The sequence below is a fragment of the Ensifer sp. ZNC0028 genome, assembly GCF_000799055.1.
Taxonomy (GTDB): Bacteria; Pseudomonadota; Alphaproteobacteria; order Rhizobiales; family Rhizobiaceae; genus Ensifer.
The window spans coordinates 1-114,478 of sequence record NZ_JTLA01000101.1 but is presented as its reverse complement, the minus strand read 5'-3'; the positions used below and the strand labels follow the sequence as shown (position 1 = coordinate 114,478).

Sequence of the window (114,478 nt, the reverse complement as noted above, 5' to 3'; positions counted from 1 at the left end):
GCTTGGCAAACTTCCAGGAAGTATTTGCCGACCCGCTCTACTGGAACTCCGTCGGCGTCAGCCTGGCATTTGCCCTTTGCGGCACGCTTGCCACCATTTTCATCGGCCTTGTCCTTGCCCTTGCGGTCGACCGGCAACTGCCGGGTTCCGCGCCGTTCCGGTTCCTCTACATTCTGCCCTATGCGATTGCCGGGCCTGCAGCCGGAATGGCCTTCCGCTTCATTCTGTCGCCGGAGCGCGGGCTGATGGCATCGGTCAACGCCGTCTTTCCAGACTTCTGGAACCCGGCCAAATACGGCAGCCACGCCCTCATCCTCGTCATCGTCGTCTTTGCCTGGAAATGGGCGGGCTACACCTTCATCTTCCTGCTTGCCGGCCTGCAGTCGGTTCCGCGTTCGCTGATCGAGGCGGCCGCGATGGACGGCTGCGGTCCGATCCGCCGCGCGATCGATATCCAGATCCCGTTGTTGGCGCCAACGCTCTTCTTCCTGCTGGTCATCATGATGACCGAGGGTTTCGTCGGCGCCGACACCTACGGCATCGTCGCCCGCACGACCGATGGCGGCCCGAACCACGGCACCGACGTGATGGTCTACCGCATCGTCGAGGAGGCGTTCCGCGGCCTGAACTACTCCGGTGCGTCCGCCCAGAGCCTCGTGCTCATCGGCCTCATCATGATTTTCACCTTCATCCAGTTCCGCTTCATCGAGCGCCAGGTCCATTACAAGTGAGGCTCCCATGATCCAGCGGACACCCTTTGCCAACGCCCTGACCTATGGCGTGATGATCTTCGGCTTCCTGCTCTTGATCGGCCCCTTCATCGTCATCGTGTCGGGCGCCAGCCAGACTTTCCAGCAGGTCAACGCCATACCCTTCAGCTTTGTGCCGCAGGATCGCCTGTTGGAGAACATGGGTGCGGCCTGGTCGCGCGCCAGTCTCGGAACGGCGATGCTGAACAGCTTCGTGATGGCGAGCCTCGTCACGGTCGGCAAAGTGGCGCTGTCGGCGCTGACGGCCTTTGCCATCGTGTTCTTCCGAACACCCTTGAAAGGCTTCTTCTTTTGGATGGTGTTCATCACCCTGATGCTGCCGCTCGAAGTACGCGTGGTGCCGACCTATGCCGTCGCCGCCGACCTGTTCCAACCGATCCGCTTGCTGATTTCCGCCGTCACCGGCTTCGAGGTCTCCGTCGATTGGAACCTTCTCAATTCCTATGCCGGCCTCACTTTGCCGCTGATCGCCACGGCGACCGGAACCTTCCTCTATCGCCAGTTCTACCTGACCCTGCCGGACGAACTGGCGGAGGCTGCGCGCATGGACGGGTCGGGCGCGATCCGCTTTTTCATCGATATGCTGCTTCCGCTCTCGCGCACCAACATGCTGGCGCTGACGACCATTATGTTTGTCTACGGCTGGAACCAGTATCTCTGGCCGCTCCTGATGGTGACGGACCCGCAATACAAGACCACGATGATGTCGCTGGTAGCGCTCCTGCCCGCCGACAACGGCACGCCGGACTGGAATGTGACGCTCGCCGGTTCGCTGATCATCATGCTGCCACCGCTCGTCGTCGTCGCCGTCTTACAGCGGTGGTTCGTGCGCGGCCTCGTGGCCACGGAAAAATGACCCCGCTTTCCCCAATCAGAACAGACAGAGAGGTCCGCGCTCATGGCTGACATCGCAATTCGCGCCGTGCGTAAATCCTACGGCAAGAACCCCACCCTGCACGGCATCGACCTCGCTTTCGCATCCGGAGAATTCGTCGTGATCCTCGGCCCGTCCGGCTGCGGGAAATCGACGCTTCTGCGGATGATCGCGGGGCTTGAGGAGATCACCGCGGGTGAGATCGCGATCAACGGAAAAGTTGTGAACAAGCTCGAACCGCGCGAACGCGGCTGCGCCATGGTGTTCCAGAACTACGCCCTCTACCCGCACATGACCGTTGCGGGAAACATCGGCTACGCGCTGAAGGTGGCGGGCGTCGCAAAGGCGGAGCGGCTCCGCCGGATCGAGGAAACGGCCAAGATCGTCGGGCTTTCCGACTATCTCGATCGCAAGCCGGCCGCCCTTTCCGGCGGTCAGCGGCAGCGCGTCGCCATGGCGCGGGCGATCATTCGCGAGCCGAACGTGTTCCTGTTCGACGAACCGCTGTCGAACCTGGATGCCAAGCTCCGCGTCACTATGCGGGCAGAAATCCGCAAGCTGCATCAGCGTCTCGCAGCAACGTCTGTCTTCGTCACGCACGACCAGGTGGAAGCAATGACGCTGGCCGACAAGCTGGTGGTGATGAACAAGGGCGTGGTCGAGCAGGTGGGCCAGCCGCTCGACATCTATCACCGGCCGGCAAGCGTCTTCGTCGCATCCTTCATCGGCTCACCGGCGATGAACCTGTTCGAAGCCACCGTCGATGTTGAAAATGCTTGCCTCACATTCGGCGGCGCGAAGATGCCGATCAACAAGGGCCTTGCCACGCGACTGGGCGCAAGACAGATCACCGTCGGCATTCGCCCGGAACAATGCGTCGTTGCGCCGGACGGCGTCTCGATCAAGGTGGATTTCATCGAGGAGCTCGGCTCCGGCCGCGTCATTCACTCGGACCTGAACGGCTATCCTTTCGCCGCCGCTGTCGACGAGCATCTGCGCGTGCGACCGGGCGATCGCGTTACCCTGAAGCTTCCGCTCGCACACCTCCACCTCTTCGACAAGGAAACCGGTCGCCGGATCGAGATCGATCTGGAGCCGCGCGCCGTGAGCAATTCCGCCAGCCAACCGACACTCCAAGCAGTCTGAACACTTCGATAGATCAGGAGAACCGTAATGAACGACATCATTTCCGCCGTGGGATTCTGCAACCGGACAGGCAAGGGCGATCTTTCGAGCCTTGACGCCTCGCTCCGTGAAGTTGCCGAGACGGGCGCCGACGCCTGCGAGATCGGGATCTATGGCGAAGAGATCGTCAGCGGCGGTCGCATCATCGAAGACCGTGTCCAGCGCGTCGCCGAGATCACCAAGAAGTACACGTTCGACAAGCTGTCGCTGCACGGCCAGATCGTCTCCAATTTCATGGATCGCCAGCACCACCATCTGCAGAAGAAGGTCGTGAGGGCGATGCTTGAACTCTGCGACCGGCTTGGCGCGGGGATCCTCGTCCATCACTCCGGCGCAGCACAGCTTGCCGCCGGCGAGAACGCCGCGGACCTCGACAAGATGGAACGCGACGCTCTTGCGGAGATGGCGGACGTCGCAAAAGGTTACGGCGTTCGCATCGCACTTGAGAACATCTTCACCACGGAAAGCGGCCAATACCGGCAGACGCCGAGCCAGGTTGCCGAAACGGTGCGGGCGATCGGTTCGAACAACGTCGTCGCGCTCATCGACTTCTCGCATGCCTATATCGAGGCCACGCATCGCGGGCTCGATTTCCGCGACGAACTCAGGGCCATGGCCCCGGTGACCGGTCACCTGCATGTGCACGACAGCTTCGGCCTGCCCTATACCATGAACCGCTTTTATCATCCGGCAGAAGCGACTGCGCTCGGCATCGGTGACCTGCATCTGCCCATCGGCTGGGGCGACATTGCCTGGGATGAGATCTTCTCCGAGCTGACCTTCCTTCCGGATACGACGCTGATCATGGAAATTGGCGCCGAGCGCTTTGCCGATCAGCAGCCGGCGTCCCTGGAGCACGCCAGGCGCCTGGCGGCGCGCGTGGGGCTTCGGCGCGCTGCTTAACGTGCCACCGACCACCCCGGGGCTGAATAGCCCTTCCGGCTTGTCGCAAGCAAAGACACCGACAGGATCAAACGGTACCGAGGCACACGATCGACAAGACGTGCGCCTCAACTTGCCCCCAACACCGTGCTTCTGGTCTGCGCCTCTCGGCCGCCCGGCATCGCCTGCGACTGGGCCATATCGATGAGGTCGTCTCCTGGCGCTGACGTGAACGGGGATCGAAGATTCCTCCTTCGGCTTTTTGGGCGACCGCCCAGCGCAAGCGCTTTCATGCGAGGAAAAGAACCGGCGACCAGTGTCTCGATCGCCGGTTCAACCGTCTCACCGGGCGCACGGTGAACGACAGGGGGACTAGCTGGTCTTCCTGTCGAGATCCACGCCTTCGAGCTTCGCCATCAGCGTAGCGCGATCCTCAACTGACCTGAGGCGTACCGTCAAGGCGGTGCTCTTGACCGGAACCTGCGGGGGAAGGGACAAGGCGATCCCTGGGATGTTCTCGGCGGCCCACTGTTTGAACCGGGGCAGCTTGTTTGCGCCGCTGATCGGCAAAGTATGACTGTATCTGAAGCTCATCGCTTATTCTCTCTGTATGCGGAATTGGCCGGATAGGTCGGCCTTTGAAGGATCAATGCTCGGGAGTGTCCTGGCGCCGCTCTTGCCGTCGCAGGTAGTGGCGCCAGGCGATTAGCGTGCGCGACTGACCCTATGGCTGCAGACGGCCTTGACTGGTCGCCGCCACTTTTCGAGATGCGAGTACGTCGACACGGGCCTAACGCCTCAACATGAGGATCTCGTCGAGCGAGAGTTTCTTCCCGGTGGCGCCGGTCGGTGCTTCCAAACATTCAGAGGCGGCATTCAGGGTGCGCACGAACTCCGAGAGTTCGCTGTCATCAAGGGTGTCTGCCGCCGCTGCGAGCGAAAACCACCGCCGCTGCCTTTGTGCTTTTTCCCGCCAATCAACCAGTGTCCCGCGCACGTTCAGTCCGAACACCGCCACGCGGCAGACGACGTTTGCGCCGTTATCCAGTTGTTTCATGTAGCGATAGGTCGTCACCGGCGCCTTAGAGAGGACACCGATGACACCGCCCTCCTCCAATGCTTCCCGCGATGCGGTCTGACGGGGCGCAAGGCCCTTCATTGGCCATCCCTTGGGCACGATCCACCGCCCGCTCCTGCGCGACGTGACGAGCAATATCCTTGCTTCGCCATTCTTGGCGATGCGCCAGGGAAGAGCTCCGACCTGCTGCATCTCTTCCGGTGCGGCCTCCGCAGCGGCGCAAATGTTCCTGGTGTTCGTCATTTTCCGCTCCCTTTGCCAAACGCGCAGGGAGCCGGCGGATACGCGCTCCATTCGCGCGCGGCGCACGCGTTGCGGCGGGCGGCGGCGCAGTGCGTCTTGCACCACGGGCAACGGCGAGCAGAAAGGGGAAGATGCCGGTTGCAAACGATGCAAACGGGGCGAGTTGGAGACGCGGACACGGGTACACTCCGTCAATCATGAACCGCACTGTTGGTCAGTGGATTCCCGGAGCGGCGGGGGCTGTGGCGGCGTTACAGGATCAGGGCAGCCGGCTCCGGGTAAGGGAGCGTGCTTGATCGATGAGCCGCGATATCCTGATGAAAGTTTCCGTATGCATACCCCTCACATCGCCCTTTCTTTCCAGCACATCAATGGGCAATTTTGTCGCGCCGTGAACCTGATGGGCTGGACGCTCGGCGACGGCGACACGATCCTCCTGATGATGAGCGGAAGGGATCTCGTCGCGGAGCGGTTCGATGCCGTCGGGGTCCAGGTTTCCAACTAGAGTGTCATCCCGCCCCAGCCGGAATTGGGCCGAGATAACGCCTCAGTCGTGGCGCCGGCGCGCTACAGACCAGAGAGCTCCTTGAGGCTTTTCTCGACGATATCGAACATCTCATCGACCTGCGCCTTGGTGATGATCATGGGCGGGCAGAAGGCGATCGCGTCGCCGATGTTGCGGGAGATCAATCCGTTCTTCTGCAACAGAGCTGCGGCCCGAGCGCCCATCGTCCCCGTCGGCGCGCCGTCGGCGGCCTCCAGCTCCAAGGCCCCGATCAGCCCGACACCGCGCGCTTCGACTGCAAGGGGGTGCCGCTCCAGCGCGTTGAGGCGCTCGAGAAAATGTGGTGCCAACCGGCGTACGTTTCCGACGAGATCGCGCTCCTCGATGATCGCCAGGTTCTCCAGCGAAACCGCGGCGGCGACGGGATGGCCGCTTGCGGTGTAACCATGGCCGAGCGTGCCGATCCGGTCTGCCTCGGATGCAATAGGCGCGTAGACGCGCGCGTTGATCATCAGCGCCGAGATCGGCTGATAGGACGAGGAGAGCTGCTTGGAGACCGTCATGATATCGGGACGCAGCCCATAGGTTTCCGAGCCGAACATGTTGCCGGTGCGGCCGAACCCGCAGATCACTTCGTCTGCGATGAGCAGAATATCGTAGCGGTCGAGCACTTCCTGGATGGCCGCCCAGTAGCCTTCCGGCGGTACGATGACGCCTCCCGCCCCCATCACCGGCTCGCCGATGAAGGCGGCAATCGTTTCCGGCCCCTCCTCCAGGATCATGGCCTCCAGTTCCTCGGCGCAGCAACGCGAGAAGGCAAGCTCGTCCTGTCCCGGTTCCGCACCCGTGCGATAGTGCGGGCAGGTCGTGTGCAGGATGTTGGGAAACGGCAGATCAAAGGAACGATGATTGTTGGGCAGGCCGGTCAGGCTCGCACTCAGCGCCGTCACGCCGTGATAGCCCTTGATCCGGGAAATGATCTTCTTCTTCTCGGGTTTGCCGAGCGCGTTGGAACGATACCAGACGAGCTTGATCGCCGTGTCGTTCGCCTCCGAACCGGAATTGGCGAAATAGACCTTGGACATCGGCACTGGCGCAAGAGACACCAGCTTCTCCGCGAGATCGGCGACCGGGCCGTGCGATTTCTGCGAGAAGGTGTGGTAGTAGGGTAACTGGCTCAGCTGTTTGCGTGCGGCCTCGACGAGCCGGTTCTCGCCGAAGCCGACGGCGACACTCCACAGCCCCGCCATGCCCTCGATATAGCGCTTGCCGCTATTGTCGAAAACGTGGATGCCCTCCCCGCGTTCGATCACCATCGGCCCTTCACGCTCCAGACGTCGGGGATTGGTATAGGAATGGAGGTGGTACGCCATGTCCCGCGCTTCGGTGGAATTTGGCTGTGCGGTCATCGGCGTCCCCCTGCTGCAATTTCAAAGCGTGATATCATAGGTAATCCAATCGGTACGCGACGCGACCCGGTCATAGAGCGTTCGTGCACGATAATTGTTGTCGCGCGTGATCCAACGGATCGAGTTCCAGCCGCGTTCGCGCCCGATGTCGGCGACCGCACGGATCAGCGTGGCGGCAGCGCCGCTCCCGCGCGCCTCAGGTGCAACGAAGAGATCGTCGAGAAAGCCGCCGCGCGCCGCGAATAACGGCCGGATGTATTCGCGAAAGTGCGTCAAGCCGATCGCGCGGCCAGCGCCGTCGAGCGCAAGACGGCATTCGAGCCGACCGTCCCTGATCCAGCCCCACACCCGATCGCGCATTTCGTCGGTCTGTTCGACGCCGTAATAGCTGGCAAACCCCGCATGCAGTTCATTCCACGCGGACCTGTCGTCCTCAGCTTCGGCGACGATCGTGATATCACCCATTGTTCCCCCCCGCGACCCCGGGGTGGGCGAATCGCCCACCCTCCAGGCATTTTCGACCCTATTGCCAGGCGGCCGCCGAACGCTTGCGATACATCTCCCGGAACTGGGCCGTGGAGACCGGCAGCAGATCGCCGCTGTCCCAGTCGAGGATGACCGCATAGCGACGCACGGCGTCCAAGGCATCGATCTCACCGGCCTTGAACCGCCTGGAGACATCCTCCGGATCAGCCGCCAGCCAATCGTTGCGTTCCGCCCGTATCCGCCGGCGCAAGGCAACGGTCGCATCCTTGTCGATCTCATAGGCGCAGATTTCCGGATCGATCGGTTGAATGACGACGCCATAGTCCTTGGCAGCGCGTTCGACCGAGACATAGTCGTCGATGACATCCTCCAGCACCCGCTTCGGATCGCGCTCCAGCGGATCACCGAAACCACCACCGCCGGCGGTCGGACGAGAGAAGACGTCGCCTGCTTCGATCGCGACGTCCGAGAAGGTTGCGCCGAGCCACTCTTTTTGCCCGGTCGCCGCGCGCGTCAGCGTCAGCCCGTGCGGTATCGACGGCAGGCCACCCTCGATACCCCAGACGATCGCCCGCTCGCGGTCGCAGATATAGGAAATGACCGTGCTCTCCGCCTCAAGCATGCGCGAGGTCTTCATGACACCGGCACCCCCGCGCCACTTGCCTGGTCCGGCAGAATCCTTGAGCACCTCGAACTCGGTCGTCAGGATCGGATTTGCGCGCTCCTGCCCCTCGACCGGCTGCGCCATCAATCCAGTGCCGAAACAGGCGGTGGTGACATTGCAACCGTCTTTCCCGTTGCGCCCGCCCCAGCCCCCCGGCAGCCAGTCATAAAACATGAAGATCGGCTTTTCTTTCGCCCGGGCGTCGCGCCCACCGGTCAGGAGATATTCGAGGTTGAAGGCGCAGGCGATCGCCCGCTCCGGAATGATCTTCGACCAGATCTCATAGATCGCATTCATGATCTTCTCGAAGGGCATCAGGAAACCGGTGACCGCCACCGGCCATTTCGCATCGACGATCGAGCCTTCCGGGGCGATGATCTCGAAGACGCGGTAAAAGCCGCTGTTGAGCGGAAGGTCCGGGAAGAAGGTTTTCATACCGGCGGCAACTGCCGAGAAGGTGGCGCCGAATGCCGAGTTGTAGATCGACCCGATCGTCGGGTGGCTGCCGGTGAAATCGTAGATTACCCGGTCACCCTTGATCGTCAGCTTGACCTTGATCGGGATCATGCCCTCGCTGCCGGCCGGATCGCGATCGATGAAGTCCTGCGTTTCCCAGGTCCCATCCGGCAGCGCTGCGATGCGCTGGCGCATGGCGCGTTCCACATAGTCCTGCACGGCACCGAGGCCCTGCTTCACGGTGCCTTCGCCGTATTTGCCGACGAGCCGAAGGATTTCGCGCTCGCAGACCTGGGTGGCCTGCGCCTGGGCGTGGATGTCGCCAATGATCGAGGCTGGATCACGCGTGTTCGAAGCGATCAGGTTGGCGACGTCCTTGCAGAACCGGCCGCGGTCGAAGAGCCGGATCGGCGTGATGCGCATGCCCTCCTTGAACATCTCCTTCGCAGCCACGTCGAACGAGCCCGGCACGCTGCCGCCGAGGTCCGACCAGTGGCCGTTGGACTGACTGAAGGCGATGATCCGGCCGTCGACGAAAATCGGGCGGATCAGACGCACATCGTTGAAATGCGTGCCGCCGGCATAGGGATCGTTGATGGCATAGACGTCGCCCGGATGCATGTCGCCGTCGAAGGCGCGGATGACGTCCTTGCAGGTGAAATGCAGGGTGCCGACATGCACCGCGATGTCCTGGTTTCCTTGAGCGGCCGAATTGCCGTCTGCATCGTGCAGCGCGCTGGAAAAATCGCGGTTGTAGATGACGAAGGAATAGCAGGTCCTCAAGATCTGCTCTGCCATCTGGTCGACGCTGGTGATGAAGGAATTCTTCAGCACCTCGAAGGTTACGGGATCAAGGCTCTGCTGTTCAGACATTCTTCTCACCTTCGATGCGGATGATGATGTTGAGGAACTGGTCGACTTCGGCGCGTGTGTCCGGTGGAATGACGACCGTGGAATCGAGCTGTTCGACGATGGCGGGCCCGGAAAGAACGAGCCCGGCCGGCAAGGTTTCGCGCTCGTAGACCGGCGTATCGAGGCCTCGTTCGCCATCGAACCAGACGATGCGCCGCGTCTTCGGCTCGGGCACGATGCCCGTCGGCTCATGGCGCGCCAGCGTCGCCTTCGGCACGACGCCGATTGCCTTCAGGTTGATGCGGAAGAGGCTCACCGGCGTTTCGTCGCGGCGGAAATTGTATTCGCGCTCGTGTTCGCGGTGGAAGGCTTCGACGAGCGGCGCGATCTCGGTCATGGCCGAAGGAGCTGAAACCGCGAGCGAGCGCCATTGGCCGAGATACATCATGTCGATGCTGCGCTGGAGCACCACGTCCTTTTCGGCGACACCCTCGTGGGCAAGCCGTTCCAGCGCCTCCTTTTCAAGACGGAGGAAGGCTGCCTCGATCGCGGCGGGATCGGCATCGGCTGCTGCCTTCAAGTAGCTTTCCGAGAAGTCGTGCTGCATGTCGACAAGCAGGCAGCCAAGCGCCGAGGTCACGCCGGGATTGGGTGGCACGATCACAGCCGGGATCGAAAGCTCCCGGGCGATCGCCGCCCCGTGCAGCGCGCCGGCACCACCGAATGCGACCAGCGCAAAGTCGCGCGGATCATAGCCACGGCTGATGGAGATCAAACGTACCGCATCGGACATATTGGCATTGGCGACGCGGATGATCGCGTCCGCAGCCTCGTGCAGACCGAGACCGAAGGGTGCTGCGACGCCGTCCTTGACCGCAACTTCTGCCAGTCCCGCATCAAGCGTGATCTTGCCGCCGGCCAGACTGGTGCCAAGGCGACCGAGGACGACATTGGCATCGGTGTTGGTCGGCTGTTTGTTGCCCTTGCCGTAACAAGCCGGGCCCGGATTGGCGCCGGCCGATTGTGGGCCGTTGCGCAACGAGCCCGCCTCATCCGTCCAGGCAAGCGATCCGCCACCGGCACCGATCGTCAGCACCTCGATCGAAGAGAAGCGGATCGGGTATCCGAATTCGATGAACCAGTCTTTGGTCACCCGCGATTGCCCGTCATAGGCAAGCGACACGTCGGTCGAGGTGCCGCCCATGTCGAGGCCGATCGAGTTTTTGAAGCCGCAAAGTTCGGCGATGTATTTGCTGGCGATCGCGCCGGCGGCGATACCGGAACCGGCAAGCCGGGCGGCAAAGTCCTCCACGCTCTTCGGCGTCATCACCCCGCCGCCCGTATGAAGCAGCAGCAGGTCGCGCTGATAACCGTCCGCGGCAAGGCGCTTGCCGAGCCTCGAGGTATAGTCGACGACGACCGGGCTCAGTGCCGCATTGGCCACCGTGGTCGAAAACCGCTCGTGTTCGAAGATCTCCGGCAGCACTTCCGACGAGGTCGAGACCGGCACGCCGGGCATCACCTCCATCAGGATCTCTTTCATCCGCCGCTCGTTCTCGCCATTCATGAAGGCGTTCATGAAGCAGACCGCGACGGCGGCGACGTTGCGGCGCTTAAGGATACGGGCGACGTCGCGGGCTTCTTTCTCGTCGAGCGGCGTCACCACTTCGCCCTGGGCGTCGACGCGCTCCGAAACGACGAGCCGGTCGCGTCTTGGCACGTAGGGCGGCACGACATCCTTGTAGGTATCCCAGAGGTCTTCCTTGTTGGCGCGCCGGATTTCGATGACGTCGCGGAAACCTTTCGTCGAGACCATCGCCGTGCGCGGCAGGCGCCGGGTGATCAGGGCGTTGGTGGCAACGGTGGTGCCGTGCGAAAACAGCGCCACCTTTTCGAGATCGATGCCGGCCCTTTCCACGCCCGACATGATGCCATCGATCGGATCGACCGATGATGAGGTCTTCTCGACGCGGATGAGGCCAGTCGTCTCGTCCATGATGCAGATGTCGGTGAAAGTGCCGCCGACATCGACCGCTACGCGAAGGTTCTGCAAGTTCCGTCTCCTGTCTCGAAAGTAGAAATTGGGCAAGGCTTCGCCATCGGCCAAAGCGACCGCTGGAAAGCGTCACGATAGGGTGGTCGCTGAACGATCAGCCCTATGCGGGCATACGCTCCTTCAGGTATCGCTCGCGCGCTTCGGTCGGGCTGAGGCCGAAATGCGCCTTGTAATGGCGGCTGAGCTGGGCGTGGTCGCCAAAACCCAAGGCATAGGCGATCTCCGAAACCAGCTTGCGGCAAACGGGATCCCGAAGCATTTCATCGCAGCGTAGCAATCGCTGCAGCCGGATCCACTGGCACGTCGACGTGCCTTGCTGCTTCATGATCTGGTGCAGATAGCGTACCGAGATGCCGCAGGCCTCGGCAATTGTCTGCGGACCGAGATCGCTTCTGGCGAGATTGGCCCGTACGAAGCTCTCGACCCGGTGCAAGTGGCCGAGTTGAACCGATGTCGCATCCGACATCAGCATGCGCTCGTCCGATGTCAGCGACATCGCCAGGATGTCGACGAGGTGCTTTCCGGTCATGTCGCGGGCGGATGCATCCATTTCCACGAGCCGCGGCGCGATCAGGCGGATCATGTCGACGAAGAGGGCACCGGTGCCGCGGGTGGAATCGAAGCTCAGCGAGGCGATCCGCTCAGGCAGTCCGACACGGGGCCGTAACGCGACGATCGGCACTTTCAGCACCCAAAGGGTGTTCTTCGCACTATAGCTGAATTCATAAGGCAGATGGCTGCGTTCGACCAGGAAAGCGCCGGGCTTGCAGGTCACTTCCTTGCCGCTCTGCTCGAAGCTGATCTCGGCCTTCTCCGGCACGGTGATCAGGTAGCTCTCCTCGCGCTCATGCAACAGATGCCGTTTCTGCCGGCGGTAAAGCAGGCCGTCAGACTCCAACCGTGACAGTGAGACGGCGCCAAGATCCCAGACGTTGAGTTCGCCGGAAAACTCCTGCGCGTTCTGGAAGCGCAGATCGAGCGGAAAATAAGTGCTCGACACGGCCTCGTCCCAATAGCGCTTGCGCTCGAACGCAGCGGTGCCTGCCGTGGAATAACTCACGTCCATGCGAAGCTCCCATCAAGTCCGACGGCCCCTCGCCCGGCTGTTCCCTTTGTGCCAAGCGCTGCCGATCTCGGTCATTCTGTGATCCCACCGGCCTTCGTTTCGCGACATCTTTCGTGTCTTGCGCTTGAGGCTTTCGCGGAGGATCTCCTGCGAAGTGCTTCAGCATCCGTTGCGCATTTCATAAGGCGCAGGGCGCTGTAGGGTCAGTAAACTACGGCTCTTGCGGCCCGGCTAGTCGCAAAGTGCGTTCGCTCTTGTCGGTGGGCGTAGTGCCATAGCCTGCAATTCCACGGTATCAGCCCACACGAACCACGTCTTCCGCAGCCAGCGCCACGGAAAGAAGATGCGTATCGTGATGCGGCAGAGCGGACAGCAGAAGACCGACCGGCATACCCGCTTCTCCAATGCCACAGGGCAGCGACACGCCGCACCAATCCAGGAAATTGCCGATCAATGTGTTGCGCAGCGTCCGGCCATTCGTCTCCACGAACAGGGCGTCATCCGCTTCGAGCGGCACCGTTGGGGGCGCGACGTGCGCGACAGTCGGATAGGCGATGATCTCGCTTGGGCCGACCAACGTCGAAACCTCGGCGACCAATCGGTCGCGGGCGTCAAGGATTGCGATATAGTCGGAGAGTGCGATCTTCTCCCCAAGCCGAGCCCGAGACACGACGCGCCTGTCCATCGATGCTGCCTCCGCGCCTTCGAGCCTCAAGCGATGCAAGGCGTATGCCTCGGCCGTTACGAGGGGACCATGAGCGGCCGTGATCTCGAAGATGCGTTTGAAAGCGGGAAACGCCTGACGCCTGACCCTTGCGCCCGCCCGTTCAAGCCGCGACAGCGCCTCCTCGAAGGCAAAGACCACACCGTCTTCAGCTCCATCGAAAACGACATCGGTCGGCACGACGATCGAAAGTCCCTCCAGGCTACCCCTGCGCACTTCCGATGCTGGAAGACCACGCATCGCGGCATCAACCCAGACGGCATCCTGGACCGTGCGGCAAAGAGGGCCAAGGGAATCGAGGCTTTTTGCCAGGGGGAAGACCCCGCGCATCGAATAGCGACCGCGCGTCGCCTTGTAACCGACGATGCCGTTCAGCGCCGCCGGAATGCGGATCGACCCTCCGGTGTCGGTGCCGATCGAGACCGGCACGAGACCTGCGGCGACCGCAACACCGGACCCGGAAGACGAACCGCCGGGAATGCGCCCGACGTCCTTTGAGCATGGGTTGCGCGGCGTGCCGTAGTGCGGATTGAGCCCGAGGCCGGAGAAGGCGAACTCGCTCATATTGACCCGACCGACACTGACCATGCCGGCATTGGCGAGCGCAGCCACGACGGCCGCGTCTTCTGTGGCCGCCGGATCATTCTTCAACACGATCGAGCCGGCGGTGGTTGGCAGCCCCTTGATCGCGAAGAGATCCTTCCAGGCGACAGGGATACCGTCGAGAAGGCCGAGCGGACGGCCAGACGAAAGCCGCATGTGCGATGCCTCGGCCTCGCGCATCGCCCGTTCCGGCGTAACGACCGTAAAGATCGCCTGGTCGGCATGATCTCTGACACGTCCAAGCGTCCACTCCGTGAGCGCGCGCGGGTCGAGTGCCCCGGATTGCAACAACACCGAGAGCTGTGCAATCGAGCGCCCGCCAAGATCCTGCATCATAGACTTCCTTTAGCGTTCGACGAGCTGCATCCAGCGGCGGACTAGATAGTTGTGCTCGTCCATCGTGGTATTCCAGACTGCAATGCAGTTGGCGCGCTGCCAGTAGGAGCCGCCGCTGCGCACAGAGCCCGCCTTGATACGGATCGTGCCGTCGGGACCCGGCAGATCGGTTGCCGCCGGCAACCCGCCATACCAATAGTCCCACTCGGCCACCGACATGAAGGCGCGGGACCGTTCGGGGGTGGAGATGTAATAGCCCTGGCGGGCGACGACCGCACCCGGCCAACCGGCAATCCACCAATTGAGATACTCGTAGGCGACGTCGAGCATGCGGCCAGAGAGATGGCGTGCAAGACACAATCCACCATGCCACGCGCGATAGCCTTCTGCAGGGACGGCCTGCTCGACGGGAACCCCCTGGCCGTTGAGGATGTTGATGCCGGTCGACCACATGCTCTGAATATCAGTTTCGCCGCGCAACATCAGGCGAGCAGCATCTTCGGCCGTTCGCCAGAAGGCGCGGAAGTATCCGTCTTTCTTACGCTCTTCCAACAGCCCGATCAGGCGATCGATCTCATCGACGCTCATGCTGCCGATGTTATCGAAGCTCATGAGGCCGGCAGCTTGAGCCGCGAGCGCTGCATCGAAGATGCCGATTGCCGGCTCGTCGACCAGCGCGGCGCGGCCAACCCAACGCTCATCGAGCAACGCCGCCCAACTGTTCATCGCAACCGCGTTCGGCGCCACATCCGTGCGATAGGCAAAACTGTCGAAGTTATGGGTCGTCGGCAACATGGAAACCGACGTCGACGGCGTATCGCCCAATTCGAGATTGGGCTGGACGAAGAGCTTCTTGACGGGCGCGTCCCCCTGCCCCAACCGTGCATTTGGACCGATATGCCCTGTCTTCGTCAGATCGTTGATTTCGTCCCATAGCGCAATGCGCCCGATGCTGATCGGCTGGATCGCCCGCCAGTACCAGACGATGTCCAGATTATGAAAGCACTGGTCATAGATGTCGTAGCTGTCCGGTTCCTGCGCCGCCTTGTGCTGGGTCGTCAGGAAGTCGTTGTTGTCGAACACCACCTCAATGCCGAGGTCCTCTTCGGCACGCACCCGAAGTTCCTCAAGCAGGGAAATCGCCGTGCCGAGCACCCGGAGCTTCGGCCGGCCGACCAGATGCAGGGCAGGAGTGGGAATTGTCGTTTGATCAGGCTGCTGCTTGCTCATTGGGACGAAAGCCGTTCCTGTAATACCGGTTCTTCGGCAACATCCGAGGTGAGCACGGGCGTCCGATCGAGCGCGAATGCCTCGAATGACCGTTTGAGCAGTCCGACATCGAGACCGTCAACGATAAAGACGATGCGCGAGCGGCGGTCCTCATCCGGCCAGCGCTCCATATGAACAGGCGTATGCACCAGATGCTGAACGCCGTGGATGGCGACAGGGCGCTCTTCCCCGGCGATATTAAGGATACCCTTGACCCGCAGAACCCGTTCACCGTGGCGATTGAGGAGCATTGTCAGCCAGAGGCCGAAAGCGGTCCAGTCCACCGCCCTTTCGACCGTCATGACGAATGAGGTCACCGCGGAGGCATGCGCGGTACCGTCAGCCGTCGTCAGAACCGTGGGCGCATCGCAATAGAAACCGCTCGCCGACTGCAGGCTGCCCGCGCGCAGCGTGGGCCCCTCGTCGATCAGCGCGGCAAGGTCGATGTCCGGTTCGCCAGCCAGCACCAGTGGCGCATCCGGATTGATGATCCGCAGTTTGTCCGACAGCGCCACGACAGTGCCGGCATCGCTCAGATCAGACTTGGTGACGACCAGGCGATCGGCGACGGCCGCCTGGCGGTTGGATTCGACGTAGGTCTCGAGTTGGGTCAAGCCGTTGACGGCGTCGACCGTGGTAATGACGTTCCCCGGCCGGAAATGATGGCGCAATACCGGATCCGCCTTGATCGTTGACAGCACCGGAAACGGATCGGCGAGCCCGGTGCTTTCGACGACAATGCGCCGAAACGGGGGTACGAGCCCACGCTCACGCTTTGAATGCAGGTCCTTGATGGCATCGGCGAGTTCACCGCGCACGGTGCAGCAGAGGCAACCGGACTGGAGAAGCACCATGGTGTCGTCGATACGCTCGACCAGATGGTGGTCGAGACCGACTTCGCCGAATTCGTTGATGAGCACCGCGGCGTCGCTGAGCGCCGGGTCGGCAAGCAGGCGCGACAGCAGCGTCGTCTTGCCCGATCCGAGGAAGCCGGTCAAAAGGTTGATGGGCGTGAGCCGCGGTATCTCCTCGACCATCACGCTTCCTCCGCCCCGGCAATAAAGGCAGGATCGAGCGGATCGCAGAGCCGGCCGCAGAGCCGTTCGGCCGCCGGCCACAAGTGGCCGAGATCCTCGATGATCTCGCTCTTGCCCGTCCGCGTCGACAGCACGAAGGATGCGCCTTGCCAATCGGCAAGCGTCAGGCCGAAGCGGGCAAGCATCGCGTTGGCGATGCGCACACGGTTCGCCCGTTCACGCCGGCGATCGATCCGCTCGACATTGCGGGTGAAGACACCGGGGCGCGCCACGGCGTCCGCCCAATGTTCGTTGCCGCCGAGGATGCCGCAAAGGGAACACATGATGCTGTCCGTTCAAAAGGTCTAAAGGGGGCGGCAGGCCGCCCCCCCCCGGGTTGGTTATTTCTTGCGCGGGAAGCGCTTGGCAAAATCGTCGGCGATCTCGTTCATCGTCACGAACTTCACGCCCGGATGCTTGATCATATGGGCATAGAGCCGCTCGAGCATCATCAGAACCTGCGGGCGTCCGGCGACATCCGGATGGATGGTAATCGGAAACACCGCATAGTCCATCTCGCGATAGACCCAGTCGAACTGGTCGCGCCAGATCTGTTCGATATCGTGCGGATTGACGAAGCCGTGGCTATTCGGGGACTTCTTGATGAACATCATCGGCGGCAGATCGTCGAGATACCAGGAGGCCGGGATTTCGATCAGATCGGTTTCCTTGCCGCGGGTGAGCGGCACCATCCAGTCCGATGGCTTCTTCGAATAGTCGATCTTGGTCCATTTGTCGCCGACACGCACATAATAGGGCGTGAAGTCATTGTGCATCAGCGAGTGGTCGTACTTGATGCCGCGTTCGAGCAGCAGCTCGTTGGTGACATTGGAGAACTCCCACCAGGGGGCGACGTAGCCGGTCGGCCGCTTGCCCGACAGCTTGGTGACGAGCTCGATGCATTTGTCGAGCACTTCGGTTTCCTGCTCGCGCGTCATGGCGATCGGGTTTTCATGGGTATAGCCGTGAATACCGATCTCGTGACCGGCATCGGCAACCGCCTGCATCTGCTCCGGGAACGTCTCGATCGAGTGCCCGGGGATGAACCAGGTGGTCTTGATGCCGAAGCGCTCGAACAGCTTCAGCAATCGCGGGCTGCCGACCTCGCCGGCAAAAAGGCCGCGCGAGATATCGTCCGGCGAATCCTCGCCTCCGTAGGATCCGAGCCAGCCGGCGACCGCATCGACGTCGATGCCGAAGCTGCAGAGGATTTCCTTGGCCATGATGTGTGTCTCCTTCGTGTTTTCGTTCAAAAGGTCAGGCTGGGATCACGGTTGCTTCGCCGGGTTGCCAGCTCAAAAGAATGTCGGCGCCGACGGGGAAGGCGTCGGGCTGGTATTTGTCGACGTGGGCCTCCAGCGAGACGGTGCGACCGTCCGGAAGGGCTGCCGTCAAATGCGAGACATGGCCGACGACGTCGAAGCGGCTCACATTGGCGCCGACGACGTTGCCGCCGTAGTTGGCAGCGATCCGGTCACGGTCGACGCGCGCGGCTGCGTGAACCTCGATCGCCTCTGCCGGAATGACGACGTTGACGCGTGACCGTCCGGCGAAGGCGCCGTTGACGCGCCCGGACAATTGGCCGACGGCAGTCGACACCAGAGCCCGCTCGCCGGAGGCGTCGTCGACCTCGCCGTGAAAGATGGTGTTGTTGCCGATGAACTGGGCGACGAAGGCCGTGTTCGGCCGCGTGTAGAGCTGATGTGGCGGGCTGATCTGCTCGACCCGCCCCTGGTTCATGACAACGATACGATCCGACAGGGCAAGCGCTTCGGATTGGGCGTGGGTGACGAAGATGAAGGTCACACCGAGCGTCTTTTGCAGCAGCTTGAGCTCGTTCTGGATCGCCTTGCGCAAATTGGCGTCGAGTGCGCCCAGCGGTTCGTCGAGCAGCAGAATATCAGGCTCGACCACCAGGCCACGCGCCAGCGCGATGCGTTGCCGCTGACCGCCGGAGAGCCGGTCGGGCTTCTTGTCGGCAATGTCTTCCAGGCCAAGTGTTGCCAGGATGCGATCGACCTTCGCGTCGCGCTCCGGCTTGGCCGTGCCCTTCACCTCCAGACCGTAGCCGACATTGCGGCGCACGGTCATGTGCGGAAAGAGCGCGTAGCTCTGGAAAATCATCGAGGTCGGCCGATGCTCTGGCCTGACGTCGTTCATCCGCTTGCCCTTGATCAGCATGTCGCCGGAGGAAATCGCCTCGAAACCGGCGATCATCCTGAGCGTCGTTGTCTTGCCGCAGCCGGAAGGGCCGAGGAACGCGATGAACTCGCCCTTGGCGACGGACAGGTTGAAGTCGATCACGGCAGGCGTGCCGTTGTCATAGACCTTGCCGACATTGTTGAGTTCGAGGTCGAAGATCATCGTGGCTCTCCGGAGCTTGTCTGAAATCACGGCTATCGGGCGCATGGCCCCGGTCATCCCGACCGGTTGGTATATGAGCCGACCGGGTGGTCGCTCGGGGCCATGCACCATGTCTCAAGAACCGGGCGGCACGGCCGCCCGGCCTGTTCGATCAGGCGTTCAGGAACTCGTCCCACTTCTGGATCAGGTGATCGTATTCGTCCGGCCACTGGTGCCAGTAGGCGACGTTCTTGGCGCGCTCTTCGAGCGAGCCGCCGTCGCGCAGGTCCCCTTCCTTGATGCCGCGCTCGGCAGCACCGACCCAGGGCTTGCCCTCGTACCAGAAGGCATATTTCTCCGGCGCCATGACGCTCTTGATGTTGGTCGATGGCGAATAGTAGCCCTGTTCCGAAACGGTAATGCCCGGTTCGCCAGAGAGCCAATAGTCGGCATAGGCGATGACGGCTTCCTTGTTCGTCGTGCCGGCGATCATCGCAGGTCCGATCGCCCAGCCGCGATACCCTTCCTTCGGCACGGCATAGCGGCATGGCTTGCCCTGCGCCTTGACCGCCATGACGGCCGGCTGCCAGGCGTCGCAGACCACCATTTCGCCCGATGCCATGAGGTTGACGAGTTCGCCGAAATCGCCCCAGAGCGCCCGGAACTGGCCTTCCTTCTTCTTGGAGATCAGGAACTTCGCAGCTTCGTCGATCTCGGCAGCCGTCGCATTGCCGGGGTTCTTGACGTCGGAAAGTCCGAGCGAGTTCATCGCCATCATCGCCTGGCCGATCGCGATCAGAGGATCGGTGTTGATGCCGGACTTGCCCTTCCACTTCGGATCAAAGATCGCGGCCCAGCTGTTGGCCTCTTCGGCCGAGAGCACGTCGGGATTGTAGCCGATGGAGTCATAGTTGTAGACGGCCGGTACCATGTTGAGCGAGGCCTGGCTGTCGTCGGTCCAGATCTGCCCGACGATCTGCGCGGCGCGATCCCACTTGTCGCTGGGGGTGGTGAAGGTATCGCGAATATTCGCCCAGTTCTTCAGCGCCGAAGCCGGGATCGGTTCGACATTGTTGGTCATGACGATCGAAGGCAGACGTTCGGCGATGATTTCCCAGCAGTCATAGTCCTTGGAGCCGGAAAGGATTTTCGTCTGCGCGTCCGGGAAGGTGGCTGCCGTTCCCGACGTGCCGCCGACGCCGGCTGCCGCCTTGAACTGCTCGAGGATGCGCTCCTGCACAGTGACCGAAAGGCCGATGGTGCGAAGCTGCTGACTGGCGAGATCGCTCGCTTGCGCGAAGGCTGCGCGCGAGGAGAGGAACGGTGTTCCGCCTCCGATCGCGAGCGCCATCACTCCGGCGGAGCGTTTGAGGAGCGAGCGGCGATTGAGTTCCATACTAGGCATTGTCTCTTCTCCAGTTTTCGTTGTTCCCCGAAGGCCGTTTGCCGGCCTCCTTTCATCATTCGCCGCCGTCGCGGCACTCAGTCCGGCGGCCTGGAGCTCTGTCGCTCCCTACGCGGCCGCCGCACGATTTCAGAAACGTCAGTAGCGCCCGACCAGCAGGCCGCCGTCGACGACCAGAACCTGCCCGGTCATGTAGCGAGCGGCGTCGGACGCCAGGAACGCGATCACGTCAGCGATGTCCTCAGGTGTGCCGAGCCGCTGCATCGGGATGAAAACGGCTGCCGCTTCAGCGCCGACCGGACCCAGAGAGTTTTCTTCAGACAGCAGCTGCGCCGTGCGGATGTAGCCCGGCGCAACGCCGTTGACGCGCACGCCGTCAGCAGCAAGCTCGACCGCCAACGCGCGCACGAGGCCAACCACGCCGGACTTGGCCGCGGAGTAATGAACGTGCTCGTCCCAGCCATAGGCGACGCCCATGATCGACGAGAGCGCGACGATGCTGCCCTTGCCGCGGCGGCGCATGCCGGGGCTTGCCGCCCGCGCGAGCCGGAAGATTCCCTTCAAGTCGATGTCGAAGGTCAGGTCCCACCGGTCGTCGGTCAGCTCGCCAAGCGGCGTGCGGTGGGCAATGCCCGCATTGGCTACGATAACGTCGATATGACCGTGGCGGCTTTCGATGTCGGCTACCAGCGCGTCAGTCGCCGGGGTCGAGCGCACGTCGTAATAGGCAAACTCGGCCGAGCCGCCGGCTGCACGGATAGCCTCGACGGTGGCGACGCCCTCACGCTCGAGAATATCGGTCACGATCACATGGTCGCCGGCCGCCGCAAAGGCCTTGGCGGTTGCCTGGCCGATACCGATGCCGGCACCGGTGACGATGACAATGCGGGACGTCTTGGGAGGGTGTGTCATTTCCATCTTTCCTGTCAAAGCATCACGTCGCCGGAGTTCGGACCGAGCGTCTGGCCAACGAAGAGGCTGGCCGCCGGCGATGCCAGAAAGGACACCGTGGCTGCGACCTCTTCCGGCTCGCCGAAGCGGCCAAGCGGCAATTGCTGTTTCTTGGCTGCGCGCCAGTCGTCCGAGAGCTCCATGACGAGCGGTGTGTTGACCGGCCCGGGCGCGACGGCATTGACGCGAACGCCGCGGCTCGACACTTCGCGGGCCAGCGCCTTGGTCATGCCGATGATCGCGGCCTTGGCACCGGAATAGTGAACAAGTTCGACACCACCGATCTGACCGAGTTGCGAGGCGATATTGACGATCACCCCCTCGCCGCGCTCAAGCATCGGGCGCAGCACCGCCCGGGTCATCAGGAACGTACCGCGCACGTGAACGGCAAACATCCGGTCGAAGTCGCCGACCTCGAGGTTCTCGAACAGCGCCTGATGAGCGATGCCGGCGTTGTTGACGAGGAGCGTCGTCGTGCCATGGGCGCGCTCGCCGGCCTGCACGATCCCGCGAACATCCGCCTCGCTGGAAACATCACCGGCCACAGCAGTCGCCCTGCCGCCTGCCGCAACGATCTCGGCGGCGACGGCCTGGCTGCGCTCGGCAGAAAGATCATTGACCAGCACGGCATATCCGTCAGTTGCGAGCCTCAAGGCGATGGCGCGACCGATGCCGGAGCCGGCGCCGGTGACGATTGCTATGTTAGAGGAAGCGTCTGCCATCACGCCTCCTCCTGGATCGCGACGCGCTTGGCGCGGCGTACCGAAAGCGTCATCAAGGCCGCGTAAGTGCCAAGCAGCGCAAAAGAGAACAGCGTCGTCAGCACGCCGAAAGCGAAGACGTTCGGATGCACTTCAACCGAGAAGGTGCCGTAGATCGCCAGCGGCAGGGTCAGATCACGGCCCGAGGCAAAGAGCGTGCGCGAGAACTCGTCATAGGAAAGCGTGAAAGCAAAGAGCATCGCCGAGAGCACGCCGGGGAAGATCAGCGGGAACGTGACTTTGCGGAAGGTACGCGCCGGAGTGACCCCAAGCGACCAGGACGCCTCTTCCATGCTGGGGTCGAAGCGGTTGAAGATCGCAAGCATCACCAGGAAGGCGAAGGGGAACGTATAGACCACGTGCAGCACGAAGGCGGTGCCCCACCAATGGCGATCGATGCCGAGCGTATTGGCAACGAGCGCCATGCCGAGGCCGACGAGCACGCCGGGTACCATCATGCCGAGCACGATGAGATAAAAGACCACGCCGGAACCGCGGAACTTGCGGCGGAAGGCCTGCGCTGCGGTAACGCCCAGAACGGTCGAGACGATCATCGTCATCACGGCAAGACCGAGCGAGCGCACCAGTGCCTGTTCGATCGGCAGCGGCGCAATACGCGACGGCGGCGTCAGGCCAAAGAGATGCTGGTACCAATAGGTCGACCATTCGATGATCGGGAACTGCGGCCCGCCTTCCGGTCCGGTCTGGAACGAGAGGATCGCAAGCACCGCAAGCGGCCCATAGAGGAAGACCAGGAAGAGCGCGGTATAGGCGCCGAGGCCGAGTTTCATGCCGCTGGCGTTCATGATCAAAGTTCCTTCCTGAGATCGACGACCCTGAGCAGAGCGGCGATGACGGCGCCCATCAGGATGGTGAGGACGACGCCGGCAACCGCGGCAAACGCCCATTTCAACGAGCCGACCTGGGTGACGATGATGTTGCCGAGGAGGTTGACCTTGCGGCCGGAGAGCGCTGCGGAAGTGGCAAACTCCCCAAGCACCATCACGGAGACGAAGATCGCGCCGACCACCACACCCGGCATGGAAAGCGGCAGAATGATCGTACGGAAGATCCGCCAGAAGCCGGCCCCCAGATCCTGCGCCGCCTCGATGATGGAGTGATCGATACGGCCGAGCATGAAGGCGATCGGCCCGACCATGAAGACGCAATAGATCTGCGTCATGCCGATGATCACCGAGAGTTCCGAAAACAGGAGGACCTCGATCGGTGTATCAATGATGCCGACGTTCATGAGGATCATGTTGATCGCGCCTTCCTTGCCGAGCATGGGGCGCCAGGCGAGAACGCGAATGAGGAACGAGGTCCAGAAGGGAATGACGCAAAGGACCAGCAGAACCGTCTGCAGCGCCTTGTTCTTGACGAACAGCCCGACATAGAGAGCGGCCGGATATCCGACGAGAACGGTCGCGACGAGAACGATCAGCCAGATACGCACCGTCGTCCAAAGCGCGCCGAGATAGGTATCGCTGGTGAAAAACGTGACCCAGCTCTTCAGGGTCAGTGTCGGCTCGATCTTGAAGGTGGTCTGCGTCCAGAAGGATACGTAGACCATCATCAGCATCGGCAGGACGAGGAACAAGACCATCCAGAGGACGCCAGGGGCGAGCAGCCAGAGCGCCTTTCCGGTGGGTTTCCTTTCAGCGACGGATTCTGCTTCCGTCTGTTCCGCAACGGCCATCATGCTCATCTCTCAATCTCCGGGGACCAGCGCAGCATCGAGGCATTGGCTCTGGCAGTTTCAGTTTCGGGCGCGTGAGGCGTTTCAAGCGTAGACAAGGGCGTCCTCCCGCTTCCAGACGAGCGCATAGCGGCCCTGATCCTCATAGGCTTCGGGGGCGGCATGGCTGAGATGGGTCTCCACTTCGAAGACCCGACCATCATCCAGGGTGAAGAAGGAATTGACTGCGGCGCCGGAATATTCGCTGGCAACGAAATTGCCCTCGACGCGGACCTCGTCGTTCCCGATCGCCGCTTCGCGCGGGCGCACGGCAACGCGGTCGTAGCGGATCGCATAGGCCGGTTGCGTCGCGCGGGTTGCCGCGCGGCCGCCCAGCGAGAAGCGCCCGGCACTGCCGACAAAGGCGCCGCCCTCAAGACGTCCGGGAAAGAGGTTGTAGCAATTGAGGAAGCGGGCGACCGCCGGTGACGCCGGACGGTTGTAGATCGTATCGGAATCGGCCGATTGCGCGATGCGGCCGCGATCGAGCACGAGGACCGTGTCACCCATGGCCAGCGCCTCGGTCTCACTTCCCGTTACGTGTAGGAAAGTCACGCCGCAGCGCTCCCGGATGGCGCGAAGCTCGGTGCGCATGCGGGCGCGCAGGTTGGCGTCGAGCGCACCGAGCGGCTCGTCGAGCAGAACCATACGCGGTTCGGTGACGAGCGTGCGGGCCAGCGCGACGCGCTGCCGTTGACCGCCGGAAATCTGAGTGACGGCGCGACCTTCGAGACCAGTCAGGCCAACAAGAGCAATGATGTCCTTGACCCGCCCTTCGACCACCCGGCGGTCCGTCACCGCATCGACCTCGCGGTTTTCAAGACCGAAGGCGATGTTCTGGGCGACCGAAAGATGCGGGAACAGGGCGAAGTTCTGGAACACGAAGCCGATGCCGCGCTGATGCGGCGCCACGGTGTCAATGCGCTTGCCGTCGAACAGGATGCTGCCGCCGTCCGGATCCTCAAAGCCTGCGATGACGCGCAGCAAGGTGGTCTTGCCGGAGCCGCTTGGGCCGAGAAGCGAAATATAGGCGTCGCCCGGCAGCGCGAGGTCGATACCATCGAGCGCACGCATCTCGCCAAAAGCCTTGGTGACGTTTTTGAGCTGTAGGACTGTCGACATCGTTTTCCTGCCCGTTATCGCCGACCGGCCATCAGCCAATGCTTCGCCCTCGTCGGCGCCGATCAGGCATCCGAACGCACATGCGATAGCGATCACGCATGGTTCACATGCGCGGCTGAAATCACGGTCCTCTACGATTTAAAAAGTTAGTTCCACCTGCGCGCTTCTTCTGAGCGCTTGCATGTCACGAACCATGACATGAATGATTTTTGTATGCAATAGACTTTTATTCGGTTTTGTCAGATGCAGATTAACGGCAATGCCGCACCTCAGTCCAAGGAAGGGACGCTTCCCTCCTGCCGCAAGACAGCGCGCCTCAAATCATACAAAAACATTATGCAATTGCGGGATCCGCCGGGCGCAACCACGACGGATCATCAATTTGACTGGCGATCCCTGTCGGCTTCGCAGAGCCCAACCTCCCACAGATCCGAAATGCCTTCCCATGACAACACAATGGACAAACGCGCAGAAAAAATGCACATGGGTATTCAATATGCATTTATTTTGCGCTGTCACGATTACCGGCAAGTGGCGTAAAGAAAGGAGACGACTTTGCCAGCCAAACGGAAGATGCCAGACCGCATGAACGAGCCACGCCTCGGCCAAAATCCGCAGCGCCGATACGAAATTGCCGAGGATGTGCTGCGAACGAACATTGCCGAAGGCACGCTGCCGCCCGGCCTCGTGCTGCTCGAAGGACCGATCGCCGACATCCTGCAGATCTCGCGCGCACCGGTGCAGCGTGCTCTGCTGCAGCTCGAAAGCGATGGGCTCGTGCACCGCTTCAAAGGGCGCGGCTATCTGGTCGGTCCTCCCGGCCGGGCAATCGAACCGAACCGCACCGACATCAAGACGCTCGGCCTCATCGTTCCCCAACACGCCGACGAGGCCCTGCAAAGCCGCTCGTCCTGGGAGCGCATCTACGATGAGATCGAGAACGACGTGGCCGGCTGCGTGATCTTCGGCCAGTACCGCATTATCGAAAACGAACTCGCCAACCATTTCAACGTCAGTCGCACGGTTGTGCGCGACGTGCTGACCCGCCTGCGCGAGCGTGGGCTCGTGCGCAAGAACCAGAGTTCGCACTGGATCGCCGGGCCGTTGACGGCGCAGACGGTGAAGGACCATTTCATGTTGCGCCGGCTGCTGGAGCCGCAGGCACTGGCGCTCGGCGCGCCGCATGTCGACCGCGACCGGCTGACAGCCCTTTTCAACCGGCTGGTCGAGTTCGGCCAGACGCAGGACGGGGACGGCTGGCTGGGCCTTGAAGACATTCTCGTGGAGTTTACCGAAGCCTGCGTACTTGCGATGCCGAACGAGCGCCTGCGCGAGCTGATCCGCAACAACCTCCTGCCGGTGACCGCCACCGAAAGACTGCTTCGGCAGTTGGGGCTGCCGGGCGATCCGACCGTCATTGCCGAACTGAAGCTCATCGTCGAACTGATGACGCGCGGCGCCAATGCGGCGGCGGCGTCGATGCTTGAAAGCCATATCGACGCTTCGCTGAACCGGACGATCGCACAAATGAAGATCGTCGCCATCATTCCCGGCCCCAGCTTTACCGCGGCCTATTTGACCCGGGTCGTCGAATAGAGGGGGCAAAGGTCCGAGACGGGCGCTTCCGACTGATCCGGACGACGACGACGATCGCAAAATCAGGTCCGCCCTCCTCATCATTCGCCCTCCCGTCGCCAAGCGGCTAGTCGCCGGCTGCAATCGAACTGTTCATGTTGAGGGCCAACGGCCGCTCACGCGGCCGGCGGCCGATAGTGTCACGCCTTTCCGGCAATCGCCGCCCGCAGGGCTTCGAGCCGCCTGCCCTCTTCGGCGCGAGCCGCCAACGCTTCCTCCATCGTCACCTCGACGAAACGGGTGGGCGTATGCGGCTGCAACTGACCGATGAGGTCCATGTCCGCCGAGATCACAGTCCCGACCATGAAGTAGCCGCCACCCGATACGGCGTCGCGATGCAGGATGATCGGCTCCGTTCCGCCCGGCACCTGGATCGAGCCGTAGGGATAGCAACTGTCGACGATGTTCGAGGGATCGGAACCGGCGCCGAATGGCTGGTCGCGATCGACGAAGCTGAGCTTGCGGCCGCCGCGGAAGCGGTAGCCCATTCGGTCGGCTTCCGGCGCTACCTTCCACTCGTCGGCAAAGAACGTCTGCTTTGCCTCGTCCGTCAGGCGGTCCCAGTAGAGCCCGGGCAGCACCCGTAGTGCGGCAGGTGCCGCGGGTCTGCGGCGCAGGCTTTCGTCAACCGTCAGGCCCTCGCGGCCGGCGCCCGTTTGCCCAACCGGCAGCACGTCACCGGCTGCAAGCACGCGTCCCTTGTACCCACCAAGCGCGCCGATCGGATAGGTCGAGCGACTGCCGAGCGCCTCCGGCACGTCGATACCGCCCGAGACGGCGATATAGATACGCGCGCCGGATTTCAGGAAGTCGAAGCTCAGGGTTTGGCCGGCCCTCACCCGAAAGGCCGTCCAGCCGGGCTGCAGCACGTCGTCGACCTTGACCGGCATGTCGGCGCCGGTGACGGCAACGAGCGCATCTTCAGTGAATTCGAGTTTGGGCCCGAGGAAGACCGCCTCCAGCCCGGCAGCGCCTTCATCGTTGCCGACAAGCAGGTTGGCGGCACGCATCGCGTAGCGATCCATTGCGCCACCGATCGGGATACCGAGATGGAAGTAGCCGGGACGGCCAAGGTCCTGGATGGTGGTCGCCAGACCATGATGCAGCACGTTAATGGCCATTGAGCACACCCTCCAGCTTGGTGTTGTATCCGGCGATATCCTTCTGGAATTCGCGCAGATCGAAGCTGACGTCGCGGATCGGTGGCGCGAAGCGCCCCTTGTCGACATCCTCGACCGCCTGGTCATAGGCGTCGCGATCGATCGGCTTGAACTTCACAATGTCACCGGGGCGGAAGAACACCATGAAATCGCGGAGATAACTGGTCGTCTGCGTCGGATCGAAGATCGGCATCGGCGTGATGCCGAACATCTGGTAGCCGCCGGCACCTCGCACCGAATAGATGCAGCCGAAACAACCGCCATGGCCGACCGTCAGCTTCGGCGTATCGGTCCGCGGCCTGAGATACTTCGGCACCTCGATCTGCCGTTGCCGCTCGACCATCTGGTACATGAAGGGCAGGCCTGCAACGAAACCGACCATCGAGACGAACCAGGGCGAGCCTGAGTGGGCGGCTACGAAGTCGGTCACCGCGTCGTATCCGTTGATGCGCGCCGCATAGTCGAGGTCGGTACCGCCGGGGTCCTGGTGCCGTTCACGGAAGCGCATCAGCGTTTCGTGCGTCCAGGGGTCGTTGTAAAAGACCGGGATCTCGACGATACGCGTGCGGATGACCGGCTCAGCCCGCTCCGCCGCCCCTTCGATGGCGCGGACTTCCTTCAGGACGTCATCCGGCTTGATGACGTCAGGATCGAACTTGATCTGGAAAGAAGCGTTCGCCGGGCAGATTTCGGTGACGCCGCGGATGCGGCTCTCCCGCACGCCCTTCGCCATCGAAAGGCTCTTGAAGAAGGCTTCAAGGGACATCTCGTCGCTGCATTCGACGAACAGATGCTCGTCGCCTCCAAACGTGTAACGTGTCGGCATCACGCGACCTCCGCGGTGCGGCCGCCCGAAGCGGCAAATTCGGTTTCCAGCCAAGTTTCGAGAAAGCGGGTGTGGAACGCGCCGGCAGCAACTTGGGCGTCGGCGGCCAGCGCCTGATGCAGTGCGATCGTCGTCGGCACGCCTTCGATCTTCAAATCGGCAAGCGCGCGCGAAAGTCTTACGAGACACGCTGCCCTGTCCTCGCCCCAGACGATCAGCTTGCCAAGCAGGGAGTCGTAGAAAGGCGGTATCGTGTAGCCCTCGTAGAGCATCGTATCGAAACGAACGCCCTCGCCTTCAGGCACGCTCAAACGAGAAATCTTGCCGGGCGCCGGCATGAAGCCGCGTGCCGGGTCCTCGGCATTGATCCGGCACTCGATCGCGTGGCCGCGCACGGCGATGTCCGATTGGCGCACGGAGAGCGACGCGCCGCCGGCGACACGGAACATCTCCTGCACGAGGTCGATGCCGGTGATCATCTCGGTGACGGGATGCTCGACCTGAATGCGGGTGTTGACCTCGATAAAATAGAAATCCCGCGTTTCATCGTCATAGAGGTATTCGACGGTGCCGGCGCCGCGATAGCCGACAGCGCGGGCGAGCGCGACCGCGCTGTCGCAGAGCTTCTGTCGTACATCTGCAGGCAGGAGGAACGAAGGCGCCTCTTCCCAGACCTTCTGACGGCGGCGCTGCAGCGAGCACTCCCGCTCGAAGCAATGCACGAAGTTCTCGCCGTCACCGAGGATCTGCACCTCAACGTGACGTGCCCTGGTGATGACCTTCTCAAGGTAGAGGCCACCGTCGCCGAAGGAAGCAAGCGCCTCGGCCGATGCCTGGGGAAACTGCTTGTCGAGCTCCGCCGGATCGTTGACGATGCGGATGCCGCGCCCGCCGCCGCCGGCGGCCGCCTTGATCATGACCGGGAAGCCGGTCTCAGCCGTTACCGCATGCGCCTCTTCCACGCTCGAAATCCGGCCGTTGCTGCCGGGTACCGTCGGCACACCTGCCTTTTCGGCGACGGCACGGGCCTGTACCTTGTCGCCGAGCAGCCGAATGGCGTCACCGGAAGGGCCGATGAAGATCATGCCCGCGGCAACCACCGCATCGGCGAAATCGCCATTTTCCGACAGGAAACCGTAGCCCGGATGCACGGCATCGACCCCGGCACACCTGGCCGCAGCGATCACGGCGGCAATGTCGAGATAGGATTTCTTCGGCGCCGGCGGGCCGATTTCGACGGCTTCATCCGCGATCTTCACCGCCAGCATATCCGCGTCCGCGGCGCTATAGACCTGAACCGTACGAATGCCGAGCGCCTTTGCCGCCCGGATAATGCGCACGGCGATCTCGCCGCGATTGGCAATCAGGACAGAGCGGATGGTCATTGCTCCACCTCAGCGATCACCTGGCCGGCCATGACGGGCTCCTCATTGTCGACGAGAAACCGGATGCTTCCGCCGGTGACGCCCGCCTGGATCTCCTGGAAGGTCTTCATCACTTCGATCAGACCGATCGCCTCATTGGAGGCCACCGCATCGCCGTCCGATTTGAACGGTGGCACATCCGGAGCAGACGACCGATAGAAGGTTCCTGGAAGGGGCGATCGGATTTCGTGCTTGCTCATGGTTGCCTCCGCTTGTCATTTGTTGCCTGGATCACGATGCAACCGGTCGGAGCGACCAAAGCCATAATCGTGATCGGTTCTCATCGGTTGGGGCAGAATGCGGGCGGAGTGCCGCCCACACCTTTCCTCATCCCACTTTAAGCTGTGAAACAGGAGCGATGCGGATACCCTCCGCCGCAAGCGCTTCCCGCATGCGGCGCACGATATCGAGTGCGCCGAGCGTATCGGAATGGAAACAGATGGATTCGAACGCGATCTCGATGTCGCTGCCGGTCACGGTGCGCACGCGCCCTTCCTTGCAGGCGCGCACCACCTTGCGTGCGATCGCGGCCGGGTCGGGACGCCCGGCATCGCGGGTAAAGACGATCGAGCCACTGTCGTCGTAATCGCGATCGGCATAGAACTCGCGAATGATCGGCTGCCCGACTTCGCGTGCGGCGATGTCCGTCTCCGAACCGGCCATGCAGAAGACGAAGGCGGTCGGTGCCACCGTGCGCATATATTGCAGGAAGATCTGGGAGAGTTCGCGGTTGACCGCCATCTCCATGTAAAGCGCGCCGTGCGGCTTCACATGCTGCAGGCTGGTGCCGTGCCGTCTTGCAAATTCGCGGATGGCGCCCACCTGGTAGACGATATCGTTGACCAGTTCGCGTGCGGTGCCGGCGATCTTGCGACGGCCGAAGCCCTGCAAGTCCCGGTAACCCGGGTGCGCCCCAATGCCGACGCCGTGCTCTGCGGCAAGCCGCACGGTCTCGTCCATCAGATTGGGATCCCCGGCGTGGAAGCCCGCGGCAATGTTGGCGGAGCTGATCAGCGCCATAAGCGTCGCATCGTCCGTGTCGCCTATGTGCCAGCGACCGAAGGCTTCTCCCATGTCACAGTTGATGTCGACGACGTCGAGCAAGACCATTCCCTTCGATCAGGGCCGCCTCGAAAGCCGGCCAAACCTTCAATAGGGAAACGCTATGAGCATTTATTGCATTTGAAAAATTCTATTTTCATATGCCCTATATCTGTTTTTCAGAATTCGTAGTTGCAAAATCGCCTATGAGAAAATACCGTTAATACGGCCGTTTACGCGGGTCTGCACGAAACGCAGTCAAGTATCTGCACAAGGAGCGGGCAGGCTTTCTGATTTTCCAGCCTGCGCCATCGAAAAATCAGAAGAGAAGTGGATGTCGATCAGCCTTCGCCAGCTTCGCTATTTCGTCGCCACCGCCGAACTCGGGCAGATCTCGCAGGCTGCCGTCGATCTCTCCATTTCGCAGTCAGCGATTACCACCGCGATCAAGGAGTTGGAGCGCATCGTGGGCGCCAGCCTCTTCCTGCGCACGCCGAGCGGCATGGATCTGACCATGGCAGGCCGTCAGTTTCTATCGCATGCCTACGAGATCCTGAAGAAGGTCGATGAGGCAACGCATCTCAACGTGGTGAGCAGTTCGGTGGAGGGTACGCTGGCTATAGCCGCCACCTATACGGTGATCGGCTACTTCCTGCCGCAACATATAGAGCGGCTTCGGCGGCTATTCCCGAAGCTCGAGGTTCAGTTGTACGAACTCAATCGTGAGTCGATCGAGGAGGGGTTGCTGACGAACCGCTACGATATGGCCGTCCTGCTCACCTCCAATATCCTCAATCCCGCGCTTCAGACCGAAAAACTCATGAGTTCGACGCGGCGTCTCTGGGTTCCCGCCCAGCATCCGCTGCTTGCGCGCGACAATGTCGGCTTTCGCGAGATCGCCCAGGAACCCTATATCATGCTGACGGTCGACGAGGCCGCTCATACCTCGCTCAAATACTGGAGCGCATCGACCTATCAACCGCGCGTCATCCTTCGGACCTCGTCGGTCGAGGCGGTTCGGTCTCTGGTAGCCAACAGCCAGGGCGTGGCGATCCTCTCCGACATGGTTCACCGTCCCTGGTCACTGGAAGGGCGCCGCATCGAAACGATCGACGTGCGCGACGCAGTTCCGGCGATGGATGTCGGGCTTGCCTGGCGCCGAGGCGCGGAGTTCACGCCGGCCATGACGGCGCTTCGTTCCTATTTCCAGCAGAGCTTTCATCTGCCGGGCGTTCGGTCCAGTTCGTTCGGAGCGGAGTGACCCGTACTGTCCTGTGCCGATCCGGGGAGCCCAGGCTGGGGCTGCACATCTCCTGCGTCGCCAGAAGCAGTCGACATTCAGTCCTCTCTGGACTAGAAGTTGCATTTTCCCGTACTTTGCTCTCGCGGACAAACGCCAATTTCGGCGTAGCCTGAGCTAAGTGCGGATTGGTCCTGGTCAATTTGGCTTGAAGCTCACAGGCTGCTTTTCATTTGGAGTCCCATGTCTTTCGTCGCTCGTACCGCGCTGATAGCGCTCGTCCTCGCAATACCCACGGGAAGTCTCGCGCAGGACACACAAACCTTTGAACCCGCCGATGGATCGTACAGGTTCCAGTATCCGCATGGCTTCACAGTGAGCCATATGTTTGCCGACGGGAGCGGCGACGCCACCGGAGTTACCGCCTCCAGCGCGAACAACGGCGATGTGCTCATTACCTTCCTCGGGCCGCGCGATCCCGGCGATATCGCGGATGCGACCGAGAACAACCGTCAAACCATCGTCGACGACTTTACGAAGGCTATCGCGGTCCTGCCGTCCATCAAATTCAGGTCGTCGACCATGACAACCATGCTTGGCCAGCCGGCTGTCGATATGGTCTTCACCAATAAGAGGTTCAAAACCGTCGCCATCAATCGCTACGTTTTCACCGTACGCGACGGCAAGGCCTACAATTTCGAATGCGTCTATCGAGAAGACAAGGCTGAGCAATTCGCCCCCGCCTGCGAGCTTGCCGTTTCGACGGTGAGCCTGCTTGCTTCTGACGCAAGTTCAGGCGCTGATGCCGCAGGAGCCGACACCGATGACGCTTCGGTCGCCGGAGCATGCAGCGAGCTCGAACTCAACCGCCGCACTGTCGAGGTTGTGGAGTTGACCTCCAACCTGCTCATGAAGGACCAGTCTCCAACGATGATCGCACGGGTCAAGGCGGCGCATGATGCGACGATGGCTATCGAGGCGAGAACTGGATCGAACCCCTCTGAACAGGATTGCAGGGACGTCGACGCGATTATCGAGACGCTGAAGTAAAGCGAGAGCCCATGCGCTGAATTCCGATTGGGCCTTGGGGTCATCGAGGCGGTGAGTTGTGTGCGTCGCGCCGCTCGTCATCGTGGAAGCGAGCATGGCGCGGCTCATCCGGGAAGGCCTATTGGGTGCGGAGTCACGACCGTGAAACAACGCGACCTGAAACGCCCGCCCCCCGTTCCTCAGAGCACCCGCGCTGCGACGGAGTGGATCGAGTTGTTGCCGTAGCCGAGACGATTCCACTCCGCGCGCTCGGGTTGCGTGCGGCCTGTCATGTCGGTGGCGCGTGCGCGCACGGTGAGTGGACCGATCTCCTCAAGTCGAGTGATCAACTCCCACCATTGCCAGGCAGAGTGTCGTCGTTCGCCAACGAGCCGCGCCTCGCGCCACGGGCCGCCGTTTAGGCTGACATCGACCCTGGAAATGGCCCCAGTGCCCGACCACGCGACCCCACGGATCGCGGTGTCGCCGCGCGAAAGGCTCTCCCCCTCTCCAGGCGACGATATCAACGCTCGCACGTTCATCAGCTTCACCTGCGCGCGTTCATCGTGCCCATTTCGCGTCCACTCGTACCAGTACTTCTCCGCCTGGTAGTACGCATCGCAGGCTTGGTCGGTAACGCTAATCTCGGTCAGCCACTTGACGGACGCCACCGCATACCAGCCGGGCACAATCAGCCGCAACGGATAGCCGTGAAGCGGCGACAGCGGTTCGCCGTTCATGTCATAGGCAAGAATCGCATCCGTTTCCCGGACCTGCTCCAGGCTGAGGCCGCGTTCAAAACGGACCGGCGCATCATGCCCGTCAACGACCCCGCTGTCGGCGCCGCGAAAGGTGAGCTCGCTCGCGCCGGCTCGCAATCCCGCCCGCTCAAGCACGTCCATCAGACGAACACCGGTCCACTCTGCGGTGCTGACAGCGCCTAGCCCCCAGGCTTCGCCGGGCACGGCCGGATCGAAGAGGCTGCGGCCATTGCCGGCGCATTCAAGCGTCACCACCCGGGTTTCGGCATGAAGATTGTGAAGCTCCCTCATGCTCAGTTCCAACGGCCTTTCGACCAGTCCGCCGATCGAAAGCCGGTAAGTGTCGCCGCCAAGGGCCGGAATGTCGAAGTGGTTGCGCAGGTAGAACCGACCGTTTGGCATCACGGCTCCGCCTGCAAGGTCCGGCACCGAGGTCTCGCCATTCAACGGATTGACGCTGTGGATGAGAAGACCGGCCTCGGCTGCATCCTGGCAGGCGTCTGCCAGATCAAGTGTATCTGCCGAGACATCCACTGGATGTTCCGCGCATCCACCGCTCGACACCATCGCGGCGAACGTCACCGCTGGCATCACATCGACATCCCCGGCTTCACGGAGGGGTGCCAAAAAAGCCTGAAGGATCGCTTCATCCGCTGCCTCGGCAATGAGCACCAGCAAATGTGAGCCCTGCGCGACCGCTTCCCCCTTGATCAACACGCCGTGGCGAGCAGCGTTTGGCCGGCTCAAATGGTTCAGGAGCGTCGCGCCCTTGACCGGATCACGCGCCAGGAAGGCTTCGTGCGAGCGGTGATGATGCACAATGAACAACGGCAAGGGGACCTCCATATTCGAGCTCCAGCGAACCGTAAGGTCGGTCTCATACGATCAGCGGTGGTCTTCAGGCCATTTCAGCGCCCGCATGATCAAATAGAACCGCGCGGCCTTGCGACCAGAATTACAGGCCGGATTTTTTGGTGCTGCGCGTTTCGATCACGGCCGGCCTCTCGCTTGAAACGGCCGACCTCTGGATGCTTTCGGCCGATCTGCTCTTCGACATCGAAGATGACGGCGAAAAAGCCGTTGGCGGCAAAGTGAGGGCGGGAAAGCAGTTCTGACGCCAGATGACCGTCGATGGTGCTGCGCCCGAGCCGAGCGGCACCATCGACGCCATTGCATTCGTCTCGAGCGCGTGGGTAGAGTGTTCGTCCGCCCCGCCCAGATGGCCATAGCGGCGGAGAACGCGGATAAAGCGTTCCCGCCGATGCATCATGCGGTTTCAGTGGCACAAAAGCATTGCCTCGCGGTGCATTTGAAACATGACGAAAGCGCGGACGCATGTTTTCTGGCCTCGCCAAAACCATCAAGCCAGTCGTGTCCAATACCGCTCATCAAGGGCTCCGGGCGCCAATGCAAGCAATCGGCGTGGCAACAGGCACCGTTGGCGATCGACGCTGGATTGAGGGCCTCTATTGTCGGACTGCGAGGCCTACATTCAATCGAGCCGCAGGCGCGCATGTGCGATATCGGCCACGACCGATACTGCGAGTGAACGTGCATCCCTTGCCTTGTCGAAAAGGCCGATCGGCGCCTTGATGCGAGAAAGCAGACGCTCGTCTCCCCCGCCATCACGCAGCAACTGGCAGCGTTTCGCATGGGTCCGACGGCTGCCAAGGGCGCCGATGTAGAACGCACGCGACGCCAGCGCAGCGTTGAGCAGCGGCAACTCGCGATCAACGTCGTGGAAAAGCAGCGCGACAGCGGTATCGGCGTCGAGTTCGTCTGGCGACGGTATCTGGCCGCGCTCGAGCGTGACTGTCTCATAACCGGCCGCAACGGCAATGCGCCTAACCGTGTCGATCTCCAGCGGCGTGCCGGCGATCACGACCCGCGGCCTTGGTCGGTAGGCGCGCACAAAGCAATCGCCATACCAACCGCTTGCCTCCTCACCGCGCTGCAATGAAAGCGTGCGCTTGCCAGGGTGATAGCGCAGTCCCACCGGCGAGCGACGTTGAAGCGCGGATAGCGCCTGGCTCAAGACGGCTGCGTCCTCCAATACATGGATCGCAAGCGTAATGCCGCCGCCGCAGGGAAGGACAATATCAAAAAACGGGGAACCTTCGCCCAGTCGAAGATTGCGATCCATGCCCTTGTTCAGGGCAGTCATCGCTTCGGCCGCGACGGCCGCCTCGGTGCAGCCACCAGAGACGAAACCGCAATAGAGACCATCACTGCGCACCACCATCTGCGCACCGAGAGCACGCGCCGCACCGCCACGAATTTCGACGAGCGTGACGAGGGCCGTCGGTTGCCCCTCTTCGAGCGATCGAGCGGCGAAGGATAGTATTTCTATCGCATCGTCCGACAGGAAGGCGGCGCGCGGCTCGGGCGCAAGCGTTTCCGGATCGGCGGCGATGCGGATCGTCATCTCACTCCACTCCCTGCGTTCCCCGCCAGCGGCGCACGACACCCGGGTCGAGATCAAAGAGATCGAGCACACGTCCGACGGTGTGGTCGACCATGTCTTCGATGCTTTGCGGCTTCGCGTAGAAAGCCGGCACCGGCGGATAGATGATGCCGCCCATTTCAGTCACCTGCGCCATGTTGCGGATATGGCCGAGATGAAGCGGCGTCTCTCTGAGCATCAGGACGAGGCGACGGCGTTCCTTCAGCACCACGTCGGCCGCGCGGGAAATGAGGTTGTCCGTCGTGCCCGTGGCGATCTCGGCCAGCGTCTTGACCGAACAGGGAGCGACGATCATGCCGAGCGTCTTGTAGGAGCCGGAGGAACAGACGGCGCCGATATCCTTGTTGGAATGGGTGGTCGTCGCCAGCGCTTCGAGGTCCTGCCTGGAAAACGTCGCTTCGGCCGCAAGCGTGATGCAGGCGGCACGCGACATGATCAGATGCGTCTCGATCTCGAGATCGCGCAGCAGTTCGAGGATGCGCTTGCCGTAGACAACGCCCGACGCGCCCGAAATGCCGACGATCATGCGTCTTGGATGCGTCATCGCCCTATCCCGCGTTTTTGAGGAGTGCCGCAGCGCGTGCGCTTGCCTCATCGCTGATGCGGGCGCGCACGCCATGGAAATTCGGGCCGCGCGTCGCATCGAGCCCCATCCGCGAGGTCGTACCGATGCCAGTGGCCGAGGGGTCGAGCGCGTTGCCCGGCAGGCCCTCGATGATGACGACGTCCTTGTGCGGCTGGAAATGGGTGGCAAGCGCCCAGAGCACTTCGCTGTCTCGGGTGATATCGACATCCGCGTCCACCACGACCACGGTCTTCAGATACTGATCCCAGCCGAGAAGACCGAGCATGACCTGCCGGGCTTCCCCCTCTCGCGTCTGGTTCATGGCGATGTAGGCGTGAAAATGCGTGCCGGACGAGGGGTAGTGCACGGCGGTGATCGAGGGAAAGCGCGCCTTCAGTTTTTCCACCACCTCCGCCTCGCGTGGCACGCGGCCGAGATTGAGGTGTTCGGCCGAATTGCCGCCGGCGACGCTGACGAGGATCGCGTTGCGCCGGCGCATCACGGTTTCGACGGTGAAGAGGTTGTTGGTCGAGCGATCGGAGGAATAGCCGGTAAACTCGCCGAACGGCCCCTCCTCCACATGCGCCTCGGGATCCAGCACGCCTTCAAGCACGATCTCGGCATGCGCAGGAACGCGGATGCCGTATTTCGGCGTGCGCACGACCTGAAGCGGTTCGCCCATCAGGCCGCCGGCGACATCGCGTTCGTCTTCGCCGAAGGCAAGGCGGGCGGAGGCGGCGATCATGAAAAGCGGATGGCCGCCGATGACCATGGCGACCGGCATCGGCCTGCCTTTCTCCTTGGCCATGTTCATCAGCCGCCAGAGATGGCCGCGCGAATGCAGCGAGGTTGCGAGCGAATTCTTCGAATGGATCATCGCGCGGTGGTAGCTGAGATTGCCGGCGCCGGTTTCCGGGTGCTCGCCAATGATGATGCCGCTGGTGATGTATTTCGCCCGGTCCGTGTCGAAATGTTTGAGCATCGGCAGCGCGTTGAGATCGACGGCATCGCCCGAGATCATCTCCTCCGTGATCGGGCCTTCTTTCAGGACCTCCGGCGCGAACGGCCGGTTGGCGCGCGCCTGGTAGGCCTCGTGCAACCTGTCGGCGGTCGAACCGAGCAGACGGGCGATACGGTCGCGCGAGGCAAAGATGTTGCAAAGCACTTCGCTGCCGATGCCGCTGACGTCCTTCAGGTGCAGCATGGGATGTCGCCCCCGCTCCGCCAGGTTCCAGATCAGCGCCGTCGCATCCTGATCGTCCGAGACCGGCTGGTCGATGGTGATGACATCTTCGGGGTGCTCCGCCCGGTAGTCGGCGAGGAAGCTGCGGACATCTTGCTTGTGGTACTGGGTCATATCTTGGCCTCGACGCGACGGGAGGGTGACGGCACCCGGATGGGCGCCGTCGTCTTTACTCAGGCAAATTCCTTGTGCTTGCCCGTGGCCCGGTCGACACCGGCATAGCTATCCTTCAGGCGCGCCTGAGCGTCCCTCAGGTCGCGCGGCGGCGGCGACGGATCGATGCCGACGAGCTTGGCGATGTTGTTGCCGAGATAGCCTTCCAGATCGTCCTCGGAGAGGTTGATGCCGTGCGGCGGATCCTTGCAGAGCACTTCCAGTTCGCGCAGCCACATGCCCGGATCGTTCGGCGGGCTGTCCGTGCCGAAGACGATCTTGTTCTTCGGCAGCTGCTGGGCGAACTCCACGATGCGCGACTGGAAGCACCAGCCGGACTCGCAGTAAACATTCGGCGTATCCATCGCCATCCAGAAGGATTCGAACGAATAGTTGCCGCCGGTCTGGATGCCGAAATGGCCGATGATGAAGTTGACCATCGGAAACTCGCGGATGATCGGGTAGAACATCGTCGGGATGGTGTAGGGCCCGTCGCCGGTGTGGATGAGGACCACGACGCCAAGTTCGGCGCATTTCTTCATCGCCGGACGCAGCCAGTCGAGCGCGCGGTCGGGCCGGTAGCCATGCATGTTGGCATGCAGCTTCAGCATCTTGAAGCCGTATTCCTTGACGTGGAATTCCAGCTCCGCCGCGCCGTTTTCAGGTCCCCAGCGCGGGTTGTAGTTGAAGTTGCCGATGAAGCGGTCCGGGTACTTCTGGCAAAGCTCGGCGCAATAGGCCATGTAGTCGCGAATGCCGTCGCGACCCTTGCGGTTGCCGTCGCGGTAGCCGGTGTTGCCCGGCGGCGGCTGGATGAAGCCCATGTCGATCCGGCGCGGCTTGCCGTTGATCATGTAGGGACCATCCATCAGCTTGAGCATGCGCTCGCCGGTGAAAGGCTCGCCCGTATGACGCCAGGCCTCGTCGACGAGGTTGGTCGGGTGAAGATGGGTATCGATGATCATTGTTCACTCCGTTCAAATTTACGCGGCAAGGGCGACGCCGTGCTGGCGCAGATACGCCTCGGCTTCCTCGACGGTGGCCGGTGGCTTCGTCGCCTCCAGCCCGATCATCCGGGCGACGTTGTTGCCGAGGTAGTCTTCGAGCGTATCCTCATCGAGGTTCAGGCCCTGCGGCGGCTCGTGGCAGAGGACTTCCAGCAGATTGATCCACATGCCAGGCTCGTTCGGCGGCGTGTCGGTGCCGAAGAGGATCTTGTGCTTGGGCAGAACCTTGGCGAATTCGACGATGCGCGACTGCAGGCACCACCCGGATTCCACGTAGACACTCGGCGTGTCGAGCGCCATCTGCATCGGCTCGAACACGTAGACGCCGCCGGTCTGGACGCCGAAATGCGCCAGGATGAAGTTGACCTCCGGGAATTCGCGGATGATCGGGTAGAACTCCGTCGGGATCGAGTACGGACCGTCGCCGGTATGCACCTTCACCATCAGGCCGAGATCCGCGCACTTCTTCAGTGCCGGGCGTAGCCAGTCGAGCGCGCGGTCCGGGCGGTAGGCGTGCATGTTCGCCTGCAGCTGCACCATCTTGAAATCGAACTCCTTGGCGTAGCGTTCGATTTCTTCGGCACCGTTCTGGGTGCCGTAGCGCGGATTGTAGACGAAGCAGCCGAGGAACCGGTCCGGATGCTCGGTCACCATCTTTTCCGTGTAGGCCATGTACTGCCGGATGGCGGCCTTGCCTTCGAGATCCATCACCTCGTGGGTGTAGATGGTGTTGCCTTGCGGCGGCTGGATGAAGGCCTTGTCGATCCGGCGCGGCTTGCCGTTCACATAGTAGGGGCCATCCATCATCTTCAGCAGCTTGTCGCCGGTAAACGGCGGTCCGTCGTGTCGCCAAGCCAGGTCCACCAGATCGGTGGGATAGCAGCTCAGGTCAATAATCATAGGTTTCTCCTGTCGTAGAGGGTCCGGTCGATGCGGGGCCGCGCGATGAACGCCATGCCGGCCGAAGCCGGGCGTGGATCCGCGATCTCAGGAAATGCCGAAGACGGAGAAAACGGGCCGGCGCATGAGCTCCCTGGGCGGGGCAACCGGGCGTTCCTTGTGTGATCAGCATCGACATCGCAGCCTCATCTTCCAACAGACGGTGAGCAATTGTCGGTGCTTCTACTCGCCTTCAAGAGAACCACTGCGCGTGATTTCTGTCAACACAAAAATAAATCTAAGTAATTGTTTTTAAAAAGTTTTTATCAGAAAAACAGCAGCAACCGCCCGCGCTGGAGGGGCGCGGGCGGCTCAGACAGAAAGGCTTACGCAAGCGCCGTCCGGCGTGGAGACTCGCTGCTAAGGCACCAGGCATGCACGCAAGTTTCTGTCGATACTTTCGCGGTCGAGATTGCGGCCGATGAACACGAACTTCGACTTCCGCTTGTCTTCGCCCCAGGCATGATCCGGGCGGAAATCGACGAGCTTGTGCACGGCCTGAAGCACGAAGAAGCGGTCGTCGCCGGCAACGGAAACGATGCCCTTGGTGCGAAAGATGTCGCCACCGTGAGCGCCGAGATAATCCTTCAGGAACCCGCCAAGCTTCTCGCCGTCGAAGGCTTCGGGATAGACGAAGGAGTGGGACTTCACTGTTGCGTCATGCTGGTGCGGCCGCAGGGCGATTGCGCGCGCGCGTCCATGGTCATGATGATGGTGGTGCCCGTGGTCGTGATGGGCGTGATCGCAACACGGCTCCTTGCAATCATGATGATGATGCTCGGCGTCGTGATCGTCATCCATGTCGATGTCGAGGATTTCGGCCCGCTCGCGCACGTAGGACGGCCGGAAGCCCTTGACGCCGAGGATGTTCGAGAGATCAACCTTGCCGTAAGTGGATCTGAGGATCGGCGCCGTCTGGTTGAGCCTGCGCAGCGAGCTCTCCAGCGAACCGAGGGCCTCTTCGCCTGCAAGGTCGATCTTGTTGACGAGGATGCGGTCGGCCGCGACGATCTGGTTGACCGCCTGGTTGTCGCTGCCGTCGAGCACCGGGTCATAGAGATGCTGGTCGATATGCATCGCGTCCACCAGCGTCACGACGGCGTCGAGCTCCACCTCATCGGCGACGCTGCGGTCGACGAAGAAGGCGGTCGCGACCGGCGTCGGATCGGCAAGCCCCGAGGTCTCGACGATGATGTGGTCGAACTTGTCCTTGTGGCTCAAAAGCTTCTTCATCACGTCGATCAGGTCGTTGCGCACGTCGACGAAGCAGCAGATGCAGCCGTTCTGCATCTGGAAGATCTCCTCGTCCGAGGCGAGCACCAGGTCGCTGTCGACGTCCACCTCGCCGTATTCGTTCTCGATGACCGCAATGCGATGACCGTGGCGCTCGGTGAGGATGTAGTTGAGCAGCGTCGTCTTTCCCGATCCCAGGAACCCGGTGAGGATCGTGATCGGGAGTTTCTGCTGGCTCGCAGGCTCGATATGCATGTTCATGCGCCCTTCTCCCTCAAGGCTTTCAGGATGTCTTCCGGCGTAATCGGATAATGGTGGAAGCGGACGCCGATGGCGTCGTGGATGGCGTTGGCGATCGATGGACCGATGGCGATGATCGGGTCTTCGCCCACACCCTTGGCGCCCCAGGGGCCGCCCGGATCGGGTGCTGCCTCGAGGATGATCGTCTCGATGTCGGGCATGTCCATCGACAGCGGCATCTTGTAGTCGACGAGGCCCGCGTTGAGCGAGCGACCGGTCTTCTTGTCGATGACGTAGTCCTCGGTCAGCGTGTGGCCGATGCCCTGTTGGATGCCGCCCTCGATCTGGCCCTCAGCCGCGATCGGGTGGATGACCCGACCGACGTCATGCACCGGCACGACGCGCCTGACCTCGACGATGCCCGTTTCCGTATCGACGTCCACCTCGGTGAAGTGGGCGGCGAAGGAGTAGGATTTCGTCGGCTCGTAGGTACCATTGGCGACGATGTTGGCGGCGGGGATGCCCCGCGACGGCCCCATCGCTTCCGCAACTGTCATGCAGCGATCGGGCTCGGCAATGAGGAAGACCTTGCCTTCGGAAAGGTCGATCTCGTCCGGCGAAACCTGCAGTTTCATCGCTGCCCGTTCGAGCACGACGGCGCGCACCTTGCCCGCCGCCATCTTCGCGGCCGTGCCGACCAGATAGGTCGTGTGGCTGGCAAACGCGCCGATGTCCCAAGGCACGACGTCCGTATCGCCATGGATGACGCCGACATCCTCGAAGCGGACCCCGAGCTCCTCGGCAACGATTTGCGCCAGCGCCGTGTGCGCGCCGGTGCCAAGCCCGGCAGCACCGGTTAGCAACGTTACCGTGCCGTCCTCGTTGACCTTGACCGTGGCGTTGCCCTGTTCCTTGATACCGGGATAGGCCGACGAGCCGTGCATCTCGCAACCGATGCCCCACCCCTTGCGGATATGCGGGCGCTTCGGATCCGGCGTCCGGTCGCGGTTCCAGACCGCCTTCCAGTCGAGCACGTCGATGCCGTGCTGAAGGCAGATTTCAAGCCCGTGACCGATGATCGGGTGGCCGGACGGCGCGATATCGCCGGCGCGCACCACGTTCTTCAGCTTCAGCTCGGCCGGATCCATGCCGAGCCGTTCGGCGGCTTCGTCCATCTGGATGTCGAGCGCGTAGTAGCTCTGCACCACCCCGTAACCGCGGAAAGCCCCGTTGATCGGGGTATTGGTGTAGACGCAGCGCCCCTCCAGCCGCACGTTCTCGCAGCGATAGAGCGAGGTGGCGGCGGTGGTGCCGACGATGGTCACGCCCGGACCGTGTGAGCCGTAGGCACCGGAATCGTAGACCAGCTTCATGTCGCGGGCGACCAGCGTGCCGTCGTTCTTGAAGCCCTGCTTCAGCCAGATCTTGCAAGGGTGACGCGAGCGACCGGCAACGAAGGTCTCGTGGCGGGTGAACTCCATCTTCACCGGCCGGCGGGTTTCCTTCGCCAGCAGCGCGCAGAGAAACTCGTGCTGGAACAGGTCCTGCTTGGCGCCGAAACCGCCGCCCATATGGTCGACGAGCACGCGCACCTTGGTGAGCGGCAGGCCGAGCACTTCGGCAAGGATGCCGCGGACCATGAAGGAGGTCTGGGTCGAGGTCCAGAAGGTCAGCTTGTTGGAGCCGTCCCAGTCGGCCACACAGACGTTCGGCTCCATGTAGGCCGGATGCGGCCGCCCGCCTGCGAAAGTGCCCTCGAGCACGAAGTCCGCCTCGGCAAAGCCCTTGTCGATGTCGCCGCGATTGACGCGAACCGGGTCGAGCACCAGATTGCCGCCCGGCCCGACCTCATGGATCAGCGGCGCGCCGGGCTGGGCGGCTTCCTCCGGTTCAAAGACGGCCGGCAAAGCTTCATATTCCACCTCGATCAGGTCGAGCGCCTCGTCGGCGATCTCCTCGCTGATCGCGGCGACGGCGGCGACGCCCTCGCCCCAGAACCGCACCTTGTCGTCGAGAATGTACTGGTCCTTGGTGCAGGAGGCCGAGCGCGGATGCGGCGAGCCGTAGTGCAGCACGCGCGGCACGGTCTCGTGTGTCAGCACCGCCTTGACGCCGGGATAGGCGAGCGCCTTGCTGACGTCGATCGACTTGATGCGCGCATGGGCGATCGCCGCACGCTTGATCTTGCCGTGCAGCATGCCGGGGAGATTGATGTCGCCGGTATACTGCGCCTCGCCCGTCACCTTCTCAAGCACGTCGTCGCGCTTGACGCTCTTGCCGACGATCTTGAACTCGCGCTGCTCGATGGGAGTGGTCATGTTCATGATCTTGCTGCCTCCATCTCGCGCGCGGCGGATCTGATCGCATCGAATATCTTGGTGTAGCCGGTGCAGCGGCAGATGTTGCCGGAGAGCCCGAAGCGGATGTCCTCGTCGGTTGGGCGCGGATTGTCGTCGAGCAGCTTCTTGGCCATCATCAGGATGCCAGGCGTGCAGAAGCCGCACTGCGAGGCGCCGTGCCGCATGAAGGCGTCCTGCAGCGGATGGAGCATTTCGACGCCCGGCTGCAAGCCCTCGACTGTCTCGACCAAGCGGCCTTCGACCTCCACGGCCAGCACCAGGCAGGCGTTGACGGGCTCGCCGTCGATCAGCACGGTGCAGGCGCCGCAGTCGCCGACGTCGCAGCCCTTCTTGGTGCCGGTGAGACCGACATCGTCGCGCAGCGCATCGAGCAGGGAGCGACAGGTATCGACCGCCATTTCCCGCGCTTCGCCGTTCACGGTGAATTCGACCATGCGTTTCATGCGAAAGCCTCCAATGCCTGTCTGATGGCGCGGCCGGTCAGCACACCGACCATGTCGCGGCGGTAATCGGCACTGGCGCGCACGTTGCTGATCGGCGTGCACTCCTCCATCGCCTTGCTCGCGGCACTTCTGACCGTCGCTACGTCGAGCGACGTTCCGCGCAGCATGGCTTCGGCCTGCGGCGCGCGCAGCACGGTGGCACCCACCGCACCAAGCGCGATGCGGATGTCGCTGCAAACGCCCTCTTCCATGGAGAGGCTGACGGCGACGCCAACCGTAGAAAGCTCCATCGCCTTGCGGCGACCGTGCTTGATGTAGGCCTTGCCTGTCGTGTCGCCTGCCGGTGGCACGGTGATACCGGTGACGATCTCGCCCTTGGCAAGGACCGTCCTGCCGGGTCCGGTGAAGAACTCGGCGATCGGCACGACCCGCATGTTGGTGCGGCTGTAGATGTGCACGAAGGCGCCGTCCGCGACCAAGGGCGGGATGGTATCGGCCGACGGTGAGGCGCGACAGATATTGCCGACCACCGTGGCGCGGTTGCGCACCTGGATGGAACCGAGCGAGGCGAAGGCGGCTCTCAAGTTCGGATAGCACTGGCAAACCAGCGGCAGACGCTCCAGGCGCCCGACCGTCACCAGTGCCCCGAAGGTGAGCCCACGCGTCTCGTCATAGGTGATGTCGGAAAGGCCGGGGATCTGCTTGATGTCGACGACGTTGCGCACGCGGCGCAGCCGTTCGCGGATCTCGACCAGAAGATCGGTGCCACCGTTGAACAGAAACGTATCATCACCGAGTTCGGTGAGAAGACGGGAGGCATGCTCCAGCGTTTCCGCCCGATGATAATCGAAGCGTCTCATGGTTTCCTCATGGGGTTGTGAGCTCCGGCGGCGGAAGTGCGCCGCCGGACTAATGATGTGAGCCTTCAGGCCGGGTCGGCGGCGGGCGCACCTTCGGCGAGTTCTGCATCCACCGGCTCCCTGGCGGGGACACCGTTGAAGAGAATGTTGAGAAGTGCCGCCGCGAAGGTGCCGACGAGCACGCCGCTGTGCAGAAACTTCTCGAGCGCTGCCGGCAGCTGGTCGAAAATGTTCTCGGCAACGACCGGCACCATGGCGAGGCCGACGCTGACGGCGACGATGTAGAGGTTGCGCCTATTTGCGACGAAATCCACCTTCGACAGGATCTTCACCCCCGTGGCCGACACCATGCCGAACATCACGATAGCCGCACCGCCGACGACGTAGCTCGGGATCGAAGCGCTGACGAAGGCAACCTTCGGCAGCGAACCGAGCAGGATCAGGATGGCGCCGCCGGCTGCCACCACGAAACGGCTGAGCACGCCGGTGATCTGCAGCAGCCCGACATTCTGCGCATAGGTCGTATAGGTGAAGGTGTTGAGCAGGCCGCCGATGATGTTGCCGACACCGTCGGTTCTCAAACCCCGGGTGAGTTCGGCCTCGGTGATCTTGCGCCCGGCCATGTCGCCGACGGCCAGGAACTGGCCCGTCGATTCGATCATCATGACCGTCATGACCGCACAGAGAGACAGGATCGACCAGAACTCGAAGATCGGCCATCCGAAGGCGAGCGGGTGAATGATGCGCACCCAGTCGGCTTGCGCAACACCGTGGAAATCCACCTTGCCGGCAGCGATTGCGACCACGAAGCCGATCCCGATCCCGAGCAGAACAGCAAGATTGGCCATGAAGCCCTTGAGAACGCGGGTGAGGAGCAGGATCGACATGAGCACGATGGCGGCAACGGCGAGCGCGAAGGGAGCACCGTAGGCAGGGTTCGGCATCATGCCGTCAGGACCCTTGATCATCGGCTGGCCGCCGGCCGCCCAGTTGACCCCGACGCGCATCAGCGAGAGGCCGATAACCAGCATCACCGTGCCGGTGACCACAGGCGGGAAGAAGCGGACCCAGCGGCCGAAGAACGGGGCGACCAGGATCGTGAACACCCCGGAACCGATGACAGCGCCGATGACGCCCGGCATTCCGAGATCGGGATTGGTGCCCGTCGCGATGATCGAGGGCACGGCAGTGAACGAAATCCCCATCATGATCGGCAGGCGAATGCCGATGTTCCAGATGCCGAGCGCCTGGATGAGGGTGACGATGCCACAACAGAAGAGATCCGCGCTGACGAGCATCGCGATCTGTTCCTTGGGCAATTGAAGGGCGCTGCCGACGATGAGCGGCACGGCAACCGCTCCGGCATACATGACGAGAACATGCTGCAGGCCAAGGGCCATCAAACTCGGGATTGGGTAGATCTTTTCGACAGGATCGGTCGTATCGGATGTATGCATTCGCTTTCCTCCCAGCGAACAGCTTCCGGCGCGGTGGGAGGGCAACTTCGGCCTCATGATCTTGTCACCGCACGCCGTACGAAGCGGATCATGCGGCTGGCCAAATCAGCAAACAATCGGCACAATCATATTTATTCATATAGTAATTGAATGAATGGATCGGCATGGACATTACGCTGAAGCAGCTTCGAGCCTTCGTCACCGTCGCCAATCTCGGGCAGTTCACCCTGGCCGCCGACAGGCTCGGCTCCTCGCAGTCGGCGGTGAGCACTCTGGTGCGACAGCTGGAGCAGAATTTGAAGCTGCGCCTCTTCGACAGGCATACGCGCCTGCTTCGGCTTACGCAGGCGGGCATGGACATCCTGCCGGTTGCAGCCCGTGCCGTCGCCGACATCGATGGCATGGTGGAAAGCTCACGCGAATTGAATGCATTGCGACGTGGCAAGGTTTCGATCGCGGCCGGTACCGTGCAGGCGGCATTGATGCTGCCGCAGCTTGTCCACGCCTTCACCCGGCTTTATCCGGACATCACCGTCGCGCTCCATGACGTGGCGGAGATCGCCGTCTTGGAACAGGTGACCAACAGTTCGGTGGACCTCGGCATCGGAACCGTGCCGGAGGACGACACCGAATTGATGGGTACCCGGCTGACGACCGACGAATTCCTCATCGTGCTTCACCCGGAGGACCCGCTGGTCAGACTGCGTGAGATCCGCTGGACCGATCTGGTCGACCGCAAGCTGATCGGCCCGCACCGCGGCAACCCGATCAGGGACCGCCTCGAAAGCGAACTGGCGCGCAACGGTATCGTGCTGCCGTTCGACAAGGCCATGCAGGAGGTGGCCTTGCCGTTGACGATTATCGGCATGGTCGAGGGCGGGCTCGGCGTCGCGATCATGACATCGGCGGTCACACGGCTTGCGACCTCGATGGGCCTCGTCGTGCGCACGCCAACCGAGCCGCACATCAAGCGCGAAGTCAGCCTGATCCAGAAGCGCACGCGCTCGCTGTCTCCCGCCGCCCGGCGGTTTCGCGATTTCCTGCTGAAATCCGTACACTAGACCCGTCCATCGGGAAGACGTCTTGCGTGGGGACGCGCCGCCTCGCTGTTTGACCACACGCAATTTCCGGCGTTATCTGGGCGCGCTGCTGGACCGCGAAACCGCGGGCAGGCAGGGCGCAGCGTTCGCTGCGCGCGGCAGGTTTTCGCCCGGCCGCCGCTCCCCGCTCAAGCCAAACCAGGAGCAATCATGGCGCATTCCCTGAAAAGCAGCACCGAAGCGGCACGGCCGAACCGGCCCGACCTTTCCACCGACGCCATCCGCAGCACCAAGGAAGACCTCGCGGCCTGCTTCCGCATGGCTGCGCGCAACGGCTTCGAAGAGGGCATCTGCAACCATTTTTCCGCTGTCGTGCCCGGCCACGACGATCTCTTCATCGTCAATCCCTACGGCTATGCCTTTCGCGAACTGACGGCCTCGAAACTGCTTGTGTGCGATTTTGCCGGCACCGTCATCGACGGAGACGGTGAGCCGGAGGCGACCGCCTTCTACATCCATGCCGAAATCCACCGCCGGCTGCCGCGCGCCAAAGTCGCCTTCCATACGCACATGCCCTATGCGACCGCCTTGTCCATGACCGAGGGCGCGCCATTGATCTGGGCCGGCCAGACGGCGCTGAAATTCTACGGTCGCACCGCCGCCGACGAAAACTATAACGGCCTTGCCCTCGATCATCGGGAAGGCGCCCGCATTGCAGCCGCAGCAGGCGATGCCGATATCGTCTTCCTGAAACACCACGGCGTGCTGGTCCTGGCGCCGACAGTCGCCGAAGCCTGGGACGATCTCTACTATCTCGAACGGGCGGCCGAAGTGCAGGTGCTTGCAATGTCCACGGGGCGGGAAGTGTTGCCGGTCGCCCCGGAGATCGCCGAAGCCGCCTACCGGCAGATGCGCGAGGGTGATCCTCAGTCTGCACGGGCTCATCTTGCCGCCATCCGCCGGCAACTCGACGCCGAGGAGCCGCAATACCGGCACTGAATGGAGCCGGGCCGATGCCAAAAGCCGATCGTATCGGCCCGTCCCAGATGGCCGGTCAACCGATTGATCGGACGTCTCTTTTCGTGACGTTTTCCATACTCGCGCGTTGCCTTGCCATCGGCAATTATTGCGATCTACTTATCAAACAATTGAAATAATGAATTTGTTTGAATTAAAAGCGCGTGCTTAGTTTTCCGCCATAACAACAAGGTGGGAACGACATGGTACGTGAAAATCCAGCTGCGTTGCTCGCAAGACTGATCCCCGGTCAGTCTTTTGCCCTTACGGGCGGAACCGTCATCAACGATGACGGCTCGCAGTCGGCAAGCGACATCATCGTCGGCGCCGACGGGCGGATCACAGTCGTCGAGCCCTTTCTCGACACCGGTTCCTGCGGCGCCTGCATAGACATCTCCGGCATGCTCGTTTCGCCAGGCTTCGTCGACGCGCACCAGCATCTCGACAAGACCGGTGTGCTGCGGTTTACGCCCAATCCCTCCGGCACTCTCCAGGGCGCCCGCGAAGCCTTTGCGAAATACGCCCGCACCGCTGGCCCCGACGACATTCACAAGCGCGCGACGCGCACGATCGGGCGATGTCTTTCCCGCGGCACGACCGCGATCCGCAGCCACATCAACGTCGATAAGGATGCCGGTTTCCATGGCATCGAGACGCTGGCCGCCATTCGCGATGCCGAAAAGCACCGCATAACGCTTCAGCTCGTCGCCTTCATGACGCCGCATCCGGGCCAGGATTTCGAATGGCTGGGCAAGAACATCGACGGCGCCGTGGCCCTTGCCGACGCTGTCGGCGGAACGCCCGCGGTTTCCGAGGACCCACCGCGCTACCTAGACATCCTGTTTTCCGCCGCTGTGAAATCCGGCAAGCCGGTCGACCTGCACCTCGACGAACATCTCAATGCCGGCGTGCATCTTCTCGATGCCGCACTCGATCGCGTCGAGCGCTTCGGCATGCAGGGGCGCTGCGTCTTCAGCCACGTCTCGGTGCTGAGCGCCCTGCCGCGCCGCGATTTCCTTCGAATAGCCGAGCGCCTGAAGAAGCTGGACGTCGGCGTCGTGACGCTGCCGGCTGCAAACCTCTATCTGCAGGGCCGCGACTACGACGTTCTGCCGCCGCGCGGACTGACGCGTGTCGCCGAACTCTACCGCGCCGGCATCACCATCGCCACAGCGTCGGACAACATCCAGGATCCGTTCGTCCCGACCGGTTCGGGCGACATGCTGGAAATCGCCCGCTGGACACTGCTTGCCGGCCATCTGCGCGGAGACGAGCTCGCCGCCGCGCACAACATGATCACCGCGGCCCCTGCCCGGCTGATGGGGCTTGGCAAGGACTACGGTTTCAGACCCGGCGCGCGCGCCGACTTCGTCATCACCGACTGCATCGATACCGACACGCTGGTTGCCGGCGGGCCGGATCGGGCTTTCGTCTTCTCGAATGGGCGCCTTGTCTCGCACAGCGCCACAGAAAACATCCGCCTGAAGGAGGACGCATAAAAGGGAACGGCTGCTCCGGGGGGATTGGGACTTCAATCTAATGGGAGGAATGAAATGATTATCGATATTTCGCGTCGTTCACTGCTTGCGTCCACACTCGGACTGGCCCTTGCCGGAATGCTCTGGCTGGACCACGCACAAGCCGAAGACTTCAAGATGGGCCTGCTGGTGCCCGGTAGCGTTTCCGAAGAGGGATGGAACCGGATCGGCTACAATGCGCTGAAAGGCGTGGAGGAACAGCTTGGCGCCAAGATCAGCTATGTCGAACTGCAGCAGAACCCAGCCTCGTTCGAGAAGGCGTTTCGCGACTATGCCAGCCAGGGCTACAAGGTCATCCTCGGGCACGGCTTCGAGTTCCAGGACGCCGCACGGGACGTCGCAGTCGATTATCCGGACACCTATTTCCTGATTTCGTCGAGCGCGATCCATGAGGGCAACGTCATCGGGCTCAACACCGATACCAGCCAGCCCTTCTACCTGATGGGCGTGATCGCTGCGAAAATGGGCGGCAAGGCGGGCCTTGTCGGCGGTATGGAAATCCCGCCGATTCAGCAGGCTTTCACCGGCTTCAAGAACGGCGCCAAGAGCGTCAATCCAAACTTCCCGATCAGCGAAGCCTATATCGGCAACTTCACCGATACGACGGCCGCCAAGGAAGCGGCGCTCAGCATGATTTCGCAAGGTGCTGACTTCGTCGTGCCGAACGCTTCGGGCGCAACCGTCGGCGGCTACCAGGCGATTGCCGAATCCGGCCCGGACGTGCGCTCCTTCTCGATATTCAGCGACTTTACCGAGGTTGCGCCCAACAACATCCTGGGGCTCTACGTCGCCGACTATGCACAAGGCGTGGTCGAAGTCGTCCGCGCGATCAAGGACGGCAACCCGCCAGCGCAGAACGTCGTTTTCGGCCTGAAGGATCCGAAGGTCATCTCGTTCACCTTCCGCGACGACGGCCCGGTCTCCGTGCCGGAGGATATCCGCGCCGAGGTCAAGGCGATCAGCGCCAAGATCGCCTCTGGCGAGATCAACACCGGCGGCCAATAGCTGCCTCCATGCTGCGACAGGAGATCCGGCCGCAGCCCTTCCCGCGTCACACCAATATCCGGACACACCCATGGCTGAGATAAACCAGGGAGTGCGTGAGACCGTGAATTCTCAAGCAGCCCAAGCTTTCTACAGGACACTCTCGCAGGCTGCGATCAGCGCCCTGACACCCATCGCGGCGGTTCTGGTCGCGCTCGCCTTCGGCGCGCTCCTCCTCTGGCTGAACGGCTTCAACGGCAGCGACGTCGTCACCGTCATGGTCTTCGGCTCGTTCCAGGACATGCGCTCGGTCGGAGAAATACTCCTGAAGGCCACGCCGCTGATCCTGATCGGCGCGGGGCTCTGCGTCGCGTTCCGCTGTTCGATCTGGAACATCGGCGCCGAAGGCCAGCTCTATGTCGGCGCGATCGCCGCAACGCTCGTGGGCACCAGCATCGACGGTCTTTCCGTCTGGGTGCACGCGCCGCTCGTGATGTTGGCCGGCGCATTGGCGGGCGCTGCCTGGGCCGGGATCGCCGGCTATCTGAAGGTGCGCTTTCAGGCGAGCGAGATCGTCACCACGATCATGCTCAACTACATCGCGCTCATCTTGACGAGCTATCTCGTCACCGGCCCGATGCGCGACGCGAGTGCCGCCTATCCGCAATCGGCAAGGCTGGTGCGCGAAGCCTGGACGCCACGCCTGGTGACCGACCTCAGGCTTCACATCGGCATCCTCGTCGCGGTGGTTCTGGCGGTTGCGCTCTACATTTTCCTGCGGAGAAGCAGTCGCGGCTTTGCGCTACGCGTCGTTGGTCTCAACCCGCATGCCGCCCGCTATGCAGGCATGAACGTCGCCCGAAACATAATGATCGCGATGTGCATCAGCGGCGCGATGGCGGGTCTTGCCGGCGCCTTCGAGGTGGCGGGCGTCACACGTCGGCTCTACCAGAACATTTCGCCGGGCTATGGCTTCGAGGGCATCGCTGTGGCGCTCCTGGCGGGCAACAATCCCTTGGCGGCGATCCTGTCTGGCGGGCTTTTTGCGACGCTTCGCTCCGGCTCGGAAGTCCTCCAGATCACTTCCCAGGTCCCGCAGGTCCTGGTGCTGGTCATTCAGGGCATCGTCATCCTCTCGGTCGTCGCCTTCGCAAAGCTGCGCGACATCCTCAGGACAGTGGCTTGAAAGCATGGAAACTCCCACGTGGCTGTAGACCTCCCGCGGGAAAACAAAACTTTGGCGACATTCCTGGAGGATCGGCCCCATGGACGACATGATTTCTCTCACCTTTCTCGCGACGCTCGTCGGGGCCGCCTGGAGGCTTGCCACGCCCCTGATATTCGCCTCGATCGGCGAGGTCTTTTCCGAGCGCGCCGGCGTGCTCAACATCGGGCTTGAAGGCACGATGCTGGTCGGCGCGTTCTCAGGCTTCGCTGCGGCCGCAGCCACCGGCAATATTCCGCTCGGGCTACTGGCCGGCGTTGCCGGCGGCATGCTGTTCGGGCTCGTCTTTGCCTTCTTCACGATCACCATCAAGGCGGACCAGATCGTCGTTGGCGCGGCCCTCAACCTGCTCGGGATGGGCCTGACGGCTTTTCTCTTCCGCACCTATTACGTTTCGACCGGCAAGGGCATCGAGATCGCCCAGCCGGTCCACATTCCCTGGCTGAGCGACCTGCCCTTTCTCGGCGAGGCGTTCTTCCGCCAAAACCTCATCGTCTATTCCACTGTGCTGGTCGCCATCCTCGCCACCCTGGTACTTTACCGTACCTCCTTCGGCCTGACGCTTCGCGCCGTCGGCGAGCACCCGAAGGCCGTCGACGTCGCCGGTCGCAGCGTCGTTGGCTACCGCTATGGCGCCGTGCTCGTTGGCACAGGGCTTGCGGGGCTCGGAGGCGCGTTCCTGACGCTCGGCCATTCCAACCAGTTCGTCGAAGGCATCACCTCCGGCCGCGGCTTCATCGCCCTCGCCGTCGTGGTCTTTGCCCGCTGGTCGCCGATCGGCGCCTTCTTCGTTTCGTTGCTCTTCGGTCTGTTCTACGCGCTGCAACTCATGCTCCAGGCACAGGCATCCGTCGTCGTGCCCTACCAGGTGCTCCAGGCGCTTCCCTACATCATGACGATCGTCACGCTGGTCGCCTTCCGCGGCAAGGGCGCCGCACCCAGCAAACTTGGCCAGCCCTACGAGATGAGGTGATCGACATGTGGAAAAAACCGTTCCTGCGCATCGACAATCTCCGCAAACGTTTCGGCCCGATCGTCGCCAGCGATGGTGTTTCGCTCGAAATCGAGGAAGGCGAGATCCATTCGCTGCTCGGCGAAAACGGTGCCGGCAAGAGCGTGCTGATGAGCATGATATGCGGCATGGTCCGGCCGGATGAGGGCGAGATCATCTACAAGGGGCAATCGGTGCGGTTCGCAAGCCCGCGCGACGCGATCCGCCAGCGCATCGGCATGGTCCACCAACACTTCATGCTCGTGCCGAACCTGACGGTCGCGGAAAACTACATCCTCGGCCAGGGTTCAGCGTTCAGCGTCATATCCGATATCGACAAGGTCCACCGAAAGATCCGCGCCCTTTCCGAGCGCTACGCCCTCGACGTACGTCCCGACGCAATCGTCGAAGACCTCTCGGTCGGCGAGCAGCAGCGAGTGGAAATCTTGAAGGTGCTGTTTCACGGTATCGACCTGCTCATCCTTGACGAGCCGACCGCCGTTCTCACGCCGCAGGAGACCGACCGTCTCCTCTCCCTGATGGGCGATCTCGTGAAGGACGGAAAGACCGTCGTCTTCATTTCGCACAAGCTGGACGAGGTGATGCGGGTCAGCAATCGCATCAGCGTCATGCGTGACGGGCGCGTCGTCAACACGGTTAAGGTCGGGGAGACGAATGCGCGTGAGCTCGCGCGCATGATGGTCGGTCGTGACGTGCGCATGGAGCTGCCGCGCAGCCCCAAACCTCCCGGCCGTATCGTGCTTTCAGTGGAAAACCTTACCTGCCGCGCAGAGACCGGCCTTCCGGCCGTGCGCGGTGTGAGCCTCAACGTGCGCGCCGGCGAAATCGTCGGTATTGCCGGCGTATCCGGCAATGGCCAGACGGAACTGTCGCTGGCGCTCTCCGGCCTGCTGCCGGTCGATGCCGGGCGCGTCGTTCTCAACGGAAACGACATAACCGGGCTCGACCCGGCCGAAATCAATGCCCGGCGCTTTTCTCACATTCCGGAAGACCGCCACAAACACGGCATCGCGCTGCCGCTGTCGCTGAGTGAAAACACCATTCTCCAACGCTACGACCAGAAGCCGTTCGCGACGGGCGGCATGCTCAACCGCAGGGTCATTGGCGAACACACCCGCGACCTGATCAAGCGGTTTCGCGTCAAGTGCCGGGACGAGAACCAGCCGATCGCAGCACTTTCGGGGGGGAACCAGCAAAAGCTCGTCGTTGCGCGGGAACTGGCGCGCGACCCCGATTTCATCCTCGTCAATCAGCTTGCGCGCGGCATCGATATCGGCGCGATGGAGTTCGTGATGGAGGAGATGCTGCGACAGCGCGACAGCGGCCGCGCCATTCTGCTGATCTCGACGGAACTCGAGGAGCTGTTCGCAATCTGCGACCGCATCCTGGTCATGTTCCACGGCGAGATCCTTGGCGAATTGCCGCCGGACCGTTCCCGTCTCGACGAACTCGGCCTGCTGATGGCCGGCAATAGGGATGAACCGGCACTTGCGGGGTAGACAAGCTGAGATCTGACAGGCTTGATGAGGGCAAAATAACAGGAGGCCGCGCCTACATGAACATAACCCTGCGGCAACTCAGGGCCTTCATCGCAGTGGCGGAACTCGGGCAGTTCAACATCGCCGCACGCAACCTTCATCTCACCCAGTCTGCGGTCAGCATCCTCATCCGGGATCTGGAGCAGGAGATCGGTGCGCGCCTCTTTGACCGGCACACGCGCATGGTCTCCCTGACGCTCGTCGGCCAGGAATTCCTGCCCCAGGCGCGCAAGATCCTGAAGGACCTCGAGCTTGCCGTTGGCGACGTGCGCGACAATGCATCCCTGAAGCGCGGCCAGGTGACGATCGCCGCTGCGATCGTGCTTGCGGCAACGGTGGTGCCGCCGATCATCGCCAGATTCCTGAGCAAGTATCCGGAGATCTCCGTCAACATTCGCGACATGCCCGAGGAGCAAATAACGCCTGCGCTCAAGCGCCACGAGGTCGACATCGCCGTCGGCACGCTTTCGGAGGAAGATCCTGAGATTGCCGCCACCCCGCTCTTACGCGACAAGCTGATGCTCGTCTGCCGCGAGGATCACCGGTTTGCAAAGCGCAAATCCGTGCGCTGGGCCGAGCTCAAGGATGAGACGCTGATCACGCTTGCCGCATCCAACCCGCTGCGCAACATCGTCGAGCACAACCTCATTCGCGTCGTGCCGAACTACCGGCCAAAATACGAGGTCCGCTTTTCGACGACGGCGATCAGCATGATTGCCGCCGGAATGGGCGTTTCGGTGCTACCGGAGAACTCCGGTCAGCTCGCCTCGGCCGTCGGGGTAACCACAGTCGATCTCGTTGACCCCATCGTCATGCGCGACGTCTCTCTGCTTCAACGCCGCCACCACAGCCTTTCGCCTGCCGCCGAGCGTCTGAAAGCGGCCTTCATCGCCAGCGTTATGAAATAAGTCTGAGAAGCCGGGAAAAAACGGCCGGCCGTCTCGCTGCCCAACGCCGTCCAGGCGCCTTTCTCGTATTCCCAAACGGTTGAACTCACCCCAATTGCTGTCGGGAAGACCTTTTGGCAGCGCTCCATTACAGACACGCACGGCTCTTCACTGAACGGCGCAGCGACAAACGGGCGGGAATTCCGCGGCTCCCGTCACGGCACGAATTTTCAACTATCGTTATATTTCTTGAAATACAACGATAGTTAAGATTACCTGTGACGAAGAGGCCCGGCCGCGGAAGTGCGACGCGCGCGGCCGTATCTCGAAGTGCCAGCAACTGCCCTAGCTCCGGAACGCCCATGCCCACGTTGCCCCGTCTCAAATCCCACGGTGTCCCTCTGCCTGCTGCGGCCTTGTCCTTCGCTGCACGTCCGGATGGTCACACGCCCAGGATCAGTGCCCATCGCTTGCGGACCTGGGACATTGCCTCGACCTTTCATTGCTCGATCATCGGCACCTGCTTGACGTCAGGAGAATTGCGCCAGGTTCTGATCAGAGCCGGCCAGGATGATGCGCGCGCTGCGACCGACCATACCTTGCACGGCCGGGGCGTGTGGCTTGCTGGTCAGCGGGATCAGGCGGCAAAGTTGCTCAACAAGGCGCTCGACAAACGTCACGAGAGCAGCATCAAGCGCATTCCCCGGCAGGCCGATCAAGACGAACTCCGCAACATCTGGCGCAGTTCCTTCGAGCGCGGTGACATCGCTGGCCCGTTCTGGGCGCTGATGAGCCATCCGGGAACATCGCCCGAATTGATGCGCGAGATCTTCGGGGAAGTGCATATGCTGTCGCACCTGGTCGGCAGCGCAAGTCGTCTCGACATCGCACGACTGACCCAGTTGGAAAAGGAACTCGAACAGGAACGCGAAAGAACCGCCCGGCAGGAGACACGTCTGAAGGCGGCGGCCAATGAGCGTATCGCTTTGCAACAGCGCCTGCGGCAATTGGAAGAGAGAGCGATCCACGCCGAAGCGATCGCCGCGGCTGTCGCCCCCTCGGCGCGCATCGCAAGAAGCACGAGGGGTCTGTCTGAAGCCAAGGAAACGGACGACATCCGCAGCGAGGCCTTCGCCCAGCGCCTTGCCGCATCCGAGGAGAAATCCGCTGCTCTGCAGCGGGAACTGGAGCAAATGCAGGACCTGCGTTATGCGGTCCTACGCGAGAACGAAGCCCTCGAGGCGGCAATAACAGCGCAAATCAGGGACGACAGCAACACGCCGCCCGCGCAGCTTACCGGCCCCGTGCTCTATGTCGGCGGCCGCCGCAATCTGTTTGATCACCTTCGCGCCTACGCAAGAATACGCGGCATCAACCTTCTCCTCCACGATGGAGGCATGGAAGACAGCACGACGCTCCTGCCTGCCCTCGTCGGGCAGGCAGCGACGATCCTCTTTCCGGTCGATCACATCAGTCACGCCGCAGTGGGCCTGGTCAAACGCCTTTGCCGCGAGCAGCAAAAACAGTATCTACCGCTTCGCTCCGCCGGGCTTGCCAGCTTCCTCACCGCCATCAGCGGAGCCGGCGGAGCCTATGGACGTCCATAGCTCCGGTGATCTGTCCATGCCTGCGGTCGCGAGGGCCCCGTTCACCGGACGATCAGGAACACCCCACTGACGATGGCAAAGCCGAGGACGGCGATGCGCAGGCCGCGGCCGCCGATGCGGCCATGGACGTGTCTTGAAACCGCACTTCCGAGCAGTACCGCCGGCGTCAGATAAAGGGCGACGAGCAGTTGCTCTGACCCAACGCGTCCGGATATGGCCAGCACGGCGAGGGACATGACCTCGCCGACGAAGAAGCAAAGGGCGACCGTTGCCCTTAGGACCGGCGCCTTGGCGTGCTGGTAGAGCAGCGCAAGCGGCGGGCCACCGATGCCCGTGGCGGTTTCGGTGACGCCGGTGAACAATCCCACCCCGAGTGCGCTCGGCCTGTTCGGCGTGAACGGCGGGGCGACGAGAGCGGCAACGGCTGCAACCACCGTAAACACACCGACGGCAAGATCCAGTTGTTCGATCGAAAGCGCTGCCAGCAACCACAGGCCACCGAAGGTTCCCGCGAAGCGACCGATCGTGATCCAGGTCGCACCCGACCAGTCGACATGGGCACGCTCTCGCGCCGCCACGTGCAGATTGAGCGGCAGCATCAGCAAAAGCAGGGTCACCGGCAGCAGATCGGGCTTCAGCATCCCGACGATCGGCGCGACGATCAGGGCAAAGCCGATGCCGATCGACCCTTGAATGAAGGCCGAGACGAACGTCACGGCGGAGAGAACGGCAAGAAGACCAAAACTCATTGGTATTGCCCAAGACGACGGTGCGCTTCCGACAGCGGGTGAATGCGCTGGATCGGCGCCTCGGCAATGGCGGTTGCCGTCTCGCCGCGCACCTCTTCGAGAAGCGCCCGGGCATCCCAGTCGATCGGCCAGCCTTGCCACAGCCGAAGCTGGCCGTTGGTAAACACCGCGTCGATCTGATCGCGATTGCCGTAGCGGACAAGCTCCCACGTCAGATCGTGTGAGGGCGTAAATTCAGGCCGGTCGAGATCGACGAGCAGGAAATCGGCCGCAAGCCCCTCGGTGATCGATCCGGTCACACCGGCAAGGCCCGCAGCGTCTGCGGCGCCGGACGTTGCCCGATCGAGCCAGAGCCAGCCGCCGCCGCAGGAAGAATCCCCGGTTGCAAGTCCGAAGCCCGCGCGCTGAAGGCCTTCGGCCGCATCCATCAGACGGAACGCGTCGGCGCGCGTTCCGTCCGTTCCAAGCCCGAACCTGATGCCGAGCGCTGCCATCTGCAGGGCTGGTGCGACGGCATTCCCCTTCCATAAGGTGGCAACAGGATTGTAAGCGACGGCGGTGCCAGTCTCGCCCAAGAGATTGAGTTCATGCGGCGTGACGAGCGTCGAGTGTGCCAGCAGGACCTGGGGCCCAAGAACACCCAGATGCGCCAGGTGCTCGATCGGTCGCCGTCCTCTTGCTGCCAACGAGCGTTCAACGGCAACGAGGTGTTCGTTGACATGGGTCTGGAACACCGCCCCGGACGCGGCTGCCATTTCGGAAACCGCTCTAAGCATTCCGTCCGTGGCGGCCTCCGGGATAGAAATCGCCAGCGAGGGGTGGATCAGAGGGTTTCGTCTGTAGGCGGACACGTGCTCTTCGGCCAGACGCAGGATGGCGGCGGGTTCGGCGATCTCAGCACTTCCGGAAAGATCGTTGCAGATAAAGCCGACGACGCTTCGAAGCCCCACCTCCTCTGCAGCCCGCACCAGCGCGCCGACATGGCCCTTTGAGCGAGTACCGGCGTCAACGGCGGTGGTAAATCCGCCGCGCAACGCTTCCCATGCGGCAAGCTTTGCCGAGAGATAGACCATGCGCTCATTGAGGCTGCCTTCCAGCGGCACCCAGACCCGCCGGAAGATTTCCGACGGTTCTCCAAAGACGAGGGCCTTGCCGAGCGACTGGGTCAGGTGCGTATGGGTATCGATGAAGCCAGGCATCAGCAGATGGTCGGGCAGGTCGATCGGGACAATTTCGGGAAAGTCCCGGGCGATTGCTTCCACCGTGTCGATCCGGTGGAAGATACCGTCGCGCACGACAATGGCTTTTCCGCTGCGCGGGCCTTCGGGCAGAAGCACCTGCCCTGGGCGCAGCACGAGGTCGCCGGTTGTCGACAGTTGTTGGCGGATTGCGCTCACTCGCTTGCTCCTTGAGTGGTGGATTGTAGAGGCGCCGTCGCGATCGCGGATCGTCCCGCTTGGCCCCAATGCGAAAAAATGGCGTTGACGACGACGGCGGTGATCGTGCCTGCGGCAAGTCCGTTGCCGAGGATCATCTGCGTCCATTGCGGGAACTGACTGTAGACTCCGGGCACAAGGATCGGCAGGAGCCCCATCGACAGGGCAGAAGCGAGCGTGAACATGGAGCCATGCTCACGCAGATCGACACGACGCAGGAGGTCGATCCCGATGACGCCGATAATCGAAAAGACGATGACGGCCGTGCCGCCGACGACGGCTTCAGGCAATGCCGTGGCCATCCGGCCGATCGGCGCGAAGAGAGCGATGAGAACGAGGATGGCGCCCGCCATTGCCGTCACATAACGGGACCTGACGCCGGTCGCGCGCACGATCCCGACGTTCTCGCCGCTGGTGATGATCAGCGATGTGCCGAACAGGCCACCGACAAGCGACATCAGTGCATCGCCGCGGATGGTCGCAGGCACGATTGCATGGGCATCTCCCCGTCGGCCGACGATTTCCACCGTCGCGATCGTCTGACCGGTCGCCTCCGCCATGGAAATGATCGAGAACACGATCAGCGGGATGGCTGCGACGAGGTCAAACTTCGGCATGCCGAAGGGGAATAATTGCGGAACGGCGATGACCGGCCCGTCAAACACGCCGGACAGATCCATGTGGCCGATGACGAGCGCGACGAGCGCACCCCCGACCAGCCCGAGCATGACGGCGAGCCGCTGGAGCGTTCCGGAAAAGACCCGCGCCGCAGCGACCGTCAGGATGATCGTGATCAGCGCCAGCCCGACCTCAACGGGTGCCGCGAAACCTTCGCTACCAGGCTTTCCGGTGATGGTCACGCCATAGATGCGCACGAGATTGACCGAGACCAGCAACAGCATCGTTCCAACGACGATCGGCGGAAAATAACGCAGCAACCTGCGGAAGACCGGCAGTGCCAGAAAGTAAAAGAGAGCCGTTACGATGACGGAGCCCACGGCGGTCTGAACATCCGTCTGCTGGGCGATCGCCAGAAAGATTGCAATCGGTGCGCCGCCCGGCACCATCACGAAGGGCAGGCGTGCGCCAAACCCCTTTGGCCCGAAGCTCTGAAGCATCGAGCCGAGGCCACAGACGAAAAACGTGGCGCTGATGAGCGAGACCGTCACCGCGTCCGAAAACCCAAGGGCCTTGCTGACAAGAAAGACGGCGGTAATGGGAGACGCGGCCATCACCAGCACGTGTTGAAGACCGAACAGGAACAGGCTGCGCAGCGGCAGCCCCTCATCGACCGGTTCGACCACTCCATTCAATTCACTCTGCATGTTTTCCTCCTCCCGGCCTCCTCAAGCCGTTATGCAAATCGTTTTGCATGCGCATCCACTAACACACAATCGCGGCTTTGCAAATCGTTTTGCTTCGGTACGATCGGCGTGATAGGAGAGGTTGATCGGAGGACTGATGGGCAAACCTACTATCGCCGACCTTGCCAAGGCGGCCGGAGTGTCGGTCACAACTGTTTCGCACGCATTCAGTGGCCGGCGTTACGTCGAGCCGGAAACGCGCAAACGCATCGAGACGCTGGCGCAGGAGATGGGCTATCGTCCCAATCACCGTGCGCAGCGTTTGCGCACCGGCAGAGCCGGATCGATTGCGTTGGTTTCATCGATGCCCTTTGCGGTGGCCGCCGGACCGTCGAGGCTGGGTTTCCTTATGGAAATTGCCGCCGCCGCCGCGGTAACGGCTTTTGCCAGAGGCATTTCCCTTTGCCTCGTCCCTCCGCTCGGGCCTCGCGACCGCCTCGACGCGCTTGAGGTAGACGGGGCCATCGTCGTGGAGCCGGAACGGGACGACCCGGTGCTGGATTTCTTTTCCTCCCGCGGGACCGAGGTCGTGTGCATCGGGCGCGCGCCTGGCCGTCACGATCTTCCGTTCGTGGATTTGCAGAGCACGGCCACCGCACATCTGCTGCTCGATCACCTGTTTGCGGGCGATGGCCAGATCGGTTTGATAACGGGTGAACAAAGGCGCAATTCCTATATCGAGATGGAGGCTGTCTATGCGCAGCGCATGGCCGAAAGCGGCTTTCTGCCACTCGCCATTCGCATCGACGAAAAGGGGGGCGAGCAGGCGGCAACCATCGCCGCTGAAAGCTTGCTGCGCGCCAATCCCTCCATCTCGGCTCTTTGCGTGCCGATCGACGCCTTTGCGACAGGCGTTGTCAACGCGGCCCACGCCACCGGGCGCCAGATCCCACGCGATCTACGGATCGCGACCCGCTACGACGGCATGCGGGCCAAGCTTGCCACCCCTCCACTGACAGCAGTTGATCTGCACCTTGGAGAGGTGGCCGCCGCCGCAGTCGACCTGCTCCTGGCGCGATTGGAGCAGGTGAACATCGAACCAGCGGACCTGCCGCCACCAGGGCTGATCCTACGCCCCTCTTCGCTGGTTTCGCGTGATACTCTCTGAGCAAGACTCAAGCCAAGAGCGCTGTGGCCCGACATGCGCACGGATGGCCGCATACTGCTTCACTTCGCGACGCGACCATTATGAGCTACGGCCACCGGCACCTCGAACCGATCTTGCCGGGTTTCGCCCGTTACCATCGTCGAGCACAGGGAAAACAACCCGAAGCCTCACTCGTGTCGGACACAGTTCGCCACGACGGATCGTCGCCTCATTTGGTTCCGACATGGGGCATTGAGACCAATCGGAACAATACCAGTTTAAAACCCAGGAAAAATTTTGCATAAGGAGTCATCCGGAAAGGTGATCTCCCATGAACGATCAGACAGCGCTCGCGTTTCTTGCCAACCAAATGTCAGGCGACAGCAGCGAGCCGCTCTATCGCCGTCTTGAAGAGGCGATCAAGCAGGCCATAAACGCATCGACACTCCGCCGTGGCGCCGTCATCCCCAGCGAGCGGGACTTGAGCGAGGGCCTTTCGATCTCGCGCGTAACGGTGCGCAAGGCGATCGAGGGCCTGGTTGCCGATGGCCTGCTCGACCGCCGTCAAGGCGCAAAGACCGTGGTTTCCTCACGCGTTGAGAAGTCGCTGGCGACGATGACGAGCTTTTCCGAAGACATGCGCTCGCGCGGGCTCGAACCCGGCTGCACCTGGATCTCCCGCGAAATCAGTCGCCCGTCACCGGCCGAAATGATGGCGCTCGGCATTCCGGCGGGCGAAAAAATCGTGCGCCTCCGACGCCTGAGAACCGCCAACGACACCCCGATCGCGATCGAAACGGCATCGCTTCCTGCCCGCTTCGTGCCGGATCCCGGTGCAATCGGCGCATCCCTGTATGAGTACCTCGCCACCCACGGCGCGCTACCCGTCCGGGCACTGCAGCGCATGCAGGCCAAGCCCGCCAGCGAGGAGGAGCGGCGCCTGCTCGAAACGCCCGAAGGTACGAGCCTGCTCGTCATGGAGCGGCGCTGTTTCCTGGCCGACGGGCAGATCGTCGAGTTCACCCAGACCAAGTATCGGGGCGACGTGTACGACTTCGTCATCGAACTGATGAGATAATACCAGTATAATTCCTGTTGCAATCTGGTCTTACACTGCTACCGTTAGGCCTCCATTGGGAGAGCCTGCGTGACCTTCGACATCCATAGCCTCAAGCACGGCCTGATCGTTTCCTGTCAACCGGTGAAGGGCGGCGTCATGGACAATGCCGCCATGGTTGTCGGTTTCGCGTTGGCCGCGCTCGACGGTGGCGCAACCGCCCTTCGCATCGAGTCCGCGGACTATGTTCGCGCCGTGCGACAGGCGACCGATCGCCCGATTATTGGCCTCGTCAAGCGCGACCTGGACACGTCACCGGTCCGTATCACCCCCTTCATCGAAGACGTCGACGCTCTGGCCGCAGCCGGCGCCGATATCATCGCCTATGATGCCACGTCCCGTGAGCGGCCGGTTGCGACCAAGACGCTCGTCGAGCGCATCCACGCCGCCGGCAAGATCGCCATGGCCGATTGCTCGGTCATTGCCGACGCCGAGCGCGCGCTTATCGAAGGCGCGCAGATCGTCGGTTCCACACTTGCCGGGTACACGGGACCGGTCGAGCCGACGGAACCGGACTTCGCCCTCATCGCCGCCATGCGCAGGCTGACCCCTCACGTGGTTGCCGAAGGCTGTGTGCGCACGCCCGAACAGGCCGCTCAGGCGCTTCAGGCAGGCGCCTTCACCGTCGTCGTCGGCTCCGCGATCACGCGTCCCGAGCACGTGACGGCGTGGTTCCGGCAGGCGCTCGACGAAACGCTTGCCGGAAGCGAGGCTTGACCATGAGCAAGCCCCGGACCGTTCTTTCGATCGATGTCGGCGGCACGAAAATGCTCGCTGCCCTTGTCCGGGGAACAGAGATCGTCGACACGCACCGGATGCCGACGCCCCGCGAAGGCGACCCGGCGCAATGGCTGACCGCCCTCTTCGGGGCAATCGCGTCCTGGCGCGGTGCCTATGGCTCGGTCGGCGCCGCGGCTACCGGTATTGTCGATAACGGCCAATGGTCGGCGCTCAATCGCAAGACCCTCGACATCCCCGACGGCTTTGCTCTGACGGAAACGATCGAGCGGCTCGCAGGTGTGCCGGTGCTGGCTGCAAACGACGCCCACGCGGCCGCCTGGGGCGAATACACCTTCGGCGCAGGCAACCGCGAAGACATGGTTTTCCTGACGATCTCGACCGGCATCGGCGGGGGCGTCGTCCTGAACGGGCGCCTGCTCGAAGGGCTTGCCGGACACTTCGGCCAGTCGCGCAGCGCCGAATGGCCAGATGACGCGCTTGAAGACCACATTTCCGGCCACTGGATCGCCAGGCAGGCAGCCCCCCACCAATCGGGCGCAACCGCACGCGACGTCTTTTCCGCCGCTCGCGACGGACACGACTTCGCGAGGCGCATCATTGCAACATCCGCGGAGCGAACCGCTTTGCTCTGCCGCAACATCCAGCTTTCGCTGGACCCGAGGCGCATCGTCATCGGTGGCAGCATCGGTCTGGCCGAAGGCTATCTCGCCGCCGTAGACCGCGGACTGGAAGCAGTGCCGCCACGCCTTCGACCATCGCTACACGCCGCCGCCCTTGGGGAGAATGCAGGGGTGATCGGCATCGCTGATCTTGCAGAGCGTCAACAAAACTTGAGGGAGAACCAAAGATGACATTTGCGACCACGAAAAGACATGCACTGCTTGCCGCCGCGGGCATTGCCGGGCTGCTGGCGGCAACGCCAGCCCTTGCGGAAGTGACCGTTCTCGGCTGGCCGGGCGGCCCGGAAGAGACAGCGCTGCGTGCCGCTGCCGATGCATACAACGCCAAGTCCGATGTCGCCGAAAACGACAAGGTCGAACTTCTGTTCTTCAACCGCGACGGCTTCTGGGACAAGCTGCAGGCCGACCTCGCCGCCGGTTCGAAAGCCTTCGATCTCAATCTGCTTGCCACCTATTCGATCGGCCGCTATGCGCCGTTCATGGAGCCGGTTGAGCTCTCGAGCGAAGCCAAGGCGGTCTATGGCGATTCCGTTCTGTCGACCATGCAGTACCAGGGCAAGCAATATGGGGTGCCGACCGATCTCTCGCTCCATTTCATGTATTTCCGCAAGGATCTGATCGAGGCCCTGCTGAAGGATGACGCCGGCAAGGCGAAATATGCCGAGATCTCCGAGAAGTACCTTGGCAAGAAGCTGGAGCCGAAGACCCCGGACGAATGGACCTGGGACGATTACGCCGCCACCGCGCTCTATTTCACCCAGGCCGTCAACCCGGACAGCCCGACCCGCTACGGCACGGTGCTGCAGCTCAAGAACCTGCTGTTCAACATCATGGTCTGGCAGTCGGTACCGCGCGCCTATGGTGCCAACTGGATGGACGACAGCGGCAAGATCACCGTCAACTCCGATGCCTATCGCAAGGGCCTCGAGATCTACAAGCTGCTCTACGACAATGGCGCGACCCCGAAGGACTCGCTGTCCTACGAGTTTGCCGAGGCGAATGCCGCCTTTGCCTCCGGCCAGGTGGCCGCAATGCTGCAATGGAATGCGGCCGCCGGCGACCTGACGAGCAAGGAAAAATCGCCTGCCGTTGCCGACGTGACCGAAACGGTTGCGCCCCCTGCAGGTCCCGAAGGGCGCTTCACTCACATCCACGGCCTCGGTTTCGGCCTCAACAAGAATGCCGAAAACAAGGAGGGGGCGGCCAAGTTCCTGAAGTGGCTGTCTTCCAAGGAAGCCGCACTGACCTACGCCAAGAACAACGGCGCGCCGGCCCTGACACCTGAGGTGGTTGCCGAAGTTGCTGAATCCCGGCCTGATCTTGTCAAGCTGGGCGAATTCGCCGGCAAGTACGGTTACGTCATGAACGGCGCTACGTCGGCCAAGGCGCTTTCGGTCTACGAGCTGCAGGCCAAGGAGTTCACCGGCTATTGGTCCGGCCAGCAGTCGATCGACGACGCGCTCGCCAATACCGAAAAGGGCATGGCAGACCTGCTGAAGTAAGTGACAGGCTGCGGTGGCCGACAGGACGCCGCAGCCCTCCACGACAAGCGGGTACTGGGCAAGCTCCTCCGCTCTCAAGGATGTGGGCTGGCAAGAGCTCCCGTAACAGGCGCGAAAAAGCGGACCGAGGAAACACCTTGCGTCCCCTTGCCCGTCCGACAACAGACACAGATCGGTGCCATGACGATAGCCAGACCGCAATCCAATGCCCCTGAATTCCGGCTGCTCGCCACGCCGCTCGTCCTCTTCCTGCTCGTGTTTCTGGGCTTCCCGGCCCTCGTCAATCTGATCTATTCGGTCTCCGAGGTTTCCTTCGAAACACTGCGTGAGCCGGCATTTACGGGGTTCAAGAATTTCCTCTCGGTCTGGAACGATGCGGCCTTCTGGCAGGCGAGCTGGTTCTCGCTGCGCTTCGGCTTGCTGACCGCCATTCTCGAATGTCTTTTCGGCCTGTTTCTGGCGATATTCTTGTCGCCGCTGATCGAAAAGCGGAGCTGGCTGATGGCGATCCTGATGTTGCCGCTGATGGTCGCGCCGGCGCTGGTCGGCCTCATGTACCGCCTTGTCCTGCACGAGTTCGTCGGCCCGGTGCCCTACTATCTCTGGACCTATTTCGGCGCCAGCATCTCGTTCCTTGGGCCTGGCTCGGCCTTCTGGACCCTGGTCGTCGTCGAGACGCTGCAGTGGACACCGTTCACGCTGCTGCTTTTCTACATGGCCTATCAGGCGATCCCCTCCGAGATTGCCGAAGCATCCGCCATGGATGGGGCACGAGGCCTGCAGCGCCTGTGGTTCATCGAACTGCCGATGATGGGGCCGACGATCGCCGCCGCCCTGCTCATTCGCTTCATCGACGGCTTCCGGGTCTTCGACAATGTCTATGTGCTGACGGGCAGCGGTCCCGGCGGATCGACGGCATCATTGTCGATCTACATCTACGAAGCTTTCTTCAAGCAGGGCGCCATCGGCAAGGCGGTTGCCGCCTCTGTCGTCCTGTTCGTCGCCTCATTCGCCGTGCTCTACGGCCTCAACGCTCTCGCCAGCCGGCGGAAAGGCGCCAAGCGATGATCACAGCACTCCGTTGGCTGGTTTTCGCCATTGCCGCCATCGCCTTGAATTTCCCGGTGCTGGTGACGCTTTCCACCTCGTTCAAGAGCGCGCGCGAGCTCTCCGGCAATCCCGGGCTCTGGGTACAGGCCCCGACATTCGAGAACTACCGCACCGTCTTTGAGGTCTCCGACCGGCTGAACATCTTCCTCTATCTGTTCAACAGCCTCGCGGTGGCGCTGATGGGCACGGTGCTTGCCGTGGCACTGGCGCTTCCGGCGGCCTACGCGATCGCCCGTGGCAGAATCGGCGAACGCACGCTTCTGCCCTTCATCGTCAATCTGCGCGCCGTACCGCTGATCATCTTTGCGATCCCGCTTTACATGATGTTCCAGTGGCTGGCGCTGCTCGATACGCGCCTGGGGCTTGGGCTGATCCTCACGATCGTCAATCTGCCGCTCGCACTCGTCATTCTCGTCAATGCTATCCGGGACCTGCCTTCAGAACTCGACGAGGCTGCCCTCATGGACGGTGCGAACCGCACGCAGATCCTCATCAAGGTCGTGACGCCGCTCTGCCGGCCGGCGATCGTCACCAGCCTGATCTTCGGCTTCATCACCGCCTGGAACGAGTTCCTCTTCGGCCTGATGCTGACGACCTCCAAGGCTGTTCCGGTCACGGTCGGCGCATCCTTCTTTTTCGCCGCAAGCGGCGGTGGCGTGCAATGGGGTGTCGCCTCGGCCGTGATGATCGTCGGCGCTCTTCCACCAATGCTGCTCGGCCTTGTCATGTACCGCCAGATCAGCGGATCGATGACCGCCGGCGCGGTCAAGGGTTGATAGTCCAGGAGACACGCATGGGTACGATTTCGCTCAAGAAAGCCGGCAAGCGCTACGGCGCGGTGGAGATCATCCGGGAGCTCGACCTCGAGATCGCCGACGGGGAACTCGTCGTCATCGTCGGGCCCTCCGGCTGCGGTAAATCCACGCTGCTGCGCATGATCGCAGGCCTCGAGGCGACGACCGCTGGGCAAATCCTGATCGATGGCCGCGACGTGACGTCCGCTTCGCCGGTCGATCGCCAGCTTGCCATGGTTTTCCAGTCCTATGCGCTCTATCCGCATATGACCGTGCGGCAGAACATGGGCTTCGGACTGCGGCTTGCCAAGGTGCCGGCGGCAACCGCCAAGGCCAAGATCGAGGCCGCGGCAGAAACGCTCAAGCTCACGCCCCTGCTCGACCGCTATCCGAAGGAGCTCTCGGGCGGTCAGCGCCAGCGCGTCGCCATGGGCCGGGCGATCGTGCGTGAGCCGGTCGGCTTCCTCTTCGACGAACCGCTTTCAAACCTTGATGCGGCGCTGCGGGTCGATATGCGGCTTGAGATCGCCAAGCTGCATCGCACCCTCGGCGCCACCATGATCTATGTGACCCACGACCAGGTGGAGGCGATGACGCTCGCCGACAGGATCGTGGTGATGAAGGACGGGCGGATCATGCAGCAGGGTCGCCCGAGAGACCTCTACGAAAAACCGGCGAACCTTTTCGTGGCGCAGTTCATCGGCAGCCCGAAGATGAACCTCCTGCCCTGCCGGCGCGACCGGGGCGATCGTCTCGACCTGAGCGGCGAAGGCAATCTGACGCTTCCCATGTCGGGGAAGTCTGAACCCGAGCAATTGGGCGCGCGACCCGAGCACCTGGCGCTGGTTGCACCGGAGAGCGGTCACTGCCGCGGCGTCGTCGAGGCGAGCGAATATCTCGGCGGCAATTTGAGCGTCTTCGTTCGCGCCGGCCGGCTCGGCCTGATCAACGTCAGTGCACCGGCCGACACGCCTTTCCGGGTCGGCGAAGCCGTCGGAATCCGGATCGATGAGAACCGGTCGTCGCTGTTCGATAGCGCAGGCGCGGCGATTGGTGCCTGGCGCTAGAGCGTCCGCCTCTGGTCTGTGAGCGGAGGAAGTCCGCAAGCCGTCCTGTCCTGCCCCTGGCCGCTGTCACTGCAGCATCCGCAAGGATGAAGGGCCCATGACCCCTGGCGATCAAGGTTCATCAAGCAGTCCCCCTCCTCGGATAAAGGAGGGGCCATCCTTCATCGTTGGGGACATTGCTGGAACTCCAGCGCGCTCTACTTCTTCTCCATCTCTTGGCGGAGGAACAAAGATGTCTGTAACGGCGCGACCTCGAGCGGCATCCGCTCCGGCCGGGAAAACAGAGCCGGCAGCGGCCAAGCGGGCGGGAAGAGGGCATCACTGGATCAGGAAGGCCGACGCCGACCAGACGAGAGCAAGCTTTCCCGAACTCTTCTTCGATCTCGTTTTTGTCTTCGCCCTTGTCCAGCTCGCAAAGACGCTCGCCACTGATTTCGGCCCCACTGCCCTTGCCGAGGCTGCTCTTCTCATCCTGGCGATCTGGTGGATCTGGATCCACACGACGTGGGTCACAAATCTGCTCGACACCGAGCAGGATCCGGTGCGGCTGATGCTCTTTCTCTTGATGTTCGGCGGCATTCTTCTGGCAATCGCCTTGCCGGGCGCGTTTGCAGACCATGGTTTTGCCTTTGCGATGATCTACTGCTGCATGCAGATAGGGCGGTCCGTGTTCATGCTCTTCGCCTATCATCGCGTCGACGCCGCATCCTTCCGGACCTTTTTGCGCATTACCTTGTGGCTGGTCCTTGCGAGCCTGTTCTGGCTGGTGGGCTCGCAAATGGAGACGACGGCGCGAATTGCGTTGTGGAGTGTCGCTCTCCTCATCGAATACCTGGCTCCGGCCCTAAGGTACTATCTTCCAGGTCTTGGGAGATCGGCACCCGAGACGCTGGACGTTTCCGGCAAGCACATGGCGGAACGCTGCGCCTTGTTTGTGATTATTTGCCTGGGCGAAACGATCCTGACGACCGGGCGCAACGCCGCAGAGCACATGACGGACGACATGACCTTTGCCGTCTTTTGCAGCGCGTTCCTAAGCACCGGCTTCATGTGGTGGATCTACTTCCACCACGGGCAGGAGAAAGCCGCCGACAAAGCGGAAACGACGTCGAAACCCGAAGCACTGTCACTCAATCTGTTTACGTATGGCCACTTGCCAATCGTCTCCGGCGTCATTCTGACGGCGGTCGGCGAGGACTTCAGCCTGTCTCACGCCGAAGAAGAAAGCACGATAAAAACTGCCTTGGCAGTGCTCGGCGGTCCGGCGCTGTTTTTGGCCGGCAACATCTGGATAAAGCTGGCCGCGGCGCGCCAGTTCCCGATTTCACACGTTGTCGGGCTCGCCGGCCTCGCCGCCGCGGGCATGCTTTTTGCGGTTGCCGCCAACTATCACCTGCAGTTTCTGGCGACGACCATCCTCTTTTTCGTTGCCATCTGGGAGTATCTGGCATTGCGCGGTGCCTCAGCTTCGACAGCGTAACCCGGACGACAAACTGACGGGGCAACCTCCGAGACATGCGCGGTTCTTAATGCTGAACGCGCCGGCCGATCGACACGACATAAAGCCGCGTTTCCACCACGGTCAGCGAGGCACTCCAAAGGCTGGAAGAGCAACTGGGGTGCCAGTTGGCGCTACGAGGCAGCCGCAAGTTTGAACTGACAGCGCCTGGGCAAAAGGTCTTCGAAGAGTGCAGCGGCCATGGCCGACTTCAGCTCCGATCGCAGGTCCGCTCGCCCCATCCCAAAGCGGGAACAAATGAAGAGGCGGCCTGCCTGACCGACCGTCCTCCCGATGACGCCGCCGCTGGCCGTCAGGCGCTGGCCCAGTCATCGAGCATCGTCAGACACCGAGCGGTCGAGCGGCAGGAGAAGCGGGTTCAAATCTGGAATCATCCCGACTATGCCCCTTGCGCAAACCATGACCGGGTTGGATACAGATAGCCCCTCACCGATCTCGCCGCGCTCAGATCACGACAGATCCGCCGCACAGGCCTAAAGCAACTCCGGAACACTGACATGCCAGTCGTCGCCTCCTACATGTATCGTTCGGGCAAGCGCGCCGAAGAAATCCCGCTTGCCGCCAAGCCATTCGAAGCATCAGGTGGCGACTTCGCCTGGATCGGGTTGACTGAGCCGACAAAGGAGGAGATGGCCGATCTTCAGGCCATGTTCGCTCTTCATCCGCTCGCGGTCGAAGACGCCCTCAGCGGCAATCAGGTGCCGAAGGTGGACATCTACGGCGATCAGTTGTTCGTCATCGTCAAAACCGCCCACCTTGAGGGTGACAAGATCACCTACGGCGAAACCTGCATTTTCGTGGGCAAACACCACCTGATTTCTGTTCGCCATGGGTCTGCCCGCTCCCATAAGGAGTTGCGCCAACAGCTGGAACAGTCGCCGAAGTTCCTTGAGCACGGCCCGGACTACGTCCTGCACGGCATTATCGACTTTGTCGTTGACGGTTATTTGCCGGTCGTCGAGACGCTCGAGGACAAGGTTCTGGAACTCGAGAAACACGTCCTTGTGTCCTTCCTGCAGCCCGAACAGATCAGGCGCATCTTCCGCATGCGCCGCCACGTCATCCGCTTTCAGCGGGTGCTCGGACCGATGGGAGAGGTGGCGGGGAAGCTCACCCATTTCGAGCTGCCCTGCATCGACGACAATGCCAAGCCTTTCTTCAAAGATGTTCTTGACCATGTGAGACGTGTGGAAGGCCTGGTCGGCGGCCTTCGCGAGATCATGACATCCGTGTTCGAAGCTTCCAATCTCCTGGAGCAGCAGCGCCAAGGCACCATCACACGGCAGCTTGCAGCCTGGGCGGCAATCCTTGCCGTGCCGACCGCCATTGCCGGCATCTACGGGATGAACTTCGAGCACATGCCGGAACTTGCGACCCGCTACGGCTACTTTGCCGTCCTCGGTGTCATCGCGACGCTTTGCTCAATCCTCTACTGGCGGTTCAAGAGGTCGGGCTGGCTGTAGGAGCCGCGCCGCCTTGGCACTCCGCCGCATGACCCGCCAACGTCACGTCGAAGACAGGTTGCGCGCTCCGGAAAATTCGGTCCGAAAGTCCGGACGCCGTCCAAGGTCGTTGGACGGCGCCGAGGGCTTCGCCCACAGCGAGCCCTGCCTGGATGGCATCCTCGTGGAAACCTGAACCGAAATACGAGCCGCAAAACCACGTATTGGACTGCCCTTGCAGCGACCAAAGCTGCTTCTGTGCCGCAAGGGTGGCCGCGTTAAAGAGCGGATGCTGATAGAAGCCGCGCCAGAACACCTTGTGCTCTTCCGGCGGATGCAGCGGGCTGAGCGTCACGAAGAGCGGGCGCCGGCTCTCAATGCCTTGAAGCCTGTTCATCCAGTAGGTCACGCAGGGCTTGCGCCGCTCGCCGCCCTCGCGACCCGAGCGCGCCAGGTAGTTCCAGCTCGCCCAGACGCGATTTCGCTGCGGCATCAGGCTCTCGTCGCTATGAAGAATTGTTTCGTTCACCCCATAGGAAAAGGCGCCCAAGGTCTCGGCCTCTCGTTTTGAACGGTCGACCAGAAGCCCGAGCGCATGGTCGGCATGGGCGCCGATCACAACGTGGTCGTACCATTCCAGTTCCGCGCCTGGCACCGTTATCTCTACCGCGCCGTTCAGCCGTCGGATCGCCGTCACGGGCGCTTTCAAACGGATGCGATCGCGAAAGGAAGCTGCAAGCCGTTCGACATAGGCGCGGCTGCCACCATCAACGGTCCGCCAGACGGGGCGGCGAAAGAACTTCAGGAGACCGTGGTTTTCACAAAACCGGACGAAGGAAACCGCGGGATAGTTGCCGATCTCGAGCGCTGGCGTCGACCAGATCGCAGCTGCCATCGGATAGAGATGATCCTCGCGGAAGGCTGTTCCAAACCCCGCCCCATTGAGGTAGTCGTCGAGGCTCGCCGAGGGATCGAGGTCCCGCACGCCCTCCGGTGCCTCCCTGTAGAAACGCACCAGATCGCGCAGCATCGACCAGAAGCGCGGGCTTGCAAGATTGCTGCGCTGCGCGAAAAGACCGGCAAGGCTGGTTCCCGAGTATTCGAGAAGGCCGTCATCCATAGAGACGGCAAAGGACATGTCCGAGGCCTTCGTCGGCACTTCAAGGTGGCGAAACAGTGCCGTCAGGTTCGGATAGGTCAGTTCGTTATAGACGATAAAGCCGGTATCGACCGCCGCGCCATCCGCGTCCACCGTGTGGCAGTGTCCGCCGATGCGATCGTCTGCCTCAAACACCGTCACCTCATGGCGCTGCGACAGCAGCCAGGCTGCGGAAAGACCAGCGATGCCCGTGCCCACCACGGCGACTTTGAGGGGCCGGTCGGACCGCGAAATATGGCGCATTGGGAACCTTCCTGCCGCTGTCGATTTGTCTCGTAGTTTCTGTAATTCTACGAGTGCGGAGCCCGTCCGGATCACCGTCGTTCAATAATTCCGAGCCGGTGATCCGCAGAAGCAACCGCCGCGTAAAAAGGCGCATGTATGGTAGCTCGACCGACATCGACGAAAAGGCTGGAAATGGCACGCCGCCAAAGCGGTATGCCATCGTGAGCCTCATTGAAAACCGGCAGGCGCCGACCCCAGAAGAGCTGATCGACCTTATCAAGGCGGTCTCGCGCGACCGGGACCGCCAGGCCTTTGCGCTGGTCTTTCAGCACTTTGGACCGCGATTGAAGACATACTTCCTACGGCTGACCGTTTCATCGGGTCTGGCAGAGGATCTCGTGCAGGAGACGATGCTGAACGTCTGGCGCAAGTCCTCCTACTTCGACCCCGCGCGCGCCGGCGTTGCGACATGGATCTTTACGATCGCCCGCAACATTCGCATCGATCATCTGCGCCGCCAGCGCGATCCGTCAAAGCTGCCACCCGATCCGGAGGAGATGCCTGCTTCCGTCGAAGAACACGTCCTTGGCGCCGAGCGCGATGAGCGGGTCCGTCGCGCGCTCGCGGAACTCTCGGCCGAGCAGCAGACGATAATCCGCCTTTCCTATTTCAGCGAGAAATCACAGAGCGACATAGCCACTGAACTGGGCATTCCGCTCGGCACCGTGAAATCGCGAACACGCCTGGCGATCAACCGCCTCCGCACGCTTTTGGAAGACCAGACATGACCGCCAATCACCACGCGACGGACGAGACCCTGATGCGCTTTGCAGCCGGCACACTCGCTGCGGGACCGGCAATCGTTGTTGAAGCCCATCTGGCGCAATGCACCGCCTGTCGTGCGCGCGTCGGTGAATATCAGGCATTGGGTGGCGCACTCCTCGAAGATACGCCTCCGACCTCTCTTTCGGCGACCGCACTGAGCGACGTCCTTGCGCTCATCGAAGCGGAGGAAGTGGTCGATGCGCCCGCAACGCGTCCCCTCGCCCCGCTTGAGATCGACGGCGTTGTGCTTCCGGAGGCACTGCGCGGTTGCGATATCGGACGCTGGCGCTGGATCGGCCCGGGCATGAAGATGAGCCGGGTCGAAGTGCCGCACGATCCCGACGCCAATCTCATTCTCCTGAAGGTTGGGCCCGGCCGGGCCCTGCCCGATCACGGGCATGTCGGTACCGAGTTCACATTCATCGTCTCGGGCTCCTACACAGACCGGTTCGGAACCTTTCGACCCGGCGATCTTGCCGAAATGGACGAGGACGTGGAGCACCAACCGATCGTCGACCCGGACGATGAATGCGTTTGTCTTGCCGCCATGGAAGGAAAGATGCGCTTCAAGGGGATGATCGGACGAATGCTGCAGCCAATCTTCGGGATCTGAGCCATGGCACCGGCAGCCTTCTTCCTCCTGCTCGCTGCCGCCCTTTCCCTTGCGATGATGCTTGCATGGCTGTCCGTGCTGGCCGGCTCCAAATCCGGCTGGGTCGATGCGACCTGGTCCTTTCTCCTCGGAGCGGCCGGACTTGCCGCGGCGTTGACGCCGCTTTCCGGCTGGGAGGGTGAGTTTGCAAGGCGGCTTGCCGTTGCGGTCGCCGCCGGTGTCTCGTCGTCAAGGCTTGGTTTGCACATCGCCCGCCGCACGCTTGGCGGTGGTGAGGACCCGCGATACGCGAAGCTGCGGGAGGAATGGGGCGCACGCTGGCGCTTTCGCCTGCTCGTATTCCTTGAGATCCAGGCGGGCGCCGCCTTGCTGCTCGCCGGCACGATTTTTCTCGCGGCCCGCAACCCGGCCCCAGGTCTGCAGTGGACCGACGTCGGCGGCTTCCTCATCCTATCGGTCGCGATCGTTGGCGAGGGGATTGCGGACGCGCAACTGGCGCGGTTCCGCAGCGATCCCGCACACAAGGATCAGGTTTGCGATGTCGGCTTGTGGGGCTTCTCGCGCCATCCGAACTATTTCTTCCAGTGGCTTGGCTGGACCGGTTACGCGGTGATCGCCATCGGCCCCGTGGGTGGGTGGCCCTTGGGCTGGGCGGCGCTTGCCGGGCCTGTCTTCATGTACTGGCTGCTTGTCCACGTTTCCGGCATTCCGCCGCTGGAAGCGCACATGTGGCGCACACGCGGCCCGGCCTTTGACGACTATGTAGAGCGCGTCAACGCGTTTTGGCCGGGGCCGCAAACCAAGGAGGTATCGCGTTGAAACTTGCCGTCGCCGCCATTGCCGCCGCCGAACGACTGCCGCTCCCCGACCGCGCCCTTCGCTTCGGCATCGAACGCCTTGTCAGTCGAACCCGTCGCCGATTGCAAGACAGGTTTTCGACCGACCCGGATTTCGCAGCGGCCATGGCGGGATGGCCGATCGCCGTCCATACGGCGACAGCCAATGCGCAGCACTACGAACTGCCGCCCGAATTCTTCGCGCTTACCCTCGGAGCCCGCAAGAAATACTCCTGCTGCCTCTACGACACGCCAAACACCAAGCTTGCCGACGCCGAGATAGCGGCACTGGAGCAGACGTGCCTCCATGCCGAACTCGCCGACGGGCAGGACGTGCTGGAGCTTGGATGCGGTTGGGGCTCTCTGTCTCTCTTCATGGCTGAGCGCTATCCGTCGTCGTGCATCCTCTCAGTGTCGAACTCCGTGTCGCAACGCCTTCATATCGAGGCGGAAATCCGGCGCCGCGGGCTTGAAAACCTCGCAGTCGTCACCGCCGATGTGGGTACCCTTGCGTCGGCCCAGCATTTCGACCGGATCGTCTCGGTCGAAATGTTCGAGCACATGTCGAACTGGAAGGACCTTTTGGCACGGGCACGCGCCTGGATGAAGCCGGATGGGAAGCTGTTTGTGCATGTTTTCTCCCATCGGAATTGCGCCTACCGCTTCGACCATACCGACCAGGAGGACTGGATCGCCCAGCATTTCTTCACCGGCGGCGTCATGCCGAGCCATGGTCTGATGCGGGAATTCGGCGAGAGTTTCAACGTCGAAAGGGAATGGCGGTGGAACGGCAAGCACTATGCCCGCACCGCGCTCGATTGGTTGCGAAACATGGATAGCAAGCGCGAAGAGGTCCGGGCGATCTTTGAGACGACCTACGGTCGCGACGCATCGCTTTGGCTGCGGCGCTGGCGGTTGTTCTTCCTGGCTACGGCGGGACTGTTCGGCCATGCAGACGGGATGGAGTGGGGCGTCAGTCACTATCTGCTCCGTCCGGCTGAACGGAGATGACCGCGGTCCTCAGAAACGTTGTTGCAACAGCGCGGCGCTATGCCGATCATCCGGATCCGCGCGTCGCTTGCGCAAACACCATCGCGCTGCTCGTCGCGTCCAACCAGCCGTTCTATCCGCTCTACGTCCTGTGGGCGGTGAGGCAGGATATCACGCCGGTCTGGTTCACTTTTTTCTCCACGCCGTTCTTTCTCGCGGTTCCGGCGCTCTCACGTCGCAGCGGTGTCGCGGGGCGGGTCTTGCTGCCACTTACGGGCATCGCAAATACAGTTCTCAGCGCCTGGCTGTTTGGCGTAGCCTCGGCCGTGGAAATCTTCCTGATTCCTTGCTCGGTTATCGCGCTTCTCCTGTTTCGCCCCTCCGAGCGCGCCGTCGCCTTTACCTTGACGGGGTTGGCTCTTGTAGCGTTCCTGTTCCTCCACGAGGTCTATGGAGCGCCGATGATCGACTATACGGCACAAGAATATGCGGCGCTTGCACGGCTGAACGCGATCAGTGCTGCGATGCTGACGGGGTTTGTCGCGCTTGTTTTTTCGAACCGCCTCGCCGAGGCCGAACGATCAGCCGAAGCGGTTGGCGACCAGAAATCCCGTTGACGCGCCGACCGCCGTCACGAAGGCGCCCCAGGGAATGTCAGCGAGCGTTACCGCCAGCGGCCAATCGCGCAGGGTCGCCTGGTTCGTCAGATCGTAAGTGGAATAGGCGACAATCCCGAGCACTGCACCGTTGAGGGCTGCCTTTCCCACTCCGCCGCCCTGAAGCGCCGGCAGGACCGCGAAGAAGACGATACCCGCCACATAGATGAGGTAGAAAAAAATGGCAGGCGCGAGCTTGAACGCCGGTTCGAGCCTGTCGCCCAGCAAAGGTCGGTAAAGCGTGTCGGCCATGGTCGTCAGCCAAATGGCATCAACGACAAGGAACGCGATGCCGACGGCGAAATAGGCGATCACTGCGGTCTTCATGCCGAAACTCCGGTGGGATCTTTCGGCTTTTACGCCTTCTCCGCCTTTTCGGATCACCTCGGAGTGAACCATTCGCCTCTCTGTCGCGTATGAAAGAGATGGAGGATACGCGATGAAAATCCCTCTTCTGACAGCCCTTGCCTTCTCGACACTCGCCGCATCTGCGGCCGCCCAGCAACCGGCCGATCCAAGCGGTGTCTGGATGCGCGACGACGGCAATGCCCGCGTACGCATCGCGCCATGCGGCACGAACATCTGCGCCACCAACCTTTGGATAGGCGATACGAGCAAAGGCGAGGAGGCCGGTGATCGTCTCGTGATGTCGCTCACGCAGAAAACGGCCGATACGCTCGCCGGAACGGCCTACGATCCCAAACGCAACAGGACCTATTCGATAACCGTGGTCGTCTTGGACAAGTCACTGGTGACGCGCGGATGCATTCTCGGCGGCATCCTTTGCCGGGACGTGCATTGGGCGCCCGCACAGTGACCGCCGCAGGCAGGCTCAAATGACCCATCAGAGGATTTCTTGCATGACGGAAAACGGGCCGCCTTCCGAAGCGGCGGGAACCCTCTACTGCGGAAAGGTCATGCATCAGCGGCTGAGCCCCTTCGGCCACCGCTTCAGCTATTCCGTCTTCTCCCTGCTCGTCGACATCGATCGACTGGAAGAGCTCGGCCGCATGACGAAACTGCTCTCCGTCGACCGGCCCGGTGTCCTGTCCTTTCACACGCGGGATCACGTCGAACAAGAGAACGAAACCGTGCGGGCGTTCGCCGATCGCCTGTTGGCCAAGGCGGGGATTGCAACGCCGGCAGAGCGCATCTTGCTGCTCGCGTTCCCGCGGATGTTTGGCTACGCGTTCAATCCGCTTTCCACCTATTTCGCCTATGACGCGCAAGGAAAGCTGATTGCCATCGTCTATGCTGTGCGCAACACCTTCGGCGAACGGCACAGCTATGTCGCCCCGGTGTTGCCCGGCGAAGAGAGCGCGGCCGGCATTCGCCAGAGCCGCACGAAGATCTTCCATGTTTCGCCCTTCATGGACATGGGCTTGCGCTATCATTTCCGGGTATTGCCTCCGGGAAAAACCGTGCGGCTGCGCATCCACGAGACCACGGGAAACACACCTGTTCTGGCCGCAACGTTCAATGGCAACGCAGCTTGCGTCTCCGACGCCAATCTCGTCCGCGCTCTCGTGCGCTTTCCCTTCATGACGCTGAAGGTCATTGCCGGTATCCATTGGGAAGCGCTCAAGCTGTGGCTGAAGGGCGCCCGTTTCCGTGGCAGTCCACCGCCGCCAGCATCCGCGAGCTTTAGTGATGAGACCGGGAGCCCATGAAGGGGCGCAGACCGGAAGCTGGCGACATCGTTTTCAATCCGCAACGGCTTGCAACGGATCGAAGAAACCTCCGCTCACCACCAGCGCAATGGGGCCGCCGGGCCAACCCCTCCGACGCGCTTGGGTGAGCCGTCATCGCGCGCCAGAGCCTATGCTTGGTGTCGCATACGAATTCGTTCCGCTCGGTCACCCATCAAGACGCCGCGGATCGTCGCCGCGCCCCCTAAGTTGACTGAACTCCGCCACGCGCTCCAAAAAGGGGCCTCTTCTGATAACGAAGAGGCTCCAGTTGGACTACATGCTGCCGCAACAGGGGTCGTCGCCTGCCGCAATCGCACGATTTCAGGTTACAATGGCGCCAAATGAGCGCAACTCGCCCGATAGAAGTGTATCTAGCTGATTGGAATTACACTTCCCCGCGAGCGGCCTCGTTTCGACGATCGGTTAGATTGGCGAGCATGCGTGGATGACCGCCCCCTCAGATGCGAAGCAGACCGCCATTTCTTTACGCTTGGACGGGTGCTTGAGCCTCCGCGCCGGCGTTAAAGGCTGATGGAGGCCGTCCAGCAACCCTCCACCGAGGCGAATGGACCTGTGCTACTCTCCTCGTTCAGAAAGCAATGCATCGAGCTGCTCCATCTGCTCCGGCAATGCGGTCGCCGAGCCCTGTAAAGCTTCCTCGAGCGCCTCCTTCGAAGGATAGATCTCGTGGAATGTCAGCAGCGTTTTCTCGCCCTGACCCTTAAAGGTTACGGTTGTGACCGCACCTTCTTCGCCCTCATCGTTGGTCCAGACGATGCGCTCGTTCGGCACCACCTCGAGATACTTGCCGTAGAAGGCCATGGTGTCCGAACCGCCGGCGCCGAATTCCAGTCGATATTTGCCGCCGGTACGCACATCCATTTCGCACGAGACGAGCAAGATGCCGGGTGCCGACTTCGGCACCCACCAGCGCTGGAACAATTCAGGCTGGCTCCATGCCCTGAAAACCGTGCTCGGTGACGCATCAAATGTCCGCGTTACGACGAGTTCACGGTCCCCTTTGCGCTCGACCGACGTGCGGTTCTGCGCGCCAGCTGCGTCGTTAACTTGCTCATTCATCGCCTACCTCCCGTTTCAGTTCGTCGATGATTTCGTCCAGTGCCTCGAAGCGAGCCTCAAAGAGCTTGCGGTGCGCCTCGATCCACTCGGCCTCCGCCTGAAGACCGTCCTTCCCAAGCTTGCAAGTTCTCACCCGCCCGACCTTTTGCGTGACGACGAGGCCGGCCCGCTCGAGAACCTGGACGTGCTTCTTCATGCCGGTCAGCGTCATCTGGAACTGGTCCGCGAGACTGGTGATCGACGCCTCCCCTCGCCCAAGCTGATCGATGATCCCGCGGCGGGTCGCGTCGGATAGTGCCGCGAACGAGAGATCGAGAGGGGAACTTATATACTGAACCATTCAGTTCAGTTTTAACCTGCCGACGCGCGAAGCGCAAGCGTCTCGGAGCGCGTCCGCGTGCTTGACGCTTCCGCCCGATAAGGGGCGCCTCAGCAGGCGCGAAATCTTGCGCTGGCTTGCCTCGTAGGGCCGAGACTGGGCCGAATGCCCGACGACGTGCACTAAACGACGCTTCCAACGATCATCGCGCTCAATGCGGCAACCGCTTCATCTGCCAGTGTCTGCACCGCTCGGGCTTCGCCTGCCATCGCTTCGGCTGCGCCCAGGATACCGACGCAGCGCAGGCTAAGCTGCTCATCCGTGAGGCTGGAGTGAACGCGCAGCGCTCCGCACATGATTTGCACGTATTCATCGACCATGGCTCTTTGTTGCGCCGCCATCTCGTCGGTGCCTTTGAGTGCCGCCGAGATGGCTGGTGCCTCGGCGCCGACATCGGCGAGACAGTTGAAATATGCGCGGCTCATCACGTCGGCCAACGCCTGCAAATCCCCGGGAGCCGCGGCAAGAGCCTGTCGCAGTTTTTCAGCGTAGCTGTCTTCGAGGCGTTGGAACAGGGCCAGCAACAAACCCGGCCGCGTGGCAAAGTGCTCATAGGTGACGGGACGGCTGACGCCGGCGCGTGCAGCCAGTGTCGCAAGGGTCAGTTCGTCCGCACCCTTGTCCCGGACGATCTCCATCGCCAAATCGATCAACTGCTCACGCCGCTGATCCTTGGGCATCTTTGCCATTCTCGCCCCACTTGTTTTCTACATTTTGTAAGTTACATTTTGTAGGAACTGAAATCAAGGAAGGAATGCGTAATGAGCGATGTCAGCGTAGTGGGGCTCGGGGAAATGGGCAGCGCGTTGGCGCGGGCCCTGGTTGGTGCCGGCAAGGGCGTGACTGTCTGGAACCGCAACATGTCGAAGGCTCCTCCGCTGATTGCACTCGGCGCGACGGCTGCCGACACAGTCACCGAGGCATTGGAAGCCAGTCCGGTGACCGTGATCTGCCTCTCGGATTATGCGGCAACACTGTCGCTCCTCGACGAACCCGTAGCCCGGGAAGCGCTCGAGGGAAAATTGGTGATCCAGCTCAGCTCCGGCACACCTGACCATGCCCGCTCGTTCGATGGCTGGATCAGAGATCACGGCGCGCGTTATGTCGACGGCGCCATCGCTGCCTGGCCACGCCAGATCGGCGGTCCGGAGGCCGCAATCACAGTCGCCGGTTCCGAGAAAGCGTTTGCCGCCGCTGAGCCCTTGCTCAGGACACTGGCCGGCAACATCAACTATGCAGGTACGAACATTGGCCACCCGGCGACGCTGGCCAATGCCGGCCTCGCGTACTTTGCCGGACACTGGCTCGGCTTTGTCCACGGCGCCGCTGTATGCGAAGCAGAAGGCATCGATCCGGCCGTGTTTGGCGACATGATGGCTGAGATCGCGCCAATGTTTGCTGACGACATGCTGAGGATGGGCAAGGCCATGACCGAAAACCGCTTCGACAACGCCGAGGCTACCATCAAGACGATTTCCGCCGACCTCCGCTGGCTCACCGAATATGCCGAGCGTACCGGGATCAGCAACGCGTTTCCACGGCTGGCGGCCGACATCTTTCAGCAGGCCCAGGACGCCGGCGCGGGCGCCCAACAGCATGGCGCGGTGATCAAGGTCATCCGGCCCACAAGCAAATAGCCACCGCGATGCGTAGCGGATGCGAGCTAGCTGGTGGCCAATCGAGACATGAGGGCGAGTGATCAGGGCCTCGCCCTCACCTGTCCGGCTGCGTCCGCGACTGGCAATGTCTATGATGCCATCCTGTGATGCGCCCCGTCACAGGTGACGGCTCGCGATCAGGGCGCATCGACCGAAAGCTCCTAAAGGCGGCGACCTGCCACTTGTTCTCCAGCCTTTGCCGAAATAATCTTCGTTGGTGGGAGTGGCCTTCGCGTGAACACCAATGTTGTGATCGTCGGCGCCGGGCCCGCGGGCCTCGCGGTCGGCGCCTGCCTGACACGGGCGGGTCTCGATTTCATTATCCTTGAAAAGGCGCGCGAGATCGCGCCGGCCTGGCGACGTCATTATCGGCGCCTCCACCTGCATACGGTCAAGGCGTTCTCCTCGTTGCCGCACATGCCATTCCCGGAGACCTATCCGCGCTACGTGCCGCGCGAAAAGATGGTCGAGTATCTCGACGCCTACGCCGCGCGTTTCGAGCTCCGGCCGCACTTCGGCGAGACGGTCAACTCCATCCGCCGCGAGAACGGTAACTATCTGGTCGAGACCGGCACGGAAACCGTGTCCGCTCGCCACGTCGTCATCGCCAGCGGCAACAATGCCGCGCCCATAGTTCCGAATCTGCCCGAAATGGGGACCTTCGCCGGCAGCCTGTTGCATAGCGCTGACTATGCCGATGCCACCCCCTTCATTGGCCAATCGGTACTGGTGATCGGCATGGGCAACACCGGCGCCGAGATTGCGCTCGACCTTGCCGAGCTCGGCGCCCGGCCGACCCTGTCGGTACGCAACGGCGTCCACATTGTGCCGCGACAGCTCTTCGGCGTACCGATCCAGATGGTTGCAATGGCCACCCGTTTGCTGCCGCGAGCGGTGAACGACGCGTTTTTCCCGATCATTCTCGACTTTGCGCTGGGAAAGCCTGAAGAATTCGGCATCGTCCGACCAAAGCATGGCATCCTTGAGCAGGTCGCTGCCGGGCACATTCCGGTCATCGATGTCGGCACTGTTGCAGCGATCAAGTCCGGCAGCATCAAGGTGGCACCTGCCATCACGCGTTTCACCGAGCGCGGCGCCATCTTTGTTTCTGGCAGACAGGCAGAGTTCGACAGCGTCATCCTTGCCACCGGCTACCGGCCAAGTTTCGAGAAATTTCTGCCTGCGAACCTTCACCCCGGAAAAAGCGGCGTCACGCGGCAGTCCGCCGAACTCGGCCTCTATCTCGTCGGCTTCCACAATCCAGTCACCGGCCTGCTCCGGGAAATCGGCCGAGAAGCGGCCGCGGTGACCGCCGACATCGAGCGACGAAGCCGCGTAAGGTAATCGCTGCGAATGTGTGCGATGGTGGAATATGTGCGCAAATGAGGCGGGCTACCCGGTTCGCCTAGCCGCGCCCAAGACCAGCGCTCGCGTGGCATCATCCATCGACCTCCGAAGTCGAAAGGACACGCGCGCCCATCGATTTTGGAAACGCCGACGAAACTGTCGATGCCGGCAAAGCGACGTTCAGCGTGTTTGACGGCGGCCATCTCGCCGGTATGTCGGATCCAGTTGCTTCGGCTCGCTCGCCGGTCCCTCTGTTTTCTCAAATCCAAACACGCTGCGGCCGCCCCATTCGGGCGAACGGCGAAACTCTCCGGCAACGATTTCCTTAAGGTCCGGGCCAGTGGCGTATCTCTCGAGCTGCCGTGCCTGGTCGTCCAGACGCCTCAGCGCCTCCAGCTCCTCGCCAAGTCCCAGCCGCGCCTTCGTCACTGCCGATCGCATGACCGCAATCGTGTGGTCATAGACCTTGAGCGGCACGGGAAACGGATGGCGATCCTTGCCGCCGTGGGCAAGCGAAAACCGCGCCGGGTCGGCGAAACGGCAAGGGGCGCCGTGGACGACCTCCGCCACCATCGCGAGCGCGTTGACCGTGCGGGCACCGACGCCCGGAACCATCAGCAGCTGCTCGAAATCTTCGGGACCGCGATCGGCGGCCGCAGAAAGTGTCGCATGCAGCCGTCGCATGTTGACGTTTTCCTCCCGCACATCGTGGTGCGCCGGCATCACGAGATGCGGGAGCAAAGGCTGATCAACCTTTTTCGACCTTCCCTTTGGATCCAGAGCAACGACTTCCCGGACAATTCGGTCCGGCCCAAGCGACGCCAAAAGGTCAAGCTGCCCATTGCGCGAGGCGGCGGCCCGCTTGTCTGCGAGATTGACGATTTCCCCCTGCCCTTTTCCTTCGATCGCTGCATGGGGAGAGTCGACGAAACTCGAAACGCCTTCGGAGAACCAGTGATAGCGCCGGGCCTGGCGTTTATCGCCGTTCATGCCCTGCTGCACCACCACCCATTTGCCGTCATCGGCAACGATGAAGCCGTGCAGGTAGAGATCGAAGCCATCCTGGACAGCTGCACTGTCGACTTTCGCAACAAGCCGGCTGGTTGCAGCAAGCCCGGCACCATCGAAGCCGACGCGGTTGCCGATGGCAATCAGTTCGTCAGGCGTCTGCCGCGAATGCCGCCCGCGGCCACCGCAGACGCTTATCCCGAGATCCCTGGAACGAGAAGCCAGGCCACGCTTGAGAGCGCCGATCACGCTGGTCGTGATGCCGGAAGAGTGCCAATCCATGCCCATGACGCAGCCGAAGGACTGGAACCAGAAAGGATGGGCCAGCCGGCGCAGAAACTCGTCACGGCCATATTCGATGACGATGGCTTCGGCGATGATCGTCCCGAGTTTCGTCATGCGGTCTCCGAGCCAAGGCGGAACCCTGCCGCCATGAAGAGGGAGATCTGCACTTCCAGCTCGCTGAACCATTCGTGTCTTATAGGCCGCTTACAGGCGTTGCGACAGAGTAAAGTTCTGTGAATGTTCCAGCCGGCGGAAATCAGAACACGAATGCCCCTGAACGCAGCACTTCGAACTGGCGGTAGGGAGAACAAACGCTGAGACCTTATCGGGCGTGAGGCTCCAGGAGATTCCCCTGGAGCGTCACCCGTTTGCCTCAAGCTACCTGGATTTGCCAGCCGATCACGCGACCATCATCGGCATCAATGCGCTCCCCCGTACGCAGGAAGCCATTGCTTTCAAGTACGCGCTGAGAGGCCACGTTTTCCGTGCCCGTTTCTGCCGAGACGTGCGTGACCCGCGGATCATGCAACGCTCATTCAAGCAACTGGCGCACACCCTTGGTCGCAAAACCGCGGCCTTGGCAACGTGGCGCGACCCCGTAACCGATATGGAGATCGCCTTCGGGCGAAACCCGTATCACAGAGCAAAGACCAACGATCTCGCCATCATGGACGATCCACCAAGCCGACGGGGCAAAACTTCGCCTTGTTTCGAAAGCGAGGTTGCGCAGCATTTCCATCACCTCTGGCGGAGCGATCACAGTATCTGCGGCAAGGTACAGGCCTTCGCGCACGACGCCTCCAGGCATCGCGATGAAATCATCATCAATTGCTTCGATGAGCATTTTTCGGCTTTCTGATCTGTCAGGTGTCCAAAGCCGAACAGTGAGCGCGTTTAACTATGCCGAACCGACGACATCAACGCACGCACCGCTGCGGCCAACGATTTTGGGAACAACTCGACGGCAATCATAGGCCTTCTCCTGCGGTTGAACGCGACGCTACTCGATCCCAGCCGAAACGACAACGCGTTGCTGCCCCTCGCCGCTCGCGACTTTCCGAAAGGCATACGCAGCCCGGCAACGAGGCGATGCCGATCTCAGTTGTTGAGGTTTGTCAGCGGTATGCGAAGCGCCAGACAAAGTCCGTCGGCCCGCCAATTTCGCACCAGCGATCCGTTCAGCCCCAGAACGGCCGCTTTCTCCAGCGTCGTGCCAAATCCCGTCCTTTCGGAACTCTCGGACAACGGATGTGAGCCGTGTTCACTCCACTTGACGTGAAGTTCCTCGTCGATGGTCGAAACGTCGATGGTCAGTTGCCCCGTGGGGACGGAAAGGGCGCCATATTTGACAGCGTTGGTGGTCAGCTCGTGCAGAAGGAGCGCAAGGGACGTCAGTGCCTTGTCGCCGAGCGGAGCGTCCGACCCGGATATCATGACGCGAGAGCCGTGAGCGTGGTCGTGTGGTGCAACGATTGCCTTCAACAGGGCTACAACCGTCGTCGCAATCTCTGCACGATTGTCCTCCCGAACAAGCTCGGGCAGTGTAAGCTCGTGAGCGCGAGACAGCGCGTGCAGTCGCGACCGTAGATCAGCCTCGAGATCGGAGACGGTTTCGGCTTGCCTGGCACTGACCGAGATCAACCCGGCGGTGAGGCTGAACAGGTTCTTGATCCGGTGATTGATTTCCCGCAGCAGAATATCCTTGTGCTCCGCTGCCTGTTTGAGCGCCTCTGCCTGGGCAGCGAGTTCATCTCGTTGGGCGGCAAGTAGCTGCCGCTGCCGGTAGAGTTCGAAGAACACGTTGACTTTGCTGGCCAGGACGTCCGGTTCAATCGGCTTTTGAATGAAGTCCACCGCGCCAGCTTCGTAGCCGCGAAATCGGCGCTGGCCGTCTGCGGTTCCCGCCGTCACGAAAATGATGGGAATGTGCCGCGTGCGTTCGTTGCCGCGCATCAACTCTGCAAGTTCGAAACCGTCGAGACCCGGCATCTGAACATCGACGAGCGCGAGCGCTACGTCTTGTCGAAGCAGCATCTCAAGCGCCTGATCACCGGACCGCGCTTTCATGAGAAGGCGATCGTCGCGGCGAAGCAGTGCCTCCAGCGACAGGAGGTTTTCCTCGAGGTCATCGACCAGCAGAAACGGGACGGGCTCCATAATTATTCTCAGACCTCTTTCAAGTATTCGGCAATGGCATCGAGCGTCAGGATAAGAGCGCTCGGGCAAGACTGGATTGCCGCTTCCGGCATGGCGCGAGCGTGAGCGCCTTCAGGGTTTTGCACGATCGCCGTCCCGCCTGCTTCATGGACTGCCGCCAGGCCATCCGCCCCATCACGATTGGCACCGGTCAGGACAATCGCGACGAGAGCCGGCCCGAATGCATCGGCAGCACTTTCGAAAAGTATGTCGATCGACGGGCGGGAAAAGAGGACAGGCTCATCCGAAGAGAGGGACAGGTTGCCGTCCGTTTCCACGAGCAGATGATAGTCCGGCGGCGCAAAATAGATCGTGCCGGCCTCGAGCGACTGCTTGTCCTCGGCCTCTTCGACAGGCAACAGGCACTTTGCACGGAACAGGTCGACCATAAGGCTCGGTCTGTCCGATGGAATGTGAACGACCACGATCACGGGCAGCGCGAAGCTGCGCGGCAGCGCCGGCAGGATGGCCGAAAGCGCTTCGACGGCCCCGGCCGAAGCGCCAATGATTACCGCTTGGGCTTTTGCGGGCGTCATTCGGCACGCCTTTGGTAGATTTTCTCCTCGCGTACGAAATCCGTGAACGCATCGGCATGAAGCGAAAATCGCAGGTTCTCCTTGGCGCCGAGCCCAAGGAAACCTTTGCGGGCGAGCGAGTCCTTGAAAAGACCCACGGCTCGGTCCTGGAGCGCGCGGTCGAAGTAGATCATGACGTTGCGGCACGATATGAGGTGCATTTCTGCAAAAACAGCGTCGGTCACCAGGCTGTGGTCCGAAAACACGACGTTGCGGCGCAAGGTCTTATCGAACAGCGCCTTGCCGTACGCCGCCTGATAATAGTCCGACAACGATGACTTTCCGCCGGATTTTCGATGGTTCTCGGTGAAAAGCTGTATCCTATCGAGCGCATAGACGCCCGCCTCGGCCGCCTCCAGCGCTTCATGACTGATGTCAGTGGCATAAAAGATCGTTCGATCTTCGAGGCCTTCTTCCCGAAACAGGATAACCAGCGAGTAAAGCTCCTCGCCGCTGCTGCAGCCAGCAATCCACACCTTCAAGGAAGGGTAGGTCTTCAAATGGGGAACGACCTTTTCCCGGATCGCCTGGAAGTAACTGGGGTCACGAAACATCTCGCTTACCTGAACCGTCAGAAAGCGCAGCAATTGCGGCAGCATTGCCTGATCGTGCAGAAGTGCCTCCTGCATCGCCGAGAAAGTTTCGAACCCCAGTTGTTCGCGCGCCTTCTTTAGGCGTCGCTTGATCGACGCCAACGCATAGTTGCGAAAGTCGTAGTGGTATTTGAGAAACAGCGCTTCCAGCAGCAGCCGGATTTCGATGTCTTCCACCTTTTCAACCGCGGCGGCTTCGGTCATTTGGGCATCCATACGCGCACCAGCGACAACAGTCTGTCGACGTCCAGCGGCTTGGCCATGTAATCATTCGCGCCAGCTTCGATGCAGCGCTCCTGATCGTCCGGCATCGCCTTGGCTGTCAGCGCAATGATCGGCAACTTCCTCCAAGCCGGGTTCCTTCGAATCTCGGCGGTTGCGACCAACCCATCCATAACGGGCATCATGACGTCCATCAGCACGAGTTCGATCGGGCGCTCTGGGCCAGATGACGCTTTTTCGAGGGCGTCCAGCGCCTCGCGCCCGTTGCGCGCGATCTCGACGATCGCGCCGCGCGGTTCAAGAATGTTGGTCAGCGCGTAGACGTTTCGGATATCGTCTTCCACCACGAGGATGCGACGGCCCTCCAACAGCGCATCGCGGTTTCGCGCCTTGCGGATCATCTTTTGCTGCTCGTCCGGCAGTTCCGATATCACCTGATGCAGGAACAAGCTCACTTCATCAAGCAGCCGCTCGGGGGATTTCGCCCCCTTGATGATGATTGACTTCGAGTATCGCCTCAACTTCTGCTCATCATCCGCCGAGAGTTCGCGTCCGGTGTAAACGATGACAGGCGGGAAGGCATAGGCGCTCTGCGAGCTCAACGTCTCCAGCAACGAATAGCCGGACGCGTCAGGCAACGACAGGTCAAGCACCATGCAGTCGAAAGTCTGGTGCTTGAGGAAGTCAAGGCATTCGGCGGCGGTGCTGGCGGTCACCGTCTCGACGTCCTGGGTACCGATCAGTTTTGCGACCGCCTCGCGCTGAACCGGATCGTCCTCGACGACCAGGACGCGATGCATCTGTTTTGTAAGCCGCGCCTCGAGTTTTTGCAGAACTTTCAACAGTTCCTCTCGATTGACGGGCTTGATGGCATAGCCGGCGGCCCCGAGAGAGTAGGCACTCTCGGCATGATCGCTGCCCGACACGACATGGATGGGGATATGACGGGTCAAGACATCATGCTTCAACCGGTCAAGCACGGCCAGGCCGGATTGGTCCGGCAGCCCGATATCGAGCACGATGGCGCTTGGCATGAACTCCTTGGCAAGTGAGAGTGCCTCTTCGGCCGTTGCAGCAACAATTGCCTGGAACCCCATTTCCCTCGACAGATCGCGAACGATAGCAGCAAAAGTGTCGTCATCTTCGATGACCAGCAACACACGTCTGGTATCGCTCAGAACGTCGCGGTCGTCATCGATCCGGCGGATCGGCACTGGCGTTGCTGCAGGCACCTTTGAGGCGGTGCCCACCGTCGGAAGCGAACGCGCGCGTGGTTCAAGAGGCGTTTGCTTGGCTGGCTCGTATCGCTCAGCGATCGAGAAAGCGAAGATGCTACCCTTGCCCACCTGGCTATCAAGCGTGATCGCTCCTCCCAACAGCCGCGCCAATTGCCGAGATATGGAAAGGCCGAGGCCGGTGCCGCCATACTTGCGACTGATCGTGCCATCGGCCTGATGAAACGCGTCAAAGATCGCATTCTGGTGTTCCTGCGCAATCCCGATCCCGGTGTCGCTGACGCGGAAGCTGATCTTGCCGTCGCCCGCAGGCTCGATCGACAAGGTGACCTTGCCTGCCTCGGTGAACTTGATCGCGTTTGAAATCAAGTTCTTGAGGATCTGTTCGAGCCGCAACGGATCGGTTTCGATGCTGACGGGGCATTCCTCAGCAAGTTCAACGGAGAACCCGAGTTTCTTCTCGGTCGCCAACGGCAGAAACACCTGGCGCAGGTTGCCGGCCAATCGCTCGAGCGACACGGTTTCCGGCCGGATTTCCACATGCCCGGCCTCGATCTTGGAGAGATCGAGAATATCGTTGATCAGGTTCAAGAGATCATTGCCCGAGGATTGGATCGTCTTGGCGAACTTCACCTGCTCCTGGGTCAGGTTTTCGTCTGGATTGTCCGCAAGCAGCTTGGCCAGGATCAGCGAAGAGTTGAGTGGCGTGCGCAACTCGTGGGACATGTTGGCAAGGAAGTCGGATTTGTATCGGCTTGCCTGCTCCAGTTCTTTCGCCTTGGCCGACATCGATACGTTCGCGCGCTCCAGTTCATCGCGCTGAACCTCGAGCCGCTGGGCTTGTGTTTCCAGTTGAGCATTGTTCTGCTCAAGTTCAATCTGCTGTTGCTCAAGGTGCGCCTGAGATTCTTTCAGCGCCCGCCCCTGTTCCTCGAGCTCCTCGTTGGAAACGCGCAACTCCTCGCTTTGCGTCTGCAATTCCTCGGACTGCCTTTGTGTTTCCTCCAGCAGGTTGTGGAGCTGGCCGCGATAGGTTGCTGACTTCACGGCAGTCGCGATTGCCTCCGACGCGCGATCAAGAAGGGTGACGATCGTCTCGTCGATCGGCGTTAGAAAGCCGAGTTCGATCACCGAATTCACCGACCCATCGACCTTGCCCGTCTGGATCGCGAGATGGCGCGGCTTGTCCATCCCAAGCCCGGAACCGAAGGTCAGGTAGCCGTCCGGGACATCGTCGACCACGATTGCCCCCCCTTCCGCAACCGCTTGGCCCAGGAGACCTTCGCGAGGCCGAATAGTCATTGGCAGGTTCGCCTCGGGCGGAACGCCACGGACACAAGCCCGCTGGAACGAACCGTCACCGCGAATGAAGATCGCTCCGGCAACTGCGCCGGCATACGGCGCCAGAAAGTCGAGGATACTGTTGCCCAGCTGCTCGATCGACTGATCGCCCATCATCGCCGATGCCAACCCGACCTGACCGGCCTGAAGCCACTCATCCCTGCGGCGGGCGATCGTGGCCTTGCGGATGAGGAGGACGATTGCTGCGGTCAAAGCAATGCCAAGAAGAGCAGAAAGCAGAGTGCTGAGGCGCGCCGTCTTCTGTGCGCTTTCCATTTCGGCCAACCGATCAAGGCGCACTTCCAGCTCTGCGCCCGATATTGCCGCGACTTGCGCGCGCACGGCATCCATTTCGATCTTACCGCGATCGGAATTCACCATCGCGATCGCCGCGTCCAGACCTTTGGCCCGTCTGACGTCAATGGTTTCGCCAAGTTCTGCAAGTTTGGCGTCCACATGTTGCCGGAGGGCGACGAGCCGCTGGCTCTGACCCGGATTGGCGGCCGTCAACTGGCCGATCTGATCGAGCTTCGGCCGGATGGCGCGAACTGCGGCATTGTAGGGAGCAAGGTAGCCGCCGCTATTCGTCAACAAAAAGCCACGCTGTCCGGTCTCGGCATCCTGAACAAGCGACAGCAGTTCGTCGAGAGAGACAATGGCCACGTGCGTTTGCACGATCCTCTCGTTGCCTCGCTGCAGCGCCTCCAGGTTGAGATAGGCAACGACGCTACTTGCGACAAAAAAGATGAGGGTGCCTGCCAGGCCGAGGGCCACGCCCGGTTCCAGGCCCAAAAGCGCGCGGAACGAGCGCGAACTCAAGCTCGGTCTTCTGGTTGCGGTCGCGGACATTCAGACTCCGGGGAAAAAGCAATTGCTGAGGGGAACAGCGGCCGTTTGCGGACGTTGCATTGCTGATTGAAAGACCATCCGTGCAGTGGCGGTTCCTGCCGAAGCCCGAATCCAACCAGTCCATACGGGTTCGCACCGCTTCTATATTGCAATATCAGGACTGCCCACCGATGCGTACAAACTTTTGAAACAAAAGGCCGTTTGTTCACCCATCTGCCCAGAAACCTCCCCCTTGAAACCGCGCAATGCGGGACATGCGAGCTCTAACTATGGCTCCCTCATTCTTTTTCCATCTCCGGGCCACCACGTTATTGTCGGCAGGCACCACATGTCACATTTTGGTGACACCTCACGGCTGTCACCGCAGCGGCTTCACAAAGAAACGCGCGGCACCTCCAGGAAGCGTTCCGCGGGCCCGACCAATCGCCATCGGGCAAATCCATCTCCGTGGGCGGATTCTACCTTTGCGTTTAGGGCTTGCGGTACGGTCCTCTTCAGCACGACCGCGCCAAACCCTGAGTGCGGCAACTGGTAGTCGCGACCTTTCGAGCCAAGGTGCTCATCCCAAACCATTGAGAAGGCAAGGCCCGCCGGAGACGTTGCCAGCGCCCAGGTGATCGAAATCGTGCCGTCGCCCATCCGCAACACGCCACCCTTTGATGAGTGCAGGGCCAACTCGTGGATCGCCATCCCAAGATTTTCGATTGCAGCCGGCGCAAGTGCTATCCCTGGGCCAGAGATCCGACAGAACGCTTCGGCATGAAACGCCGCGATCTGCTTTTCGACCAGGCCTCTCAGATCCGTTGCTCGCCAATCCGCCGATGCTATCAGGTCGTGGGATGCCGAAAGGGCCCAGATGCGATTCTCAAGGTCCTTCTGGAAGACCGCAGGTTCCGTGTCTTCGCTCCTGCTTTGCCTGATCATCGAAAGAATGATGGCATAGTGGTTCTTGACCCGGTGATTGACCTCCCGCAGGAGCAGGCGAATTCGCCTTTCGCGGTCCTTTGCCGCCGTGATGTCACGGGCAACCTTGGAAGCTCCGATGATGCGGCCCTTGGCGTTGCGGATCGGGGAGATCGTCAGCGAAACGGTTATGTAGCTGCCGTCCTTGCGTTGCCTGACGGTCTCGAACGGTTCAATCCGTTCACCCTTGCGCAGGCGCTGCAGCAACTCTCTCTCTTCACCGTGAAGATGAGAGGGGATGATCGTCAGGATTGATTGCCCGACCATTTCCTCGGCCGGATAACCGAACATGCGCTCAGCAGCGCCGTTCCAGGTTCGCACAGTACCATCGAGATCCTTGCTGACGATGGCGTCGAAGGACGACTCCACAATGGCTGCAAGCCTCGCCCGCAAGATATCTTCACTCCCCTCCCTGTCGAAAGAACCCAAGGGCATCGCTTACTGCTCCAACTTCACGAACATTCCCTTTTCAAAGGGCTACCAACCCGGTGGAAAGACGTGGACGTTGTTATTGTTCCAATGCCCCGTGCGGACGGGTCGGCTCGATCGCGGTGCAGTTGATCGATGCACGCAGGGAACCTGCCGGTATCCAGGGGTGCATGAGCAAGCCGGCGCATCAGGAACTTGGCGCTGGCTCTCGACGTTACCTCTGCCAACTGGAAATGCTGCAGCGTTCTTGCGAGCCGACAGCAGCCTTGAGAGGGAAAGATGACAAAGGGCAGGACGCGGGCCGATTTTGACCACGGCCGCTTCGCGAAGGGCCTGGCACGGGGCTTTGCCGGCGCGCTGCTTTTTGCGCTGCCCATGTTCCTGACGATGGAAATGTGGGAACTCGGGCTCTACATCGATCGCGGCCGGCTGCTGGTCCTGCTTCTGGCCAACATTCCGCTGCTCGTCCTCCTTGCGCGTCGGATCGGCTTTGAAAACGTATCGACGTGGAGCGAAGCGCTGCGAGACGCGAGCATTGCATACTGCCTTGGTGTCGGGGCGAGTGCCTTTGTTCTTTTCATCATTGGCGTTCTAAGGATCGGTCAGGCACTGCCGGAAGTGCTTGGAATGATCACTATCCAGGCGGTCCCGGCGAGCATCGGCGCCTTGCTCGGCCGCAGCGAACTGGGGACACGAACCGAAGGCAGCGAGGACGAGAAGGATCCGATCGGCGAAACCCGGGGGGATGGCTACGGCGGCGAACTTTTCATGATGGTCGTCGGGGCTCTGTTTCTCGGTCTCAACGTCGCCCCAACCGAAGAAATGATCCTGATATCCTTCAAGATGTCACTGTGGCACGCCATTGCCGCCATATTGGCGTCGATCCTGCTGATGCATGGCTTCGTCTACGCCTTGTCCTTCATAGGCGGTCATGAACTCGATGAGACCACGCCGGGGTGGCATGCGCTTATCCGCTTCACGATGCCGGGCTACGTCATCGCGTTTGCAATCAGCCTCTATTGCCTGTGGACGTTTCATCGGCTCGACGGCCTTGAGCCAACCCAGGCGATTGTCGCCACGACGGTTCTCGCCTTCCCGAGCGCAATCGGCGCGGCCGCCGCGCGGCTCATCCTCTAGGTGATGTGATGGCGAAGTCCCCCAAACCAGGCTCCGTTGAAAATCGCAAGGCGCATTGGATCGAATGGGCGACCGGTGCGGTGTCCGCGATCCTGGTCATGACGCTTGTTGGCTGGATCGCATATCAGGCAGCAACACAGGATGACGGCCCTCCGGATCTGTCGGTGACCATCGTCAACAGCGCGGGGCGTGCTGGCGGATATCTGGTCATGTTCGATGTGAACAATGCAGCCGACCGAACGGCGGCCGCCGTCGTCGTGCGCGGCGAAATCACGGATCAAAACACCATCATAGAGACCGTCGAAACCACACTCGACTATGTGCCGGCGCGATCGACGGCGCGAGGCGGGCTGATCTTTCGCAACGACCCGGCGGGCAGGTCCCGTCTGTTCGCGACCGGCTTTAGCGAACCATAGCGATCGGAGCGCGTCGGCTTGGCATCAAGGAACCTGTTTGTGCCGTGGCAGTTAGAACCTGGAATCAGCCAATGGGAGCAAGGCAATGACTTTGACGCTAAACGACATCTCAGTTCACCTGAAAAACATCGACTTCGGGATGCTGTCGACAAAAAAGGCGGACGGAACGATCGCCAGCCGTCCAATGAGCAACAACGGCGACGTGGAGTATGCGGGCGACACATGGTTCTTCTGCAACGCGCAATCGCGCAAGATCACGGAAATCATGTCCGACCCGAACGTCGGACTGACGTACACCGCTCGCCCAAGCCTGCTCGGCAAGCCCGGCATTTTCATTGCCATCGAAGGTCGCGCATCGCTCGTGGACGACAAGACGACATTCACCGAGCATTGGATATCCGAACTTGAGAGGTGGTTTCCACAGGGCGTCGACACGCCAGGCCTTTTGATGATCAAGGTTCACGCCTCGAAAATCAGCTATTGGGACGGCGAAGAGGCGGGCAACATCGCCGTCCGGCCAGATGGCCCCTAGGCTAATCGATCGCCGGGTGCGAAATCGATACCCGCGCAACAACGATCACGACCCGGCAATGCCGGCCCCACGCGCCTGAGCAATCAGCCGGTCGATACAGTTCAGCTTCAAGACGACCGGCGGCAACAGGACGAACGGAGCGCGCTTGCCCATGGTTCTAGGAGGGCGTTGGAAGCGAGATCCACCGGAACCCAAGGACCAATTGCCGCGTCGACGATGTGAAACAAGTGCGCCGGGCTTTTTGCAATGTCTTCAAATGGATCACTGCTTGCGTAGGCGGAAATAAAGCTGTCTTGCCAGTTGGCAGGTAGAGGCGCATATCTCACGTCCACTCGCGCCATCGTGGCGGCGCGCATCGTCCAGAGGCGCCCATCTGGCAGACGTTCTTGCATCGATCGGGCAAAACAGCTGCGCGCGCATTAAACGCCGAAAACGCGTGGAAGTTCCTTGAAAAAACTTCGTTTTTCGGCGCCCCGAAGAGGGAACAGATCGGCTCGTTCTACCGTTCAATCGCCGTGAAGGCCGGTGTCGTATCGGCCCATGGAGAAGATCACAATGCTGAAACCGATTGTTACTCTCGCCCTCGTCGCGGCGTTCGCCAGCCCGGTCCTCGCCCAGCAGAAGGTCGTCTGCGACGAAGCCTCGATCGCCAAGGCTGAACAACAGGTCGCACAGATTTCCGACGGGGCTAAGAAGATCGAGTCCACGAAGGAATTGACCATGGCGAGGGATGCCATGATGGCGAACGACATGGAGAAGTGCACGTCGCATCTCGACAATGCCATCAAGGGCATGGACGCCATGTAGCATTCCGTTCGGACGGGTTCTCACTGCGCCGAGGCGCAGTGCTCCCGCCGACCGCCAGTCGAAATGAATTCGGGCGCAATCGGTTTTGCCCCTCGGACCTTAAGTCCCCGCAAATCGAGACGCCTTGGCCGGGAAGGCCACGAACAAGGAACCAGATCATGAAAAAATTGCTGCTCGCCGCGGTCTTCCTCGGCGCATCGACGATTGGCGCGCTCGCGCAGACCGCAACGCCTCCCGCCACCGCGAATGGCGATACGCCTGCGGTTGCCACGCCCGACACGACCAACCCGACGGCTCCCGTCGCCGGCGCCAACAGCTTTACCGAAGCGCAGGCAAAGGAACGGCTCACAAAGGCCGGCTACAGCGATGTGACGGAGCTCAAGCTCGACGACAAGGGCGTCTGGCGCGCGACCGCATCGAAGGACGGCAAGTCCGTGCAACTCGCCCTCGACTACCAGGGCAACATCGTAGCCAACTAATTCCAAAAGCGAGGAAATCCCAATGAAAACCGTTAGTGGACTCTTTGACGACTATGCCGACGCCCGCGCCGCAGTATCGGCGCTTGAAGATCGCGGCATTCCCTCCGACGACATCAGCATTGTTTCCAACAATGTCGGCGATCGCTATGGCAGCGAAAAAGACAGCAATGCTGCCGAAGGCGCCGGCACGGGCGCCGGTGTCGGCGCTGCGGTCGGGGGCATTGGTGGTCTGTTGACCGGTCTCGGGGTCATGGCCATTCCGGGTGTCGGGCCGGTGGTCGCAGCTGGTTGGCTTGCCGCGACGGCAGCTGGTGCGGCCGCCGGCGCGGTTGCCGGTGGTGCCGCCGGCGGCATCATCGGTGCGATGACGGATTCGGGCGTTTCGGAAGAACACGCCCATGTCTATGCCGAGGGCGTACGCCGCGGTGGCGCCGTCGTCACGGCACGGGTCGACGACGCGCTCCAGGCGGATGCGGAAGCGATCCTGCGGCGCGGCAGCTGGGTCGATCCGGTGCAGCGCCGAGCGTCCTATGCCGAACAAGGCTGGCGACGCTTTGACCCGACGCTCGCCCCCTACACGGCCGACGAGGTCGAAGAAGAACGCCGGCGCTACAGGCTCTGACGCCTTTTTCTGGATATCTTCTCGGTGTGTTAAACTCCTCCGTTGCCAGCATGGTCCGCTGGCAACGGACAACTTTGTCGGCCGAAGGCACCTTGTTCTTCCTCGGGCCCCCTCTCCCGATTTACTCCCCGTGATAAAGATCGAGCCCCACCCAGGCACGTATCCCCTCCCCAGATGCCGTGTTTGCGCGCAGCATCTGCGGCCTGGCCGCAGCATTTTATCAACCATCTCGCCGATCGGGCCTCGTCGACCGAATCCACCGCTTTGCCACGACAACTTCGACAAAAAAACGGAACAAGTGCGAGGTTCACTCGTTCCAGAAATGTACCTGAAACAACAATGGAGTGTCCTCGATGGATTGGAACCGTGTCGAAGGAAACTGGAAGCAGATCAAGGGCAAGGTCAAGGAGCAGTGGGGAAAACTGACCGACGACGACCTCGACCAGATCAACGGCAAGCGTGAGCAGCTCGAAGGCAAGATCCAGGAGCGCTATGGATATGCCAAGGATCAGGCAAAGAAAGACATCGACGACTGGTATTCAAACCAGCGTTTCCATTGAGCCAAGATGCGCTCGTGCTTAGCTTTCAAAGGTCGCCGTTCCGGCGGCCTTTTTGATTTGGGGCCCGGCGTCGAACTCAGCGAAAAGCGAACAGTTCGCTGTCCGGATCGCGGTGGCCCAGAATAGCTGACGACACGATCTCGGCAGCGATCTGGCTGTAGGTGATGCCATTTCCCCCGTAACCCATCACGGCATAGACATTGTTGAAACCTGGAACGGCTCCGATGATCGGCAAGCCGTCAGCGGTCGTGCCAAAGGGTGCAGCCCAAAGGTAGTCCGGTTCGCCAATTTCGACGTCCAGGAGAGCCGACAGCTTTGCGCGCAAGGTCTTGGATTTCGACTTAAGCTTTGAAGGGTCGGCAAAGGCCGTGTCACTTTCTTCGTCCTCCCCGCCAACAATCAGACGACCATCCATCGTCGAGCGAAAATAGAGGTAGGGATCGGATGCCTCCCAAACGACATGGTTCTTGAGCCAGTCAGGCCGCGGGTGATGCGGCTTGGTCGCAAGAGCCCAGGTGGATACCATGCGGTGGCCTTGGTCGGCCACGGCGTCGAGAAACTCGTAGCCGGTGCAAAACACAACGTGCCTGGCCTGTATGATTTCACCGTTCGAGGTCGCGACAGCGTTCCATTCGCCAACGCTGCGAATATCCGTGATTTCGGTATCGGCAACGAGCGAGACGCCGTCATCCTGCACTTTATGCCACAACCCGGCTGTCAATTGCGCCGGATTGGCGGCCGCAGAAACATCGGACTCGATTGCCGCGGTCCGACTGAGACCGAACTCGTCGCGCAAGCAAGCGGACTTGAGAAACCTTGCTGAAATGCCGGCGGTCTGCCGCGCGTCGGCTTCCAGGCGAAGCGCTCGTGCACCATAGGCATTGCCGGACAAATAGAGAGACTTCTTCCTTTCAAGGCGACAGTCGATCCCGAGAGAGTCGACAAGCGTGATCAGTGTTTCCACCGCCTTTGCCGAGCGTTGCCAAGCCCGCCGCGCCTTGTCCTGTCCAATCATCGTGGTGAGCCGGTGGAGCGGCACATCGATCTCGTGCTGGATCATCGCGGTGCTTGCCAAGGTACTGCCCTTCGCCGGCCCGCGGCGATCGACGACGAGAATTTTCATGTTTCGCTTGGCAAGGGCCAACGCCATGAGCGCGCCACCGATGCCCGCGCCGACGATCAGCACATCGACGTTGTCAGCGCAGATCCGACTTTGCGCGGCAACCTTGATATGAGGCGTGTTGGACCACAGTGTCCGGTTGGCCCGCAGTTTGCGCGTTCGTGTAATATTCTCCAACTGGGGCGTCTCCATGTTCCGTTAGATGGCGGATAGCCGGACGAATGCGCCTCATTCCGCTTTGGGCCTGGTACATTTCCGGATCCCTTGAATGCGCGGGCGTCGCGACGCCCGGAACAGAGGAGCCCCGCTGACAAGGGTTCGTGCCGCAAATAACAGCGCGCGCCGCTCACCTCCCCGACACGGACCATACGCCGTTGCTCGCTTCGAGAAGCGCATCTTGGGATGGATGCAGGCAAGGTCTGCGAGGACCGCTGTATGGCTGGTAGGAGTTGTCAGCGGCGCGATACGACTGATAGCGGGCGCACGTTGCTATGCGCAGATCGGCCGTCGCGTAGCCCACAAACCGCCGATTGATTTGCGCCATCCGGCTTTCGTTCGTCGGATGGCCGGCCGCGTAGGGCGACCGGCACGCTCGCATTTGCCCGCCATACGCACGGTACGCGTTGGTTTCTGGGTCATAGGACTTGTAGCGGCTCGAGCACCAATCGAGGTGGGCGGTCGAGGGGCCGGCACGAGAGGCCGCCCATATTGGAGCGGTGGTTGCCAGACGCCGCGACGTCAGCTTCACTGAAGCCGGGTTCGTAACGTAGCTGGAGTAGACGGGCGGCAAACGCTCGTAGTTCTGCTGGCTCCGATCGATCCGCACCGGCGTTGCGGTCCAAAGGTCTGGCGCGGAAGCCGCCTTGAGCAGAGGACGTTCGGTGGGCTCCGCCAGCACGAGTGAGGCCACCGATGCAGCCCCGGCGCTGGCGCAAACCGACAACGCGATGCCAAATGCCAGCGATCCGATCGCTTTCATGGTCTTGCCCCCACCGTCCGCCACTGGGAATGCCTGTTGGTATTGGCGCAAAATCGGAAAACGATTGAATTTCCAACGAAAACGCCTTGCGGCGACGACCGTGGTCGCCGACAGCTAAATGCCGAGGCTGATTTTTTGTTCCCGCTTCCGTCGTTCGTCGGATGAAATTCAGACCAAGGGCGCAGCTTGACCAGAATGGGGCTGATCGAGCGAAGTTTCGACAAAGCGCGGTCTGGGCGATTGCACGGCGGCCTCGTCAGCCAACTGCGCGCAGTCGGCGGTCCACCGGTGAAATGCGAGGCCCCCTGGCGCGCCAGGTCCGCTTTTATTGGCGGATCAAGCTTTCAACCCGCCGCGCCAGCACGTCAGCAGTGAAGGGTTTCGTGACCACTTCCATACCATGGTCGAGGTGCCCGTGGTTGAGCACTGCGTTCTCCGCGTACCCTGTGACGAAGAGCACGTTAAGACCGGGACGCTGGACGCGCACCGCATCGGCAAGCTGCCGTCCGTTCATGCCATTCGGCAGCCCGACGTCGGTAACCAGAAGATCGATGGTGGGGCGTGCGTCCAGTATCTTGAGGGCGGAAGGACCGTCGCTCGCCTCCAGCACCTCGTAGCCCAGCTCTTCGAGGATTTCGACCGCGACCATCCTGACCAGGGGCTCGTCGTCCACGACCAGGATGGTGTGCACGCCGGACGCCGCAGGCGCGGGCCCCGCTTCGACTGGCATGTCGGAGCTATGGTCTTCGGCCGCGTGGCGGGGCAAATAGATGCAGATCATCGTACCCTTGCCCACCTCGGAATAGATGCGCACGGCACCACCGGACTGGCCGGCAAATCCGTAGACCATGGAAAGGCCGAGCCCCGTACCCTGGCCAATCGGCTTCGTCGTGAAGAACGGATCAAAGGCGCGGGCGACCACATCGGGCGACATGCCCGTTCCGGTGTCGCTGACGCACAGGGAAACATATTGCCCCGGCAGTAATCCCCGTTCTGCCGCTGCGCGTTCGTCGAGCCATCGGTTACCCGTCTCGATCGTCAAGCGCCCACCATCCGGCATCGCGTCGCGGGCATTGATGCAAAGATTGAGCAGAGCGTTCTCGAGCTGGCCGACATCGACGAACGCCGTCCACAGTCCTCCGGCTCCGACCGTTTCGACCGCCACCCCAGGGCCGACGCTGCAACTGATCAAGTCCTGCATACCCGCGACGATGCGATTGATGTCCGACGGCTTGGGGTCGAGCGTCTGCCTGCGGGAAAAAGCAAGGAGGCGCTGGGTTAGGCCAGCAGCCCGTTTCACCGCCCCTTGTGCGCCCGTCATGTAACGGTCGATTTCACTCGCGCGGCCCTGGGCCAGCCGCGTTTTCATCAGGTCGAGGCTGCCGCTGATACCGGCGAGGATGTTGTTGAAGTCGTGCGCCAGCCCACCGGTCAGTTGTCCGACGGCCTCCATCTTTTGCGCCTGGCGCAGGGCGTCTTCAGCCTGAACCAGTGCCGCGGTGCGTTCCTCTACCCGTTGTTCCAGCGTCTCGTTGAGCGTACGCAGGGCCGCAAGGGCATCGTCACGTTCGGCCTCGACGGCGCGCCGCTCTTCGATATCGATAAGGACGCCGGGAAATTTGAGCGCAACACCGTCGCTGCTGCATTCCACGCGGCCGTTCGCCTCGAGCCAGCGATATGTCCCGTCCTCGCGGCGGGTCCGGTATTGTTGGGCATAGGCTCCGCCTTTTGCCAGGGCGTTTTTGACGGAGGCGGTGACCCGTTCCTGGTCGTCGGGGTGAACGGCGCCGACGATATCGGCAAGGCTGAGACCCGAACGCCCCTGCCCCGGATCGAACCCAAATGCAGCCGCGAATGCTTCGTCGACGGTGAAGCGGTCGGAAGGCACGTCCCAGAGCCACGTGCCGATGATAGCACCTGCCGCCATCGCCATCTGCACGCGCTGGACGTTGTCGCGCGCGTAGCTTTCGCTCTCGCGCAACGCCGCTTCGGCTTTCTTTCTTTGCGTCACGTCGCGGAACAGCACCGCAACCTGACGCAGGCCTTCCGGCTCAATGCGCGTGGCGGAAACCTCGATGTGCCTGGCGACCGACTGGAACTCCTGCTCGAAGCGCACTGGTTCGCCAGTGCGCAACACGCTGCCGTAGATATCCAGCCAGACATCGGCGTTATCGGGCTCGATTTCGCGAAGCCGCTTGCCGACGATGTTCGAGATGCCTGTGTGTCGCCCATAGCCGGAATTGGCTTCGAGGTGGACGTAGTCGCTGAGCGGGCCATGCGGTCCGTCGATGAAGCCGATAATACAGAAACCGTCGTCAATTGCCTCGAACAGCGCACGGTAGCGTGCCTCGCGCGCATCATCACCGGCGTCAGCCCTCTTCTCGCTGACACCGTCCTGCAGCAAGGCTCTCAACCCCAGGATCTCTTCTTCGAGTTGCTCGCGAGACAACGATTGGATGTCGGACATCGATTTTAGTCTTTCTCACGCGCGTCACTGCGCTTTGCGCGCATCCCGATGGGTCTCGTCCCACAGCAGTGAAAGTGCCCCGACCATGGCGCTTCGACTGTATGGTTTGCGCACGATCGACACGCCAACGAGTTCCGGCGGCAGATCCGCCCCCTCACCATAGCCCGTCGCAAACACGAATGGGATGCCCCTGCGCATGAGCTCGGCGGCGATCCCGAACGAATTGGTCTGACCGAGATTGATATCGAGGATCGCCAGCTCCGGAGCAGCTCTTTCGATATGTGCCATGGCCTGCTGGACGGAGCTCGCGGTCGAGACCTCCGAGAACCCCTCGTCCGACAACATTGCCTCGAGATCAAGCGCGATGAGCATCTGATCCTCGACGATCATGATCCTGGGGTTTGCACGGACAAGGCCGCTCTGTTCTGGGGCGGCGGTGCCGACCATATATGTTGCCATTGTCGGACCTGACCCGGTGAGTTTGACGTGTGGGGACGGGATGCTGAACCCTGCCTCAAGCCCTGATGGTTCGAAGCGGACGGAGCTGCGTCCATGAAGATCGTAGGGAACGCTGCGCTCGATGAGCGCGCTGCCGAAGCCCCTGCGCGACGGGAAAGTGACGAGAGGACCGTTTCGCTCGCGCCAGGAGACGTCGCAATCCTGGCCGGTCATCGTCCAGCGCACCTCCACCTCGCCAGCAGTCACCGAAAGCGCGCCGTATTTGGCGGCATTGGTCGCCAACTCGTGAAACACCAGCGCCATTACCGAAAAGGCACGGCTGTCGAGCCAGACGGCAGGACCTTCGAGCGTGATTGTCGACAGCTTTGTCCGGTAAGGCTGAAGCTCTGCCTCAAGCAGGTCAGCGAGTATGCCGCCACCATCGCCGCGCACCACCTGGTCATGCGCGACGGCGAGCGCCTCGATGCGACCTTGCAGGGTCGAGACATACTCTTCGAGCGAATTCTTATGCTGCTGCGGGCTCGTCACCAGCGACTTGATGACAGCGAGGATGTTCTTGACGCGATGGCTCAGCTCCTGGTTCAGCATCCGCTGCCGAACTTCGGACTTGCGCCGCTCACCCGCCATCAGCTCGTTGTGCCGCAGCACCACCTCGACAATTGCGACCCGGACGATCTCGGCGATTTCGCGTTCGGCCTCCGACCATGGCTGCGCCTGCGCCTTGACCGTTTCCTTCCAGATCGCAAAGCTCTTGCGCGGCGTCAGGCGGTCGCCGAGAGGACCTGCTTCATAGGTTTTTTCAGGGTTTCCGGCCCAGTTGAGGGTCTGGACCAACTCCTTGCGAAAGAACAGCAGGCAATCCGAGCCGGTCTGCGAAAGAGGAATGGCCAGAACGCCTGAAAGCCGCTCGCTGTAGGCCGAAGCCTCCGGGAATTTCTGAGACAGGGCGTGCGTCGCCCAGACGCGGCCTTCGCTGACGGTGCGGATGAAGTCCAGAAGGGCGGCTCTTTCTTCCTCCGGCGGAGCGGTGCCGATCCCCGCCCATTTGCCGTCGACCATGACGCCGATACCGTCGTTTGCCAGCAGCTGTGAGAATTCACGCAGACTCTGGCGCAGCAGTTCGCCGACATCCTCGTGATGGGACGACAGAATGAGAAAGCGGTCGAGCGCTTCGCGTGTGCCGGCGACGGCCGCCACACGACGCCGTTCCTTCAGAGATTTCAGGTGTAGCGAGAAAAATTCGCCGAACACTTCGAGAGCGACGCGCTGGGCCATCGGCAGTGCGCGCGGCGAATAGTGATGGCAGGCGATCAGCCCCCAGAGCTGGCCGTCCAAGACAACCGAAATCGACATCGACGCAGCGACGCCCATGTTGCGCAAGTATTCGCAATGGATAGGCGAGACGCTGCGAAGATGCGCGAAACTGAGATCCAACGGCTCGCCCGATCCGTCCAGGACTGGCTCGACGGGGACGCGGGCGCCGCTTGCGTCCGAGATGACGCGAATGGTGTTCTTCAGATAGAGCGCACGCGCCTGCTGCGGGATATCGCTTGCTGGAAAATACTGGCCGAGAAAACTTTCAAGGTCCGCCCGTTTCGCCTCGCTGACCACCTTGCCGGATCCGTCCTGCTCGAAGCGGTAGATCATCACGCGGTCATAGCCAATCGTACCGGCAACGATCCGGCACGCGCGCTGCACGAGACGGTCAACGTCGGTAAGGTCCTTGATGCGGCCGATCATCTCGCGCGCAATATGCAAGGGTTGACCGATAGACGGGGCCGGCTCGAATTCGATGATGACGGCCGACTTGTGCAGGTGCACGGCAATGTCGAACACGCGGTCGCCAAAAGCGACGTCGAGCATGAGGGCCGGGCGTGAAGCCGCCCCTGCGGCCGCAAGCGCATTGCGCAGATCATGCAACAGTTTCGGACCGAGCACGTCGGCAAGCTGGCGCCCGAGCAGATCGCCGTCCCAGGCGAGCATTTCGGCAGCGTTGGCCGACATCCGCTCGATCCTCGTGAAACCGATGTCGCAGGCCACAAGACAGCCGTGCGGCTGGATGCTGCCGGGAATATGAATGGGCTCCCTGTCGCAAGTCTCAAGGTTTACGGGTTCAGCTGGCGGCAAGGGACGTACTTTCAAAGCAACTGAGGGCGAGCGCGAACACGGCATTTGCGGCGACCACGGACCGCCCGAGATCATAATTAGGTGTTCCCTCCAGGAGGGAAAGGAACGATGGCCACCGGGTCGTGTCACTTGCCATCGAAACAAGGTGCCTCGCACCAAAGGTTTCATCGAGCCCAAGCTTCAACGCCCTTTGACGCAACACCCGCGCACCGAGAGACGACCCTTCCACCACATAGAGAGCGCCGAGCAGTGCGCTTGGATCGGAAAGATCGAAATCAGGCTGCTCATGGCGGACCGGCGGCACGCCGAGATCGCGGGCATCCTGAGCGAGCAACTCTGCAACCGCGGACGGCTGCCAATTCCAGCCTTCAGGCCAGGAGACGTTCCGCAGCGCTTCATCCATTGTCACACGAAACGGCAAAACGTGCGCCACGTAGCGACGATAATCCTCAAGGGTGCTAAGCGTGCCGACCGCAGCGTCTACCCGCTGATGCGCTTCCCGCGTCCTGCTCCTCAATTCAACGCGTTCATTGCCGCGCATGCACCCTCCGCCCAGTCCTAAGATACTGCCTGTTTCGCAGCACGTGCGAAAAACCAAAAATCGCATCAGGAACTAGGGCATCACCATGACTGCGACAAGGGAATTGCCTTCAATTTTCGAGGGATAGCTGCAAGGGGCGAGACTCTGGAACGTCAAAGCTAGACGGGTTTCAAGGGGCAGTCACACGCGAACGCCGGGCTCTTCGACCCGTGACGCCTCGGGTTGCGGCGCAGATATTGGACTGGTATTGACCTGGTGGGTGTCCCCCGGTGCCAGGACCTCATTTTTCGGCGACTTGAAATTCGTCATAAATCGGAGTGTCGCGAACGTGACGATCGAAAGTACGATGGCGGTATCGTAGGACCCAAGCCCGACAGCAACGCCGATTGCGCCGGTTGCCCAAATGCTCGCAGCCGTGGCGGTCCCGCGAGTGCCGAGTTTTCCAACGAGGATCGCCCCGCCTCCGATGAAACCGACACCGTTAATCAGGCCTTCCACCACGCGGGCCGTGGCCTCCGCATTGCCGAGTGTGATCGTTTCTGCTGACTGGATAAAACCGCATGAGGCGATGGCGACCAGCGGGAAGGTGCGAAGGCCAGCGCTCCGCTCGTTTTGTTCACGATCCCAACCGATCGGTAGCGCGAGGACGTAAGCCACCATCAAGGCAACGAGATGCGGAAGGATGTCCAGTTCCACGCCCATCGATATCAGCCAGTCGTTCACTCGCGCCTCCTTGAACGGTGTAAGTGCCCGGCTAGATATGAGGGCAGATGAAAACGGCCAGCCCAAAAGTCGAAATAGTGTCTGCTCGACCGGCCGATGGTCCGACTGCAGCGGTTCCGCCTTGATCTCGATCGTACGATGCGGCTGGTTGAGCCCTGCCCGTCCGACAAAACCGGCGGCCGCCTTCAGCCATTTGCCGCTACCCCACCCGCTGTTGGTTTTACGATCGTCGGATCGTCAGTTTTTTGGCAATCCATCGGGTCTCAGGTACTTTCGTAGCGCTGCAATGCGAAAGATCGCATTAGCGGCTCCGTAGCCGCGATAGCCGCGCCTTTCGACGATCTCGAAGAAAAACCCTTCACCAAAGGTCGGGCTGTAGAGCTGGAAGTACTCGCCGTCCTCGTCACGGTCATAGAGGATGTTTTCGGACTTCAGCCTCTCAATGAGTTGAACGTCGAGACCGAAACGCGCTTCGACGTCATCGTAGTAATTTGGCGAAATCGGTAGCGCCTTGAACCCATTGGCGCGCAAGGCCTGCGCGGTCGAAAAAATGTCGTCGGTGGCAAAGGCCAGATGCTGGACGCCGGAACCGAAGGTTTCGGCGATGAACCGGCCGGCCAGCGTGTTGCGGTTTTCCGCGCCATTCAGTGTCAGACGCAACGTGCCAGCGTCATTTTCCACCACCTGGCTGCGAACGATGCCTGCCGGATCGACGATGTCGATCATCGGCGTCTTATGAGCATCGAGTAGCGATGTGTAGAAGAGCAGCCAGGTCAGCATTTCCTCATATTTGACGGTCTGAGCGATGTGATCCACGGAGCGTAGTCCGGCAGCGACGACCGAGCCGCCGTCTCGCACTGGCTCGAACTCGATCTCCCAGATCTTGGAGAGCTCGGATTTGTCGTCCAGGAAATAGACGAGCCCTCCGCCCACGCCGTGGATCGCCGGAACCACGAGCTCGCCTGGGCCAACCGGCTGCTCGAACGGTTCTGCTCCAAGCACCCGCGCCCTTTCTACCGTGGCCGCAGCATCGTCCATCATGAGGCCAAAGGCATAGGCGGACGTGCCGTGGACAAGGTAGGAAGCGCTGGCAAAGCCTTCGCTCTCGGTGTTGACCACCAAATTGATGGCCCCCTGGCGATAAACCACCACCTGTTTCGTCCGATGCTGTGCTGTTTTCGCGAAGCCGATTGAAACGAGCAACGCTTCGAGTTCGCCTGCCTCCTCTGTCGAGGCACTGAACTCCACGAACGCTACATCTCTCACGTCGACGCGAGGAGGCATTGTGGGGACCGGCAAACGAGTATCCGGTTCGGCGCGCTTGACCTGATCCCCGAGATAGATCAGCGAACGATATCCGTCGACAGCGATCGCGCTGGGGTTGCCGCCACGAAATTGGTCGTTGAAGATTTCGAGCGACAAGTAGCCGTCATAGCCGGTCGCCGCCACTGCGCGGGTAAAGTCGGTGACCGGCAAGTCGCCCTCACCCGGCATGTTGCGGAAATGCCGGCTCCAATACAGCAGATCCATGTCGATCAGTGGGGCATCGGCCAACTGGACGATGAAGATCTTCTCCTTTGGGATCGAGCGGATCGAGTTGATCTCGATCTTGCGCGACAGCGTATGAAAGCTGTCGAGGATCAACCCGATACTCGGGTGATCAGCGCGCCGGACGATCTCCCAGGCGTCGCGATGATCGCTGATATGACGCCCCCAGGCGAGCGCCTCGTACCCCACGCGCAGGCCCCGTTTTGCGGCCCTTTCGCCGAGTTCGCTAAAGTCCGCTGCTGCCCTGTCGATGCCACCAACGGCGGCAGGCGAGACATTGGAACAGACAAGGACGAGGTCGGTGCCAAGCTCCTGCATCAAGTCGAACTTGCGCTCGGCACGGTCGAACGTTCGGGCTCTTAACGGCTCCGGCATGCCCTCAAAATCCCGGAACGGCTGAAACAGACTGATCTCCAAGCCGAAATCTCGCACCATGCGGCCGACCTGACGCGGGCTCTCATCAAAGGCTAGGAAATCGTTCTCGAAGATTTCCACACCGGCAAAGCCCGCCTTGGCGATCGCACGCAGTTTGTCCTTGAGGTCGCCACTGAGCGAAACCGTTGCTATCGAGGTCTTCATCACTCGCTCCTCGCTGGATTTTGCGGAAATCAGCCGGTCATTGCCTTGAAGTGGGCAAGCATCCGCGTTGTGTCGGGCTCAAGACCTGTAAACAGGCGAAAAGCGCCAACTGCCTGGAATACCGCCATTCCTCCACCGTCGAGCGTGCGGCATCCGCGTCGCCTCGCTTCTAAAAGCAGCGGCGTTTCGAGCGGGAAATAGACGATCTCGGCGACCCAGTGCCGGGGATCGAGAAGTTCGGCGTCAAGCGGCATCCCGGGATAGTTCGCCATGCCGGTCGGCGTGGCGTGAATCAACCCGGATGCCGATCGCATCGCAACAGAAAGGTCCGTACCGGCGGTGATATCGGCTTCTGGAAACAAGGCGGTCAGCATCGCGGCAAGCAATCGCGCCCGTTCCGGCTCGCGATCGAAAACGATGAGACGCTTCAGGCCGAGCGAAAGCGCGGCATAGGCTGTTGCGACGCCGGCACCTCCTGCTCCCAGCTGCACGCCCGAGGAAAGATCTGCATCGGGCAATCCGCGCCTGAAGCCTTCGGCAAAACCCCACCAATCGGTGTTGTGGCCATATCTTCGCCCCCCCTTGAGCACGACCGTGTTGACGGCACCGAGCCGCTGGGCGTCCGGCGACAGTTCATCGAGATGGGCAATGACCGCCTGCTTGCACGGATGTGTGATGTTGAGACCGGAAAACCCCCGCGTCTCAGCGTCGGCGAGCAGCCGCTGCAGATCATTTTCCGTCGCCCCGATCTCGAAAAGATCGATCAGCTCATAGGCATAGCGGAGCCCCTGAGCTGCACCTTCAGCCACATGCATGGCAGGCGTCAACGAGGCCTGGATGCCAGCACCGATCAGGCCCGCCTTCAAGGGTCTTACAAGCGTTTCGGACATTGTTTGTGTTTCCATCTTCCGAGCCCGTTGCAAAGGGCAGCCAGCCTTCGGCCCGCCGCGGCGTCGCGGGCGAGCCGAAGTATTCGCGCGGTTACTGTCCCCGCGCGGCACCTATCTCCTTGAACAGCAACTGCACCGTATCGGCGCCGATCTCGGCGCTAAACTTCTCGATCACCGGCTTGACGGCGTCACGCAGCTTCTGCGTTTCTTCGGGGCTGAATTCGCTGACCTCCATGCCTGTCTTGCGGATTTCCTCAAGGGCTGTGGCATCCGCCTCGCGCGAGACCTTGCGCTGATAATCGCGGGCCTCCGTCGCGGCCGCTTGCAGCACGCCCTTTTCGTCGTCATTCAGCCCATCCCAGAACTTCTTGCTGACGAGCACGATCTGCGGATTGTACTGGTGACGGGTCAGCGTCATGTATTTCTGCACTTCGTAGAATTTGGCATTCAGGATGTTTGCCGCCGGGTTCTCCTGCCCATCGACCGTCCCAGTCTCAAGCGCGGTGTAGAGTTCCGTATAAGGCAGCGGAACAGCGTTGGCGCCGAGCGTGTTGAAGAGCTCGATCGGGATCGGAGACTGGATCGTGCGGATCTTCAGACCCTTGATATCTTCAAGCTTGGTCACTGCATGGCGATTGTTCGTCAGATTGCGGAAGCCGAGTTCCCAGTACCCAAGTCCGACTAGGCCGGTATCGGGCAAGAGCTTGCTGAGGCTTTCCCCGAAGGGGCCATCCATCACCTTGTCCGCCTCTTCGCCACTGTCGAAGAGGAACGGAAGGTCGACGGCGCCGAATTGCTTGACGTTGTTGGCAAGAATACCGGCGTTCAACACGGTCATCTCGATAACACCGCCCTGGAGAGCGGAGACAGTCTGGACGTCACCACCAAGTGTGCCGCCGGGAAACAGCTTCACCTCGATCTTGCCGCCACTCTTTTCATTCACGAGCTCGGCAAACTTCTCCATGCCCGTCACTTGGGGGTGCCCCTTGTTGTTGGCTGACGCGAACTTGATAGTCTGGTCGCGTATCTCTGCAAGCGTTGGCCCTGCTGCAAACAAAACGATCGGCAGGGCGACGCCCAGGGCCATTTTTGTCAATCGGTTCAACACCATCTTATCCTCCCAGATTGGACCGGTAATCCTGCCGGCCTGTTGAAGCGCAATAGAAAGTTGCCGTCAGTGCCCGAACCAGGAAACCGGTACGGTCACCAGTTCGGGGAACAAAACGAGCAGGAAAAGGACGACCAGTTCAGCAATGAGGAAGGGCCACACGCCCTTCATCAGGTCCTCCATCGACAGTTTCGAGACGCCGCAGATGACGTTGAGGACCGTGCCCACTGGCGGGGTGATCAGGCCGATCGAATTGTTGATGATGAACAGCACGCCGAAATAGACCGGGTCGATCCCCGCCTGTTTGATGATCGGCATCAGAACCGGCGTCATCACGAGGATCGTCGGCGTCATGTCCATCGCTGTCCCGACGACAACGATCAGGACCATGATGGCGATGAGCAGAAGGGTCTGATTGTCCATCAGAGGTTCGACCAGTGCGGCAAGCGCACCGGGCACGTCGGCAACCGTAATCAGCCAGGCGGAAACGGCAGCGCAGGCAACCAGGAACATCACGACGGATGTAATTTTCGCGGCCGCTACGAAGACATGGAAGAGCTGGCCCGGCGTGAGCTCGCGGTAGATGACCATCGAAACGAACAGGGCGTAGACCGCCGCAACAACGCCGGCTTCGGTTGGCGTGAAAACGCCAAACTTCAGACCAACGATGATGATCACCGGCAAAAGGAGTGCCCACACACTGTCGAGCAGCGCTCCAAGCCGCACGCGGGCGCTTTGTCTTGGCGGAAGCTCGAACTGCTCCTTGCGCGCGACGATGAGCCAAGTGATGCAAAGGGCCGCAGCGATCATCAAACCCGGGAAAATGCCCGCGAGGAAGAGCTTGGTGATCGAGACGCCGCCAACCACACCGTAGAGGATGAAACCAATTGACGGTGGAATGATAGGCCCGATGATCGATGCAGAGGCAAGCAGCCCCCCGGCGCGCGCCGGATCATGACCGCTCTTCAGCATCATCGGCAGAAGCAGCGCGCCGAGGGCAGCGGCGTCGGCGACCGCTGAGCCAGAGAGGCTGGAAAGAATGCAGGCGGCAAAGATCGCCACGAAGCCGAGGCCGCCGCGAATATGACCGACCATCGCCATCGCCAAGGCGACGATGCGGCGGGAAAGCCCGCCGGTGTTCATAACCTCCCCTGCAAGCAGGAAGAAGGGCACTGCCATCAACGGAAAGCTGTCGGCGCCGTTCAAGACGTTTTGGGCGACGATCTGTGCATCGAAGAGCCCGAGAAAGAGCATCAAGGCGACACCGCTGATGATCAACGCAAATGCAATCGGCACGCCGAGCGCCATGGGACCGAGAAGCGCGCCAAGGAAGATGGTGACCGTCATCGGCTCGTCCTCAGTGTTTGACGGGCAGCGGCCCGAGCGTGGCGGTGGGGGGGCGGGTCGAGCGCTACTTCGTCTTCGCTGTCGCGAACCAGTTCCGCCGTCGTCACGTCGATGCGTCCGGTCGCGATGGCGAAAGCATCGGCAAGCAGGATGAGGAATGCGGGTACCCCAAAGGCGAGACCGGCCCCGTAGAAGAAGCCCATGGAAAGCCCGGTCGCAGGCGCACTGACATGCAGGTTGATGAGCGTCTGCGTCCAGCTGCCGCTAATCATCAGCCAGGTCACATAGAGCATCATCATATGACCAAGCAGCACCGCGACCTTTGCGGCGACCGGCGGCAGGCGTTTGATGAGCGTATCAACGCCGAGATGCCCGTGTTCGCGCAAGGCAACCACGGCGCCAAGAAACGTTAGCCAGACGAAGAAGATGCGTGATATTTCCTCAGAGGCCGTGATGCCTTGATTGAACGCATACCGCAAAACGACATTGCCGAAGACGAGGACGACCATGCCGGCAAGCAGCAAGGCAATCGCCACCTTCAGCGCGAAGAAATAGAAATCGATAATACGGATCATGCGCTCCTCCCAAAGCGGAGTGCCGTCTTGGCGCCCGCGCAGCACATTAGCGCCACGGGGCGGCGTCAGGCACCGGTGCGAACACATCCTCCTCAAGCGGCCTTCGCCATTTCAAAATGTACGAACTAGTACGTATGTCAAGTAGACTCTCTTGAAAGACCCCCGTAACCTCAATATGAATTTCGAGGAGGCGATGCAGAGAGCCTTCGGGCTTGCCCGTTTCGATCTGGTTTCATTGGAAAATTCGGCGCGTGCCGGGGAGTAACGAAAAAAGAATGGCGCGGCGGGTTGAGGCAAGTCGGAAGAACGATCCGGAACGCACCAAGGAAGACATCCTTGTCGTTGCCACCGAGGAGTTCTCGACGCACGGCCTTGCGGGTGGACGCGTTGACGCGATCGCAGAACGGACGCGAACCTCCAAGCGAATGATCTACTACTATTTCGGGGGCAAGGAGGGGCTATACCTCTCCGTGCTTGAGCGAGCCTATCGCAAGATCCGCACGCTCGAGGAGGACCTCAAGCTCGCAAGCCTTGCCCCGGAAGAGGCGTTGCGTACGCTAATATCCAGCACATTCGACCACGATGAGGCCAATCCCGATTTCGTGCGATTGGTCAGCATCGAAAATATCCACCACGCAGCCCATATGCTGCGGTCGGAAGCGATACGCGATCTGAATGTCTCGGTCATCGAAACGATCGCGGGCATTCTGGAACGCGGTACCGCCGAGGGTGCTTTCAAGCGAAAGGCCGACCCGATCGATGTGCATATGCTGATCAGTGCCTTCTGCTTCTTCAGGGTTTCGAACCGATATACATTCGGAACCATCTTTCGCAGGGATCTCTCCGAATCGGCCACAATCGGCCGCCATCGCCGAATGATCGCCGACGCCGTGATCAGCTACCTCCAGACGGAGGAAGGGGCAGAGAACCCCATATCCTAGGGATATAGCGCATGGGATGGGAAGCACTCAGGCAATGGGGAGGAAATGCGAACCTTCGCGATCAGGGGCCCTTCTTCCCTCACCTGCCCGTCCGCGCCGTCGACCGGGCAATCTCGATAATGTGTCCCGTAACGCCGTCGGTCTTGTCTTGCTTCGTTGAAAAGTACGGTTCTGGCGCGAGAAGGTGGATTTTGCCCGCATGCGCGATTGCCGCCAGGGTAAGTGCTGTATAAGGTCCTGCGGCAAAACGCAGAACACTCAGTTGACGAGGATGACATGGCAACCGGTACCGTTAAGTTTTTCAACCAGGACAAGGGTTTTGGTTTCATCACGCCCGACAGCGGCGGACCTGACGTCTTCGTCCACGTGTCGGCGCTGGAAGGCGCAACCTCACTGCGCGACGGCCAAAAGGTCAGCTACGAACTCGGCCAGGACCGCAAGACTGGAAAATCGAAGGCTGAAAACGTCAGGTCAGCCTGAACATCGCATCCCACACCGCGGGAATTCGCTTCATTGCATTCCCTCGCCTGCCCGGCCGCGCGAGCGACCGGGCAATCTCGGTGATGTCTTCCCCCAAGCCCGATCTTCAGATCGACGCACCGCACCGACTTGAGCTCGCCGCTGCGATCCAGCACATAAATACTGACGGCCAAGACATGTAGGCGTCGGCTGTACATTTAGATTTTGCGATGGCTAATCCACCCGGTCGCTTCAGCGGTTTTGTTTGTGCTGATGCGGCGAGAGTGAGCGGCGCATGACCTACCGTGGCTCAATGAGCGTGCGGCGCCACAAGTTCCAAACAGCGTCAGCTTGAAACTCGCCTTCCCTGCTTTAGATCACTTGCTCTGCGACAGGGTGGCTTGAGTTGTTGCCGCAACCTAGACGGCTCCACTCGGCGCGCGCGGGGTGCGTCTGGCCCGTCATGCCGGTGGCGCGAGCCTTGCCCCGCCTTCCCCGGCGGGGTTTTCTTTTGGAC

108 protein-coding genes and 2 pseudogenes (1 of these 110 cut by a window edge) are annotated in these 114,478 nt (G+C 61.7%); 48 read left to right on the top strand and 62 right to left on the bottom strand.

Annotation, left to right across the window (positions count from 1 at the left end; translation table 11 throughout):
• The 4 genes in view from L981_RS23365 to L981_RS23350 are tightly spaced (at most 42 nt apart) and all read left to right on the top strand, a layout consistent with a single transcriptional unit that may run on beyond the window.
• Window positions 1–731 carry the 3' portion of a carbohydrate ABC transporter permease gene (locus L981_RS23365; RefSeq protein ID WP_043621753.1) on the top strand. It extends 160 nt beyond the left edge of the window, so only the last 731 of its 891 coding nucleotides appear in the window; its start codon lies beyond the left edge, outside the window; it ends in the stop codon at window positions 729–731.
• Between the two features lie 7 nt (window positions 732–738).
• Entirely contained in the window at window positions 739–1,626 is an 888-nt protein-coding gene (locus L981_RS23360; RefSeq protein WP_043621751.1) for an ABC transporter permease subunit, read from the top strand.
• Between the two features lie 42 nt (window positions 1,627–1,668).
• The gene (locus L981_RS23355) at window positions 1,669–2,790 is read left to right on the top strand and encodes a sn-glycerol-3-phosphate import ATP-binding protein UgpC (RefSeq protein WP_043621749.1); all 1,122 of its coding nucleotides are present in this window, start codon (window positions 1,669–1,671) and stop codon (window positions 2,788–2,790) included.
• Window positions 2,791–2,817: 27 nt separating this feature from the next.
• Complete coding sequence (locus L981_RS23350) at window positions 2,818–3,732, top strand: TIM barrel protein (RefSeq protein WP_043621747.1); 915 nt, start codon at window positions 2,818–2,820, stop codon at window positions 3,730–3,732.
• A gap of 351 nt (window positions 3,733–4,083) precedes the next feature.
• Here L981_RS23350 and L981_RS23345 read toward each other — a convergent pair whose 3' ends face one another.
• Window positions 4,084–4,305 (bottom strand): hypothetical protein, encoded by a 222-nt coding sequence (locus L981_RS23345; RefSeq protein ID WP_043621744.1) that lies wholly within the window; start codon window positions 4,303–4,305, stop codon window positions 4,084–4,086.
• Between the two features lie 196 nt (window positions 4,306–4,501).
• Window positions 4,502–5,032, bottom strand: coding sequence for an NUDIX hydrolase (locus L981_RS23340; protein ID WP_052201973.1), 531 nt, complete (start codon window positions 5,030–5,032; stop codon window positions 4,502–4,504).
• Window positions 5,033–5,363: 331 nt separating this feature from the next.
• Here L981_RS23340 and L981_RS34695 point away from each other — a divergent pair, with 331 nt between their 5' ends.
• Window positions 5,364–5,537: a hypothetical protein gene (locus L981_RS34695; RefSeq protein WP_156134208.1), complete on the top strand. Its 174-nt coding sequence runs from the start codon at window positions 5,364–5,366 to the stop codon at window positions 5,535–5,537.
• A 62-nt stretch (window positions 5,538–5,599) separates the two neighbouring features.
• Here the strand turns inward: L981_RS34695 and L981_RS23335 are convergent, their stop codons facing one another.
• From L981_RS23335 to L981_RS23255, 17 genes are all read right to left on the bottom strand, one after another.
• Window positions 5,600–6,946 carry an aspartate aminotransferase family protein gene (locus L981_RS23335; RefSeq protein ID WP_043621741.1) on the bottom strand — a complete coding sequence of 449 codons (1,347 nt, stop codon included), beginning with the start codon at window positions 6,944–6,946 and terminating at the stop codon, window positions 5,600–5,602.
• 21 nt (window positions 6,947–6,967) lie between these two features.
• On the bottom strand, window positions 6,968–7,411 hold the full coding sequence (locus L981_RS23330; protein WP_043621739.1) for a GNAT family N-acetyltransferase: 444 nt from the start codon (window positions 7,409–7,411) through the stop codon (window positions 6,968–6,970).
• A 58-nt stretch (window positions 7,412–7,469) separates the two neighbouring features.
• A complete protein-coding gene (locus L981_RS23325) occupies window positions 7,470–9,425 on the bottom strand; it encodes a hydantoinase B/oxoprolinase family protein (protein WP_043621737.1) in 1,956 nt (651 codons plus the stop codon).
• The gene (locus L981_RS23320; RefSeq protein ID WP_043621734.1) at window positions 9,418–11,457 is read right to left on the bottom strand and encodes a hydantoinase/oxoprolinase family protein; all 2,040 of its coding nucleotides are present in this window, start codon (window positions 11,455–11,457) and stop codon (window positions 9,418–9,420) included. Before L981_RS23320 ends, L981_RS23325 begins: the two co-directional genes overlap by 8 nt.
• A gap of 103 nt (window positions 11,458–11,560) precedes the next feature.
• Entirely contained in the window at window positions 11,561–12,526 is a 966-nt protein-coding gene (locus L981_RS23315) for a helix-turn-helix domain-containing protein (RefSeq protein ID WP_043621732.1), read from the bottom strand.
• 295 nt (window positions 12,527–12,821) lie between these two features.
• Entirely contained in the window at window positions 12,822–14,189 is a 1,368-nt protein-coding gene (locus L981_RS23310; RefSeq protein WP_043621729.1) for an amidase, read from the bottom strand.
• 9 nt (window positions 14,190–14,198) lie between these two features.
• Window positions 14,199–15,419, bottom strand: a complete 1,221-nt coding sequence (locus L981_RS23305) for a PotD/PotF family extracellular solute-binding protein (protein ID WP_043621726.1) — start codon at window positions 15,417–15,419, stop codon at window positions 14,199–14,201.
• Entirely contained in the window at window positions 15,416–16,495 is a 1,080-nt protein-coding gene (locus tag L981_RS23300; RefSeq protein ID WP_052201972.1) for a GTP-binding protein, read from the bottom strand. The genes L981_RS23305 and L981_RS23300 overlap by 4 nt, the downstream gene beginning before the upstream one ends.
• Entirely contained in the window at window positions 16,495–16,818 is a 324-nt protein-coding gene (locus L981_RS23295; protein WP_043621724.1) for a hypothetical protein, read from the bottom strand. Before L981_RS23295 ends, L981_RS23300 begins: the two co-directional genes overlap by 1 nt.
• 57 nt (window positions 16,819–16,875) lie before the next feature.
• Window positions 16,876–17,757, bottom strand: a complete 882-nt coding sequence (locus L981_RS23290) for a polysaccharide deacetylase (RefSeq protein ID WP_043621926.1) — start codon at window positions 17,755–17,757, stop codon at window positions 16,876–16,878.
• Window positions 17,758–17,791: 34 nt separating this feature from the next.
• A complete protein-coding gene (locus L981_RS23285) occupies window positions 17,792–18,898 on the bottom strand; it encodes an ABC transporter ATP-binding protein (protein ID WP_043621721.1) in 1,107 nt (368 codons plus the stop codon).
• A 151-nt stretch (window positions 18,899–19,049) separates the two neighbouring features.
• Entirely contained in the window at window positions 19,050–20,282 is a 1,233-nt protein-coding gene (locus L981_RS23280) for a PotD/PotF family extracellular solute-binding protein (RefSeq protein ID WP_043621719.1), read from the bottom strand.
• 138 nt (window positions 20,283–20,420) lie between these two features.
• Window positions 20,421–21,200 carry an SDR family NAD(P)-dependent oxidoreductase gene (locus L981_RS23275; RefSeq protein ID WP_156134207.1) on the bottom strand — a complete coding sequence of 260 codons (780 nt, stop codon included), beginning with the start codon at window positions 21,198–21,200 and terminating at the stop codon, window positions 20,421–20,423.
• Window positions 21,201–21,208: 8 nt separating this feature from the next.
• On the bottom strand, window positions 21,209–21,955 hold the full coding sequence (locus L981_RS23270; RefSeq protein WP_043621714.1) for an SDR family NAD(P)-dependent oxidoreductase: 747 nt from the start codon (window positions 21,953–21,955) through the stop codon (window positions 21,209–21,211).
• Complete coding sequence (locus tag L981_RS23265; protein WP_043621711.1) at window positions 21,955–22,800, bottom strand: ABC transporter permease; 846 nt, start codon at window positions 22,798–22,800, stop codon at window positions 21,955–21,957. The genes L981_RS23270 and L981_RS23265 overlap by 1 nt, the downstream gene beginning before the upstream one ends.
• A gap of 2 nt (window positions 22,801–22,802) precedes the next feature.
• Entirely contained in the window at window positions 22,803–23,693 is an 891-nt protein-coding gene (locus tag L981_RS23260) for an ABC transporter permease (RefSeq protein ID WP_371258906.1), read from the bottom strand.
• An 84-nt stretch (window positions 23,694–23,777) separates the two neighbouring features.
• Window positions 23,778–24,854, bottom strand: coding sequence for an ABC transporter ATP-binding protein (locus L981_RS23255; protein WP_043621705.1), 1,077 nt, complete (start codon window positions 24,852–24,854; stop codon window positions 23,778–23,780).
• 243 nt (window positions 24,855–25,097) lie between these two features.
• Here L981_RS23255 and L981_RS34690 point away from each other — a divergent pair, with 243 nt between their 5' ends.
• Complete coding sequence (locus tag L981_RS34690; RefSeq protein WP_156134206.1) at window positions 25,098–25,394, top strand: hypothetical protein; 297 nt, start codon at window positions 25,098–25,100, stop codon at window positions 25,392–25,394.
• Window positions 25,395–25,439: 45 nt separating this feature from the next.
• Window positions 25,440–26,450, top strand: a complete 1,011-nt coding sequence (locus L981_RS23250; protein WP_043621702.1) for a GntR family transcriptional regulator — start codon at window positions 25,440–25,442, stop codon at window positions 26,448–26,450.
• 179 nt (window positions 26,451–26,629) lie between these two features.
• Here L981_RS23250 and L981_RS23245 read toward each other — a convergent pair whose 3' ends face one another.
• The 5 genes from L981_RS23245 to L981_RS23225 form a co-directional block, all read right to left on the bottom strand.
• A complete protein-coding gene (locus L981_RS23245) occupies window positions 26,630–27,610 on the bottom strand; it encodes a biotin-dependent carboxyltransferase family protein (protein ID WP_043621700.1) in 981 nt (326 codons plus the stop codon).
• The gene (locus L981_RS23240; protein ID WP_043621697.1) at window positions 27,600–28,475 is read right to left on the bottom strand and encodes an allophanate hydrolase subunit 1; all 876 of its coding nucleotides are present in this window, start codon (window positions 28,473–28,475) and stop codon (window positions 27,600–27,602) included. Before L981_RS23240 ends, L981_RS23245 begins: the two co-directional genes overlap by 11 nt.
• Entirely contained in the window at window positions 28,475–29,860 is a 1,386-nt protein-coding gene (locus tag L981_RS23235) for an acetyl-CoA carboxylase biotin carboxylase subunit (RefSeq protein WP_043621695.1), read from the bottom strand. The genes L981_RS23240 and L981_RS23235 overlap by 1 nt, the downstream gene beginning before the upstream one ends.
• Entirely contained in the window at window positions 29,857–30,099 is a 243-nt protein-coding gene (locus L981_RS23230; protein WP_043621692.1) for an acetyl-CoA carboxylase, read from the bottom strand. The genes L981_RS23235 and L981_RS23230 overlap by 4 nt, the downstream gene beginning before the upstream one ends.
• A gap of 127 nt (window positions 30,100–30,226) precedes the next feature.
• The gene (locus L981_RS23225) at window positions 30,227–31,003 is read right to left on the bottom strand and encodes a 5-oxoprolinase subunit PxpA (RefSeq protein WP_043621922.1); all 777 of its coding nucleotides are present in this window, start codon (window positions 31,001–31,003) and stop codon (window positions 30,227–30,229) included.
• Window positions 31,004–31,274: 271 nt separating this feature from the next.
• On the opposite strand from L981_RS23225, the gene L981_RS23220 reads away from it, so the two are divergent.
• Both L981_RS23220 and L981_RS23215 read left to right on the top strand, forming a co-directional pair.
• The gene (locus L981_RS23220; RefSeq protein ID WP_043621689.1) at window positions 31,275–32,201 is read left to right on the top strand and encodes a LysR family transcriptional regulator; all 927 of its coding nucleotides are present in this window, start codon (window positions 31,275–31,277) and stop codon (window positions 32,199–32,201) included.
• Between the two features lie 222 nt (window positions 32,202–32,423).
• Complete coding sequence (locus tag L981_RS23215) at window positions 32,424–33,230, top strand: hypothetical protein (protein ID WP_156134205.1); 807 nt, start codon at window positions 32,424–32,426, stop codon at window positions 33,228–33,230.
• Between the two features lie 179 nt (window positions 33,231–33,409).
• Here the strand turns inward: L981_RS23215 and L981_RS23210 are convergent, their stop codons facing one another.
• A complete protein-coding gene (locus L981_RS23210) occupies window positions 33,410–34,804 on the bottom strand; it encodes a sulfite oxidase (RefSeq protein ID WP_043621919.1) in 1,395 nt (464 codons plus the stop codon).
• 140 nt (window positions 34,805–34,944) lie between these two features.
• On the opposite strand from L981_RS23210, the gene L981_RS34685 reads away from it, so the two are divergent.
• Window positions 34,945–35,085 carry a hypothetical protein gene (locus L981_RS34685; protein WP_156134203.1) on the top strand — a complete coding sequence of 47 codons (141 nt, stop codon included), beginning with the start codon at window positions 34,945–34,947 and terminating at the stop codon, window positions 35,083–35,085.
• 377 nt (window positions 35,086–35,462) lie between these two features.
• Here L981_RS34685 and L981_RS23205 read toward each other — a convergent pair whose 3' ends face one another.
• The 10 genes from L981_RS23205 to L981_RS23160 form a co-directional block, all read right to left on the bottom strand.
• Window positions 35,463–36,395, bottom strand: a complete 933-nt coding sequence (locus L981_RS23205; RefSeq protein ID WP_052201971.1) for an XdhC family protein — start codon at window positions 36,393–36,395, stop codon at window positions 35,463–35,465.
• 1 nt (window position 36,396) lies between these two features.
• Window positions 36,397–36,978, bottom strand: a complete 582-nt coding sequence (locus tag L981_RS23200) for a UbiX family flavin prenyltransferase (protein WP_043621683.1) — start codon at window positions 36,976–36,978, stop codon at window positions 36,397–36,399.
• Window positions 36,979–36,982: 4 nt separating this feature from the next.
• Window positions 36,983–38,356 (bottom strand): UbiD family decarboxylase, encoded by a 1,374-nt coding sequence (locus L981_RS23195; protein WP_043621681.1) that lies wholly within the window; start codon window positions 38,354–38,356, stop codon window positions 36,983–36,985.
• Window positions 38,357–38,415: 59 nt separating this feature from the next.
• Window positions 38,416–39,360 carry an amidohydrolase family protein gene (locus L981_RS23190; protein ID WP_034791749.1) on the bottom strand — a complete coding sequence of 315 codons (945 nt, stop codon included), beginning with the start codon at window positions 39,358–39,360 and terminating at the stop codon, window positions 38,416–38,418.
• An 18-nt stretch (window positions 39,361–39,378) separates the two neighbouring features.
• On the bottom strand, window positions 39,379–40,302 hold the full coding sequence (locus L981_RS23185; protein WP_043621676.1) for an amidohydrolase family protein: 924 nt from the start codon (window positions 40,300–40,302) through the stop codon (window positions 39,379–39,381).
• Window positions 40,303–40,701: 399 nt separating this feature from the next.
• A complete protein-coding gene (locus L981_RS23180) occupies window positions 40,702–41,829 on the bottom strand; it encodes a GTP-binding protein (protein WP_043621913.1) in 1,128 nt (375 codons plus the stop codon).
• Window positions 41,830–41,831: 2 nt separating this feature from the next.
• Complete coding sequence (locus L981_RS23175) at window positions 41,832–44,138, bottom strand: xanthine dehydrogenase family protein molybdopterin-binding subunit (RefSeq protein WP_043621673.1); 2,307 nt, start codon at window positions 44,136–44,138, stop codon at window positions 41,832–41,834.
• Window positions 44,135–44,617 carry a (2Fe-2S)-binding protein gene (locus L981_RS23170; protein WP_043621670.1) on the bottom strand — a complete coding sequence of 161 codons (483 nt, stop codon included), beginning with the start codon at window positions 44,615–44,617 and terminating at the stop codon, window positions 44,135–44,137. Before L981_RS23170 ends, L981_RS23175 begins: the two co-directional genes overlap by 4 nt.
• On the bottom strand, window positions 44,614–45,477 hold the full coding sequence (locus tag L981_RS23165) for a xanthine dehydrogenase family protein subunit M (RefSeq protein WP_043621666.1): 864 nt from the start codon (window positions 45,475–45,477) through the stop codon (window positions 44,614–44,616). Before L981_RS23165 ends, L981_RS23170 begins: the two co-directional genes overlap by 4 nt.
• Before the next feature lie 65 nt (window positions 45,478–45,542).
• Window positions 45,543–46,934: a nucleobase:cation symporter-2 family protein gene (locus L981_RS23160; protein WP_043621663.1), complete on the bottom strand. Its 1,392-nt coding sequence runs from the start codon at window positions 46,932–46,934 to the stop codon at window positions 45,543–45,545.
• Window positions 46,935–47,098: 164 nt separating this feature from the next.
• Here L981_RS23160 and L981_RS23155 point away from each other — a divergent pair, with 164 nt between their 5' ends.
• The 9 genes from L981_RS23155 (at window position 47,099) to L981_RS23115 (ending at window position 57,782) form a co-directional block, all read left to right on the top strand.
• Window positions 47,099–47,995: a LysR substrate-binding domain-containing protein gene (locus L981_RS23155; protein WP_043621911.1), complete on the top strand. Its 897-nt coding sequence runs from the start codon at window positions 47,099–47,101 to the stop codon at window positions 47,993–47,995.
• Between the two features lie 189 nt (window positions 47,996–48,184).
• Window positions 48,185–48,973: an aldolase gene (locus L981_RS23150; protein ID WP_043621660.1), complete on the top strand. Its 789-nt coding sequence runs from the start codon at window positions 48,185–48,187 to the stop codon at window positions 48,971–48,973.
• A gap of 221 nt (window positions 48,974–49,194) precedes the next feature.
• A complete protein-coding gene (locus L981_RS23145) occupies window positions 49,195–50,490 on the top strand; it encodes an amidohydrolase family protein (RefSeq protein WP_043621657.1) in 1,296 nt (431 codons plus the stop codon).
• A gap of 54 nt (window positions 50,491–50,544) precedes the next feature.
• The gene (locus tag L981_RS23140; RefSeq protein WP_156134202.1) at window positions 50,545–51,534 is read left to right on the top strand and encodes a BMP family protein; all 990 of its coding nucleotides are present in this window, start codon (window positions 50,545–50,547) and stop codon (window positions 51,532–51,534) included.
• A gap of 70 nt (window positions 51,535–51,604) precedes the next feature.
• Window positions 51,605–52,699: an ABC transporter permease gene (locus L981_RS23135; RefSeq protein ID WP_052201970.1), complete on the top strand. Its 1,095-nt coding sequence runs from the start codon at window positions 51,605–51,607 to the stop codon at window positions 52,697–52,699.
• A 79-nt stretch (window positions 52,700–52,778) separates the two neighbouring features.
• The gene (locus L981_RS23130; protein WP_043621653.1) at window positions 52,779–53,711 is read left to right on the top strand and encodes an ABC transporter permease; all 933 of its coding nucleotides are present in this window, start codon (window positions 52,779–52,781) and stop codon (window positions 53,709–53,711) included.
• Between the two features lie 5 nt (window positions 53,712–53,716).
• Window positions 53,717–55,249 carry an ABC transporter ATP-binding protein gene (locus L981_RS23125; protein WP_043621650.1) on the top strand — a complete coding sequence of 511 codons (1,533 nt, stop codon included), beginning with the start codon at window positions 53,717–53,719 and terminating at the stop codon, window positions 55,247–55,249.
• A 56-nt stretch (window positions 55,250–55,305) separates the two neighbouring features.
• Entirely contained in the window at window positions 55,306–56,196 is an 891-nt protein-coding gene (locus L981_RS23120; protein WP_043621647.1) for a LysR family transcriptional regulator, read from the top strand.
• Window positions 56,197–56,825: 629 nt separating this feature from the next.
• Window positions 56,826–57,782, top strand: coding sequence for a DUF2325 domain-containing protein (locus L981_RS23115; RefSeq protein WP_197067185.1), 957 nt, complete (start codon window positions 56,826–56,828; stop codon window positions 57,780–57,782).
• 41 nt (window positions 57,783–57,823) lie between these two features.
• On the opposite strand, the gene L981_RS23110 is transcribed toward L981_RS23115, so the two are convergent.
• The 3 genes from L981_RS23110 to L981_RS23100 are packed head-to-tail and all read right to left on the bottom strand — an operon-like array spanning window position 57,824 to window position 61,292.
• Entirely contained in the window at window positions 57,824–58,531 is a 708-nt protein-coding gene (locus L981_RS23110; RefSeq protein ID WP_043621646.1) for a sulfite exporter TauE/SafE family protein, read from the bottom strand.
• On the bottom strand, window positions 58,528–59,928 hold the full coding sequence (locus L981_RS23105; RefSeq protein ID WP_043621642.1) for an amidohydrolase family protein: 1,401 nt from the start codon (window positions 59,926–59,928) through the stop codon (window positions 58,528–58,530). Before L981_RS23105 ends, L981_RS23110 begins: the two co-directional genes overlap by 4 nt.
• Entirely contained in the window at window positions 59,925–61,292 is a 1,368-nt protein-coding gene (locus L981_RS23100; protein ID WP_043621639.1) for a uracil-xanthine permease family protein, read from the bottom strand. The genes L981_RS23105 and L981_RS23100 overlap by 4 nt, the downstream gene beginning before the upstream one ends.
• Window positions 61,293–61,428: 136 nt before the next feature.
• On the opposite strand from L981_RS23100, the gene L981_RS23095 reads away from it, so the two are divergent.
• The 11 genes and pseudogenes from L981_RS23095 (at window position 61,429) to L981_RS23050 (ending at window position 72,411) form a co-directional block, all read left to right on the top strand.
• Window positions 61,429–62,439: a LacI family DNA-binding transcriptional regulator gene (locus L981_RS23095; protein WP_052201968.1), complete on the top strand. Its 1,011-nt coding sequence runs from the start codon at window positions 61,429–61,431 to the stop codon at window positions 62,437–62,439.
• Window positions 62,440–62,749: 310 nt separating this feature from the next.
• Window positions 62,750–63,496: a GntR family transcriptional regulator gene (locus L981_RS23090; protein WP_043621635.1), complete on the top strand. Its 747-nt coding sequence runs from the start codon at window positions 62,750–62,752 to the stop codon at window positions 63,494–63,496.
• Window positions 63,497–63,565: 69 nt separating this feature from the next.
• The gene (locus tag L981_RS35660) at window positions 63,566–64,252 is read left to right on the top strand and encodes an N-acetylmannosamine-6-phosphate 2-epimerase (protein WP_043621633.1); all 687 of its coding nucleotides are present in this window, start codon (window positions 63,566–63,568) and stop codon (window positions 64,250–64,252) included.
• A 2-nt stretch (window positions 64,253–64,254) separates the two neighbouring features.
• Window positions 64,255–65,127: an ROK family protein gene (locus L981_RS35655; RefSeq protein WP_043621632.1), complete on the top strand. Its 873-nt coding sequence runs from the start codon at window positions 64,255–64,257 to the stop codon at window positions 65,125–65,127.
• Window positions 65,124–66,458 (top strand): extracellular solute-binding protein, encoded by a 1,335-nt coding sequence (locus L981_RS23075; RefSeq protein WP_043621630.1) that lies wholly within the window; start codon window positions 65,124–65,126, stop codon window positions 66,456–66,458. The genes L981_RS35655 and L981_RS23075 overlap by 4 nt, the downstream gene beginning before the upstream one ends.
• Before the next feature lie 180 nt (window positions 66,459–66,638).
• Window positions 66,639–67,526: a carbohydrate ABC transporter permease gene (locus L981_RS23070; RefSeq protein WP_052201988.1), complete on the top strand. Its 888-nt coding sequence runs from the start codon at window positions 66,639–66,641 to the stop codon at window positions 67,524–67,526.
• A complete protein-coding gene (locus L981_RS23065; protein ID WP_043621628.1) occupies window positions 67,523–68,344 on the top strand; it encodes a carbohydrate ABC transporter permease in 822 nt (273 codons plus the stop codon). The genes L981_RS23070 and L981_RS23065 overlap by 4 nt, the downstream gene beginning before the upstream one ends.
• A gap of 17 nt (window positions 68,345–68,361) precedes the next feature.
• Window positions 68,362–69,429 carry an ABC transporter ATP-binding protein gene (locus tag L981_RS23060; protein WP_043621625.1) on the top strand — a complete coding sequence of 356 codons (1,068 nt, stop codon included), beginning with the start codon at window positions 68,362–68,364 and terminating at the stop codon, window positions 69,427–69,429.
• A gap of 232 nt (window positions 69,430–69,661) precedes the next feature.
• Window positions 69,662–70,909 (top strand): low temperature requirement protein A, encoded by a 1,248-nt coding sequence (locus L981_RS23055; protein WP_082006132.1) that lies wholly within the window; start codon window positions 69,662–69,664, stop codon window positions 70,907–70,909.
• 107 nt (window positions 70,910–71,016) lie between these two features.
• Window positions 71,017–71,370 (top strand): annotated as a pseudogene (locus L981_RS35840) (hypothetical protein); the annotation flags it as partial.
• Between the two features lie 75 nt (window positions 71,371–71,445).
• A complete protein-coding gene (locus tag L981_RS23050) occupies window positions 71,446–72,411 on the top strand; it encodes a magnesium and cobalt transport protein CorA (protein WP_043621623.1) in 966 nt (321 codons plus the stop codon).
• Here the strand turns inward: L981_RS23050 and L981_RS23045 are convergent.
• Window positions 72,389–73,792 carry an NAD(P)/FAD-dependent oxidoreductase gene (locus tag L981_RS23045; protein WP_052201967.1) on the bottom strand — a complete coding sequence of 468 codons (1,404 nt, stop codon included), beginning with the start codon at window positions 73,790–73,792 and terminating at the stop codon, window positions 72,389–72,391. The genes L981_RS23050 and L981_RS23045 overlap by 23 nt on opposite strands.
• Here L981_RS23045 and L981_RS23040 point away from each other — a divergent pair.
• The 5 genes from L981_RS23040 to L981_RS23020 are packed head-to-tail and all read left to right on the top strand — an operon-like array spanning window position 73,792 to window position 77,655.
• On the top strand, window positions 73,792–74,562 hold the full coding sequence (locus L981_RS23040; RefSeq protein WP_245281698.1) for a sigma-70 family RNA polymerase sigma factor: 771 nt from the start codon (window positions 73,792–73,794) through the stop codon (window positions 74,560–74,562). The genes L981_RS23045 and L981_RS23040 overlap by 1 nt on opposite strands.
• Window positions 74,559–75,212, top strand: a complete 654-nt coding sequence (locus L981_RS34680; RefSeq protein WP_043621620.1) for a ChrR family anti-sigma-E factor — start codon at window positions 74,559–74,561, stop codon at window positions 75,210–75,212. The genes L981_RS23040 and L981_RS34680 overlap by 4 nt, the downstream gene beginning before the upstream one ends.
• A 3-nt stretch (window positions 75,213–75,215) precedes the next feature.
• Window positions 75,216–76,031: a DUF1295 domain-containing protein gene (locus tag L981_RS34675; RefSeq protein WP_043621618.1), complete on the top strand. Its 816-nt coding sequence runs from the start codon at window positions 75,216–75,218 to the stop codon at window positions 76,029–76,031.
• On the top strand, window positions 76,028–77,059 hold the full coding sequence (locus L981_RS23025; RefSeq protein WP_043621615.1) for a cyclopropane-fatty-acyl-phospholipid synthase family protein: 1,032 nt from the start codon (window positions 76,028–76,030) through the stop codon (window positions 77,057–77,059). The genes L981_RS34675 and L981_RS23025 overlap by 4 nt, the downstream gene beginning before the upstream one ends.
• Window positions 77,056–77,655, top strand: coding sequence for a hypothetical protein (locus L981_RS23020; RefSeq protein WP_052201966.1), 600 nt, complete (start codon window positions 77,056–77,058; stop codon window positions 77,653–77,655). The genes L981_RS23025 and L981_RS23020 overlap by 4 nt, the downstream gene beginning before the upstream one ends.
• Here L981_RS23020 and L981_RS23015 read toward each other — a convergent pair.
• Window positions 77,620–78,021 carry a DUF2177 family protein gene (locus L981_RS23015; RefSeq protein ID WP_043621612.1) on the bottom strand — a complete coding sequence of 134 codons (402 nt, stop codon included), beginning with the start codon at window positions 78,019–78,021 and terminating at the stop codon, window positions 77,620–77,622. The two genes, L981_RS23020 and L981_RS23015, sit on opposite strands and share 36 nt — an antisense overlap.
• 112 nt (window positions 78,022–78,133) lie before the next feature.
• Here L981_RS23015 and L981_RS23010 point away from each other — a divergent pair, with 112 nt between their 5' ends.
• Window positions 78,134–78,511 carry a DUF2147 domain-containing protein gene (locus L981_RS23010; RefSeq protein WP_043621610.1) on the top strand — a complete coding sequence of 126 codons (378 nt, stop codon included), beginning with the start codon at window positions 78,134–78,136 and terminating at the stop codon, window positions 78,509–78,511.
• A gap of 43 nt (window positions 78,512–78,554) precedes the next feature.
• Window positions 78,555–79,364 carry a DUF1365 domain-containing protein gene (locus tag L981_RS23005; protein WP_245281697.1) on the top strand — a complete coding sequence of 270 codons (810 nt, stop codon included), beginning with the start codon at window positions 78,555–78,557 and terminating at the stop codon, window positions 79,362–79,364.
• A 597-nt stretch (window positions 79,365–79,961) separates the two neighbouring features.
• Here the strand turns inward: L981_RS23005 and L981_RS23000 are convergent.
• From L981_RS23000 to L981_RS22990, 3 genes are all read right to left on the bottom strand, one after another.
• Complete coding sequence (locus L981_RS23000) at window positions 79,962–80,465, bottom strand: SRPBCC family protein (protein ID WP_043621604.1); 504 nt, start codon at window positions 80,463–80,465, stop codon at window positions 79,962–79,964.
• Window positions 80,458–80,805, bottom strand: a complete 348-nt coding sequence (locus L981_RS22995; RefSeq protein WP_043621603.1) for a helix-turn-helix transcriptional regulator — start codon at window positions 80,803–80,805, stop codon at window positions 80,458–80,460. The genes L981_RS23000 and L981_RS22995 overlap by 8 nt, the downstream gene beginning before the upstream one ends.
• Window positions 80,806–80,966: 161 nt before the next feature.
• Entirely contained in the window at window positions 80,967–81,524 is a 558-nt protein-coding gene (locus L981_RS22990; RefSeq protein WP_043621602.1) for a TetR/AcrR family transcriptional regulator, read from the bottom strand.
• 81 nt (window positions 81,525–81,605) lie between these two features.
• On the opposite strand from L981_RS22990, the gene L981_RS22985 reads away from it, so the two are divergent.
• On the top strand, window positions 81,606–82,481 hold the full coding sequence (locus L981_RS22985; RefSeq protein ID WP_043621601.1) for an NAD(P)-dependent oxidoreductase: 876 nt from the start codon (window positions 81,606–81,608) through the stop codon (window positions 82,479–82,481).
• 255 nt (window positions 82,482–82,736) lie between these two features.
• Entirely contained in the window at window positions 82,737–83,846 is a 1,110-nt protein-coding gene (locus L981_RS22980; protein WP_043621600.1) for an NAD(P)/FAD-dependent oxidoreductase, read from the top strand.
• Between the two features lie 183 nt (window positions 83,847–84,029).
• Here L981_RS22980 and L981_RS22975 read toward each other — a convergent pair whose 3' ends face one another.
• The 7 genes from L981_RS22975 to L981_RS22945 form a co-directional block, all read right to left on the bottom strand.
• Window positions 84,030–85,328 (bottom strand): DUF763 domain-containing protein, encoded by a 1,299-nt coding sequence (locus L981_RS22975; RefSeq protein ID WP_052201965.1) that lies wholly within the window; start codon window positions 85,326–85,328, stop codon window positions 84,030–84,032.
• A gap of 346 nt (window positions 85,329–85,674) precedes the next feature.
• Entirely contained in the window at window positions 85,675–85,986 is a 312-nt protein-coding gene (locus L981_RS36065) for a GNAT family N-acetyltransferase (RefSeq protein WP_371258903.1), read from the bottom strand.
• A 254-nt stretch (window positions 85,987–86,240) separates the two neighbouring features.
• Window positions 86,241–87,299 (bottom strand): sensor histidine kinase, encoded by a 1,059-nt coding sequence (locus tag L981_RS22965; protein ID WP_043621598.1) that lies wholly within the window; start codon window positions 87,297–87,299, stop codon window positions 86,241–86,243.
• Window positions 87,300–87,307: 8 nt separating this feature from the next.
• Window positions 87,308–87,874, bottom strand: coding sequence for a chemotaxis protein CheB (locus L981_RS22960; RefSeq protein WP_043621596.1), 567 nt, complete (start codon window positions 87,872–87,874; stop codon window positions 87,308–87,310).
• Window positions 87,871–88,710, bottom strand: a complete 840-nt coding sequence (locus tag L981_RS22955) for a protein-glutamate O-methyltransferase CheR (RefSeq protein WP_043621593.1) — start codon at window positions 88,708–88,710, stop codon at window positions 87,871–87,873. The genes L981_RS22960 and L981_RS22955 overlap by 4 nt, the downstream gene beginning before the upstream one ends.
• The gene (locus L981_RS22950; RefSeq protein ID WP_052201964.1) at window positions 88,707–92,153 is read right to left on the bottom strand and encodes a response regulator; all 3,447 of its coding nucleotides are present in this window, start codon (window positions 92,151–92,153) and stop codon (window positions 88,707–88,709) included. Before L981_RS22950 ends, L981_RS22955 begins: the two co-directional genes overlap by 4 nt.
• 372 nt (window positions 92,154–92,525) lie before the next feature.
• A complete protein-coding gene (locus L981_RS22945) occupies window positions 92,526–93,551 on the bottom strand; it encodes a PAS domain S-box protein (protein ID WP_052201963.1) in 1,026 nt (341 codons plus the stop codon).
• A gap of 273 nt (window positions 93,552–93,824) precedes the next feature.
• Between L981_RS22945 and L981_RS22940 the strand changes: the two genes are divergently transcribed.
• The 3 genes from L981_RS22940 (at window position 93,825) to L981_RS22930 (ending at window position 95,630) form a co-directional block, all read left to right on the top strand.
• The gene (locus L981_RS22940) at window positions 93,825–94,682 is read left to right on the top strand and encodes a TIGR02587 family membrane protein (protein WP_043621590.1); all 858 of its coding nucleotides are present in this window, start codon (window positions 93,825–93,827) and stop codon (window positions 94,680–94,682) included.
• A gap of 8 nt (window positions 94,683–94,690) precedes the next feature.
• Complete coding sequence (locus tag L981_RS22935) at window positions 94,691–95,098, top strand: TIGR02588 family protein (RefSeq protein WP_043621588.1); 408 nt, start codon at window positions 94,691–94,693, stop codon at window positions 95,096–95,098.
• Between the two features lie 85 nt (window positions 95,099–95,183).
• A complete protein-coding gene (locus L981_RS22930) occupies window positions 95,184–95,630 on the top strand; it encodes a pyridoxamine 5'-phosphate oxidase family protein (protein WP_043621585.1) in 447 nt (148 codons plus the stop codon).
• Between the two features lie 107 nt (window positions 95,631–95,737).
• Here the strand turns inward: L981_RS22930 and L981_RS33990 are convergent, their stop codons facing one another.
• Window positions 95,738–95,971: a putative zinc-binding metallopeptidase gene (locus L981_RS33990; RefSeq protein ID WP_245281702.1), complete on the bottom strand. Its 234-nt coding sequence runs from the start codon at window positions 95,969–95,971 to the stop codon at window positions 95,738–95,740.
• A 214-nt stretch (window positions 95,972–96,185) separates the two neighbouring features.
• Here L981_RS33990 and L981_RS22925 point away from each other — a divergent pair, with 214 nt between their 5' ends.
• The 4 genes from L981_RS22925 (at window position 96,186) to L981_RS22910 (ending at window position 98,098) form a co-directional block, all read left to right on the top strand.
• Complete coding sequence (locus tag L981_RS22925; RefSeq protein WP_043621874.1) at window positions 96,186–96,437, top strand: hypothetical protein; 252 nt, start codon at window positions 96,186–96,188, stop codon at window positions 96,435–96,437.
• Between the two features lie 158 nt (window positions 96,438–96,595).
• Entirely contained in the window at window positions 96,596–96,916 is a 321-nt protein-coding gene (locus L981_RS22920) for a PepSY domain-containing protein (RefSeq protein WP_043621581.1), read from the top strand.
• A gap of 22 nt (window positions 96,917–96,938) precedes the next feature.
• Window positions 96,939–97,538, top strand: coding sequence for a general stress protein (locus L981_RS22915; RefSeq protein ID WP_043621578.1), 600 nt, complete (start codon window positions 96,939–96,941; stop codon window positions 97,536–97,538).
• A 353-nt stretch (window positions 97,539–97,891) separates the two neighbouring features.
• On the top strand, window positions 97,892–98,098 hold the full coding sequence (locus L981_RS22910; RefSeq protein WP_043621574.1) for a CsbD family protein: 207 nt from the start codon (window positions 97,892–97,894) through the stop codon (window positions 98,096–98,098).
• A gap of 76 nt (window positions 98,099–98,174) precedes the next feature.
• Here the strand turns inward: L981_RS22910 and L981_RS22905 are convergent, their stop codons facing one another.
• The 11 genes and pseudogenes from L981_RS22905 to L981_RS22855 form a co-directional block, all read right to left on the bottom strand.
• Entirely contained in the window at window positions 98,175–99,410 is a 1,236-nt protein-coding gene (locus L981_RS22905; protein WP_043621571.1) for an FAD-binding oxidoreductase, read from the bottom strand.
• 154 nt (window positions 99,411–99,564) lie between these two features.
• Window positions 99,565–100,197: a BA14K family protein gene (locus L981_RS22900; RefSeq protein WP_082006142.1), complete on the bottom strand. Its 633-nt coding sequence runs from the start codon at window positions 100,195–100,197 to the stop codon at window positions 99,565–99,567.
• Window positions 100,198–100,522: 325 nt separating this feature from the next.
• Window positions 100,523–102,664 carry a response regulator gene (locus L981_RS22895; protein ID WP_043621568.1) on the bottom strand — a complete coding sequence of 714 codons (2,142 nt, stop codon included), beginning with the start codon at window positions 102,662–102,664 and terminating at the stop codon, window positions 100,523–100,525.
• 24 nt (window positions 102,665–102,688) lie between these two features.
• Entirely contained in the window at window positions 102,689–105,295 is a 2,607-nt protein-coding gene (locus tag L981_RS22890) for an HWE histidine kinase domain-containing protein (RefSeq protein WP_082006141.1), read from the bottom strand.
• On the bottom strand, window positions 105,237–105,791 hold the full coding sequence (locus tag L981_RS34670; protein ID WP_052201961.1) for a biliverdin-producing heme oxygenase: 555 nt from the start codon (window positions 105,789–105,791) through the stop codon (window positions 105,237–105,239). The genes L981_RS22890 and L981_RS34670 overlap by 59 nt, the downstream gene beginning before the upstream one ends.
• Window positions 105,792–105,971: 180 nt before the next feature.
• On the bottom strand, window positions 105,972–106,493 hold the full coding sequence (locus L981_RS22880; RefSeq protein WP_082006140.1) for an MgtC/SapB family protein: 522 nt from the start codon (window positions 106,491–106,493) through the stop codon (window positions 105,972–105,974).
• 258 nt (window positions 106,494–106,751) lie between these two features.
• Window positions 106,752–108,641, bottom strand: a complete 1,890-nt coding sequence (locus L981_RS22875) for a bifunctional sugar phosphate isomerase/epimerase/4-hydroxyphenylpyruvate dioxygenase family protein (protein WP_043621564.1) — start codon at window positions 108,639–108,641, stop codon at window positions 106,752–106,754.
• Window positions 108,642–108,670: 29 nt separating this feature from the next.
• Entirely contained in the window at window positions 108,671–109,531 is an 861-nt protein-coding gene (locus L981_RS22870) for a shikimate dehydrogenase (RefSeq protein WP_043621560.1), read from the bottom strand.
• Between the two features lie 91 nt (window positions 109,532–109,622).
• Window positions 109,623–110,639 carry a TRAP transporter substrate-binding protein gene (locus L981_RS22865; protein ID WP_082006139.1) on the bottom strand — a complete coding sequence of 339 codons (1,017 nt, stop codon included), beginning with the start codon at window positions 110,637–110,639 and terminating at the stop codon, window positions 109,623–109,625.
• A 66-nt stretch (window positions 110,640–110,705) separates the two neighbouring features.
• Window positions 110,706–111,986 carry a TRAP transporter large permease subunit gene (locus L981_RS22860; protein ID WP_043621557.1) on the bottom strand — a complete coding sequence of 427 codons (1,281 nt, stop codon included), beginning with the start codon at window positions 111,984–111,986 and terminating at the stop codon, window positions 110,706–110,708.
• 10 nt (window positions 111,987–111,996) lie between these two features.
• A pseudogene (locus tag L981_RS22855) lies at window positions 111,997–112,561 on the bottom strand (TRAP transporter small permease).
• 275 nt (window positions 112,562–112,836) lie between these two features.
• Here L981_RS22855 and L981_RS22850 point away from each other — a divergent pair.
• Both L981_RS22850 and L981_RS22845 read left to right on the top strand, forming a co-directional pair.
• Window positions 112,837–113,502, top strand: coding sequence for a TetR/AcrR family transcriptional regulator (locus L981_RS22850; protein WP_043621554.1), 666 nt, complete (start codon window positions 112,837–112,839; stop codon window positions 113,500–113,502).
• Window positions 113,503–113,778: 276 nt separating this feature from the next.
• Window positions 113,779–113,982 (top strand): cold-shock protein, encoded by a 204-nt coding sequence (locus L981_RS22845; RefSeq protein ID WP_043621551.1) that lies wholly within the window; start codon window positions 113,779–113,781, stop codon window positions 113,980–113,982.
• The last annotated feature ends 496 nt before the right edge of the window (window positions 113,983–114,478 follow it).

Bases quoted from the DNA above. Each gene is read 5' to 3' on its own strand.
- L981_RS23360 (WP_043621751.1), top strand. From the start codon at position 739: ATGATCCAGCGGACACCCTTTGCCAACGCCCTGACCTATGGCGTGATG.
- L981_RS23355 (WP_043621749.1), top strand. From the start codon at position 1,669: ATGGCTGACATCGCAATTCGCGCCGTGCGTAAATCCTACGGCAAGAAC.
- L981_RS23350 (WP_043621747.1), top strand. From the start codon at position 2,818: ATGAACGACATCATTTCCGCCGTGGGATTCTGCAACCGGACAGGCAAG.
- L981_RS23345 (WP_043621744.1), bottom strand. From the start codon at position 4,305: ATGAGCTTCAGATACAGTCATACTTTGCCGATCAGCGGCGCAAACAAG.
- L981_RS23340 (WP_052201973.1), bottom strand. From the start codon at position 5,032: ATGACGAACACCAGGAACATTTGCGCCGCTGCGGAGGCCGCACCGGAA.
- L981_RS34695 (WP_156134208.1), top strand. From the start codon at position 5,364: ATGCATACCCCTCACATCGCCCTTTCTTTCCAGCACATCAATGGGCAA.
- L981_RS23335 (WP_043621741.1), bottom strand. From the start codon at position 6,946: ATGACCGCACAGCCAAATTCCACCGAAGCGCGGGACATGGCGTACCAC.
- L981_RS23330 (WP_043621739.1), bottom strand. From the start codon at position 7,411: ATGGGTGATATCACGATCGTCGCCGAAGCTGAGGACGACAGGTCCGCG.
- L981_RS23325 (WP_043621737.1), bottom strand. From the start codon at position 9,425: ATGTCTGAACAGCAGAGCCTTGATCCCGTAACCTTCGAGGTGCTGAAG.
- L981_RS23315 (WP_043621732.1), bottom strand. From the start codon at position 12,526: ATGGACGTGAGTTATTCCACGGCAGGCACCGCTGCGTTCGAGCGCAAG.
- L981_RS23310 (WP_043621729.1), bottom strand. From the start codon at position 14,189: ATGATGCAGGATCTTGGCGGGCGCTCGATTGCACAGCTCTCGGTGTTG.
- L981_RS23305 (WP_043621726.1), bottom strand. From the start codon at position 15,419: ATGAGCAAGCAGCAGCCTGATCAAACGACAATTCCCACTCCTGCCCTG.
- L981_RS23300 (WP_052201972.1), bottom strand. From the start codon at position 16,495: ATGGTCGAGGAGATACCGCGGCTCACGCCCATCAACCTTTTGACCGGC.
- L981_RS23295 (WP_043621724.1), bottom strand. From the start codon at position 16,818: ATGTGTTCCCTTTGCGGCATCCTCGGCGGCAACGAACATTGGGCGGAC.
- L981_RS23290 (WP_043621926.1), bottom strand. From the start codon at position 17,757: ATGGCCAAGGAAATCCTCTGCAGCTTCGGCATCGACGTCGATGCGGTC.
- L981_RS23285 (WP_043621721.1), bottom strand. From the start codon at position 18,898: ATGATCTTCGACCTCGAACTCAACAATGTCGGCAAGGTCTATGACAAC.
- L981_RS23280 (WP_043621719.1), bottom strand. From the start codon at position 20,282: ATGCCTAGTATGGAACTCAATCGCCGCTCGCTCCTCAAACGCTCCGCC.
- L981_RS23275 (WP_156134207.1), bottom strand. From the start codon at position 21,200: ATGGAAATGACACACCCTCCCAAGACGTCCCGCATTGTCATCGTCACC.
- L981_RS23270 (WP_043621714.1), bottom strand. From the start codon at position 21,955: ATGGCAGACGCTTCCTCTAACATAGCAATCGTCACCGGCGCCGGCTCC.
- L981_RS23265 (WP_043621711.1), bottom strand. From the start codon at position 22,800: ATGAACGCCAGCGGCATGAAACTCGGCCTCGGCGCCTATACCGCGCTC.
- L981_RS23260 (WP_371258906.1), bottom strand. From the start codon at position 23,693: ATGGCCGTTGCGGAACAGACGGAAGCAGAATCCGTCGCTGAAAGGAAA.
- L981_RS23255 (WP_043621705.1), bottom strand. From the start codon at position 24,854: ATGTCGACAGTCCTACAGCTCAAAAACGTCACCAAGGCTTTTGGCGAG.
- L981_RS34690 (WP_156134206.1), top strand. From the start codon at position 25,098: ATGCAGATTAACGGCAATGCCGCACCTCAGTCCAAGGAAGGGACGCTT.
- L981_RS23250 (WP_043621702.1), top strand. From the start codon at position 25,440: ATGAACGAGCCACGCCTCGGCCAAAATCCGCAGCGCCGATACGAAATT.
- L981_RS23245 (WP_043621700.1), bottom strand. From the start codon at position 27,610: ATGGCCATTAACGTGCTGCATCATGGTCTGGCGACCACCATCCAGGAC.
- L981_RS23240 (WP_043621697.1), bottom strand. From the start codon at position 28,475: ATGCCGACACGTTACACGTTTGGAGGCGACGAGCATCTGTTCGTCGAA.
- L981_RS23235 (WP_043621695.1), bottom strand. From the start codon at position 29,860: ATGACCATCCGCTCTGTCCTGATTGCCAATCGCGGCGAGATCGCCGTG.
- L981_RS23230 (WP_043621692.1), bottom strand. From the start codon at position 30,099: ATGAGCAAGCACGAAATCCGATCGCCCCTTCCAGGAACCTTCTATCGG.
- L981_RS23220 (WP_043621689.1), top strand. From the start codon at position 31,275: ATGTCGATCAGCCTTCGCCAGCTTCGCTATTTCGTCGCCACCGCCGAA.
- L981_RS23215 (WP_156134205.1), top strand. From the start codon at position 32,424: ATGTCTTTCGTCGCTCGTACCGCGCTGATAGCGCTCGTCCTCGCAATA.
- L981_RS23205 (WP_052201971.1), bottom strand. From the start codon at position 36,395: ATGACGATCCGCATCGCCGCCGATCCGGAAACGCTTGCGCCCGAGCCG.
- L981_RS23200 (WP_043621683.1), bottom strand. From the start codon at position 36,978: ATGACGCATCCAAGACGCATGATCGTCGGCATTTCGGGCGCGTCGGGC.
- L981_RS23195 (WP_043621681.1), bottom strand. From the start codon at position 38,356: ATGACCCAGTACCACAAGCAAGATGTCCGCAGCTTCCTCGCCGACTAC.
- L981_RS23190 (WP_034791749.1), bottom strand. From the start codon at position 39,360: ATGATCATCGATACCCATCTTCACCCGACCAACCTCGTCGACGAGGCC.
- L981_RS23185 (WP_043621676.1), bottom strand. From the start codon at position 40,302: ATGATTATTGACCTGAGCTGCTATCCCACCGATCTGGTGGACCTGGCT.
- L981_RS23180 (WP_043621913.1), bottom strand. From the start codon at position 41,829: ATGCATATCGAGCCTGCGAGCCAGCAGAAACTCCCGATCACGATCCTC.
- L981_RS23175 (WP_043621673.1), bottom strand. From the start codon at position 44,138: ATGAACATGACCACTCCCATCGAGCAGCGCGAGTTCAAGATCGTCGGC.
- L981_RS23170 (WP_043621670.1), bottom strand. From the start codon at position 44,617: ATGAAACGCATGGTCGAATTCACCGTGAACGGCGAAGCGCGGGAAATG.
- L981_RS23165 (WP_043621666.1), bottom strand. From the start codon at position 45,477: ATGAGACGCTTCGATTATCATCGGGCGGAAACGCTGGAGCATGCCTCC.
- L981_RS23160 (WP_043621663.1), bottom strand. From the start codon at position 46,934: ATGCATACATCCGATACGACCGATCCTGTCGAAAAGATCTACCCAATC.
- L981_RS23155 (WP_043621911.1), top strand. From the start codon at position 47,099: ATGGACATTACGCTGAAGCAGCTTCGAGCCTTCGTCACCGTCGCCAAT.
- L981_RS23150 (WP_043621660.1), top strand. From the start codon at position 48,185: ATGGCGCATTCCCTGAAAAGCAGCACCGAAGCGGCACGGCCGAACCGG.
- L981_RS23145 (WP_043621657.1), top strand. From the start codon at position 49,195: ATGGTACGTGAAAATCCAGCTGCGTTGCTCGCAAGACTGATCCCCGGT.
- L981_RS23140 (WP_156134202.1), top strand. From the start codon at position 50,545: ATGATTATCGATATTTCGCGTCGTTCACTGCTTGCGTCCACACTCGGA.
- L981_RS23135 (WP_052201970.1), top strand. From the start codon at position 51,605: ATGGCTGAGATAAACCAGGGAGTGCGTGAGACCGTGAATTCTCAAGCA.
- L981_RS23130 (WP_043621653.1), top strand. From the start codon at position 52,779: ATGGACGACATGATTTCTCTCACCTTTCTCGCGACGCTCGTCGGGGCC.
- L981_RS23125 (WP_043621650.1), top strand. From the start codon at position 53,717: ATGTGGAAAAAACCGTTCCTGCGCATCGACAATCTCCGCAAACGTTTC.
- L981_RS23120 (WP_043621647.1), top strand. From the start codon at position 55,306: ATGAACATAACCCTGCGGCAACTCAGGGCCTTCATCGCAGTGGCGGAA.
- L981_RS23110 (WP_043621646.1), bottom strand. From the start codon at position 58,531: ATGAGTTTTGGTCTTCTTGCCGTTCTCTCCGCCGTGACGTTCGTCTCG.
- L981_RS23100 (WP_043621639.1), bottom strand. From the start codon at position 61,292: ATGCAGAGTGAATTGAATGGAGTGGTCGAACCGGTCGATGAGGGGCTG.
- L981_RS23095 (WP_052201968.1), top strand. From the start codon at position 61,429: ATGGGCAAACCTACTATCGCCGACCTTGCCAAGGCGGCCGGAGTGTCG.
- L981_RS23090 (WP_043621635.1), top strand. From the start codon at position 62,750: ATGAACGATCAGACAGCGCTCGCGTTTCTTGCCAACCAAATGTCAGGC.
- L981_RS35655 (WP_043621632.1), top strand. From the start codon at position 64,255: ATGAGCAAGCCCCGGACCGTTCTTTCGATCGATGTCGGCGGCACGAAA.
- L981_RS23075 (WP_043621630.1), top strand. From the start codon at position 65,124: ATGACATTTGCGACCACGAAAAGACATGCACTGCTTGCCGCCGCGGGC.
- L981_RS23070 (WP_052201988.1), top strand. From the start codon at position 66,639: ATGACGATAGCCAGACCGCAATCCAATGCCCCTGAATTCCGGCTGCTC.
- L981_RS23065 (WP_043621628.1), top strand. From the start codon at position 67,523: ATGATCACAGCACTCCGTTGGCTGGTTTTCGCCATTGCCGCCATCGCC.
- L981_RS23060 (WP_043621625.1), top strand. From the start codon at position 68,362: ATGGGTACGATTTCGCTCAAGAAAGCCGGCAAGCGCTACGGCGCGGTG.
- L981_RS23055 (WP_082006132.1), top strand. From the start codon at position 69,662: ATGTCTGTAACGGCGCGACCTCGAGCGGCATCCGCTCCGGCCGGGAAA.
- L981_RS23050 (WP_043621623.1), top strand. From the start codon at position 71,446: ATGCCAGTCGTCGCCTCCTACATGTATCGTTCGGGCAAGCGCGCCGAA.
- L981_RS23045 (WP_052201967.1), bottom strand. From the start codon at position 73,792: ATGCGCCATATTTCGCGGTCCGACCGGCCCCTCAAAGTCGCCGTGGTG.
- L981_RS34680 (WP_043621620.1), top strand. From the start codon at position 74,559: ATGACCGCCAATCACCACGCGACGGACGAGACCCTGATGCGCTTTGCA.
- L981_RS34675 (WP_043621618.1), top strand. From the start codon at position 75,216: ATGGCACCGGCAGCCTTCTTCCTCCTGCTCGCTGCCGCCCTTTCCCTT.
- L981_RS23020 (WP_052201966.1), top strand. From the start codon at position 77,056: ATGACCGCGGTCCTCAGAAACGTTGTTGCAACAGCGCGGCGCTATGCC.
- L981_RS23015 (WP_043621612.1), bottom strand. From the start codon at position 78,021: ATGAAGACCGCAGTGATCGCCTATTTCGCCGTCGGCATCGCGTTCCTT.
- L981_RS23010 (WP_043621610.1), top strand. From the start codon at position 78,134: ATGAAAATCCCTCTTCTGACAGCCCTTGCCTTCTCGACACTCGCCGCA.
- L981_RS23005 (WP_245281697.1), top strand. From the start codon at position 78,555: ATGACGGAAAACGGGCCGCCTTCCGAAGCGGCGGGAACCCTCTACTGC.
- L981_RS23000 (WP_043621604.1), bottom strand. From the start codon at position 80,465: ATGAATGAGCAAGTTAACGACGCAGCTGGCGCGCAGAACCGCACGTCG.
- L981_RS22995 (WP_043621603.1), bottom strand. From the start codon at position 80,805: ATGGTTCAGTATATAAGTTCCCCTCTCGATCTCTCGTTCGCGGCACTA.
- L981_RS22990 (WP_043621602.1), bottom strand. From the start codon at position 81,524: ATGCCCAAGGATCAGCGGCGTGAGCAGTTGATCGATTTGGCGATGGAG.
- L981_RS22985 (WP_043621601.1), top strand. From the start codon at position 81,606: ATGAGCGATGTCAGCGTAGTGGGGCTCGGGGAAATGGGCAGCGCGTTG.
- L981_RS22975 (WP_052201965.1), bottom strand. From the start codon at position 85,328: ATGGTTCAGCGAGCTGGAAGTGCAGATCTCCCTCTTCATGGCGGCAGG.
- L981_RS36065 (WP_371258903.1), bottom strand. From the start codon at position 85,986: ATGCTCATCGAAGCAATTGATGATGATTTCATCGCGATGCCTGGAGGC.
- L981_RS22965 (WP_043621598.1), bottom strand. From the start codon at position 87,299: ATGGAGCCCGTCCCGTTTCTGCTGGTCGATGACCTCGAGGAAAACCTC.
- L981_RS22960 (WP_043621596.1), bottom strand. From the start codon at position 87,874: ATGACGCCCGCAAAAGCCCAAGCGGTAATCATTGGCGCTTCGGCCGGG.
- L981_RS22955 (WP_043621593.1), bottom strand. From the start codon at position 88,710: ATGACCGAAGCCGCCGCGGTTGAAAAGGTGGAAGACATCGAAATCCGG.
- L981_RS22950 (WP_052201964.1), bottom strand. From the start codon at position 92,153: ATGTCCGCGACCGCAACCAGAAGACCGAGCTTGAGTTCGCGCTCGTTC.
- L981_RS22945 (WP_052201963.1), bottom strand. From the start codon at position 93,551: ATGCCCTTGGGTTCTTTCGACAGGGAGGGGAGTGAAGATATCTTGCGG.
- L981_RS22940 (WP_043621590.1), top strand. From the start codon at position 93,825: ATGACAAAGGGCAGGACGCGGGCCGATTTTGACCACGGCCGCTTCGCG.
- L981_RS22935 (WP_043621588.1), top strand. From the start codon at position 94,691: ATGGCGAAGTCCCCCAAACCAGGCTCCGTTGAAAATCGCAAGGCGCAT.
- L981_RS22930 (WP_043621585.1), top strand. From the start codon at position 95,184: ATGACTTTGACGCTAAACGACATCTCAGTTCACCTGAAAAACATCGAC.
- L981_RS33990 (WP_245281702.1), bottom strand. From the start codon at position 95,971: ATGGCGCGAGTGGACGTGAGATATGCGCCTCTACCTGCCAACTGGCAA.
- L981_RS22925 (WP_043621874.1), top strand. From the start codon at position 96,186: ATGCTGAAACCGATTGTTACTCTCGCCCTCGTCGCGGCGTTCGCCAGC.
- L981_RS22920 (WP_043621581.1), top strand. From the start codon at position 96,596: ATGAAAAAATTGCTGCTCGCCGCGGTCTTCCTCGGCGCATCGACGATT.
- L981_RS22915 (WP_043621578.1), top strand. From the start codon at position 96,939: ATGAAAACCGTTAGTGGACTCTTTGACGACTATGCCGACGCCCGCGCC.
- L981_RS22910 (WP_043621574.1), top strand. From the start codon at position 97,892: ATGGATTGGAACCGTGTCGAAGGAAACTGGAAGCAGATCAAGGGCAAG.
- L981_RS22905 (WP_043621571.1), bottom strand. From the start codon at position 99,410: ATGGAGACGCCCCAGTTGGAGAATATTACACGAACGCGCAAACTGCGG.
- L981_RS22900 (WP_082006142.1), bottom strand. From the start codon at position 100,197: ATGAAAGCGATCGGATCGCTGGCATTTGGCATCGCGTTGTCGGTTTGC.
- L981_RS22895 (WP_043621568.1), bottom strand. From the start codon at position 102,664: ATGTCCGACATCCAATCGTTGTCTCGCGAGCAACTCGAAGAAGAGATC.
- L981_RS22890 (WP_082006141.1), bottom strand. From the start codon at position 105,295: ATGCCGTGTTCGCGCTCGCCCTCAGTTGCTTTGAAAGTACGTCCCTTG.
- L981_RS34670 (WP_052201961.1), bottom strand. From the start codon at position 105,791: ATGCGCGGCAATGAACGCGTTGAATTGAGGAGCAGGACGCGGGAAGCG.
- L981_RS22880 (WP_082006140.1), bottom strand. From the start codon at position 106,493: ATGGGCGTGGAACTGGACATCCTTCCGCATCTCGTTGCCTTGATGGTG.
- L981_RS22875 (WP_043621564.1), bottom strand. From the start codon at position 108,641: ATGAAGACCTCGATAGCAACGGTTTCGCTCAGTGGCGACCTCAAGGAC.
- L981_RS22870 (WP_043621560.1), bottom strand. From the start codon at position 109,531: ATGTCCGAAACGCTTGTAAGACCCTTGAAGGCGGGCCTGATCGGTGCT.
- L981_RS22860 (WP_043621557.1), bottom strand. From the start codon at position 111,986: ATGACGGTCACCATCTTCCTTGGCGCGCTTCTCGGTCCCATGGCGCTC.
- L981_RS22850 (WP_043621554.1), top strand. From the start codon at position 112,837: ATGGCGCGGCGGGTTGAGGCAAGTCGGAAGAACGATCCGGAACGCACC.
- L981_RS22845 (WP_043621551.1), top strand. From the start codon at position 113,779: ATGGCAACCGGTACCGTTAAGTTTTTCAACCAGGACAAGGGTTTTGGT.